The sequence below is a fragment of the Micromonospora sp. L32 genome (assembly GCF_052068055.1).
Taxonomy (GTDB): domain Bacteria; phylum Actinomycetota; class Actinomycetes; order Mycobacteriales; family Micromonosporaceae; genus Micromonospora; species Micromonospora purpureochromogenes.
The window spans coordinates 170,592-252,044 of record NZ_JBQHDD010000010.1; the positions used below are offsets into that span (position 1 = coordinate 170,592).

The 81,453-nt window shown below is 73.6% G+C and carries 69 protein-coding genes, 2 pseudogenes and 1 riboswitch (1 of these 72 cut by a window edge); of the genes and pseudogenes, 28 read left to right on the forward strand and 43 right to left on the reverse strand.

Translation table 11 applies throughout. The annotated features are described in order from the left end of the window. From ACTMTB_RS25260 to ACTMTB_RS25285, 6 genes are all read left to right on the forward strand, one after another. Positions 1 to 147, forward strand: the final stretch of a protein-coding gene (locus tag ACTMTB_RS25260) for a DUF6081 family protein (protein WP_441148701.1). Its footprint begins 867 nt before the window's first position; the window shows 147 of its 1,014 coding nt (coding positions 868–1,014); its start codon lies beyond the left edge, outside the window; the stop codon is at positions 145 to 147. A gap of 59 nt (positions 148 to 206) precedes the next feature. Next, the gene (locus ACTMTB_RS25265; protein WP_441148702.1) at positions 207 to 668 is read left to right on the forward strand and encodes a lipocalin-like domain-containing protein; all 462 of its coding nucleotides are present in this window, start codon (positions 207 to 209) and stop codon (positions 666 to 668) included. Then, positions 665 to 1,597: an NADP-dependent oxidoreductase gene (locus ACTMTB_RS25270; protein ID WP_441148703.1), complete on the forward strand. Its 933-nt coding sequence runs from the start codon at positions 665 to 667 to the stop codon at positions 1,595 to 1,597. Before ACTMTB_RS25265 ends, ACTMTB_RS25270 begins: the two co-directional genes overlap by 4 nt. A gap of 86 nt (positions 1,598 to 1,683) precedes the next feature. Further along, a complete protein-coding gene (locus ACTMTB_RS25275; RefSeq protein WP_441148705.1) occupies positions 1,684 to 2,619 on the forward strand; it encodes an alpha/beta hydrolase in 936 nt (311 codons plus the stop codon). An 84-nt stretch (positions 2,620 to 2,703) separates the two neighbouring features. Then, positions 2,704 to 3,735, forward strand: coding sequence for a DUF6081 family protein (locus tag ACTMTB_RS25280; RefSeq protein WP_441148706.1), 1,032 nt, complete (start codon positions 2,704 to 2,706; stop codon positions 3,733 to 3,735). A gap of 29 nt (positions 3,736 to 3,764) precedes the next feature. Beyond that, complete coding sequence (locus ACTMTB_RS25285; protein ID WP_441148707.1) at positions 3,765 to 4,745, forward strand: aldo/keto reductase; 981 nt, start codon at positions 3,765 to 3,767, stop codon at positions 4,743 to 4,745. A gap of 42 nt (positions 4,746 to 4,787) precedes the next feature. On the opposite strand, the gene ACTMTB_RS25290 is transcribed toward ACTMTB_RS25285, so the two are convergent. From ACTMTB_RS25290 to ACTMTB_RS25335, 10 genes are all read right to left on the reverse strand, one after another. After that, positions 4,788 to 6,704: a flavin-containing monooxygenase gene (locus ACTMTB_RS25290; RefSeq protein ID WP_441148708.1), complete on the reverse strand. Its 1,917-nt coding sequence runs from the start codon at positions 6,702 to 6,704 to the stop codon at positions 4,788 to 4,790. A 39-nt stretch (positions 6,705 to 6,743) separates the two neighbouring features. Further along, positions 6,744 to 7,325 carry a flavin reductase family protein gene (locus ACTMTB_RS25295; protein ID WP_350799874.1) on the reverse strand — a complete coding sequence of 194 codons (582 nt, stop codon included), beginning with the start codon at positions 7,323 to 7,325 and terminating at the stop codon, positions 6,744 to 6,746. Between the two features lie 33 nt (positions 7,326 to 7,358). Then, positions 7,359 to 8,516, reverse strand: a complete 1,158-nt coding sequence (locus ACTMTB_RS25300) for a hypothetical protein (protein WP_441148709.1) — start codon at positions 8,514 to 8,516, stop codon at positions 7,359 to 7,361. A 53-nt stretch (positions 8,517 to 8,569) separates the two neighbouring features. Next, the gene (locus ACTMTB_RS25305; protein WP_441148710.1) at positions 8,570 to 9,514 is read right to left on the reverse strand and encodes an MBL fold metallo-hydrolase; all 945 of its coding nucleotides are present in this window, start codon (positions 9,512 to 9,514) and stop codon (positions 8,570 to 8,572) included. Continuing rightward, the gene (locus ACTMTB_RS25310) at positions 9,511 to 10,482 is read right to left on the reverse strand and encodes an aromatase/cyclase (protein ID WP_441148711.1); all 972 of its coding nucleotides are present in this window, start codon (positions 10,480 to 10,482) and stop codon (positions 9,511 to 9,513) included. The genes ACTMTB_RS25305 and ACTMTB_RS25310 overlap by 4 nt, the downstream gene beginning before the upstream one ends. Before the next feature lie 20 nt (positions 10,483 to 10,502). Beyond that, positions 10,503 to 10,760, reverse strand: a complete 258-nt coding sequence (locus ACTMTB_RS25315) for an acyl carrier protein (protein ID WP_441148712.1) — start codon at positions 10,758 to 10,760, stop codon at positions 10,503 to 10,505. A gap of 41 nt (positions 10,761 to 10,801) precedes the next feature. Beyond that, complete coding sequence (locus tag ACTMTB_RS25320) at positions 10,802 to 12,022, reverse strand: ketosynthase chain-length factor (RefSeq protein WP_441148713.1); 1,221 nt, start codon at positions 12,020 to 12,022, stop codon at positions 10,802 to 10,804. After that, complete coding sequence (locus ACTMTB_RS25325; protein WP_357916390.1) at positions 12,019 to 13,284, reverse strand: beta-ketoacyl-[acyl-carrier-protein] synthase family protein; 1,266 nt, start codon at positions 13,282 to 13,284, stop codon at positions 12,019 to 12,021. The genes ACTMTB_RS25320 and ACTMTB_RS25325 overlap by 4 nt, the downstream gene beginning before the upstream one ends. 195 nt (positions 13,285 to 13,479) lie before the next feature. Beyond that, positions 13,480 to 14,130, reverse strand: coding sequence for a mycothiol-dependent nitroreductase Rv2466c family protein (locus ACTMTB_RS25330; RefSeq protein WP_210778016.1), 651 nt, complete (start codon positions 14,128 to 14,130; stop codon positions 13,480 to 13,482). A 360-nt stretch (positions 14,131 to 14,490) separates the two neighbouring features. Next, positions 14,491 to 15,018, reverse strand: a complete 528-nt coding sequence (locus tag ACTMTB_RS25335) for a 2'-5' RNA ligase family protein (RefSeq protein WP_441148714.1) — start codon at positions 15,016 to 15,018, stop codon at positions 14,491 to 14,493. A 59-nt stretch (positions 15,019 to 15,077) separates the two neighbouring features. On the opposite strand from ACTMTB_RS25335, the gene ACTMTB_RS25340 reads away from it, so the two are divergent. Further along, a complete protein-coding gene (locus tag ACTMTB_RS25340; protein ID WP_441148715.1) occupies positions 15,078 to 15,497 on the forward strand; it encodes a nucleoside deaminase in 420 nt (139 codons plus the stop codon). Here ACTMTB_RS25340 and ACTMTB_RS25345 read toward each other — a convergent pair. Continuing rightward, positions 15,494 to 16,099 (reverse strand): response regulator transcription factor, encoded by a 606-nt coding sequence (locus ACTMTB_RS25345; protein WP_441148716.1) that lies wholly within the window; start codon positions 16,097 to 16,099, stop codon positions 15,494 to 15,496. The genes ACTMTB_RS25340 and ACTMTB_RS25345 overlap by 4 nt on opposite strands. Beyond that, a complete protein-coding gene (locus ACTMTB_RS25350) occupies positions 16,096 to 17,247 on the reverse strand; it encodes a sensor histidine kinase (RefSeq protein WP_441148717.1) in 1,152 nt (383 codons plus the stop codon). The genes ACTMTB_RS25345 and ACTMTB_RS25350 overlap by 4 nt, the downstream gene beginning before the upstream one ends. A 200-nt stretch (positions 17,248 to 17,447) precedes the next feature. On the opposite strand from ACTMTB_RS25350, the gene ACTMTB_RS25355 reads away from it, so the two are divergent. Beyond that, the gene (locus tag ACTMTB_RS25355) at positions 17,448 to 18,284 is read left to right on the forward strand and encodes a hypothetical protein (protein ID WP_441148718.1); all 837 of its coding nucleotides are present in this window, start codon (positions 17,448 to 17,450) and stop codon (positions 18,282 to 18,284) included. Between the two features lie 66 nt (positions 18,285 to 18,350). Next, positions 18,351 to 20,105: pseudogene (locus ACTMTB_RS25360) on the forward strand (DEAD/DEAH box helicase); the annotation flags it as partial. 135 nt (positions 20,106 to 20,240) lie between these two features. Here the strand turns inward: ACTMTB_RS25360 and lon are convergent. The 5 genes from lon to ACTMTB_RS25385 all read right to left on the reverse strand — a co-directional run bounded on the left by lon (position 20,241) and on the right by ACTMTB_RS25385 (position 25,919). Beyond that, the gene (lon, locus tag ACTMTB_RS25365) at positions 20,241 to 22,571 is read right to left on the reverse strand and encodes an endopeptidase La (protein ID WP_441148719.1); all 2,331 of its coding nucleotides are present in this window, start codon (positions 22,569 to 22,571) and stop codon (positions 20,241 to 20,243) included. Between the two features lie 38 nt (positions 22,572 to 22,609). Further along, positions 22,610 to 22,852: a hypothetical protein gene (locus tag ACTMTB_RS25370; RefSeq protein WP_441148721.1), complete on the reverse strand. Its 243-nt coding sequence runs from the start codon at positions 22,850 to 22,852 to the stop codon at positions 22,610 to 22,612. 54 nt (positions 22,853 to 22,906) lie between these two features. Further along, entirely contained in the window at positions 22,907 to 24,160 is a 1,254-nt protein-coding gene (locus tag ACTMTB_RS25375) for a putative manganese transporter (protein ID WP_441148722.1), read from the reverse strand. A gap of 66 nt (positions 24,161 to 24,226) precedes the next feature. Next, positions 24,227 to 25,096 (reverse strand): manganese catalase family protein, encoded by an 870-nt coding sequence (locus ACTMTB_RS25380; RefSeq protein WP_358006137.1) that lies wholly within the window; start codon positions 25,094 to 25,096, stop codon positions 24,227 to 24,229. An 88-nt stretch (positions 25,097 to 25,184) separates the two neighbouring features. Then, positions 25,185 to 25,919 (reverse strand): sensor histidine kinase, encoded by a 735-nt coding sequence (locus ACTMTB_RS25385; protein ID WP_441148723.1) that lies wholly within the window; start codon positions 25,917 to 25,919, stop codon positions 25,185 to 25,187. Between the two features lie 65 nt (positions 25,920 to 25,984). Here ACTMTB_RS25385 and ACTMTB_RS25390 point away from each other — a divergent pair, with 65 nt between their 5' ends. Beyond that, positions 25,985 to 26,623, forward strand: coding sequence for a response regulator (locus ACTMTB_RS25390; RefSeq protein ID WP_441148724.1), 639 nt, complete (start codon positions 25,985 to 25,987; stop codon positions 26,621 to 26,623). A gap of 138 nt (positions 26,624 to 26,761) precedes the next feature. Then, positions 26,762 to 27,109: a histone-like nucleoid-structuring protein Lsr2 gene (locus ACTMTB_RS25395; protein ID WP_238450399.1), complete on the forward strand. Its 348-nt coding sequence runs from the start codon at positions 26,762 to 26,764 to the stop codon at positions 27,107 to 27,109. Between the two features lie 130 nt (positions 27,110 to 27,239). On the opposite strand, the gene ACTMTB_RS25400 is transcribed toward ACTMTB_RS25395, so the two are convergent. The 4 genes from ACTMTB_RS25400 to ACTMTB_RS25415 form a co-directional block, all read right to left on the reverse strand. Then, positions 27,240 to 27,764 carry a DinB family protein gene (locus tag ACTMTB_RS25400; RefSeq protein ID WP_441148725.1) on the reverse strand — a complete coding sequence of 175 codons (525 nt, stop codon included), beginning with the start codon at positions 27,762 to 27,764 and terminating at the stop codon, positions 27,240 to 27,242. A 202-nt stretch (positions 27,765 to 27,966) separates the two neighbouring features. Then, the gene (locus ACTMTB_RS25405; protein ID WP_441148726.1) at positions 27,967 to 29,259 is read right to left on the reverse strand and encodes a hypothetical protein; all 1,293 of its coding nucleotides are present in this window, start codon (positions 29,257 to 29,259) and stop codon (positions 27,967 to 27,969) included. A gap of 329 nt (positions 29,260 to 29,588) precedes the next feature. After that, entirely contained in the window at positions 29,589 to 30,467 is an 879-nt protein-coding gene (locus ACTMTB_RS25410) for a hypothetical protein (RefSeq protein WP_441148727.1), read from the reverse strand. A 113-nt stretch (positions 30,468 to 30,580) separates the two neighbouring features. Beyond that, complete coding sequence (locus ACTMTB_RS25415; protein ID WP_441148728.1) at positions 30,581 to 31,420, reverse strand: phytanoyl-CoA dioxygenase family protein; 840 nt, start codon at positions 31,418 to 31,420, stop codon at positions 30,581 to 30,583. A 139-nt stretch (positions 31,421 to 31,559) separates the two neighbouring features. Between ACTMTB_RS25415 and ACTMTB_RS25420 the strand changes: the two genes are divergently transcribed. Next, entirely contained in the window at positions 31,560 to 32,291 is a 732-nt protein-coding gene (locus ACTMTB_RS25420) for a helical backbone metal receptor (protein ID WP_441148729.1), read from the forward strand. A gap of 29 nt (positions 32,292 to 32,320) precedes the next feature. Here the strand turns inward: ACTMTB_RS25420 and ACTMTB_RS25425 are convergent, their stop codons facing one another. Next, on the reverse strand, positions 32,321 to 33,019 hold the full coding sequence (locus ACTMTB_RS25425) for a CBS domain-containing protein (RefSeq protein WP_441148731.1): 699 nt from the start codon (positions 33,017 to 33,019) through the stop codon (positions 32,321 to 32,323). Positions 33,020 to 33,253: 234 nt separating this feature from the next. On the opposite strand from ACTMTB_RS25425, the gene ACTMTB_RS25430 reads away from it, so the two are divergent. Next, complete coding sequence (locus ACTMTB_RS25430; protein WP_441148732.1) at positions 33,254 to 33,805, forward strand: hypothetical protein; 552 nt, start codon at positions 33,254 to 33,256, stop codon at positions 33,803 to 33,805. Positions 33,806 to 33,981: 176 nt separating this feature from the next. Beyond that, positions 33,982 to 34,359, forward strand: a complete 378-nt coding sequence (locus ACTMTB_RS25435; RefSeq protein ID WP_238452105.1) for an FKBP-type peptidyl-prolyl cis-trans isomerase — start codon at positions 33,982 to 33,984, stop codon at positions 34,357 to 34,359. A gap of 126 nt (positions 34,360 to 34,485) precedes the next feature. Here ACTMTB_RS25435 and ACTMTB_RS25440 read toward each other — a convergent pair whose 3' ends face one another. Continuing rightward, positions 34,486 to 34,854, reverse strand: coding sequence for an STAS domain-containing protein (locus ACTMTB_RS25440; RefSeq protein WP_357618940.1), 369 nt, complete (start codon positions 34,852 to 34,854; stop codon positions 34,486 to 34,488). Between the two features lie 172 nt (positions 34,855 to 35,026). Here ACTMTB_RS25440 and ACTMTB_RS25445 point away from each other — a divergent pair, with 172 nt between their 5' ends. Next, complete coding sequence (locus ACTMTB_RS25445) at positions 35,027 to 36,052, forward strand: SMP-30/gluconolactonase/LRE family protein (protein ID WP_441148734.1); 1,026 nt, start codon at positions 35,027 to 35,029, stop codon at positions 36,050 to 36,052. A 194-nt stretch (positions 36,053 to 36,246) separates the two neighbouring features. On the opposite strand, the gene ACTMTB_RS25450 is transcribed toward ACTMTB_RS25445, so the two are convergent. The 5 genes from ACTMTB_RS25450 to pdhA all read right to left on the reverse strand — a co-directional run bounded on the left by ACTMTB_RS25450 (position 36,247) and on the right by pdhA (position 43,162). After that, a complete protein-coding gene (locus ACTMTB_RS25450; RefSeq protein WP_441148769.1) occupies positions 36,247 to 37,518 on the reverse strand; it encodes an Ig-like domain-containing protein in 1,272 nt (423 codons plus the stop codon). Between the two features lie 196 nt (positions 37,519 to 37,714). After that, positions 37,715 to 39,391, reverse strand: a complete 1,677-nt coding sequence (locus ACTMTB_RS25455) for a right-handed parallel beta-helix repeat-containing protein (RefSeq protein WP_441148736.1) — start codon at positions 39,389 to 39,391, stop codon at positions 37,715 to 37,717. 170 nt (positions 39,392 to 39,561) lie between these two features. Further along, positions 39,562 to 40,944 (reverse strand): dihydrolipoamide acetyltransferase family protein, encoded by a 1,383-nt coding sequence (locus tag ACTMTB_RS25460; protein WP_441148737.1) that lies wholly within the window; start codon positions 40,942 to 40,944, stop codon positions 39,562 to 39,564. Beyond that, positions 40,941 to 41,957, reverse strand: a complete 1,017-nt coding sequence (locus tag ACTMTB_RS25465) for an alpha-ketoacid dehydrogenase subunit beta (protein WP_441148738.1) — start codon at positions 41,955 to 41,957, stop codon at positions 40,941 to 40,943. Before ACTMTB_RS25465 ends, ACTMTB_RS25460 begins: the two co-directional genes overlap by 4 nt. Further along, positions 41,957 to 43,162 (reverse strand): pyruvate dehydrogenase (acetyl-transferring) E1 component subunit alpha, encoded by a 1,206-nt coding sequence (pdhA, locus tag ACTMTB_RS25470; RefSeq protein WP_441148770.1) that lies wholly within the window; start codon positions 43,160 to 43,162, stop codon positions 41,957 to 41,959. The genes ACTMTB_RS25465 and pdhA overlap by 1 nt, the downstream gene beginning before the upstream one ends. Positions 43,163 to 43,234: 72 nt before the next feature. Between pdhA and ACTMTB_RS25475 the strand changes: the two genes are divergently transcribed. Then, on the forward strand, positions 43,235 to 43,741 hold the full coding sequence (locus ACTMTB_RS25475) for an Lrp/AsnC family transcriptional regulator (protein WP_280836669.1): 507 nt from the start codon (positions 43,235 to 43,237) through the stop codon (positions 43,739 to 43,741). A 27-nt stretch (positions 43,742 to 43,768) separates the two neighbouring features. Here the strand turns inward: ACTMTB_RS25475 and ACTMTB_RS25480 are convergent, their stop codons facing one another. Next, a complete protein-coding gene (locus ACTMTB_RS25480; protein WP_441148739.1) occupies positions 43,769 to 44,740 on the reverse strand; it encodes a DNA polymerase domain-containing protein in 972 nt (323 codons plus the stop codon). A gap of 124 nt (positions 44,741 to 44,864) precedes the next feature. Here ACTMTB_RS25480 and ACTMTB_RS25485 point away from each other — a divergent pair, with 124 nt between their 5' ends. After that, positions 44,865 to 45,485 carry an L-threonylcarbamoyladenylate synthase gene (locus tag ACTMTB_RS25485; protein WP_154936484.1) on the forward strand — a complete coding sequence of 207 codons (621 nt, stop codon included), beginning with the start codon at positions 44,865 to 44,867 and terminating at the stop codon, positions 45,483 to 45,485. Positions 45,486 to 45,582: 97 nt separating this feature from the next. Here ACTMTB_RS25485 and ACTMTB_RS25490 read toward each other — a convergent pair whose 3' ends face one another. From ACTMTB_RS25490 to ACTMTB_RS25500, 3 genes are all read right to left on the reverse strand, one after another. Beyond that, on the reverse strand, positions 45,583 to 46,128 hold the full coding sequence (locus ACTMTB_RS25490) for a hypothetical protein (RefSeq protein WP_441148740.1): 546 nt from the start codon (positions 46,126 to 46,128) through the stop codon (positions 45,583 to 45,585). A gap of 136 nt (positions 46,129 to 46,264) precedes the next feature. Continuing rightward, positions 46,265 to 46,591 (reverse strand): hypothetical protein, encoded by a 327-nt coding sequence (locus tag ACTMTB_RS25495; RefSeq protein WP_441148742.1) that lies wholly within the window; start codon positions 46,589 to 46,591, stop codon positions 46,265 to 46,267. A 103-nt stretch (positions 46,592 to 46,694) separates the two neighbouring features. Next, positions 46,695 to 48,656: a Xaa-Pro dipeptidyl-peptidase gene (locus ACTMTB_RS25500; RefSeq protein WP_441148743.1), complete on the reverse strand. Its 1,962-nt coding sequence runs from the start codon at positions 48,654 to 48,656 to the stop codon at positions 46,695 to 46,697. A gap of 179 nt (positions 48,657 to 48,835) precedes the next feature. Between ACTMTB_RS25500 and ACTMTB_RS25505 the strand changes: the two genes are divergently transcribed. Next, positions 48,836 to 51,085, forward strand: coding sequence for a glycosyl hydrolase (locus ACTMTB_RS25505; RefSeq protein WP_441148744.1), 2,250 nt, complete (start codon positions 48,836 to 48,838; stop codon positions 51,083 to 51,085). Between the two features lie 64 nt (positions 51,086 to 51,149). On the opposite strand, the gene ACTMTB_RS25510 is transcribed toward ACTMTB_RS25505, so the two are convergent. After that, positions 51,150 to 51,380 (reverse strand): hypothetical protein, encoded by a 231-nt coding sequence (locus tag ACTMTB_RS25510; protein ID WP_441148771.1) that lies wholly within the window; start codon positions 51,378 to 51,380, stop codon positions 51,150 to 51,152. A gap of 149 nt (positions 51,381 to 51,529) precedes the next feature. Here ACTMTB_RS25510 and ACTMTB_RS25515 point away from each other — a divergent pair, with 149 nt between their 5' ends. The 4 genes from ACTMTB_RS25515 (at position 51,530) to ACTMTB_RS25530 (ending at position 55,359) form a co-directional block, all read left to right on the forward strand. Then, the gene (locus ACTMTB_RS25515; protein ID WP_441148745.1) at positions 51,530 to 52,261 is read left to right on the forward strand and encodes a histidine phosphatase family protein; all 732 of its coding nucleotides are present in this window, start codon (positions 51,530 to 51,532) and stop codon (positions 52,259 to 52,261) included. Beyond that, positions 52,245 to 53,114, forward strand: a complete 870-nt coding sequence (locus tag ACTMTB_RS25520; RefSeq protein ID WP_441148746.1) for an NAD(P)H-hydrate dehydratase — start codon at positions 52,245 to 52,247, stop codon at positions 53,112 to 53,114. The genes ACTMTB_RS25515 and ACTMTB_RS25520 overlap by 17 nt, the downstream gene beginning before the upstream one ends. Positions 53,115 to 53,259: 145 nt before the next feature. After that, complete coding sequence (locus ACTMTB_RS25525) at positions 53,260 to 54,744, forward strand: S8 family peptidase (protein WP_441148747.1); 1,485 nt, start codon at positions 53,260 to 53,262, stop codon at positions 54,742 to 54,744. 114 nt (positions 54,745 to 54,858) lie between these two features. Further along, entirely contained in the window at positions 54,859 to 55,359 is a 501-nt protein-coding gene (locus ACTMTB_RS25530; RefSeq protein WP_179805259.1) for a hemerythrin domain-containing protein, read from the forward strand. A 47-nt stretch (positions 55,360 to 55,406) separates the two neighbouring features. Here the strand turns inward: ACTMTB_RS25530 and ACTMTB_RS25535 are convergent, their stop codons facing one another. Beyond that, positions 55,407 to 56,276 carry a metallophosphoesterase family protein gene (locus tag ACTMTB_RS25535; protein ID WP_441148748.1) on the reverse strand — a complete coding sequence of 290 codons (870 nt, stop codon included), beginning with the start codon at positions 56,274 to 56,276 and terminating at the stop codon, positions 55,407 to 55,409. Between the two features lie 165 nt (positions 56,277 to 56,441). Beyond that, positions 56,442 to 56,531: riboswitch (ZMP/ZTP riboswitch) on the forward strand. An 18-nt stretch (positions 56,532 to 56,549) separates the two neighbouring features. Here ACTMTB_RS25535 and ACTMTB_RS25540 point away from each other — a divergent pair. After that, positions 56,550 to 57,986, forward strand: coding sequence for a glycine hydroxymethyltransferase (locus tag ACTMTB_RS25540; protein WP_441148749.1), 1,437 nt, complete (start codon positions 56,550 to 56,552; stop codon positions 57,984 to 57,986). Between the two features lie 175 nt (positions 57,987 to 58,161). Here ACTMTB_RS25540 and araB read toward each other — a convergent pair whose 3' ends face one another. From araB to ACTMTB_RS25575, 7 genes and pseudogenes are all read right to left on the reverse strand, one after another. Continuing rightward, a complete protein-coding gene (araB, locus tag ACTMTB_RS25545) occupies positions 58,162 to 59,817 on the reverse strand; it encodes a ribulokinase (protein ID WP_441148751.1) in 1,656 nt (551 codons plus the stop codon). A gap of 66 nt (positions 59,818 to 59,883) precedes the next feature. Next, a complete protein-coding gene (locus ACTMTB_RS25550) occupies positions 59,884 to 60,144 on the reverse strand; it encodes a hypothetical protein (RefSeq protein WP_154936474.1) in 261 nt (86 codons plus the stop codon). A 61-nt stretch (positions 60,145 to 60,205) separates the two neighbouring features. Beyond that, on the reverse strand, positions 60,206 to 61,525 hold the full coding sequence (locus ACTMTB_RS25555) for a PLP-dependent aminotransferase family protein (protein ID WP_441148753.1): 1,320 nt from the start codon (positions 61,523 to 61,525) through the stop codon (positions 60,206 to 60,208). Positions 61,526 to 61,528: 3 nt separating this feature from the next. Beyond that, positions 61,529 to 62,677, reverse strand: coding sequence for an alpha-hydroxy acid oxidase (locus tag ACTMTB_RS25560; RefSeq protein ID WP_441148754.1), 1,149 nt, complete (start codon positions 62,675 to 62,677; stop codon positions 61,529 to 61,531). A 121-nt stretch (positions 62,678 to 62,798) separates the two neighbouring features. Then, positions 62,799 to 63,719: pseudogene (locus tag ACTMTB_RS25565) on the reverse strand (alpha/beta hydrolase); the annotation flags it as partial. An 8-nt stretch (positions 63,720 to 63,727) separates the two neighbouring features. Continuing rightward, positions 63,728 to 64,945 carry a cytochrome P450 gene (locus ACTMTB_RS25570; protein WP_441148755.1) on the reverse strand — a complete coding sequence of 406 codons (1,218 nt, stop codon included), beginning with the start codon at positions 64,943 to 64,945 and terminating at the stop codon, positions 63,728 to 63,730. A gap of 62 nt (positions 64,946 to 65,007) precedes the next feature. After that, entirely contained in the window at positions 65,008 to 66,297 is a 1,290-nt protein-coding gene (locus ACTMTB_RS25575; protein WP_441148772.1) for an SGNH/GDSL hydrolase family protein, read from the reverse strand. 359 nt (positions 66,298 to 66,656) lie between these two features. Here ACTMTB_RS25575 and ACTMTB_RS25580 point away from each other — a divergent pair, with 359 nt between their 5' ends. The 5 genes from ACTMTB_RS25580 to ACTMTB_RS25600 all read left to right on the forward strand — a co-directional run bounded on the left by ACTMTB_RS25580 (position 66,657) and on the right by ACTMTB_RS25600 (position 80,133). Beyond that, complete coding sequence (locus ACTMTB_RS25580; protein WP_441148756.1) at positions 66,657 to 68,216, forward strand: class I adenylate-forming enzyme family protein; 1,560 nt, start codon at positions 66,657 to 66,659, stop codon at positions 68,214 to 68,216. Continuing rightward, entirely contained in the window at positions 68,213 to 69,487 is a 1,275-nt protein-coding gene (locus ACTMTB_RS25585) for an MFS transporter (RefSeq protein ID WP_441148758.1), read from the forward strand. The genes ACTMTB_RS25580 and ACTMTB_RS25585 overlap by 4 nt, the downstream gene beginning before the upstream one ends. A gap of 118 nt (positions 69,488 to 69,605) precedes the next feature. Beyond that, on the forward strand, positions 69,606 to 78,968 hold the full coding sequence (locus ACTMTB_RS25590; RefSeq protein ID WP_441148759.1) for a SpvB/TcaC N-terminal domain-containing protein: 9,363 nt from the start codon (positions 69,606 to 69,608) through the stop codon (positions 78,966 to 78,968). A 57-nt stretch (positions 78,969 to 79,025) separates the two neighbouring features. Continuing rightward, positions 79,026 to 79,490: a hypothetical protein gene (locus ACTMTB_RS25595; RefSeq protein WP_441148760.1), complete on the forward strand. Its 465-nt coding sequence runs from the start codon at positions 79,026 to 79,028 to the stop codon at positions 79,488 to 79,490. Positions 79,491 to 79,659: 169 nt separating this feature from the next. After that, on the forward strand, positions 79,660 to 80,133 hold the full coding sequence (locus tag ACTMTB_RS25600) for a nucleotidyltransferase domain-containing protein (protein ID WP_441148761.1): 474 nt from the start codon (positions 79,660 to 79,662) through the stop codon (positions 80,131 to 80,133). A 125-nt stretch (positions 80,134 to 80,258) separates the two neighbouring features. Here the strand turns inward: ACTMTB_RS25600 and ACTMTB_RS25605 are convergent, their stop codons facing one another. Next, positions 80,259 to 80,609 carry a hypothetical protein gene (locus tag ACTMTB_RS25605; protein WP_441148762.1) on the reverse strand — a complete coding sequence of 117 codons (351 nt, stop codon included), beginning with the start codon at positions 80,607 to 80,609 and terminating at the stop codon, positions 80,259 to 80,261. Between the two features lie 474 nt (positions 80,610 to 81,083). Further along, positions 81,084 to 81,453: hypothetical protein (locus ACTMTB_RS25610; protein WP_441148763.1), on the reverse strand; the 370-nt coding region annotated here is incomplete at its 5' end.

The window sequence follows — 81,453 nt, forward strand, 5'->3', positions numbered from 1 at the left end:
CCCGGCTTCTACGTCGATCCGGTGGCCGGCGAGCCGACCCCCCAGCGCTTCGTCGACGAGGCGAGCCGCCCGGGCAGTCGGCTCTTCGGTCAGGGGGCGGAGCTGTCGGTCCGTCGTTACACGGTGCAGCGCGGTCCGGCTCGATGACCGGGGCCGACACCGCCTCCCGGCCCGCGACGCCGGTCCCGGTGGGGAGGTTGGCGGGCGTGTGGCATCTCGTCTCCTACTTCGACCTGGACGACGAGGGACGCCGGTCGCCGGGCCCGCTGGGCGCGGCGCCGGCCGGTGTCCTCTTCTACACCGCTGACGGGCACATGTCGGTCAGCATGATGCGCACCGACCGTCGCCCCGCCGGTCCCCCGTCCGCGGTGGCCGGGCGGGACGAGACGTTCATGGGGTACGCCGGCAGCTGGCGGCTGGTGGGCGGCGAGATCCGCCACACCGTCCTGGTCAGCGCCCACCCGCACATGGTCGGCACCGAGCTCGTCCGCGAGGCGGCCCTGGAGGGCGAACTGCTCGTCCTGCACGGCACGTCGCTGATCTCGGGACGCGCGCAGCGACGCGTACTCACCTGGCGGCGCGCCGCGCCGCCGCACCCGCCCGCCCCGCCGGTGCGGGCGACAACCACCGGTGCCACCGGCACCTCGGAAGGAAGCCGATCGACATGAAGGCCCTCATCGCACAGTCCTACGGACCCGTCGACCAGCTCGTGGTCGCCGAGCTGCCGAAGCCCGACCCCGCACCGGGCCAGATCCTGATCCGGTTGCGGGCGGCGGCGCTCAACCCGCTCGACGTCAAGCTCGCCACCGGCGCCATGAAGGAATTCATGCCGGTCCAGCACCCGTTCGTGCTCGGCCTGGACGCGGCCGGGACCGTCGAGGCGGTCGGCGACGGGGTGACCCGTTTCCGCCCCGGCGACGAGGTGGTCGCCTTCACCCACCCGGTCGGCGGCGCCGTCGCGGAGTACGCGCTGGCGCTGGACGGGCCCGAGGTGGTGGCCCGACCGCAGGCGCTCAGCCCGGTCGCCGCCGCGGCGCTGCCGGTCGCCGCGATGACCGCGGCGAACATCCTCGAACTGGCCGATCCGGCACCGGATTCCACGATGCTCGTCGTCGGCGCCACCGGCGGGGTGGGTTCGTTCGTCGTGCAGCTCGCCGCGCAGGCCGGCGTCCGGGTGCTGGCCACCGCCCGGCCGGACGAGGTCGACTACGTCCGCGGTCTCGGCGCCGCGGAGGCGATCGACTACACCGCCGCGGACACCGTGGAGGAGACCCTCCGGGCGCAGCCCGGCGGGGTGGACGTCGTGGTCGACCTGATCAACGCCGGGCCGGGGCTCGCCGCCACGGCGGCGGCGGCCCGGCCGGGTGGGCGCCTGGTGTCGCCGGCCGGCGGCCCGCCCGCCTTCGAGCGGGACGTCACGGCCGTCTACGCGCACATCGAGGCGAGCGAGGGGCTGCTGCAGCGCCTCGTCGGCCGGGCGGCCGACGGCGGGCTCGCGGTGGAGGTCGGCGCGACCTACCCGTTCACCGAGGCGCAGCAGGCGGTGGCCGACTTCGTCGGCAAGCACACCCGGGGCAAGGTCGTCGTCACCTTCTGAGCGACCACGCACCCCACGCCGTCCACCGGCCCCACCCGGGTGCCGGTGGACGGCACTTCCGGAACCGACCCGAGAGGCGGTAGGACGTGTACGCCTTCGATCCCGAGCTGGCCGAGCCGGCCAGCCGGTTGCCGAGAGTCGACTACGCCGACCTCGGGACGGCGCGGGCGGCCGCCCGCGCCATCGCGGCCCACCAGCAGCCGTACCTGCCGGCGGCGCCGGTGCGGGTCACGGACACCCTGGCGCCCGGTCCCCCGGGCGCCCCCGACGTGCCCGTACGGCTCTACCGCCCCGCCGTCGCCGGGCCGGTCCCGGCGCTGCTCTACCTGCACTGGGGCGGCTTCGTCATCGGTGGCGTGGACGGCGTGCACCACACCTGTGTCCGGATCGCCGACCAGGTGGGGGCGCTCGTCGTCTCGGTCGACTACCGGCTGGCCCCGGAACACCCGTTCCCGGCCGCGCTGGACGACTGTCACGCGGTACTGGAGTGGGTGGCCAAGGAGGCCACCGAGCTGGGTGTCGACGCCGACCGGATCGGCGTCGGCGGGGAGAGCGCCGGCGGCGGCCTCGCCGCCGCGCTCTGCCTGGCCGTACGCGACCGTGGCGGCCCGGCCCTGCGGCACCAGTGCCTGCTCTTCCCCGCCCTGGACGACCGGCTCGACACCGTGTCGGCGCGGGCCTTCACCGACACCCCGATGTGGGACCGGGCCAATGCCCTGGTGAGCTGGGGTCACTACCTGCGCGGGCGGGCCGGCGCGGCCGACGTGCCGGCGCTGGCCGCGCCCGCCCGAGCCACCGACCTGTCCGAACTTCCCCCGGCCTTCGTGGTGGCCTGCGAGTTCGACCCGCTGCGCGACGAGGCGATCGACTACGCGCACCGGCTCATCCAGGCGGGGGTCCGCACGGAGCTTCGTTACTACCCCGGCACCTTCCACGCCTCGATCGCGGTCGCCGAGGCCGCCGTCTCCCGGCGGATCCTCGCCGACCAGGTGGCCGCCCTCCGTGCGGGCCTGGCCGCCTGACCGCGACGCCCGGTCGGTCGTCCGGGCTTCCACCCCTCCCTCGGTCCCACCGGTCGCGCGCCGACCGGGGTTAGGAGCACATCCGTGACCACCGTGTCCAACGCCGGCGTCCAGATTGTCGGCGAGGAGCCGTACCGGATCGTCTGGGACGACTTCCGGGACGGGTTCCACTGCACCGGGCCGGACGCCCGGTGGAGCCTCTACGGTTTCGGCCCGCACGTCGGCGACGACGCGGAGGTCACCACCTCCGCCGACGGCCTGCGGGCGGTTTCCTCCGGCGTGCACCCGACCACCGCGGAGCCGGCCTTCGTCCGCACCCTCGGGCAGGAGGCGCAGCACGGGCCGGTGGTGCCCGGCGCGCTGGACCATGTCAAGTGGCTGGCCTACCAGCAGCACCTGGCCGGTACGGGCGTGCCGGGCTTCGACGCCGCACCGGGGCGGGTGCTGTCGTTCGAGACGTGGCTCTCGGGGCGCACCTACGGCACGTCCGGCCACCCCTTTGGTGACCAGGTCACGGACCCCGAGGACGACCTGCGGCTGGCCTCCGTCGCGATGCCGGTCCTCGACCACGAGACCGCGATGGTCTTCGACTTCTTCCTCACCAACAAGCGGGTGTACGTGTTCTACGAGCGCCTGCCGCACGCGCGCGGTCAGCTCGGCGACTACGCCGCCTTCCTGCACACCGTGCCGGTGGCCGACCGGACCGTCGACGACGAGCACCACGCGGTGATCTCCTACGACCGGGCGGCCGGCACGGTGCGCTGGTTCCTCGACGGGGCGGAGGTCTTCTCCGTGGACCGCATCGGCCATCCCCTGCCGTCCCGCGAGCACCTGATGCTCGACCACGGCGGCGAACCGACAACCGTCGCCCCCCGGCAGCTCGCCGGAGGGATGGGCATGTTCACCATCCTCGACGGCGCGCTCCCGGGTCGCAGCGCCAGCGGACTGGTCCGACTCACCACCGCGGACGCCCACTACTTCGACCCGGTCGCCGGCGCGCCGCGTCCGCAGGCGTTCGTCGACGGGCGCAGCCTGCCCGGCAGCCGGCTGTTCGGCCAGGGCGCCGAACTGCGGCTGCGCCGCTACGTGATCTCCAGCCAGCCGTCACGACCGTGACGGTCACCGGAACCGAAGGGAAGACCCTGATGCAGAGCAGGACGCTCGGCGAGCGCCTCGTCACCTCCGCGCTCGGCCTCGGCTGCATGGGCATGAGCGAGTTCTACGGCGGCCGCGACGACGCCGAGTCGGTCGCCACCATCCGCCGGGCCCTGGACCTCGGCGTGACCATGCTGGACACCTCCGACATGTACGGACCGTTCACCAACGAGGAGCTGCTCGGGAAGGCCATCGCCGGGCGGCGGGACGAGGTGGTGGTGGCCACCAAGTTCGGGGTGGAGCGCCGCCCGGACGACGGCTACTTCGGGCTGAACAGCCGCCCCGAGTACGTGCGGCGGGCCTGCGACGCGTCGCTGCGCCGGCTGGGGGTCGACCACATCGACCTGTACTACCAGCACCGGGTGGACCCGACGGTGCCGGTCGAGGAGACCTGGGGGGCGCTGGCCGAGCTGGTGGCGGCGGGCAAGGTGCGGCACCTCGGAATCTCGGAGGCGCCGGCCGACGTGGTGCGCCGCGCCCACGCCGTGCACCCCGTCACCGCGGGCCAGTACGAGTACTCGCTGTTCAGCCGGGAGCCGGAGGCGGACCTGCTGCCGACGCTGCGAAAGTTGAACATCGGTCTGGTCGCGTACAGCCCGCTGGGCCGGGGCATGCTGACCGGGTCGATCGCGAGCCTCGACCAGCTCGAGCAGGACGACTACCGGCGCGGGACCCCGCGCTTCCAGGGCGACAACCTCGACCACAACCTCGCCCTGGTGGGCCGGGTGCGACAGCTGGCCGCCGAGCGGGAGGTGACCCCGGGTCAGCTCGCGCTGGCCTGGGTGCTGGCGCAGGGGCCGGACGTCGTGCCGATCCCGGGCACCAAGCGCCGCCGGTACCTGGAGGAGAACGTCGCCGCCCTGGGCGTCCGGCTCTCCCCCGCCGACCTCGCCGCGATCGACGCGTCGGCCCCGCCCGGCGCCGCCGCCGGCGAGCGTTACCCGTCCCGCCCGCCGGTCGGTCACCGCTGACCCCGCGGCGGCGGCCGACCGGCCGCCGCCGCGCCGGGGCGGTCAGCGGATCAGGTACTCCGACGGGTCGAACCGGCGGGTGCGACGCCAGTACTCCTGGGCCGGGAAGGGCCAGTTCTGGGCGGAGCGGCCGGCCCGGTTGACGAACCAGCTGCTCACCTTCGACCAGCCCCAGGCCCGCAGCGCGTTGGCTTCGTCGACCCAGGCGTTGTGCCGCTCGAAGACCTCCGGCCGGACCTCCACGGCGCGGTGTCCGCCGGCGAGCAGCTGACGGACCGCGTCGACCAGGTAGGTCACGCCGCACTCGGAGAAGTAGATGATGCTGCCGCCCTGCCCCGACAGGTTGGTGTTCGGCCCGTAGAGGCTGAACAGGTTGGGAAACCCGGGCACGGTCAGACCGAGGTAGGCCCGGGCGTCGCCGTTCCACGTCTCGTGCAGGTCCCGACCGTCCCGGCCGGTGACCCGCATCGGGGCGAGGAACTGCGACGCCTGGAAGCCGGTGCCGTAGATGAGGACGTCGACGGAGTGCTCCGTGCCGTCCGCCGTGCGGACGCCCCGCGGCGTCAGCCGCTCGATCGGGTCGGTGACCAGGCGCACGTGGTCCTGCTTGAGCGTCGACAGCCAGGCGCCGTTGTCCCGCAGCACCCGCTTCGCGCCGACGGGGTAGCGGGGGATGACCCGGTCGCGCAGGTCCGGTCGGTCGGCGAGCTGGCCCTCCAGGTACGTCGCCAGGGTGGCCCGCAACTCCTCGTTGACCGCGGAGATCGCCCGCTCGGTGGGCGGGTAGTCCGGGTCGACGACCCACCCCTCCAGCACCCCGTGCAACCCCGGCGCCAGCAGCCAGAACCGTTGCCAGGCGGCGTAGTACGGCAGGTGCTCGTAGAGCCAGCGGGCGCCTTCGGGCACCGCGTGGTGGTAGTGCGGCGTGGGCCGCAACCATGGCGCGTTGCGCTGGAAGACGACCAGTTCCCGGGCCTGCGCGGCCACCTCGGGGATGAACTGGAAGGCGCTGGCGCCGGTGCCGATCACCGCGACCCGCTGACCGGTGAGGTCCACCGAGTGGTCCCAGCGCGCGGAGTGGAAGGCCGGGCCGGTGAAGTCGGTCCGCCCCGGAAGGTCGGGCACGTTCGGCCGGTTCAGTTGCCCCACCGCGGTGACCAGCACGGCGCATTCGGTGGTACGCGGACCGTCGGGGGTGTCGAGGTGGAGCCGCCAGCGGCCGGTCGCCTCGTCCCACTCGGCGCCGCGCACCTCGGTGTCGAACCGGATGCGCTCGTGCACCCCGGTCTGCTTCGCGAAGTCCCGGAAGTAGTCCAGCACCGCCTCGTGGGTGGCGAAGTGGTCCGTCCAGTCGAGGCGGGGCGCGAAGGAGTAGCTGTAGAGATGGCTCGGCACGTCGACCCGGCAACCGGGGTAGTGGTTCTCGAACCAGGTACCGCCGACGTCGCTGTTCTTCTCGTAGATGGTGACCGGCACACCGACCTGGCTGAGCCGGTACGCGGCGAGCAGGCCGCTCATGCCGGCGCCGACGATGGCGACCTCGACGTCGTGCCCGGGTGCCAGCTCGTCGCCGTGCCACTGCGGCGCCTTCGGGTCCTCCCCGGGCAGGACGACCTCCTGGGCGAGCAGGGGTAGCAGGTCGCTGGTGTCCCGGCCCATCGCCCAGCTGGTGATGTGCCGCAGGGCCGCCGGGTCGAGCGGCGGCACGGGGGCGCCGTCGCGCAGGCGGCGCAACGCCGCGAACGCCAGCTCCCGGGCATGCGCCTGCTGCTCGGCGGAGAACCCGCCCTGCGGCAGGAAGAGCCAGCCGTTGGGGCGCAGGTCGTCGCGGAGCACGGACAGGTCGCCGGTCAGGTGGGCCACGGTCATCAGCAGCGCGGGCGCCTCCCCGTCGCGCAGGTGGGCCCGCAACGTCTCGTCGTCGACGGTGACGGGTTTGATCGCCGAGGTGAACGTCATGGCAGGCGCCTTCCGGAAGAAAGTTCGGTGCGGATGAGGTCAGGGCCGGCTCGCCCCGTCGGCCGGACGGCCGGCGCCGGGCTCCGCCGGGTGCGGGCAGTCGCCGCCGCAGAGCGCGCGGAAGCCGCGGTCGAAGTAGACGACCGGCGACCCCTCGCCGGGGAGGAGGACCCGCTGGACACCGCCGACCAGGATCACGTGGTCCCCGGCCACGTGGCGGCTGTCGATGACGCACTCGACGGCGGCGAGCGCCTCGCGCAGCACGGTCGCCCCGCCGTCGGTGCGGACGAAGCCGCCGGCGCCGAACTTGTCCGGGCTCTTGCTGGCGAACCGCTTGGCCAGGTCCACGTGGTGGGCACGCAGGAAGCTCACCGCGAAGTGGCGGCTGCGCTGGAAGACGGGGAACGAGTTGGCCGACCGGTCCAGGCAGACCAGCACCAGGGGCGGGTCGAGGGACACCGAGCAGAACGAGCTCGCCGTGAAGCCGTACGGGGTGCCGTCCTCGTCGTGCGTGGTCACGATCGTCACCCCGGTCGGGAAGCGGGCCATCGCCTCCCGGTAGGCCGCCGGATCGACCGGGCGGACTCCGTTGTCGCTGATGGTGGAATCAGTTGAGCGCATCGGAATCTCCCGGTCGTCCGCAGAATGGAGGGGTCAGGAGGCGGGCCGCGACACGAAGTCGGTCAGCGAGACGGTGATCTCCTGCCGGTTGGCCCGGTACGACATGCAGTAGCTGGTCGGGTACCAACCGGCCTCCTTCCAGGCCGCGGGGAGCTTGAGCGGCCGGCAGGACGGCTCCACCCGCCCGGCGGCGAGGTCCGCCAGCCAGGCCCTTGTGATCATCGGCTCGTAGAAGGTGATGTCACCGCCGTAGGCGCCGTACATGAAGGTGTGGGTGAACGGCTGGCCGTTGAACTCGGGGGCCGTCGGGTCACCGAGGTGGTTGCCCATGCCCGGCACCACGGCGTCGATGTCGAGGTAGTCGGCGGGCAGGTAGCGGGCCGGCACGGGCAGCCGCGCCTCGGCGTAGTCCGCGCAGTCGACGAGGTTCCCGCCACCGCACGGCCCGGTGCCGATGGCCGCCGTCTCCGCCCGGTCCTGAAGGTAGAAATGCAGGTCGAAGTGGGGGGTGCCGTAGATCTCGGCCGGGGCGTGCCCGCGCGGGTCCCAGTTCAGCATGGCCCACTGGAACGGGCCGCCGACCACGTCCCGGAAGCGCTGCGGCAGGTCGAGCAGGTACTCGTGCTCGTGGACGCACTCGGTGGCCGGGTCGGTCGTACCGTCGCCGTCGACGTCGTAGCAGTGCGCGCCGTCGGTCGGCTCGGTCGGCAGGCCGCCGAGCGCCCGACGGTCGAGGACGAAGCCGAGGCTCACCGGCCGGTCACCGGCGAGCTGGGAGTAGATCCGCACCGTCCCGTCGCCGAGCCGCTTCGGCGGGCCGTAGTCGGCGCACGGACCGGGGTACGAGCGGGTGGCGCGGTAGAGCCGCTCGGCCGCGGCGGGCGGCAGCTTCACCGTCCGCTCCTTCTCCCGGCCGAGGACCAGGCAGACGTCCAGCGGAGTGTCCCCCTTCGCGCCGGACCGCTGCGGGCCGGCGACGAACGCGACCGGCACGGTCCGGGGGTCCAGTGGCGGCGGCGCGACCGTCGTCCGGGCCGGCTCCCCGACGGCGTGGTGGTGGTCGGCGCGGGCGGGCGCCGCCGCGGGGGCGGGGGACGATCCGCCGTCCGGCAGTTGGGCGGCGAGGGTGAGCAGACCGGCGACGGCTACGGCTGCCGCGAACACCCGGCGGGCGCGCGGCGCGGTTGTCATGGACACAGCGACCGTTCCTAACGTGAGGGGTGCGGGGTGGCGTGGGCGCCGGGTCAGGCCCGGCAGGTCGGCAACCGGCCGTCGTTGTAGGCGACCATCTCGCCGAAGATCGCGACGACGTCCAGCGGCCGGCCCGGCGGGCCACCGGCGATCTCGGCGTACGCGCGGTGCAGGTTGCCCACGATGCGCTCGCCGTCGAGCAGGTGGTCGAACGGCGCGAGGTCCGCCGACCGCGCGGCCGCCAACGGGGTGAGGCCCTCCGCGTGCGCCGTCGCGGCCAGGTCCCGGACCCAGCGCAGGTAGGCGATGTTGTCCTCGATGGCCTGCGGCCCCGTCACGGGCCCGTGTCCGCAGACCACGGTGCGTGGCTCCAGCTTTCGGAGCCGTTCGAGTGCGGTGAGCGCCCCGGAGACCGAGCCCATGAGGTTGAACGGGGCGGCCCCGGAAAGGACCACGTCCCCGGCGAACAGGACGCGCTCGTCGGGCAGCCACACCACCACGTCGTTGGTGGTGTGCGCCGGCCCGACGTGGACCAGCTCGGCGCGCCGGTCACCGACGTGCACGGTGAGCCGGTCGGCGAACGTCACCGCGGGCAGGGTGACCCGCACGTCGCCCCAGTCGACGTCGGGCCAGAGGCCGGTCAGGGCGAGCCCGGTGTCGGCCATCTCGGTACGGGCCAGTTCGTGCGCGACGACGGTGGCGCCCGGGCCGAAGACGTGGTTGCCGAAGTTGTGGTCGCCGTGGTGGTGGGTGTTGACCACCAGGCGTCCGGGTCCCCCACCGATCCCGTCGACGGCCGCCCGCAGGCGCCGGGCGCGTCGCTCGGTGGCCAGGGTGTCGATCACCAGGACACCGTCGGACCCGACGACGACGCCGGCGTTGCTGACGCACCAGCCGCCGGGCAGCTGGGTGTACGCGAAGACGCCGTCGGCCACCTCGGTCAGCGCGCCGTCCACGTCACCGGTCGCCGCAGCGGGGACCACCGAGGGAACGCTCACCGGGACACACCCGCCCCGGTGTGCGGGGCCGGCTGCTCCCGCGCGTACCGGCCGGCGTGCTCGAGCGTGGCCCGGCTGTTGCGGCCGAGCACGTCCCGCAGGTGGCGGCGGGCGTCCGCCGGGGTGCTGCCGGCGCCGAGGACGGCGTCGATCGCCGCCGGGTCGACCGCCACGCTGTGTCGGGCGTGGACCTCCGCGCCGCCCGGACCGTCGGCGAACTCCCACGACCCGGCGTGCCCGAGGAGCATTCCCGGCGGGACGACCTGCTTGTAGACGATCTGACCGGGCAGGCAGAGCCGGATCGAGCGGGTGGTGTGTGACCGGCCCTCGGCGGTCACCGTGTCCATCTCCATGTCCTGCACGTCCGGCTGCGGTTCGCTCAGCGACACCCGGCCGACGTGCGGCAGCCGCTGCGGCCACAGGTCGCTGCGCCGCACGAAGGCGTACACGTCGGCGGCGCTGACACCGGGCAGCACGACCCGGTCGGTGAAGGAGAAGACCAGGTCGTCCACCGGGTGCCCGAGTTCGGCGACGCGGGCCAGCGCGGCCAGTTCCCGGGCGCTGTTGGTGTCCAGTGCCTGGTTCATCCATGCCAGCTGCTCCTCGCCGCCGTCGACGGTGAACCGGTGGGTCAGCACGACCTCGGTCCGCCCGCCGCCTACCGGCCGGAACGTCCAGTCGCCGCCCATCGAGGTCAACGGCGCCTGGCTGCGCTCCTGCCGGAAGGTGACCCGCAGGCCGGCCGGATCGAGGTCGCGCCGGGACGCCCAGGTGTTCACCCGGCCGTTGACCTGCGCCCAGAGCTCGAACCGTTCGACACCCGGGGTGCGCTCCAGGTGCCGTACGTGCACGGTCGGCTCGAAGATCACGGGCCACCGGCGTACGTCGGCGACCAGCTCGTAAACCACCTCCGGGGGCGCGGCCACGACGTGGGTGTGGACGGTCCGGTGCGGCCGGGACGGGCTCATCGGCTCTCCGACGGCCGGGGTCATGACGTCCCGGCCGCGGCGCCGTTGACGAGGTCGACCAGCTCGCGGGGGGTACGCAGGTCGGCGATCCGCTCGTCGGGGATGCGCACCCCGTACTCCTGCTCGATCCGCGCGGCGGTCTCCATCAGCGCCAGCGAGTCGTACCCCAGCTCCTCGAATTCGACGCCGTCGATGTCGCCGTCGAAGGCCGCCGCGTCCGTCTCGCCGGCGCAGGCGACGAGGATGCGGCGCACGTCGTCGATGGTCATCGTGCTCATGGATGGCTCCTTTGTGGTCGGGGTGTGCGAAAGCGGGCCGGTCATCCGGCGGCGCGGACGACGACGGCGGAGTTGAACCCCCACCGGCCCCGGGCGAGCACGAGGGCGGTGGAGACCGGGGCCGGTCGGGGCTGGTCCAGGACCAGGTCGAGGGCGTACCGCTCGGGCACCTGGGTGGTGCCGGTGGTCGGCGGGATCACCCCGTCACGGATGGCGAGCAGGGCGGCGACCAGGTCGGTGGGGCCACCCCCGGCGTAGAGCCGGCCGAACATCGCCTTGGGCGCGGTCACCGGCACGCCGCGCGGGCCGAACAGACCGCTGATCGCCTCGGCCTCCACCCGGTCCAGCTCGGGCACGCCCGCGGCGTCGGCGAACACCACGTCGACGGCGTCCGGGGCGATCCCCGCGTCGGCGAGGGCGAGCTCGGCGGCTCGGCGCAGGGCGGGCGGGCGCGGCGACCCGGGGGGCGGGTCGAAGGTGGAGGCGTAGCCGGCGATCTCCCCGTACCGCTGCGGCACGCCGCGTTCGCGCGCCGCCGCGAGGTCCTCCAGCACCATGATCGCGCCGCCCTCGCCGGGAACGTAACCGGCGGCCCGCCCGTCGAAGGGCAGGTAGGCCCGGTCCGGTTCGGTGGCGGCGCTGACCCGGCCGCTGGACACCTGAGACGTCCAGCCCCACGGGTCGAGCGCCGAATCCACCCCGCCGGTGACCACGAGCGAGGTGCCGCGGCGTACGGTCCGCCGCGCGTGCCCCACCGCGTCGAGGCCACCGGCCTGCTCGGCCACCAGGGCGCTGCTCGGGCCGCGCATCCTGTTGCGGATGGAGATCTGACCGGTGTTCACCGCGTAGAACCAGGCGAACGACTCGTAGACGCTGACCGCCTGCGGTCCCTGCGACCAGAGCTTGTGGAACTCGCGGTGGGTGAACTCGAAGCCGCCGGAGGCGTTCGAGGTGACCACGCCCATGTCGTAGTCGGTCAGCGTGGCCGGGTCGACCTTCGCGTCCGCGATCGCCCAGTCGGCGGTGGCCAGGGCGAGCCGGGTGGAGACGTCGGTCTGCGGCAGCAGCCGGCTCGGCAGGTGCTCCTCCGGCCGGAAGTCGAGGACCTGCCCGGCCAGCGCGGCCGGATACGCGGCGACGTCGAAGCGGGTGATCCGGCTGATCCCGTTCCGGCCAGCGAGGACGTTGGCCCAGAACCGTTCGAGCCCCAGCCCGACCGGGGTCGCCACGCTCATGCCGGTGACCACCACCGTGCCCGTCATGCCCGCACCTCCGGCCGTCGCAGCACCATCGCACTCTGGAAACCGCCGAAACCGCTGCCGACCGTCAGCACGGTGTCGACGTCCTGTTCCCGGGCGACCAGCGGCACGTAGTCGAGGTCGCACTCCGGGTCGGCCTCGTGCAGGTTGGCCGTGGGCGGTACGACACCGTGCTCGATCGCCAGGAGCGAGGCGGCGATCTCGACGGAACCGATGGCGCCGAGCGAGTGCCCGACCATCGACTTGATCGAGCTGACCGGCACCTCGTACGCGTGCTGGCCGAGGCTGCGCTTGTAGGCGGCCGTCTCGTGCCGGTCGTTCTGCCGGGTGCCCGAGCCGTGCGCGTTGACGTAGTCGATCGCGGTGGGGTCCAGCCGCGACTCGTCCAGCGCCACCCGGATCGCCTCGGCCATCTCCCGGCCGTCGGCCTTGAGCCCCGTCATGTGGTACGCGTTGCACCGGGTGGCGTACCCGGAGACCTCGGCGTAGACGTGCGCGCCGCGGCGGCGGGCGCTCGCGTACTCCTCGAGCACGAACATCGCCGACCCCTCAGCGAGGACGAACCCGTTGCGAGAGCCGTCGAAGGGCCGGGACGCGTGCTCCGGGTCGTCGTTGCGGGAGGTGGTGGCCTTGATGGCGTCGAAGCAGGCCGCGACGATCGGCGTGACCGGCGCGTCCGAGGCGCCGGCCAGCATCACGTCCGCGCTGCCCTCACGGATCAGCTGGACGGCGTGGCCCACCGAGTCCAGGCCGGAGGTGCAGCCGTTGGAAATCATCGCCACCGGCCCCTCGGCCGCCACCGTCCAGGCCACCTCCGCCGGCATGACACTGGGAATCAGGTAGTCGAACATGTGCGGCGAGACGTAGTCGGCGTCGACCTCCCACCGCCGTCCGCTGTCGGAGAGCACCAGGTACTCCCGCTCCAGGCTGGTGGCCGCGGCGACCGCGCTGCCCAGGCTCACGCCGACCCGGTGCGGGTCCAGCGCGCCGAAGTCCAGGCCGCTGTCGGCGACCGCCTCCCGGGCGCAGACCACCGCGAACTGCGACGCCCGGTCCATCCGCCGGACCTCACGGGGCGTCAGCCCCTCCCGGGCCGGGTCGAAGTCGGCCTCCCCGGCGACCTGGGACCGGTACGGCGACGGGTCGAAGAAGGAGATCCGCCGGGTCGCCGTCCGGCCCGCGGTCAACAGGTCCCAGAATTCCTTGGTGCCGTTGCCACCGGGGGCGCGTACGCCTATCCCGGTGATGACGACGCGCCGCGTCACCGGACACCGTCCGGGCACGTGCAGGCCCTCGAACTCAACATCGCAGTACGTCCCTCACTGCCGGTCGACTACTACCGCGTCCGTGTTCAGCCGCGATGACGAGGGACAGCGTGCGGGGGCGTACTTGAGGCCGGCTTGAAGATCGATGGGGGTCGGGGCGCCGGGCGGCGATGGCCCGGCGCCCCACCCGGTCGGTCAGTCGAAGGACGGGCCGAGATCGCGGCTGCGCTTGAGCTCGTAGAAGCCGGCCGTGCCGGCGACGAGGAGCACCCCGTCCCAGAGGCGACCGGCCGCCTCGCCGCGCGGCGCCGGCGTGACCACCGGGCCGAAGAACGCCACGGTCTCCCCGGCCACCGGGCCCGGGGCGTGGATGACCGGGGTGCCGACGTCCGTGCCGACCGGCTTCATCCCCGCGTCGTGGCTGGCCCGGACCGCGTCGTCGTGCGTGGTGCTCTCCGCCGCGGCGGCGAGGGCCGGGTCGAGGCCGGCGTCGGCCAGCGCCGCCCGGTTGAGCGCGTCGCCGAGCGGCTGGCCGCCCGGGTGGATCCGGGTGCCGAAGGCGGTGTAGAGGTCGCGGAGCACGCCCTGTCCGTGGGCCTGGGCGGCGGCGACGCAGATCCGCACCGGCCCCCAGGAGCGACGGCGCAGTTCGAAGTACTCGTCGGGTCGGTCCCGGTACGGCTCGGGCACGTCGTCGTTGCCCTCGTTGAGCACCGCGAGGCTCATCACGTTGAACCGGACGTCGACCGGGCGGACCCGCTCCACCTCCAGCAGCCAGCGGGAGGTCACCCACGCCCAGGGGCAGACCGGGTCGAACCACATGTCCACGGTTCCGCGGTCGTTCATGCTGATCCTTCCTGCACCGTCGCGGGCCCTTCAGCCCGTCCCTGTGGTGATCCTCCCCCGTCGGGTCGATCGGGCCGGACCCTCGCGGACCGCACGGCGGGTGACGTCGATCACCACGCTCGGTCATCGGCGACTGCGGGCCCGGCCCGCCGTCCGCGCCGTCGCCGAAGGGGTACGCGCACCGGCCGAGGGGCCGCCCGCCGGTCGGCGGGCGGTCGCCCGATGTCGGCTCAGCGCACCGTGCGGGCCGTCCGGCCACGGCGAAGCCGGCCGGGTCGGTGGGGTTGTCGAACGGGTGGCAGCGGGCGCCGCCGACGGGTCCAGGCCGGCGGGAGCGCCGGGGGCAACCACCGACCGGCGTCAGTTCGCCGGAGAGACCCTTCCCAGCGGGCTGACCGTCCGGCTGTCGCCGTCGTAGCTGCGAGCGGCCACGAACTCCCCCGCCGGCCGGTCGACGCAGGCCAGGGCCCGGGCCAGCCGCCGGTCGTTGTCGCGGAAGCGCAGCGCGAGACTCAGGTGGGGGATCCACCGCCCCGGGGCGTGCCACGGGTGCTGCCCGTCGGCGCCGACGAGCACGTCCCAGACGGCGGCGTGCAGGGCGGTCAGCTCGCGGGTGGGGCGGACCAGCCAGACCAGCGGGGCGCTGCCGTCGAGCACCTCGACGCGGTCGAGCCGGACCGGCAGGGGCAGCGCGGCGTCGAAGAGGTCGGCGAGGCGTTCGGCGGCGCCGGGCGGGAACGCGTCCACCGAGGCGATGGTCAGGTGCGGCCGGTTGGTGTGGTGGGTGTTGCGGGCCAGGCTGGGCAGTCCGGCGGCGGCGAGCCGGTCCCAGGCGGCACGCACCGTACCCTCCAGCGGTGGGGAGCAGAGCAGTTCGACCGTACGCACGCCCGCCAGGCTAGTGGGTGTGTGATCACCCGCGGCCGGGGAAACGGGGTGGGGTGGGCGTGCTGACGGAGACCGACGAACGACACCTGCGCCGGGCCATCGCGCTGGCCGGCACGGCCCGGGCGGCCGGGGACGGCCCGTTCGGGTCGCTAGTGGTCGCCGCCGACGGGCGGGTGCTGGCCGAGGAGGTCAACACCGAGCGGACCGACGACGACATCACCGCGCACCCGGAGCTGAAGCTGGCCCGCTGGGCGGCCCGGCGGCTGGCCGCCGACGAGGCGGGCCGCGCCACGATGTACACCAGCTGCCAGCCGTGCGGGATGTGCGCCACCGCCATCGAACGCTCCGGGCTGGGCCGGGTGGTCTACGCGCTCAGCGCCGAGCAGCTGGCCGGGCTGGGACCGGCGGAGGCGGCGCCGCCGGTGGCGTACGCCGGGCCGGCGCTGTTCGACGAGGCGCGGGCGGCGGTCGCGGCCTAGAGCCAGCCGGCTTCGCGGGCGATCCGCACCGCCTCGGCCCGGTCCGCCGCGCCGAGCTTCTGCACGCTCGCGGACAGGTGGTTGCGGACCGTCCCGGCGGCCAGCCCGGTACGCCGGGCGATCACCGCGACCGGGGCGCCGTACTCGGCCAGCCGCAGCGTCTCCAGCTCCCGTGGGGTCAGCGGGCAGGGCGGCAGGGTGAGCGCGTCGGCGGCCAGCGCCGGGTCGACGTACCGGGAGCCGGCGTGGACCCGGCGGATCACGTCGGCGAGCGCGCCGCCCGGGGCGCCCTTGGGCAGGAAGCCGCGGGCCCCGGCGGTGAGCGCCTGCCGCAGGTGGCCGGGGCGGCCGTGGCCGGTGAGGATCACCACCGCGCACGAGGGCAGGGCGCGGCCCAGTTCCGCCGCCAGCTCGATCCCGCCCGGCGCCGGCATCTCCAGGTCGACCACGGCGACGTCCGGCCGGTGCGCCCGCGCCGCGTCGAGCGCGCTCCGCCCGTCGGCGGCCTGCGCCACCACCTCGAGGTCGTCCTCCAGGCCGAGCAGGGCGGCGAGGGCCTGCCGGATCAGCTCCTCGTCGTCGGCGAGCAGGACCCGGATCACGCGGTCACCGGCACGGTCGCCCGGAGGGTGAAGACGCCGCCCGCCCGGTCGGTACGCAGCCCGCCGCCGACCGCCGCCAGCCGCTCGGTCAGGCCGCGCAGCCCGTGGCTGTGCCGGTCCGGCCCGGCGTCCGCGCCGATTCCGTCGTTGCGCACCGTCATCGTGGCCACGTCGCCCTCCCGGGTGATCTCGATCCGGCACCAACCGGCCCGGCTGTGCCGCAGCACGTTGGTGCCCGCCTCGCGCAGCACCGCGGCCAGCTCGGCGGCGGCGCCCGCCGGCAGGTCGGCCGGCGGCGGCACGACGTCGCACCGCACCCCGCAGGAGCGCAGCACCTCGGCCACCGCGGCGAGCTGTTCGGCGAGGTCGACCGTTCGGTAGCCGTGCACCGCCGCGCGGACCCGGTGCAGCGCCGTGCCGGCGAGCCGCTGCACCTCGGCGGCCTCCCGGCCGGCCCAGCCGGCGTCGACCGGGGCGAGTCGGGCGGCCAGTTCGGCCTTGAGCGCGATGACCGTCAGGTCGTGCCCGAGCAGGTCGTGCACGTCCCGGGCGAAGCGCAGCCGCTCCTCGGCGGCGGCGAGCCGGGCCCGGGCCGCCTGCCCCTGCCGGGCTTCGACGAGCAGGTCCCAGAACCAGACCTGCACCCGGTTGACGGCGGCGGTCCCGCCGCCGACCAGGCCGGTGACGAGCAGCGCGGTGCCGAGCGCGCCGCCGGTCCAGGCGGCCACGCCGATCGCGACCGCCACGGTGGCCGCGGCGGCGGCCAGCGCGGCGGCCGGCCGCAGCAGCAGCGGCGTCATGCCGATCAGCGAGGCGCCGAGCCAGGCCCAGGTCGGCCAGGCGCCGGCCGCCACCGGGCCGACCAGCGGCACGCTGAGCGCCGCGACGACGGCGAACGCGACCTCGGACCGGCGGCGCCGCCGCTGGTGCAGCCAGGGGGTGACCGCCGCGTGCAGCACCGCGCCCTGCGCGAGGGCGAACGCGACCACGCCCACCGCGCCGCACGCCAGCCGGACCGGGTCGGGCTCGCGGGCCAGGCCGATCCCGGGCAGCAGCAGGCTGGTCCAGAGGCTGGTGGCCAGCGACCCGAGGGTCACGACGCGGGCCCGGCGCAGCCGCCGGTCCGTCACCGCCGCGCCGACCGTCATGTCCGCCGATCCTAGGGCGTGTCTCCCGGATCTCGTCGAGCCGAGACGAGGCCCAGGCGGCGATCCGGGAGACACGCCCTGGGGCGTCGCCGGCCCCGGCCACCCCTGCGGAACGTCACGGTCGGGCCGTGCGCCCCGCACGGGTTTTCCGTGCCGGTCGCGCCTGTCGCCCGAGCGCCAATCGGCGGCAGGGTCGAGGCATGTCCGAGACACTCGCCGTACCCTCGTCCCCGCCAACCCCCACGGACCGCCCCGGCCGCCGCCTGCTGCGGCACCTGGTCGAGATGACCGTCGCCATGGTGGTCGGGATGCTGCTGCTCGGTCCGCTCTGGCGGACGGCCGGCGCGGCGCTGGGCCTCGCCGGCACGCTGGCCCGGCCCGAGGTCGCCGCCCTGGTGATGGCCACCGACATGTCGATCGGAATGGCCGCGTGGATGTGGCACCGGGGCCACCCGGCGCGCGCCACCGCCGAGATGGTCGCCGCCATGTACCTGCCGTTCCTGCTGCTCCTCGCGCCCTTCGCCGCCGGGCTGGTCGGCGCGGACGCGCTGATGCTCGGCGGGCACCTGCTCATGGTCCCCGCGATGGCGCTGGTGGCGGTGCGGCACCGGCACGAGCACCCGGCGCCGGGGCCCCGGCACCCGGTGGCCGACGCGCTGGCGCGCCGCTGGCCGACCTGGCTGGCGCTGCTGATGACGGTCGACAACTGGGTCTCCCCCACGGTGCCGCCGCCGGTGCTGCTGCTCGTGCTGCCGGCCGGTTACCTGCTGATCGGCACCGCCCGCCGGCAGTGGCGCACCCCGGGCCTGCTGCCGGTGCAGCTGGCCGGCCTGGCCGGCTGGACCGCGCTGGCCGGGCTCGCGGCGGTCGCGGATGACGGCCCGGCGCGCTGGCTGGTGGCCGCCGGCTGGCTCGGGCACGCCGCCTGGGACGTCGCGCACCACCGGGCCGGGCGGGTGGTGCCGCGCGGGTACGCCGAATGGTGCGCCGTCCTCGACACGGTCGTCGGGGTCACCGTGGTGCTGACCATCCTTTGAGTGGCCCGCACGACGGTTGTGCCGGTCGCCGGAGCGGACCGGGGCCGGTGATGAAAAGCTTTGCCCATGAGTTCCGCACCCGCACCGACCGACCCGACCAACCCTGACAGCACCGACGAGGCGACCGCCTTCGCGGATCTCGGGCTGCGCGCCGAACTGCTCGGCGCGCTCTCGGCCCTCGGCTACGAGGAGCCGACCCCGATCCAGCGGGAGGCGATCCCGCCGCTGCTGGCCGGTCAGGACCTGCTCGGTCAGGCGGCGACCGGCACGGGCAAGACGGCCGCGTTCGCGCTGCCGCTGCTGCAGCGGATGCCGGACGGGCGCGGCGGCGGCGACCCGGTGTCGCTGGTGCTGGTGCCCACCCGGGAGCTGGCGGTGCAGGTGTCGGAGGCGTTCCACCGCTACGGCAAGGACCTGGGCACCCGGGTGCTGCCGATCTACGGCGGCCAGCCGATCGGCCGGCAGCTGCGGGCGCTGGACGCCGGCGTGGACGTGGTGGTGGCCACCCCGGGTCGGGCCCTGGACCACATCGCCCGGGGCACCCTGCGCCTGGGTGAGCTGGCCACGGTGGTGCTGGACGAGGCAGACGAGATGCTCGACATGGGCTTCGCCGAGGACATCGAGGCGATTCTGGAGCACGCCCCGGCGCAGCGGCAGACGGTGCTCTTCTCAGCCACCATGCCGTCCCGGATCGACGGGATGGCCCGCCAGCACCTGACCGACCCGGTACGCATCCAGATCGGAAGGGAGAAGCCGGTCGCCGGCGAGGCGCCCCGGGTGCGGCAGAGCGCGTACATCGTCGCCCGGGGGCACAAGCCGGCCGCGCTGGGCCGGGTGCTCGACGTGGAGTCCCCCACCGCGGCGATCGTCTTCTGCCGCAGCCGCGAGGAGGTGGACCGGCTCACCGAGACGATGAACGGCCGGGGCTACCGGGCCGAGGCGCTGCACGGCGGGATGAGCCAGGAGCAGCGCGACCGGGTGATGGGTCGACTGCGGTCGAGCACCGCCGACCTGCTGGTCGCCACCGACGTGGCCGCCCGCGGCCTGGACGTGGAGCAGCTCACCCACGTGGTCAACTACGACGTGCCGTCGGCGCCGGAGTCGTACGTGCACCGGATCGGCCGGGTGGGCCGGGCCGGGCGGGAGGGCGTGGCGATCACCCTCGCCGAGCCGCGCGAGCACCGGATGCTCAAGACCATCGAGCGGGTCACCGGGCAGCGGATCACCATCGACAAGATCCCGACGGTGGCCGACCTGCGCACCCGCCGGCTGGAGCTGACCCAGGCCGCGCTGCGCGAGTCGCTGCTCGAGGACGACCTGGACCCGTTCCGGGTGATCGTCGAGACGCTCAGCGACGAGTTCGACCTGATGGAGGTCGCGCTGGCGGCGGTGAAGCTGGCCCACGAGGCGGCCGGGCCGACCAGCGAGGACGAGGAGGAGATCCCGCAGGTCGCGGTCCGGGCCCCGCGGGAGGGCCGGCCGGAGACCGGGGGCCGGGGTGAGCGGCGTGGCGGCGCCCGGCCGCGCACCGGCGGCACCACGCAGGTCTTCATCGGGCTGGGCCGGCGCGCCGGCGTCCGGCCGCAGGACCTGGTGGGGGCGATCACCGGGGAGACCGGGCTGAACGGTCGGGACATCGGTTCGATCGAGATCGCGGACCGGTTCTCGCTGGTGGAGATCCCGGTCGGCGTCGCCGACGACGTGATCGCGGGCCTGCGCGGCAGCACCATCAAGGGCCGCAAGGCCACCGTACGGCGGGATCGGGACGGCGGCGAGGGCGGCGGCGAGCGCCGCTTCGACGGCGGTGACCGGCGCGAGCGCCGGGACTTCGGCGGCGAGCGCCGCGACCGGGACTTCGGCGGCGAGCGCCGCCGCGACCGGCCCTGAGGTACGCCGAGGCCCCCGGTCGGTCGGACCGGGGGCCTCGTCGTGTTCCGCCGCCTCGGGCGGCGCCGGTCAGGCGGCGGCGAGCGCCGGACCGGTGAGGGTGTCGGCGTCGGCCGGGCGCAGCGCCAGGGCGAGCACGTCGGCGACGTCGGCGAGGGTGTGCACGGTCAGCGCCTCGCGGACCTCGGTGGGCAGGTCGTCCAGGTCCGGCTCGTTGCGGGCCGGGATGATCACCTCGGTCAGGCCGGCCCGGTGGGCGGCGAGCAGCTTCTGCTTCACGCCGCCGATGGGCAGCACCCGGCCGGAGAGGGTCACCTCGCCGGTCATCCCGAACTCGGGCCGCACCGGCCGGCCGGTCACCAGGGACGCCAGCGCGGTGACCATGGTGATGCCGGCGCTGGGGCCGTCCTTGGGCACCGCGCCCGCCGGCACGTGCAGGTGGATCCGCCGCCCGGCGAGGGCGTTCGGGTCCAGCCCGTACCGGCGCCCATTGGAGCGCAGGTACGACCAGGCGATGTGCGCGGATTCCTTCATCACGTCGCCGAGCTGGCCGGTGAGGGTCAGCCCCGGCTCGCCCTCCATGCTGGTCGCCTCGATGAAGAGCACGTCCCCGCCGGCGCCGGTGACCGCCAGGCCGGTGGCCACGCCGGGCACCGCCGTGCGCTCGGCCGACTCCGGGGTGAACTTCGGCCGGCCCAGGTAGCGGGCCAGGTTGCCGGTGTCCACCCGGACCGGGGCCGGGTCGCCTGCCAGCTCGACGGCGACCTTGCGCAGGATCTTCGCCAGCGCGCGTTCGAGCTGCCGCACGCCGGCCTCGCGGGTGTGCTCCCCGGCGATCCGGGCGAGGGCCTCGTCGGCCACGGTGACCTCGTCGGCGGTCAGGCCGGCCCGCTCCCGCTGCCGGGGCAGCAGGTGGTCCCGGGCGATGGCCACCTTCTCGTCCTCGGTGTAGCCGTCCAGGGTGACCAGCTCCATCCGGTCCAGCAGCGGGCCGGGGATGGTCTCCACCACGTTGGCGGTGGCCAGGAAGAGCACGTCGGACAGGTCGAGGTCGACCTCCAGGTAGTGGTCCCGGAAGGTGTGGTTCTGCGCCGGGTCGAGCACCTCCAGCAGCGCGGCGGCGGGGTCGCCCGCGTAGCCGGCGGCCAGCTTGTCGACCTCGTCGAGGAGCACGACCGGGTTCATCGAGCCGGCCTCCCGCAGCGCGCGGACGATCCGGCCGGGCAGCGCGCCGACGTAGGTGCGCCGGTGACCGCGGATCTCGGCCTCGTCACGGACGCCGCCGAGCGACACCCGGACGAAGTTGCGCCCGAGCGCCCGGGCGATCGACTCGCCGAGGCTGGTCTTGCCGACGCCGGGCGGGCCGGCGAGGGCGAGGACCGCGCCGGAGCCGCGACCGCCGACCACGCCGAGGTTGCGCTCGGCCCGCCGGTTGCGCACCGCCAGGTATTCCAGGATGCGGTCCTTCACGTCGGCCAGGCCGGCGTGGTCGGCGTCGAGCACGGCGCGGGCCGCGGCCAGGTCGGTGTTGTCCTGGGTACGCGTGGTCCACGGCATCTCCAGCACCGTGTCCAGCCAGGTACGGATCCAGCCCGCCTCCGGGGAGGCGTCACTGGCCCGTTCCAGCTTGCCGACCTCGCGCAGCGCCGCCTCGCGTACCTTCTCGGGCAGCTCGGCGGTCTCGACCCGGGCCCGGTAGTCGGCGGAGCCGTCGGGCTCGTCCTCGCCCAGCTCCTTGCGGATGGCGGCGAGCTGCTGGCGGAGCAGGAACTCCCGCTGGGACTTCTCCAGCCCCTCGCGGACGTCGCTGTTGATCCGCTCGGTGACCTCCTGCTCGGCGAGGTGGTCCTTCACCCAGCCGACGAGCAGTTCCAGCCGGGCGACGACGTCCGGGGCGGCGAGCAGTTCGGTCTTCTGCGCCAGGGTGAGCCAGGGCGCGTAGCCGGCCGCGTCGGCCAGCTCGGAGACGTCGGTCATCCGCTCCATGGCATCGATGACCTGCCAGGCGCCGCGCTGCTGGAGGACCGAGGTCATCAGCGCGCGGTACTCGCGGGCGAGTTCCCGGGCCCGGCCGGCCGGGGCGGGTTCGTCGAGTTCGGTCGCCTCGACCCAGAGGGCGGCGCCGGGTCCGGGCACGCCGGATCCGATCCGGGCCCGGGCGAGGCCGCGGATCACGGCGGCGGGCTCGCCGTCGGGCAGCCGGCCCACCTTCTCGATGGTGGCGATCGTGCCGACGGAGCCGTACTCGCCGTCGATGCGGGGCACAGCGAGAAGCTGCTTGTCGCCGGTGGCGCGGGCCGCGTCGACCGCGGCCTGGGTGGTCGGGTCGAGGGTCACCGGGATGACCATGCCGGGCAGCAGGACGGCGTCGGTCAGCGGAAGTACCGGAAGAGTTGCCATCGAGCACCTGCTATCGCGTTGAGTTGAGCGTGTCAGGCTCAAGTCACAAAGCGTTCCCCTTGTTCCTGGGTGTGACCCAGGCCACCCCGCCGGGCGGGGCGGGACGGGAGCAGGTCGCGGGGTCGCCCACCGGCGAGGGCGACGGCCACCGGGACGGCGAGGCCGGTCAGCGCCAGTGCGGCGACGGTCGGGGCGGGCAGGCCGGACAGCAGCGCGACGGCGGTCAGGGCGAGGAGGACGGCGAGCTTGCGCCGGGCCGTGCGGACGGAGCGGGGTGACACGGTTGCCTCCTTCGTACGGCTGGTCGGGGCGGGTCGGCGCCCGCCCCGACCGGGTCAGAGCAGGACGAGCAGGGCGGCACCGACCGCCGCCGCGGGGATGGTGGTGGTCACGGTGGCCAACGCGGCCGAGTGCCGGCGCAGCGCGGCGAGCGGGATCAGCGCGTCCCCGTCCTGGCTGATGGCGTTCGCCACCAGGGTCGGCAGCGGCAGCCCGCCGCTGACGTAGAGCCCGGTGAAGACGATCTGGACGGCACACCCGGGGATCAGTCCGATGGCCGCGCCGACGAGCACGCCGAGCAGGCCGGTCAGCGCCAGTTGCGAGCCGTCGAACCCGGTGACGGTGGTGACCACCTGCCAGCCGAGATACGCCACGGCAACCCAGACGGTGACGAAGGACGCCTCGTGCGCGCTGTGCCGCAACGTCTCGCGCAGCGACTGCGGGTACGCCGTCTCCAGGCTGTCGTCGGCCAGCCGCCCCCGGCCGGCGGTGAAGATCAGCACCGCGACCAGCGTGCCGAGCACCCCCAGCGCCAGGTACGGGTCGACCCCGCCGAGCGCCCGGGTCAGCACGGTGGGGTCGACCATCTGGAACACCACCGGCACCGACACCGCGAACGCCGGCGTGGTCAGCCCCCAGAACGCCGTGGCCGGGTCGGGCCGGCGCCGCCCGTCGAGCAGCCCGGCCCGCCCGGCGACCGTGCCGCGGGATCGCGGACCGGCGGAGCCGCCCGGGCCCACCGACTGGGCCGGAACCGCGTCGACCGGCCCGGCCAGGGCCGAACCGACCGGGGCGGCCACGGCGGCGCTGGTGGCCGCGGCCGGCACGGCGCGGCCGACCACGGCGGGGACGGCGCCGGTGGCCGGCGTCCCGACGGCCGCGACCACGGCCGGGATGCCGGGGCGGGCGCGCCGGCGGGCCGGGTCGATGCCGAGCGCGTCGACGACGTACCCGGTGACCAGCCCCACCGCGAAGAGCAACATGTGGATCTTGAAGGCGAAGAGTGGATTCCAGGCCAGCACCACCCAGGACGAGTCCCCCATGGTGGCGGCCAGCGCGGCCACCACCGTGCCGAAGGAGACCTTGCCCCGGGCGTAGAGCGGCATCAGCACGATCGCGCCGCCGCAGCCGGGGCTGACCCCGAGCAGCGCGCCGACCAGCGGGCCGAGCCGGGGGCGGTGGGTCAGCCCGTCGGTGATCCGGTCCCCGTACCGCCAGCGCAGCCAGCCGAAGAGCGCCACCATGACGGCGACGTACACACCCACCTGCATGAAGGCGTCCGCCAACGGACGCACGACGAGTTCGGTCACAGCGCACCTCCTGCACGTACGGGTGCCGCCGGGCCGTCCCTGCGGGGACGGCCCGGCGCGGCGACCTCAGGTGAGCTTGCTCTTGACCTTGGTGGCAATGCCGCCGGCGACGCCCGGGTTGGTGCCGTACAGACGCGGGTCGCCCGGGGCCAGCACCGGCTCGGGGGCGTGGGCCCGCGGGCTGTGGTCGTAGCGGAACTCGCCCTTGCCGTCGGGCGTCGGCCCGGAGGCCCACCGCCCCTCGGCGGCGTCGTTGCCCGGCGAGAAGTCCAGGTAGGTGTAGCTGAACTGCTCGGTGAACTCCTTGGAGTCGGGGAAGGCGTCCGGGACCGGCATCTCCTCCAGCCCGTCCTCCTTGAGCTGCTCGATCGCCGCCATCCACATGTTCTGGTGCATGGTGTCCCGGGCCAGCAGGAAGCGCAGCATCTGCTTGACGCCCGGGTCGTCGGTCATGTGGAACAGCCGGGAGACCTGCAGCCGGCCCTGCGCCTCGGCGGTGACGTTGAGCTGGAAGTCGGCCATCAGGTTGCCGCTGGCGGTGATGAAGGCCGCGTTCCACGGCACGCCGTTGCTGTCCGTCGGCAGGGCGCCGCCGCCGCCGTGGATGAAGTGCGCCGGGTTCGACCCGCCGTAGATCGCCCCGACCATCGGATTGTCGTCGGCTGCCTCCTGCAACGACAGGGGCGCGTTCTCCAGCAGCCGCGTGATCATCGTGGCGATCATCTCGACGTGGCCCATCTCCTCGGTGCCCACGTCCAACAGCAGGTCCTTGTACTTGCCGGGCAGCCGGCAGTTCCAGCCCTGGTAGAGGTACTGGTTGGCGACCGTCATCTCGCCCCACTTGCCGCCCAGGATCTCCTGGAGCCGGCGGGCGAACGCGGCGTCGGGGCCGTCCGGCTTGGCCTCGAACTGCAGGTCCTTGATGTGGCTGAACATTATTTTTCCTCCTCGGTGCGGTCGGGGTGACACCGAGCGGGGTTCCCGCCGCGCCGACCCGTCGGGGCCATCCGGCGGCCCCGGGGGGTCAACCCGGTCGGCGGCCGCCCCGGGGCAGCAGCACCTCCACCGCCACTCCGCGCGGACGCAGCCGGTGCGCCCGCACCGACCCGCCGTCGGCGGCGACCAGCTGGCGCGTGATCCACAGGCCGAGTCCGTGCATTCCGCCGCCGGGTGTGGGCCGGCGCAGCGCCTCGGCGAGACCGTCGGTCGACCGGCCCTGGTCGGTGACGAGGATGCTCAGCCCGGCCGGGCGCACTGCGGCGTAGAGCCCGACCCTCCCGTCGGCCGGTCCGTGCCGCAGCGCGTTCTGCACCAGGTTCACCAGCACCTGGCGGGTCCGCCGCGCCGGCACCGGAGATCCGCCGGCCCGGCGGGTGACCCGGGTACGCAGCCGGTGCGGCGGGACGAGGGCGGCCACCACGGGCAGGAGATCGGCCAGCGGCGCGTCCGGCTCCCGGCGGACGGCCGGGGCCAGCGCGCCTCCGCCGGCGGTGACCGCGCGCAGCAATCCGTCGAGGTGGGCGGCCTGTTGGCGGGCCAGCTCGCTGATCGCCCGGCGTTCCTCGGCGGCCAGCCGCCCGGTGTCCTCGGCGAGCGCCCGGGTGAGCGAGGCCAGCGAGCTGACCGGGGTGCGCAGCTCGTGGCAGAGCACCCGCAGCACCAGCCCCGGGTCGGCGGGTTCGCCGAACGATTCCCCCTGATCGGGGCTGGCGGGCCGGCCCCGCCGCACCAGCGTCCTGTTCCCGTGTCGCGCACGCATCCGCCCAACTCCCTCTTATCCCCACAAATCCGCATGATCCGTACCCGTTCGGGAAGGAAACAGGCATGCTCGACGCCCCCATCCGGCTGGTCGTCGTGGACGACCATCCGCTCTTCATCCGCGGCCTGGAGCTGCTGCTGCCCGCCAGCACCGACGGACGCGCCCGGGTCGTCGACTCCACCGGCGACGCCTCCGCCGCCGCCTCGCTGGTCGGTCGCACCCAGCCCGACCTCGCCCTGGTCGACCTGCACATGCCGCCACCCGGCGGGATCCGCGCGATCGCCGCCATCCGCCGCACCACCCCGCGGGCACGGGTGGTGGCGATGTCCGGCGGGGACGACCCGGCGCCCGCGCTGGAGGCGCTGCGCGCCGGGGCGGAGGGGTTCCTGCCCAAGAGCAGCGAGCCGGAGGAACTGCTTCCCCCGATCCTGGCCGTCCTCGACGGCTGGGCGGTGCTGCCCGGCCCCCTGCTGCGCGGCCTGCTCCGGCCGGCCCACAGCAGCTCGGTCGACCTGGACTCCGAGGAGCGGCGGCTGCTGCGCTCCATCGCGGCCGGTCGCAGCACCGTGGAAATCGCCGAGCAGTTGCACGTCTCGGAGCGGACGGTGAAACGGATGACCGCCGCGCTGCTGCGCAAGCTGCGGGTGTCCAGCCGCGCGGAGGCCGCCGCGCTGGCCGGACACGCCGGACTGCTCACCGACTGACGCCGCCCGCCATTGGCCGCGCGGATTTTCCACGATTGGCGCGACTCGTCAAATGAAAGCGACGCATATTGTTGCGGATTAGCCGGCCGATACGTCAAACTCTTGACCACACCCCGCCCGACACAGGGAGCAATGGCGATGGCAAGGAAAGTAATCACCGTTCTGACCGACGACCTGGACGGCGGAAAGGCCGACCGGACCGTCGAGTTCAGCCTGGACGGGGTGGCGTACACCATCGACCTCTCCGACGAGAACGCGGGGGTCCTGCGCAAGGCGCTCGACCCGTACATCAGCGCTGGCAGGCGAATGGGGCGGGGCAACGTGGACGCCGGTCGCCCGGTCCGCCGCCCGGCTCGCGCCGCGGTCTCGGGAATGGACCGCGAGCAGAACCGGGCCATCCGGGAATGGGCCGCCAAGAACGGCTACGAGATTTCCGAGCGGGGCCGCATCCCGGTCAACGTCGTGGAGGCGTGGAAGAACCGCTGACCGGCGTCGCCGGGGGCATCACGATCCGCCGCGCAGGGGTCACGCTGAGAAATCAGCGTGGCCCCTACGCTTTTCGCCGCGTTCACAATTTTCACCCGGTGGCGCTCCCCGGTCGGTGCGCGACGCCCGGTCACTCGCCGGTGACCCCGTCGAGCAACTGTCGGGCCACGTCGAGCTGACCCAGGTGCCGGGCGTACTCCTGAAGCAGGTGGAACAGGATCCGGCCCAGCGACGGCGCGTCCGCGGCGGCCTGGAACCGGCCGCCGAGCGCGGCCCGCCGCGACAGCGGCACCCCGGCGACGATCCGGCGGGTGTGCGCCACCTCCGCCCGGTACGCCCGCCACACCTGCTCCGTCGACAGGGCGTCCACCCGCCACTCGGCGTCGTCCTCGCCCGGCGGGCACGGGGCGACCTGCTCCGCGGCGAAGCCCCACCGGATCCAGCGCCGCTCCACCCAGCCCAGGTGCCGCACCAGCCCGAGCGGCGCCCAGCCGAGCCCGTCGACGGGACCGCGCAGCTGCTCCGCCGAGAGGCCGGCGGTCTTGCGGGCCAGCGCCTCCCGGTACCAGTCGAGATAGCCGACCAGCAGCTCCCGAGGGTCGTCGACGTGGTTGCCCGGGCCGTCGAGCAGGACCGGGAAACGGGTGTCCGACATCCACCGACCCTACGGCCGGGCCGGGCCCCTCGCCACGGTCCCGATCGGCCGGTGGACCGGGCCCGCCGGCAACCTGGCCGCCGGCCCGGCTCGGCGACGCCGGTGCACCGCGCTACGCGCCCCGGCTGCGGCGCTGGTCCGGGGATACGTCGCGGGCCGCCCGGATCTCTCCGGACGGCCCGCGACGGTGTCGTACGACAGGTCAGTCGACCTCGATCCGCACCACGTCGAAGGCGGGGGTCTGGTTGGCCCGCTCCATCATCGGCACCCGGTGCGAGCCGTCACCGGCCCAGACCGCGCACTGCGCCGTGCCCGACTGCGGCAGGCCCGGGATCTGGATGGTCACCTCGTCGGCCTGTCCACCGCCGCGACCGTCCTCGGTGGCGACGAAGAACGCCGGCACGTCCTGCGGGTTCGACGGCGCCTCATCGGTGCTCTGCAGCATCCGGCACGCGGTGTGGAAGTGACCGCGAGTCAGCCCCTGGCCGTTGAGGACCGAGCTCTCCAGGTAGTAGCCGCCCTGGCCGGCGGCGAGGAACCGGTCGCGGATCAGGTTCCGGGTGGAGACCTGCAGCGCGAACGGCTGGTTGCGCTGCACCTGCTCCGGGAACTCGGTGATCAGCAGGGACGGGTTGTTGGCGGCGGCGCCGACCTCACCGAAGGCCGTGCTGACGCACCGGTTACCGTTCTGGAAACCGTCGTGCGGCTGGAGGTCGCTGTTGGTGCAGTCCTTGGCCAGCACGCCGAGATTGTTTCCGCCGTTGTTGTTTCCGCCGCCGTTCTGACCACCGTTGTTCTGTCCGCCGTTCTGACCACCATTGGTCGGGGCGGCGGTCGGGGCGCCGGTCTGACCGCCATTGGCGCCGCCATTGTTGTTGTTCGCGGCGACGGTGCATTTCGCGAGCTGGTCCAGACCCTGCGGGCGCGGACCCACCCGGTCGATGGTGGTCGTGATCCGGTTCAACGTCGCGCGCCGCTTGTCCTCCAGCGGACGCAGGATGGCGTTGTTGATGAAGGTCTGCCCGTTGCGGCCCTCGGCGGCCAGCCGCCGGTCGGCCTCGGCGATCTGGGTCTGCAACAGCGCGAGGTTCCGGTCGACCTCGGCCCGGGCGCGGTCCGGGACGCGGGGAAGCTTGCCGGCGACGTCCGGGCAGACCACGCCGGAGGCGACGGTGGTCACCGGCGCGTTGCCGTCCTTGACGGCCTGGCACTCGGCGACGGACATCTGGCCGTCGCCCCAGTGGTTGCGCACCCAGCGCCCGTTCTGCCACGTCTGCGTGGTGCTGCCGCGACCGCTCGGCGAGGTGGCGCCGGGACTCGGCGCCACGCAGGCGGACGAGACGTTGCGGGTCGTCGTCCGCCGATTCTCCTGGGCCGACGAGATCTGGGTCACCGCGGCGATACCGCCGAAGACCGCGAGCGCGCCGACCGCCGCCAGCAGCCGCTTGCTCCGCGCGTTACCGGATGACCGGCGCGCCCCTGTGGACCTGCGCATCGAATTGCTCTCCTTCTCGATCCGGTACCTGACTCGTGACCCCGTCGGGCGAACGGAATTCGGGGTGGGACGCCCGTCGGATCACTGCGACGTTCCGGTCGCGCGTCGATGGCCGACGATGCCCTTTCCGCACCGTCCGCCGCGTCGGGTGGCGCGGCTGGGAAGAACTGTGTCCATTCCCGCTTAGGTACGGAGCGCCGCGGGCGATGGTTCAACGCGGATCGAGGAATTCGGAACGGGCCGGTGACGACGGCCCGATCGGGGTTCTGCGAAAGACGCGGAGTCACCGCGGGGCGACGCTGCGGTCGGATGGACGCTGCGGTCGGATGTCAGTCGACGCAGAGGTGGTCGAAGGCGAAGCCGCCAACCAGCTCGTCCCGGCGGGCGCGCAGCCCCCGGATCTCCCGCCGCAGCTCGGCCCGGTCCACCAGCGGCGGTTCGTCGGGCTCCAGCGCCCGCAGCCGCTCCCCGACCGCGACGGTGGCCAGATCCTCGGCCAGCCGGGCGGCGTCCACTCCGCACCAGAAGCGGTGCTCGCGAACGGTCACCCGCTCGACCAGGCAGCTACCGGGCCGCACCTCGACCCAGCTCCAGCCCTCGGCCGCCCCGTCCCGCCACCGCACGTGCAGCCCGCGCACGATGGGGTCGGCCAGCCGCCGGGACACGTACGCGTCGACGGCGGCGGCACGGGTCAGTGCCCCGAGGTCGTTGACCGGGCCGGTGCGGCCGTCGGGCAGCCGACCGACGATGTCGCGGAAGGCCACCGCGCTGTCGTACCCGTCGCCGTGCTGGCCGGCGGACGGGCCGGCGTACGCGCGGGCGTCGATGACGTACCCGACGATCCGCGGGCCGTGTGCGGCGGACCGCAACGTCGGCGACTCGACCCGCAGCACGGGCAGGTCGACCGCGGCGCAGACGGCGTCGCGCATCCGCTCGGCGCGCTGCCGGGCCGAGCCGGGCGGCGCCGGCGCGCCGAGCACGACGGCGAAGAGCGGCCGACCGGTGTCGGCGGCGCAGACCACGTGGTCGAACTCCTCGCGGGTCGCCGAACTCCACTGGTGCCCGGTGATGCCCTCCGGGCGCCGGGTCACCAGGTCGCCGAGCCGGCGACCGGCGTGCACCACCTGACCGGCCCGGACGGGCAGCGCGGCATCGTCGAGCGGCAGCGGCCGCAGCCGGGAACCGTCGTCGGTGGCGGTACGCGTCATGGTGGTGCCGGATCCTCACGTGGTCGGTCGACCGGCCGAGTCTAGGGCGTCGACCCTGCTCGTCGCCTCACCGGTGCGGTCGGATCCGGGCCCCGCCGGTCGGCGCCGGCGGCTCAGGCGGCCCCCATCACCAGGCCCTCGATGGTGTGCTTCTGCCGGATCGGGGTGAGTCGCTCCACCACCGGGCACGGCAGGTGGGCGCGGGCCAGCTCGGGCAGCCCGTCCCGGTACTCCCGGGTGACCGCCATGTCGTGCCGTTCGGCGTTGCCGGCGCCGGGGGCGTCCACGCCGAGCACCAGCACCGGCCGGGCCAGCGTCGAGACGTTCGGGGTGCCCCGGTGCACGGTCAGCGCCGAGCGGGCCGAGATGTCGCCGCGCCGCGGGTACTTGCGCACCGCCCGCTGCGCGTAGCGGGGGTAACGCTCCTTCGGCGGGAACATCCCGTGGTCGAAGTCGGCGCCGTCGTCCCACTGGGTGCCGGGGGCGATCTCGAACGGGCCCATCTCCTCGACCGTGTCCACGGTGGTCAGGTTGAACGCGAGCGAGGTGAGTCGCCGTTGGCGTCGGGTCTGCTCGGGCATCGGGAAGTCCCGGTGCCAGGGCTGCATGACGGCCCCCGGGAACGGGATGTCGAAGCCGAGCTCGACGATCTCGTAGTCGGGGCCGAGCACCGCGCGGCAGACCGCCACCACCCAGGGGTGGGTGACCAGGTCGGCGAAGCCGCGCAGCTGTTCGGGGTGGATCTCGACGTACCAGCGGTTCGGGCCGCGGCCGACCGCGCCGTCCGGACGGGAGCGGGCCTCCCGGAAGGCCGCGTCGATGTCCTCGCCGACCTGGTCGACCCAGTCGACGCCGAACCCGCCCCGGCAGGCGGTGATGCCGTCGCGGTAGAGGTCGCCGAGCGCCTCCACCGGGGTCTCGTCCTGGACGGTCGGGGTGGGGTGGGCGGTCATCGGTCCTCCTCGGGGTGCCGGACCACCCGAGTATTACAACGTTGTAGAAGAGCGGCAAGGGGGCCGGCCGGACGGGGCCGGCCCCCGCGGGGACGATGGGTCGGACCGGCGCGGTCCGTGCCGGGGAGGGAGGTACGCCGTGCGGGTGGTCTCGCTGGTGCCGTCGCTGACCGAGGCGGTGGCGGTGACCGTGCCGGAGGTGCTGGTCGGCGCGACCGACTGGTGCACGCACCCCGCCGGGCTCGACGTGGCGCGGGTGGGCGGCAGCAAGTACCCGGACCTGGACCGGGTGCTCGCCCTGCGCCCGGACCTGGTGCTGCTCAACGTGGAGGAGAACCGGCGTGCCGACGCCGACGCGCTGGTCGCGGCCGGGGTGCCGGTCCGGGTCACCTACCCGCGTACCGTGCCGCAGGCGCTGACCGAGCTGGCCGACCTGCTCGCCGCGCTCGGCGTGGCCGCCGAACCGGACTGGCTCGCCGCCGCCCGCCGCGCCTGGGCCACCCCGGCCACGCCGTCGCCGGTGCCGCGCCGGGCCGTCGTACCGGTGTGGCGCCGGCCCTGGGTGGTGCTCGGTGGCGACACCTTCGCCGGGGACGTGCTGCGCCGGCTCGGCGTGGCGAACCTGTACGCCGACGACGCCGAGCGGTACCCGCGCCCGGACCTCGACGCGCTGCGCGCCCGGGAACCCGACCTGGTCGTGCTCCCCGACGAGCCGTACGCGTTCACCGCCGCCGACGGCCCGGAGGCGTTCCCCGGCACGCCCTGCGCGCTGGTCTCCGGCCGCCACCTCACCTGGTACGGCCCGTCGCTGGCGGAGGCGCCCGGGCTGCTGGCCGCCCAGCTCGCCGACCCGGTGACCCACCCGGCCTAGACCCGGGCGGAGCCCCCGGGGGCGGCGGTTCAGGCGACCGGGGTGACCCGGGCCGGGGGCAGCTCGACCAGGACGGTGTCGTCCACGTCGTACCCGATGGTGTCGACCACCCGGACCACACCGCTGACCTGCCCGGCGAGCCGGACCGCGAGGTCGGCGGCGCTGCGCCGGTCGAGCCGGCCGTCCAGGGTCACCTCACCGTCGCGGACCCGCACGGTGACCAGTCCGTCCCGCACGGCGAGCACCCGCCGCAGCACCTCCTGCACCACGTCCGCGCGGATCTCCGCGTCGCTGCGCAGGTGCACCCGGAGCAGGTCGCCGCGGGTCACGATGCCGACCAGCCGGCCGAGGTCGTCGAGCACGGGCAGCCGCTTGACGACCTCCCGGTCCATCAGCCGGGCCGCGGCCGGCAACGGCGACTCCGGGTACGTGGTGACCGCCGGCGCCGTCATCAACTCCTTCGCCACCAGCGCGCCGGCCTTCTCCCGCGCCACCCGCCGGCGCCGGCCCTCGAAGACCCGGCGCTCGTCCGGGTTGCCCGCCCGCTCCACCTTGTGCAGCAGGTCGGCCTCGGACACCACGCCCAGCACCCGCCGGAACCCGTCCACCACCGGCACCGCGCTGATCCCCCGCCGGATCAGCACGTCCACGATGTCGCGGTACGGGGTCTCCTCCCCCACCGTCGCGACGTCCCGGGTCATCACGTCGCCCACCTGCCACGTCCTCATCACGACCTCCTCGGCTGGTCTGCATCCGCACGGTATGGCGGCGCCGACCAGCGGGGGCAGAGGCGGTGGACCGGGTCGGACGGGGGCCGAAGGTCCCGCCGTCGAGGCCGCGTTCGGGGTCCAAGGTCCCGGTCCGGGACGGCCCGACCGGCCCTGCCCGCGACCGCCGGGCGGCGGTGCAATGAATGTGCCACCGGAAAGCGCGGTGCCAGGCAGAGAAGGGACGTGGACACCATGACCGCGACGATCGAGCGGACCACCACCGCCACCACCATCGCTCCGGCGGCCGAGACCCCCCGTGAGCGCGCCGCCCGGTTCGTCTGGGCCGGCACCCGGATCGCCCTCGGCTGGATCTTCCTCTGGGCGTTCCTGGACAAGGCCTTCGGCCTCGGCCACGAGACCGAGGCGAAGAACGCCTGGATCAACGGCGGCAGCCCGACCAAGGGATTCCTCACCTTCGGCGCGGCCGGCCCGTTCCAGGGCATCTACCAGGACATCGCCGGCGCGACCTGGGCCGACTGGCTGTTCATGGCCGGTCTCGCCGGGATCGGCGTGGCGCTGCTGCTCGGCATCGGGATGCGACTGGCCGCCACGACCGGCGTGCTGCTGATGGTGCTGATGTGGACCGCCGTCCTGCCTCCCGAGAACAACCTCTTCATGGACGACCACCTGATCTACGCCGCGGTGCTCGCCGGTCTGGCCCTGGTGGGCGCGGGCAACACCCTCGGCCTCGGTCGGGTCTGGGCGAACCTCCCCGTCGTCCGGAGGTACGGCTGGCTGAAGTGACCGCACCGACCCGCAGGGGGCGCCACCGACCGGTGGCGCGCCCTGCGGCGTTTCCGGGCCGCCGTCGCACACGGCGCGCCGTCCGCGGGACTGCCGGGGATCGGTGGGTCGCGATCCGGCAGGATCGGAACCGACCGGACGATCGAGCCAGAACGGCAGGAGATCAGCAGATGAACATGCCCCAGGCAGGAAAGCCCGAGATCGGCCCGATCGAGGGCGCGCCCCCGGCCGACCTCGTCATCGAGGACATCACCGTGGGCGACGGCCCGGAAGCCCAGCCCGGCCAGCTCGCCAACGTCCACTACGTCGGGGTGTCCCACTCCACCGGGCGCGAGTTCGACGCGTCCTGGAACCGGGGCGAGGCGTTCGAGTTCCCGCTCGGCGGCGGCCAGGTCATCGCCGGCTGGGACCAGGGCGTGGTGGGCATGAAGGTCGGCGGCCGTCGCCGGCTGACCATCCCGCCGCATCTGGGCTACGGCAGCCGTGGCGCCGGCGGCGTCATCAAGCCGAACGAGACGCTGGTCTTCGTCGTCGACCTGCTCGGCGTCCGCTGACCGGAGGCGGGGTCGTCGGCGCCACGCCGGCGGCCCCGCGCCAACGGCTGCGGGTCGGTGCCGTGTTGGCGGCCCCGCACCATTGGGTGCAGGGCGGTGCCGTGCCGGCGACGGCGACGGCGCGCCTCAGGCGCAGGCGACCAGCTCGCCGCGGGGGCAGGGCGGAGTGGGCAGGCTCTGCACGACGGGGACGACCCGGTGCAGGCCGGTGGCCCGCAGCACCCGGGCGACCACCGGATCCGGGTCGGCCAACACCAGCTCGCCGCCCCGGGCCCGCACCCGCAGGTGCGCGGCGACCAGCGCGCGGACCCCGGCGGCGGAGAGCAGCCGGACACCGGAGAGGTCGACCCGCAGCACCGGACGCGCCGGCGCGGCCCACAGCGCGGCGCGCAGCACACCGACCGAGGCGACGTCGACCTCGCCGACCACTCGCACCCCGACCACGTCGTCACCCACGCTGAGCTGCACGTGGAGCCGGTCACCCCGCTGTCCCATACGGACGAATCTAGCCCCGGCCACCGACATTTCCGCCGTCCGACGGACCGAATCCGGGTACGCCCAGGGTCGCCCCCGGGGGAGTCCCCGATCCGTCTCAGGGACGATGCGCCGCCGGCGCGACACGCCCGGCGGGGGGACGGGACCGGGATCGGCGGGTGACAATGACCCGATGGTCGTCCCGCGCCAGCGCCCCCGCCCGCCCCGCCTGATCCGGCCCGTCCGCGAGCCGGCCACCGTCCCGCCCCCGCTGGCCGGGGTGTGGGCGGCCACCGACCGGCGGCTCGACGCGGTCGAGCTGCTGCCCCTGCCGCCCGGCGCGCACGGGCCGGAGGACGTGCTGGTGGACCCGGACGGGCGGGTGGTCAGCGGCGACGAGGACGGGCGGCTCTGGTGGTGGCCCGCCGACGCGCCCGCCGGCACCGCGCCCCGGCTGCTCGCCGAGACCGGCGGGCGGCCGCTCGGCATCGAGCTGGACCCGCGCGACGGCAGCCTGGTGGTCTGCGACGCGTACCGGGGGTTGCTGCGGGTCACCCCCGACGGCGCGGTGCACGAGCTGACCGGCAGCGCGCCGCCGGTGCACCTGGCCGACAACGCCACGGTGGCCCGCGACGGCACGGTCTACTTCACCGACTCCTCCGACCGGTACCCGCTCTCGCACTGGAAGCACGACCTGCTGGAACACCGCCCCAACGGGCGGGTGCTGGCCTACGACCCGCGCTCGGGGCGCACCGAGGTGGTGACCGACGGGCTCTACTTCCCCAACGGGATCGCGCTGACCCCGGACGAGTCGGCGCTGATGCTGGTGGAGACCAGCACCCACCGGCTGGTGCGGGTGGCCCTGCCCGACGGGGCGGTCACCGTGCTCACCGACCTGCCGGCGTACCCGGACAACCTCACGGCGGTCGGCGACGGGACGTACTGGATCGCGTTGCCCAGCCCCCGGCTGCCGGTCGTAGAGCGGCTGCTGCCGCACCCCCGGCTGCGCCAGCTGGTGGCGCTGCTGCCCGACGCGGTACGACCGCAGCCGCAGAAGTACGGGCTGGTCGCCCTCGTCGACGGCGAGGGGACGGTGCTGCGCACGCTGCACGGCCCCGACGGCGCCTACTGGATGATCACCGGGGTCCGGCAGCACGGCGACCGGCTCTGGCTGGGCAGCCTGGTCGGCACCGCCATCGCCCGCGTCGACCTCACCTGAGGTCCGCCTCACCCGGCCCGATTGTCGCCGGCCGTGCCGCCGCACACGGGGGCTCGGGAGCCCTTCGGGGAGGCCGTCCGAGCTGCCGGGTGCCCACCTCGACCGGGCACCGGCCCCGATCCTGCCCGGGCCGACGCACGAACGGCCCGCCGCGCGGCGGGCCGGTCGTACCCCGGTCGTTCCTCCCTCTGGTCTCAGCCGCCGCTGGCGGACGGCGCGGGTGCGGGCGACGATCCCCCCGCCACCGCCCCCGGGTGCCCCGGGCTCAGGGTGGGCGCCGGCTTCAGTCCGGGCGGCACGGGCAGCGCGCTGCCCTTGGCGAACTCGTCCCAGCTGACGTTCCAGGCGGTGAAGCCGTTGCCCTGGTCCAACTGCACCTCGGTGCCCTTGATGGTCACCAGGTCGCCGACCTTCGTGATGCCCATCAGCCAGTCCGCCGCCGTCACCGACACGTTGGTGCAGCCGTGCGAGACGTTGATGTTGCCCTGATCCCCCTCCGACCACGGCGCGGCGTGGATGAACTCGCCGCCCCAGGTGAGCCGCTGGGCGTCCTCCACGTCGACCACGTAAGGGTCGGCCGAACCCCGGGTGTCGAACGTGGTGAAGTCGTGCTTCTCCATGATCACCATCTTGCCGCTCGAGGTCGGGGTGCTCGGCTTGCCCATACTCACCGGGATCTTGCGGACCAGCTTGCCGTCCTGCAGGACCGACATCTGCTTGGTGGCGTTGTCGATCTCGAGGGCCACCTGTCGGCCGATCTTCGAGGTGGACCGGCGGTCGTCGTCACCGATGAACTCCTTGCCGATCGGGAGTCCCGCCAGTCCCGACCGCACGCTGATCTTCGTGCCGGGCTTCCAGAAATCCGGTGCCCGGTATTCGACCTGCTTGCCGTCCCCCATCCATGACCAGGTACCCGGCTGCGGCGGGTCGGTCTTCACGAACAATCGCCGTTGCACGGCCGCCCGAGCCTCTTTGGGAATTGGCGGATCGAATGCGACGGTCACCGGCATCGCGGTGCCGTACGTCTGATTTCCGGCGAAATACAACGTGCTCTGTATCGCCTGTCTGGTCGATTTGGGCGACGTGGTGAAGGTCGTCCGCCCGACGGCGGTCCGCCCCTTCTTCCCGGTGGCGGTCACCTCCGCGGTGTAGGTCCGGCCGTTCTCCAGCGGAGTGCTCGGCACCCAGCTCGACCCGTCCTCGCGCGGCTCCCCCGCGACCTGCTTCCCCTTGTCGTCGGTGAGCTTGACGCCGGTGACCTTCCCGTGGCTCACGCTCGTCCCGACCTCCGCGCTGACCGGGACGTCCTTCGCCCGGTCGGCGGGGGTCACGGTGACCGCGGGGTCCTGGGCCCTGCCCGGCCCCGAGCCGGTGGCCTCCTTCCGGTCCGCCGTGCATCCGCCGAGGATCAACGGTGTGGCTGCGATGGTCACCGCCAATAGCGTCAGTCGCCGCCTCACATCCATATTCAGCCCCCCGTTTCCATTTCCCTTGGCCACATTCTGTACGGCGCTTCTCGGGCCGCGGCGCACTTTCGCGAGAAATGCTCGGAAACGGCTGGGCTTTTGGTCGCCGGTGTGCTCGGCCGCGAATTCGCGGCCCGGCCGTCCCGGAACAGGAAGCCTGGGTGGTCCGCGTCCCCGGCGTACCGACTCGGGTCGTTCAGTCCCAGTCCTGGTCGCCGTGGTTGCGGTCCCACCGACCGCCGACCGGCGGGGTGTCCAACCGGGTGGCGCTCTCGGCGTTGCCGGCGAGGTCGTTGTCCTCGACCCGGCAGGCCACGCAACTGCCCCGCTCGGTGATCCACAGCCCGTGGGTCTGGGTGCTCGGGTCGTGGTTGTCCCAGACGCGGTTGCCCCGGATCGTCGCCGAGTCGAAGGCCGCGTTGATGGTGATCCCGGCCCGGGTACCGGGCGCGGCGGGCAGCTCGTACGCCGTCCCGGGCAGCGGGGTGTCACCGCTCCAGGCGCTGTAGGCGTCCGGGCGTACCGGGGCGAGGGTGAGTTCGGAGGCGGTGTTGGCGGCCACCACGGCCACCCGCTCGCCCACCCGCAGCACCTTGCCCCGGTGCCCGTCCGACGGCCAGTTCGCCGAGCGGTCCACCAGCGCCTTGTCGCTGTACCGGACCGTCTCGCCGCCGGCGCAGGCGCCGGCGCACTGCCGCCCGTTGTTGCGGATCCGGTTGTTGAGCAGCACCGTGTCGGTCATCGGTCGGTCGAGGCGGATCCCGTCCAGGCCGTTGCCCCAGAACTCGTTGCTCTCGATCACCACGTCCATCGCCGGGTCCTGGTAGCCCCGGCCCAGGTTGTGCTCGTGGTAGCCGTAGGCGCCGTTGCCGCTGACCCGGTTGCCCCGCACCGTGTACGGGCCGGGGGTGTTGCCCATGCTGATCCCGTCGCGGACGTTGCCGTCGATCACGCAGTCGGTCAGCAGCCCACCCCGGCCGGCCACCCCCGAGGTGCCGTTGGCCGAGACGTCGAAGCCCGCCTCCAGGTTGCCGGTCATCGTGCAGCCGGTGACGATCAGCCCGTCGGCGCCCCAGTCGGAGATGCCGAACCGGTTGCCCTGGCTGTGGCAGCCGACGATCCGGTAGCCGCGCGGCGGCGGCCAGTAGTCCTTCTGCAACTCCAGGAAGATGCCGTTGGTGCCGTTGCCCAGCGCGGTGCAGTTGGCGATGGTGAGCCGCTCGACGGTGCCCCAACCGCCGATGCCGATGCCGATGCCGGCCCCGCCCATCTCCTCGCCGTTGTCCAGCCGGCCGCAGCCGACGACCACCACGCCGTCGATGATGCCGTCCTGGCGGAAGTCGCAGCCGAGCCCGCTCGCCGCAGTGTGGTGGATGTAGAGGTTGCGGAACACCCCGCGCACCACGTACTGCAGGCCCAGCCCCTTGGCCAGGTAGTTGTACTCGGCCATGGCCACGCCGGAGCCGTCGATCTCGAAGTCGGCGAAGGTGCAGTCGGCGATGTGCCGGTCCCGGTCCGCGCCGTGCTGCAGGGTGGTCCAGAAGGCCAGCGGCGTCGGGTCCGACCGGTTGCCCTCGTTGCTGAGCAGGAACCGGGTCGCCGCCGAGCCGGCCCCGATCAGCGAGACCCCGCTGCGCCACACCGTGCCGGCGTCGCGGATCGAGTAGATCCCCGGCGGGCAGTAGATCACCCGGGCCCGCCCGTCGGCGGCGTACCCGTCGCCGAGCCGGTCCACCAGGGCGGCGAGCGCCGGCTGGTCGTTGGTCACCCCGTCGCCGGTCAGCCCGTACTCGTGCGCGTCGCACCACAACGGCGCACCGGCGACGGACGGGCGCCGGTCCCGCACGGTGACGGGCAGACCCTGGTACGGCACGGGTGCTCCTCTCGGCGGTCCGGTCGTTTCCCCGGCCGCCGATTTCCCGACCCACCGACCGGAAAACGCCGTGCCCACACCCCCGCCGCCCGCACCGTTGGGCCGACGAAGCGGACACCACGCCGTCCGGCGGCGGAGCCGGCCAGCGCGGCCGGCTCCGCCCGTACCGCTCAGACGTTGGCGACCAGCAGCGCCGGCTGCTCGACGCAGTCGGCGACGTGCCGCAGGAAGCCGCCCGCCACGCCACCGTCACAGACCCGGTGGTCGAAGGTGAGGCTGAGCTGGGTCACCTTGCGCACCGCGAGCTGCCCGTCGACCACCCAGGGCTTGTCCACGATCCGGCCCACCCCGAGCAGCGCCGCCTCCGGGTGGTTGATGATCGGCGTCGAGCCGTCCACGCCGAACACCCCGTAGTTGTTGAGGGTGAAGGTGCCGCCGGTCAGCCGGGCCGGCGGCAGCGTGCCGGCCCGGGCCGCGGCGGTGGTCTCCGCCAGCGCGGCGGCCAGCTCCCGGGTGGTGAGCCGCTGGGCGTCGCGCAGCACCGGGACGACCAGGCCCCGGTCGGTCTGCGCGGCGATGCCCAGGTGCACCCCGGCGGACTGGATGATCCGCTGCCCCTCGGTGTCGACGTGCGCGTTGAGCTGCGGGAACCGCCGCAGCCCGCTGAGGCAGATCCGGGCCAGCAGGGCCAGGATGCTCACCGGCGCGTCCGGGGTGGCGGCGTTGATGGCCGCCCGGGTCTCCAGCAACCCGGTGGCGTCCACGTCCACCCAGATGGTCACCTCGGGGATCTCCCGCCGGCTGCGGGAGAGCTTGTCGGCGATCACCTTGCGGATGCCGGTGAGCGGGATGATCACGTCCTGCCCCTCGGCCGGGGCGAGCCCGACGTGCGCGTCGGGCTGCTCCGGCACCGCCGCGAGCCGGCTGGCCGGCGCGGCGGCGGCCGCCTCCACGTCGGCGCGGCGGATCACGCCGCCGGTGCCGGTGCCGCGCACCGCGGCCAGGTCCACCCCGCGTTCCCTGGCCAGCCGACGCACGATCGGCGAGATGACCAGCGCCGCCGTCGGCGTCCGCCCGGCCGCGAGGTCGGTCGGTGCCGCGGCCGGCTCCGGCGTGTCCTTCCCCTCGGGGACGTCGGTCGCGCCGGCGGTGGGCTCGGGGGCCAGCGCCAACCGGGGACGGCGCCGACGCCGGCCGGCGCCGGCGTGCCCGGTGCCGTACCCGATCAGCACGTTGCCGGAGCCGGCCCGCTCCTCCTCGCGGTAGGTGGCGTGCCCGGCCGACTCGCCGCCGCCGCCGTCGAGCGGCGCGATGGTGATCAGGGGTTGGCCGACCGGGCGCACCTCACCCGCCGCGCCGTGCAGGGCGACCACCCGGCCGGCGTACGGGCAGGGCACGTCGACGACCGCCTTGGCGGTCTCCACCTCGACCACGCTCTGGTCCACCGTGACCACGTCGCCCACGGCGACCCGCCACTCCACGATCTCGGCCTCGCTCAGCCCCTCGCCCAGGTCGGGCAGGAGGAAGACCTGCGTCCGCTCCACCGTGGTCACGCCGCACTCCCCTGGGGCAGCCAGCGCGGGTCGGGCTGGTCGTCCCACTGGAGGCGGGCCACCGTGTCCAGCACCCGGTCCACCGAGGGCAGGTGGGTGTGCTCCAGCATCGGCGCCGGGTACGGGATGTCCAGGCCGGACACCCGCAGCACCGGGGCGTGCAGGGCGTGGAAGCAGCGCTCCTGCACCCGGGCGGCGATCTCCGCGCCGACCCCGGCGAAGCCCTGCGCCTCCTGGATCACCACGCACCGGCCGGTCCGGCGGACCGAGGCGGCGATCGTCTCGTCGTCGAACGGCACGATGGTGCGCACGTCGACGACCTCCAGGTCCCAGCCCTCCTCGCGGGCGGCCTCGGCGGCCTCCAACGCGACCGGCACCGCCGGGCCGTACGCGACCAGGGTGGCGTCGGTGCCGGGCCGGCGCACGACCGCCCGGCCGAACGGCGCGGTGGTCGCGGGCAGTTCCGCCTCGGCGCTGGAGAAGTAGAGCTTCTTGGGCTCCATGAACACGACCGGGTCGGGGTCGTCGATCGCTTGGCGCAGCAGCGAGTACGCGTCCTCGACGGTGGCCGGGGTGACCACCTTCAGGCCCGGGGTGTGCGCGTAGTACGCCTCGGACGAGTCGCAGTGGTGCTCCACCCCGCCGATGCCGCCGGCGTAGGGCACCCGGATCACGATCGGCACGCTCAGCGCGCCGCGGGTGCGGTTGCGCAGCTTCGCCACGTGCGAGGCGATCTGCTCGAAGGCCGGGTACGCGAACGCGTCGAACTGCATCTCCACCACCGGGCGCAGCCCGGACATGGCCAGCCCGACGGCGAAGCCGACGATGCCGGCCTCGGCCAGCGGGGTGTCGAAGCAGCGCTTGTCGCCGAAGCGGGCCTGGAGCCCGTCGGTGATCCGGAAGACGCCGCCGAGCTGCCCGACGTCCTCGCCGAAGACGACCACCCGGTCGTCGTCGAGCATCGCGTCGGCGAGCGCGGCGTTGAGCGCCTTCGCCATGGTCATGGTGGCCATCAGGCGTCCCCCTCCTCGTCGCGGGCGGCGGCCAGCTCCGCGCGGACCTGCTCGCGCTGCTCGACCAGCTGCGGGGTCGGCTCGGCGTAGACGTGGTCGAAGAGGCTGAGCGGGTCGACCGTGGGCTGGGCGTTCATCCGGTCGCGCAGGCCGGCGGCGTACGCCTCGGCCTCCTCGGCGATCGCGGCCACCGCCGCGTCGTCGAGCGCGCCCCGGTTGCGCAGGTACGTCTCCAGCCGGGCCACCGGGTCGCGGTCGCGCCAGGCCTCGACCTCGTCGGCGTCGCGGTAGCGGGTGGCGTCGTCGGCGTTGGTGTGCGGCTCCATCCGGTAGGTGTGCGCCTCGACCAGGAACGGCCCGTGACCGGCCCGGGCGTGCGCCACCGCGCGGGTGAGCACCGCCAGCACCGCCACCGGGTCGTTGCCGTCGACCTGCTCGCTGGGCACGCCGTAGCCGACGCCCTTGTACGCCAGGCTCGGCGCGGCGGTCTGCCGGGACAGCGGCACGCTGATCGCGTACTTGTTGTTCTGCACGAAGTAGACGACCGGGGCCTTGAACACGGCGGCGAAGTTGACCCCCTCGTGGAAGTCACCCTCGCTTGTCGCGCCGTCGCCGATGAAGGCCAGCGCCACGGTGTCCCGGCCCTGGTACGACTCGCCGTAGGCCAGCCCGGCGGCGTGCACGCACTGGGTCGCCAGCGGGGTGCACTGCGGCGCGGTGTGCACCCGCGTCGGGTCGTACCCACAGTGCCAGTCGCCGCGCAGCAGGGTGAGCACCTCGACCGGGTCGATGCCCCGGCTGACCAGCGCCATCGACTCGCGGTAGGTGGGGAAGACCCAGTCGGTGTCGCGCACGGCGAGGGTCGCCCCGACCTGGCAGGCCTCCTGGCCGCGTGAGGACGGGTAGACGGCGAGCCGGCCCTGCTTGGTCAGGGCGGTGGCCTGGGTGTCGAAGCGGCGACCGACCACCATCCGGCGGTACATCTCGCGCAGCGCCTCGGCGGGCGGCTCGGGGTAGTCGGCGCGGGCGGGCAGCGGCGTACCGTCCGGGTCGAGCAGTCGGACCGGCTCGGCCTGCGGGAGCAGGCCGGCGGACTTCTCGGGCGCGGCCGGGGTGGCCGGCCGGCGGGTGCGCGGGGATGCCCTGCGGACCGCCTGGGGTGTGGTCGTCACGGCGGGGACCTCCTGGACGTGTGGTGGCCTTATGCTCCTGCTGTCGGATGATTGACTCAAGATGCGCGGTGAACGTGGGATGAATGGCATCCCGAGGGGGCTGATGTGAGCCAGGAGACCAGTCCGGAGGCGGGCCTGCCCGGTGGAACGGGACGTTCGGCCGGTCCGCTGGACGAGGTGGACCGGCGCATCCTCGACGAGCTGGTCCGCGACGGCCGGCTCTCCGTCCGTACGCTGGCCGAACGCGTGCACGTCTCCCGCACCAACGCGTACGCCCGGGTGGAGCGGCTGCTGCGCGACGGCGTGATCACCGGGTTCCGGGCGCAGGTGGCGCCGGAGCCGGCCGGGCTGGGCACCTCGGCGTACATCGCCCTGACGATTGAGCAGAACACCTGGCGGGAGGTGTCGGCGGAGCTGGCCCGGGTGCGCTACGTCGAGCACGTGGCGCTGCTCAGCGGCGAACACGACGTGCTCGCGCTGGTCCGCGCGCCGGACAACGCCACCCTGCGGGACGTGGTGCTGGAGCGGGTGCAGGGCATCGCCGGGGTGCTGTCCACCCGCAGCTGGCTGGTCTTCGAGGAGTTCACCGGCGCCCAGAGCCCCTGGCAGTGACCCCTCAGCGCCCTGGGCGGTGACCCGTCAGCGCTCCGGCGGGGCCGCCAGCCCCTCCCGGTCGGCCAGCTCCAGCAGCGGCTCCAGCGAGAAGCGCCGCTCGTCCAGGCCGGCGTGCGGGTCGCCGCGCCCGGCGAACCGGGCCGGCATGCTCACCACGTCGAAGTCCTCGGGGCGAGCGTCGTCCAGCTCCGACCAGTCCAGCGGCGCGGAGACCAGCGCCGCCGGCGTCGGCCGGATCGAGTACGCCGAGGTCATGGTGTGGTCGCGGGCCATCTGGTTGTAGTCGACGAAGACCGGCCGGTCCCGCTGCTCGCGCCACCAGGTGGTGGTGACCAGGTCGGGGCGGCGGCGCTGCATCTGGAGGCCCAGCGCCAGCACCGCGCGCCGGCACTCGCCGAAACTCCACCTCGGCTCGATCGACAGGTAGACGTGCAGGCCCCGACCGCCGGTGGTCTTCGGGTAACCGACCAGGCCCAGCTCGTCGAGGAAGGCACGGACCTCGTGCGCCACCGGCACCACCTGGTCGAAGCCGACGCCCGGCATCGGGTCGAGGTCGATGCGGAGCTGGTCGGGGCGTTCCACGTCGGCCGCCGAGACCGGCCAGGGGTGGAACCGCAGCGTCCCCAGGTTGGCCGCCCAGATGACCACGGCCAGCTCGCTCGGCGCGACCTCGTCGGCCGTCCGCCCGCTGGGGAACGTGATGTGCGCGGTGCGGACCCAGTCGGGCGCGCCGGCCGGCAGCCGCTTCTGGTAGAAGGCGTCGCCGCGGTTGTCCTGCCGGGTGGCGATCTTCGCGCCCTCGAAGACACCGCGCGGCCAGCGTTCCAGCATGGTCGGCCGGTCCCGCAGCGCGCGCAGGATGCCGTCGCCGACGGCGAGGAAGTAGCGCACCACGTCCAGCTTGGTCAGGCCTCGCTCCGGGAAGTAGGGCTTGTCCGGGCTGGAGACCCGGACCACCCGCTCCCCGACCCGGATCTCCTCCGCCGCCGTCGCCACGCTCACACGGTAACGGCAGCGGCCGACTCCCGCGCCCGGCTCACCGGCACCGCCCGCCGAGCCGGACGGCACGCGATGGCGGCCGGCCGTTCCGGGGGTCGCCGCCCCCGCCTAGGCTGCCGCCATGGCGACGTACCTCGACGTGCACCCGGACAACCCGCAACCACGAACGATCAGCCGGGTGGTGGACGTCGTCCGCGGCAACGGACTGATCGCCTACCCGACGGACTCGTGCTTCGCCCTCGGCTGCCAGCTGGGCAACCGGGAGGGCATCGACCGCATCCGGGACATCCGCCAGCTCGACAGCCGGCACCACTTCACCCTGGTGTGCCGGGACTTCGCGCAGCTCGGCCAGTTCGTCCAGATCAACAACGCCCTGTTCCGGTCGCTGAAGGCGGCGACCCCGGGCAGCTACACCTTCATCCTGCCGGCGACGAAGGAGGTGCCCCGCCGGCTGCTGCACCCGAAGAAGAAGACCGTGGGGGTCCGCATCCCCGATCACGTCGTGACGCAGGCGTTGCTGGCCGAGCTGGGCGAGCCGCTGGTGTCGAGCACCCTGCTGATGCCCGGCGACACCGAACCGATGACGCAGGGCTGGGAGATCAAGGAGCGGCTCGACCACGTGGTCGACGCGGTGATCGACTCCGGCGAGTGCGGCACCCTGCCCACGACGGTGATCGACTTCTCCGAGGGCGAAGCGGAGATCCTCCGCCGCGGCGCCGGCGACCCGTCCCGCTTCGAGTAGGCCGTCGCGCGCCACTCGGTTTGCGGCGTGTGGCGGTGTCCGGGACTCGGAATACCGCCACCCGCCGCAAACGGTGCCAGGCGCGCCCGGCGGGGACTCAGGGTGTCTCGTCGTCCAACGACGGCAGCGGCAGCAGCTCGGCGGTGCTGCCGGCGCCCCGCTCGGAGTGCGCGGGTGGCGGCAGGTCGCCGCCCGGTGCCCGGCTGTGCAGCCGGCCCGCCCCGGCCGGCCCGGCGCGGCGGGAGACCTCGCAGGTCACCTGATGGATCGGCGCGGGCGCGGTGCCGAACCGCCCCGGTCCCCAACGCACCCAGATCGCGACGCGGCCGGCCGCCGCCTCCGCCAGAAGCTTGTCCCAGGTACGACGCCGGTCCGTGTGGTCGACCTCGATGACCACGGGCGGCCCGTCCGGCCGGGCACACGCGACGTCGAGTACCGACTGCTGACGGGACAGCGGCGGCGGTAGGGGCAGCACGCTCGGCGCCCGGCGATAGACCCGCCAGCCCTGGTCACCGGCCCAGGCGACCACGGAATCGATGATCCGCGCCGTCACCGCGTCCGTGGTCAGGTCGACGAAGGTGAGCCGGGCGAGGTCGCGCCCGAGTGACGCCGCCAGCCGTTCGCCGTCCGCCACGCCGTCCATGGGCGCAGGGTAGCGGCTCGCCGGGCCTCCGCCGTGACCGGCGGTCGCGGCCGGGCGTCCCGCCGGCCGTGCACCGCCGCGTCGGGCCCGTGGTGCCGACGCCGTGGCCGCGCCCACCGGCAGCCGGCCGGAGCGGTCAGACGATCAGCAGGATGCCCACCACGACGAGCGGAACCGAGACGAACAGGAAGATGCCGACCCCGGTGAGCACCCGCCCACCGCCGGCGTCCTCCCGCTCCGGCGCCAGCCCGAACGTCGACCGGGCGTCCAGCATGCCGATCCGGCTCAGGGTGAGGTCTCCGGTGACCGCCAGCAGGAGGCCGACCACCACCAGCGCGATGCCCAGCAGGTGGAGGAATTCGCCACCGCTGACCGCCACCCAGATCCCCACCCCAACCGCGGCGACCGCCACCGCGATCACGAAGAGCACCAGCGCCTCGCCCAGACCCTTGACCACTGTCATCCGGCGTCACCCTTCCCGTCGTGGTCGATCGATTGGCATCCTTCCCGGTCGATCGGCCCGCCGCTGCCCCGCAAGGCGGCGGCGGGCCGGTCGACAGCCGCCGTCAGGAGCGGTCCGGCAGCTGACGGTTGTCGGGCGGGGCGGCGCGGCCGTCCGACGGGGCGGCGGGAGCGGTGACCACGTCCGGCGCGACCGGGGCCGACGGCAGGGTGGCGCGGCCGGTGACGGGCAGGGTCAGCGTGCTGCCTCCCAGGTCCACCGAGACGGTGGCGTCCCGGTCGTCGGTCTCGGTGAAGCCCGGGTCGCTCTGGGCGAGGACGAGACCGAGCACGTGGCCGGCCGGCAGCACCGCGTCGTACGCGTTGAGCGGCAGGGTGACCGTGTACCAGCGGTCCGGGCGCAGCGGGCTGGTGAACCGCAGGGACCGGTGGTGCGCCGCGTCGAGCCAGCCGCGGGTGAGGACGCCGTGGTCGGTGACCGCGGTGATCTCGGCGGTGTCCCGGTAGCAGGCGTCGTCGGCCACGGTGGACTCCCCCCAGCACGACTCGGTGGCGAGCGTGCGGACCCCCTCGGAGCTGCGGTACTGGATCCGTTCCGCGGTGCCGTAGTCGACGAGCCGCGCGCTCAGCGCGGTGGTCGGCCGGTCGACCCTGATCCGCAGGCGCACCGACGGCGTCCCGGAGATCCGCAGCGGCGCGGTCAGCGCGCCGGAGAGGAACACCAGCCGTCCGGCGCGGGCGGTCGTTGGCTCGGTGACCACCTGCGGCTCGGTCAGCGACTCGTCGGTGTACGCCCGCACCACGCCCGGACGGGCGCCAGGACCGCCGAGCGTGCCGGTCGTGCCGTCGCCGGCGCCCAGGGCCACCGGGACGTTCCGGGTGCCCGGGGCCGGCCAGTCGCGCTGCTCGGTCCACACCCCGGGGGCGGTCTCCAGGGTGGCCCGGGGCTCCCGCATGACGCCGTTGGGCAGGCCCTGCAGCCAGTAGTCGAACCAGCGGTGCAGGGTGGCGACCCACTCGGCCCGGCGGACGTCGAACGGGTCCTCGTGCCCGGCCTGGTAGAGCCAGAGCCGGCGCGGCACCTGCCGGTCGGCGAGCGCGTCCCACCAGCGGGCGAACTGGCCGGTGGTGACATTCAGGTCGTTGACGCCGTGCGCGACCAGCACGCTCGCCCGGACCTGCTCGACCGAGCGGCGGTAGTCCCGCTCCGCCCAGTACGCGTTGTAGTCGCCGGTGTCCTCCGCGCTGTCGGCGCGCAGCCGGGCGAGCACGGCGGCGCACGCCGCGGCGGGCCGACCGTTGACCACCTGGTGCAGGTAGGCGGGATAGTCCGACGCCCGCAGCAGGCCCCGGTAACGCTGGTAGTCGTACCAACTGGAGATCGCGGAGATCGGCACGATGGTCTCCAGGCCCCGGACGCCGGTGGCCGCCACGCCGTTGGCGACCGAGCCGTCCCACGACTTGCCGATCATGCCGACCCGGCCGGTGCTCCACGACGCGGTGACCGGCTCGCCGTCCAGCGTGAAGCCGCGGGCCCGGCCGTTCAGCCAGTCCACCACCGCCTTCGCCCCGGCCACCTCGGCCCGGCCGCCGACGTCCTCGCAGCCGCTGGCGCGGGCGGTGCCGCTGAGGTCGACCGCGGCGAAGGCGTACCCGCGGGGGACGAACCAGTTGTCGTAGAAGAGCGGGGCCTTGGCGATCACGCCGTTCGCGTCGTACGTCTTGCGTTCGCTCTCGTTGCCCCGGCCACAGCAGTGGTAGTACGGCGAGGCGTCCATGATGACCGGCACCCGGACGCCGGCCTGCGCCGCCTCCCGGGGCCGGACCAGGTCGACCATGACCCGGTCCCGCACGCCGTCGCCGTCGGCGTCGGTCGGCGTCTCGACCTGGACGCTCTCCCGGACGGCGTCGGCGTAGGAGTAGACCGGCACGGTGTGGTCGCCGGCGAGGTGCGGTGGGGCGGCCGGCCGGCCGGGCGCGGCGTGGGTGGGGGCGGCGGGGGCGGCCGTGAGCAGCAGCGCCGTGAGGGTGGCGGCGGCCAGCGCCCGGCGGCGGGCAGGCGTCATCGTGGTCCTTCCGACGGGTACGGCAGGTCAAGCCATTCCACCCCATCGATATGGTTCCTGCCTAGTGTCCGGTGTCGACCCGGTCACCTTCAGCGACGCCGGAGGGTTGACCATCGACATCCGTCTTCGTAACGTTCGGCGGGACCGTCGACCCTCCCTCCACCGGCGAAGGGACCTCCGTGGCACGACGACGTACCCTCTCCCTGATCCTGGCCGCGACGCTGCTCTCCGGCGGCACCGTGGCCCTCTCCCCCACCGGCGCCGGCGCCTCACCGCCGCGTCCCGAGGACGAGTACCGGCCGGTGCGCGGGCCCTCCGCCCCCGCCGAGTACCGCTATCTCCAGAAGACCGTGCGCGGCGAGGCGCTGCCCCGGCACGCCTACGACACGGCGGCGAAGGCCGGGGCCCGGCTGCCCGCGGTCGGCGGCCGGTGGACCTCGGTCGGGCCGACCAACATCGGCGGCCGGATCACCTCGCTCGCGCTGGACCCGCACCGCCCCGACACCGTCTACGCCGCCGCGGCCAGCGGCGGGGTCTGGGTGAGCCGGGACGCCGGCAACCGCTTCGAGCCGGCCTGGCCGGACGGCTGGACCCAGGCGATGGGCGCGGTGGCGACCGGCCCGGACGGCACCCTGTACGCCGGCACCGGCGAGGCCAATCCCGGTGGTGGCAGCATCACCTACGAGGGCACCGGCCTGTACGCCTCCCGCGACGGCGGCCGGAACTGGCGGTCGCTGGGCCTGCGTGACTCGGGCGCGATCGGCGCGATCACCGTCGACCCGGCCGACCCGAAGCGGATCTTCGTGGCCGCCGCCGGATCGCTCTACAACGGCGGCGGCGACCGGGGCGTCTACCGCTCCACCGACGGCGGTGCGACCTGGCAGCGGATCCTCGCCGGGGCCAACGAGTTCACCGGCGCGACCGAGGTGCTGATCGACCCGCGCGACGCCGACCGGCTCTACGCCGTGCTCTGGGACCACCGCCGCACCCCGGACCTGCGCACCTACGGCGGCGTCGGCTCAGGGGTCTACCGCTCGGTCGACGGCGGAGCGACCTGGGCGCGCCTGGCGGGTGGGCTGCCGGCGGCCGGGCCGGAGGTGGGCCGGATCGGCCTGGGCCAGTCCGCCTCGGACCCGGACCGGCTCTACGCGATCGTCAACTCCACCGCCGGCCCGTTCGCCGGGTTCTACGGCAGCAGCGACGGCGGCGACGCCTGGACCCGACTCCCGGACACCCCGGAGCTGACCACCTCGCAGTCCACCTTCGGCTGGTGGTTCGGCAAGGTCTGGGTCGACCCGGACGAGCCGCAGCACGTGCACGTCGCGGGCGTGCCGCTGCTGACCACCAAGGACGGCGGGCGGACCTGGACGGCGGACAGCAGTTCCACCCACGTCGACCACCACGCCATGATCTGGGATCCGCGCCGTCCGCAGCGGGTCTACCTCGGCAACGACGGTGGGACGTACCGCTCGGACGCCAACGGGGACGGCGGCTGGGTGAAGGCCACCCACGAGCCGTACACCCAGTTCTACAGCGTGGCGATCACGCCGCAGGACGTCAGCCGGATCTCCGGCGGCACCCAGGACAACGGCTCGCTGCGCTCGTGGGGCGGCCCCGCCTTCAACGAGTATCTCGGCGGGGACGGCGAGGAGAACCTGATCAACCCGACCGACAAGGAGAACGTCTACGCCTGCTACCAGTACGGCAACTGTTTCTTCTCGACCGACGGCGGCGAGACGATGACGTACTTCGGCAACCAGGTCACCGCCGCCCGGCGCAACTGGTTCACCCCGGTGGTCTTCGACCCGCGCGACCCGGCGGTGATGTACTACGGCGCCAACGTGCTCAACCGGTCGACCGACGGCGGCCGGACCTGGACGGCGATCAGCGGCGACCTGACCGGTGGACCGGGCCGCGACCCGATCTACACCAACTACGGCACCATCACCACGGTCGCCCCGGCCGGGGACGGCCGGACCGTCTACGTCGGCACCGACGACGGGCGGGTCTGGGTGACCCGGGACCTGGGCGGCTCCTGGCAACTGCTGCTCTCCGGGCAGCCGTGGGTCACCCGCGTCGTGGTCGACCCACGGCGGGCCGACCGGGTGTACGTGACGCTGTCCGCGTACCGGTCGGGCTCCCAGCGGCCGTACGTGCTCGGCTCGCTCGACGGCGGCCGGCACTTCCACGACCTCAGCGGCACCCTGCCGAAGGCGCCGGTCAACGACCTGGCCATCGGCAAGGGGCTGACCCTCTACGTCGGCACCGACCAGGGCGTGTTCGTCAGCCCGACCGGCGGCGGGGTCTGGCTGCGCCAGGGCCGGGGCCTGCCGTTGGTCCCGGTCGACGACATCGAGTACGACGGCACCAACCACCGCCTCGTGGCGGGGACCTTCGGCCGGGGCATCTACGCCGTCCAGGTGCCCTGAGTGTCGCGGCTGCCGGGACCGGACGCGACGAGACTGCCGCGTCCGGCCCCCGGCAGCGCGGGTGTCAGCGCCCTTCCTGCTGCAAGCGCTGCATGAGCATCTGCTTGGCCTGGTCACCCGCCTTGCGGTTGTTCTCCTGAATCTTGCTGAACCAGGTGGCCAGTTCCGAATCGCCCCGCTGCTCCGCGTCCGCGATGTAGGTGTCCATCCGGTAGATGTTGTCCAGCGACATCTGCAGGACGTGGATCAGGTCGTAGTTCTTGTCCTTCAGCGGGCTCTTCTGTTCCTTCACCATGGTCGCCACGGCGTACCTCCCCCTGTCTCGGCTTCCGAACGCGCCAGCGCTTACCCGGCCTCGGCCCGTTCACGCCCGGGGCGCGGGTCGGGGGCTGCCGGCCGAGCCGGAACGGTTACCGGGCGGCCCGCTCGGGTACGGGTGGCCGCATGGCGGAACTGGCAGCCCTCTGGATCGTCCGGCACGGCGAGAGCACGGCGAACGTCGCCGCGACGGCCGCGGAGACGTCCGGCGCCGAGCTGATCGACCTGACCCACCGGGACGCCGACGTGCCGCTGTCGAACACCGGCGAGGAGCAGGCCCGGGCCACCGCCCGCTGGCTCGCCGGCCTGCCGGCCGAACGCCGGCCCGACGTGGCGGTGGTCTCGCCGTACCTGCGGGCGGTGCGCACGGCCGAGCTGGCGCTGGCCGGCACCGGCATCCCGGCCAGCCGGGACGAGCGGCTGCGCGACCGGGAACTGGGCATCCTCGACGGCCTGACCGGGCACGGCGTGCAGCGCCGCTTCCCCGAGGAGGCCATCCGCCGCCGCCGGCTCGGCAAGTTCTACTACCGCCCACCGGGCGGCGAGTCCTGGACCGACCTGGCGCTGCGGCTGCGGGCGCTCCTGGGCGACCTGCGCCGCGACCACGAGGGACAGCGGGTGCTGCTGTTCGGCCACGACGCGCTGGTCTTCATGCTCCGCTACCTGGTGGACGGGCTGACCGAGGCGGAGCTGATGGCGCTCACCCGGGAGCACGTGATCGCCAACTGCTCGGTGACCGGCTGGTCGGCCGACCCCGAGGGCCGCCTCGTCCTGGACACCTTCAACGACGTGACGCACCTGCGCCGGCAGGGCGCCCGACGGACCAGGGAGGACGAGGTCCATGCCGAACCGGTCTGAGACGCTGGTGATCACCCCGGCGCTGCTGCGCGACTGGGCGCTGCCGGTGCCCACCGGCGGCAAGGAGCACCGGGGCACCGTGCTGGTGGTCGGGGGTTCCCGCTTCACCCCCGGCGCGGTGCTGCTGGCCGGCGTGGCCGCGCTGCGCGCCGGCGCCGGGGTGCTTCAGCTGGCCGCCGCCGAGTCGACCGCCGCCGCGCTGAGCATCCAGGTGCCGGAGGCGCTGGTGATCGGCCTGGCCGAGACCGGGGACGGGGCGGTCGCCGGCGATCCGGGCGACCGGCTCGGCGAGCTGGTCGGGCAGGCCGACGTGGTGGCGCTCGGTCCCGGCCTCAACGACATCGACGAGACCCGGGCGCTGCTGCGCCTGGTCCTGGACGCCGCCGCGCCGGAGACGCCGCTGGTGCTGGACGCGTACGCGCTCGGCGCGCTCAGCCACCAGCCGGACCTGCTGGTCGGCGCGGGCCGGCCGGTGGTGCTCACCCCCAACGTGACCGAGGCGCGGCACCTGCTGGGCCGCGAGCCCGGTCACGACCTGGACGCCGAGGCGCGCGAGCTGGCCCGTCGGTACGACGCGGTGGTCTCGCTCTACGGCCACATCGCCACCCCCGCCGGCGAGTGCTGGCGGGAGGAGAGCGGCGACGCGGGCCTGGGCACCTCGGGCAGCGGCGACGTCCGCTCCGGGCTGCTGGCCGGGCTGCTGTCCCGCGGGGCGACGCCGGCGCAGGGCGCCTGCTGGGCCGCCTGGGCGCACGCGGTCAGCGGCCAGCGGCTGGTCCCCCGGTTCGGACGGATCGGCTTCCTCGCCCGCGAGCTGCTGGACGAAATCCCGCACACCCTGGCCACCGTATGACGGTCAGCGACCGACCGAACGGATGTGTGTAACGACACACTCCGCTCCTACGCTGTTGGTTCGGAAGCGGGCATCCCGCCCTCTTCCCGCCGGCCGCTCCCCACCAGGGGGCGCACCCGGCTGAAAACAGCCCCTGGGAGTCTGTGTGAAGAACCTTCGTCGCAAGACACTGGCTGCCGCGTCCGCCGTGACCCTCGGTGTCGGCCTCGCCGTCACCGGCGGGCTGGCCCCGGCGGCGGCCGCCGGCCCGGACACCACGTTCCTGGTCCTGGCCCCGCAGGGCGCCACCACCGGGAAGGCGGCGGCCCGCGTGGCCGCGGCCAACGGCACCGTGGTGGCCACGTACGACCAGATCGGCGTGCTCGTCGTCCGCTCGACCAACCCCGACTTCGTCACCGACGTGGCGGGCGCGGGCGTCGAGTCGGTGGCGTCCACCGCCGGCCTGGGCACCGCTCTCGAAGAGAGCGAGACCGTGGAGGTTTCCGCGGCCGAGGCGGCGAGCAGCACCGCCGACCCGACCGGGGAGCCCCTCTTCGGTCAGCAGTGGGACATGCCGATGATCGGCCTCCCGCAGGCCCACGCCGTCAACGCCGGCAGCGCCGACGTGGTGGTGGGCGTGCTGGACAGCGGCATCTCCTCCAGCCACGAGGATCTGAAGGACCAGATCGCCAAGGACAAGAGTGCGTCCTGCCTCGGCGGCACGGTGGACACGGCCGAGGCGGCCTGGAACCCGACGACCTCCGACCACGGCACCCACGTGGCCGGCACCATCGGCGCCGCCGTCAACCGCAAGGGCGTGGCCGGCATCGCGCCGGGCGTGAAGCTCGCCGCGGTGAAGGTGGTCAACGACGACGGCTACATCTTCCCGGAGGCCGCGGTCTGCGGGTTCATGTGGGCCGCCGAGCACGGCATGGAGCTGACCAACAACAGCTACTACATCGACCCGTGGGAGCTGAACTGCCGCAACGACGCACGCCAGCGTCCGGTGTGGCAGGCGGTCCAGCGGGCCATCCGTTACTCGCAGAGCAAGGGCGTGCTCAACGTGGCGTCCGCGGGTAACTCCAACTACGACCTCGCGCACAAGCTCGACGACTTCGGCAGCCCGAACAACGGGACGCCGGAGGAGCGCGAGGACCTCACCAACGCCTGCCTCGACCTGCCGGCCGAGGTGCCGGGTGTGGTGACCGTCTCGGCGGTCGGCCGGACCGGGGCGAAGAGCTTCTACTCCTCGTACGGCCAGGGTGTCATCGACGTGACGGCGCCGGGTGGCGACACCCGCTACCGCACGCAGGGTGTCACGCCGACCTCCACCGACGGGATTCTGTCGACCACCTTCAACACGGCGACGAAGACCAACGGCTACGGCTACAAGCAGGGCACCTCGATGTCCGGCCCGCACGCCACCGGCGTGGCGGCGCTGGCGGCGTCGGCGCACCCGGGCATGAGCCCGGGTCAGCTGGCGGCGTTCCTGGAGCGTACGTCGGTGGCGCAGTCCTGCCCGGAGGGCGTCTACAACCCGGCTCCGCTGCACCCGGCCGGCCCGCACGCCTACGACGCGACCTGCTCCGGCGGCGAGCGCAACGGCTTCTACGGCGCCGGCATGGTCAACGCGTACAACGCGGTGAAGTAGCAACACGGCACGACTAGTGATGGGGCCCGGCGGACACGCCGGGCCCCATCCGTTTTCGCAGCTCACCCTCGGGGTACCGGGGCAGACGTCAGTCGGAAACAAGGAGGTCTGCCGGTGTCCACCGATGCCATCGTCCTGCTCAAAGAGGACCACAAGGAGATGCGCCGACTCTTCAAGGAGTTCCAGAAGGCCGAGGAGGGTCCGGCCAGCAAGCGCCAGCAGCTGGTGAACCAGATCCTCGAAGCCCTGACGGTGCACACCTACCTGGAGAACGAGGTGATGTACCCGGAGGTCCGCAAGCTCCTGCCCGACCTGGAGGACGACATCCTCGAGTCGTACGAGGAGCACCACGTCGCCGACCTGCTCTGCGCGGAGCTGGCCGCGATGGACGCCTCCGACGAGCGCTTCGTCGCCAAGACCACGGTGCTGATCGAGAACGTCGAGCACCACGTCGAGGAGGAGGAGCAGGAGTGGTTCCCGAAGGTGCGCGAGGCCCTCGGCCGCAACCAGCTCCAGGAGATCGGTGAGCGGATGATCGCGATGCGCAAGGACGCGCCGCGTACCCCCACCGCCCCCAAGGCGATCAAGAAGGCCGTCGACGCGGTGACCGCCTGAGCGCTATCCCGCACGGGGTCCGGCCGTCGGCCGGGCCCCGGCGCGCGTCACCAGGCGGTCGGCGGCACCCCGTCCGGCGCCGGCAGGATCTGCCGCACCCGCCCCGGAGGTACGCCCCGGCGCCGCCACTCCCGGGGGTAGCCCACCGAGACCTCCTCGAAGCGGACCCCGTCGTGCCAGGTGGTCCGGGGGATGTGCAGGTGCCCGTAGACCACGGCGACGGCGTCGAAGCGGCGGTGCCAGTCGGCGGTGGCCTCGGTGCCGCACCACTGGGCGAAGATCGGGTAGCGCAGCACCCGGGTCGGTTCCCGCACCAGCGGCCAGTGGTTGACCAGCACGGTCGGCAGGGCCGGATCGCGGTCGGCGAGGCGGCGGGCGGTCTCGGCGACCCGGGCCGCGCACCACTCGTGGCGGCTCGGGTACGGGTCGGGGTGCAGCAGGAACTCGTCGGTGCAGACGATTCCCGTCCGGTACGCCTCGGCCAGGGCGGCCTCGCGGGTGTCGAAGCCCTCCGGCCGCCAGCTGTAGTCGTAGAGCAGGAACAGCGGCGCCACCAGCACCGGCCCGCCCGGCCCCCGCCACACCGGGTACGGGTCCTCCGGGGTGAACACGCCCAGCTCCCGGCACCGGCGTACCAGGTGCTGGTAGCGGGCCACGCCCCGCAGGGTGACCGGGTCGCCCCGCGGGGTCCAGAGCTCGTGGTTGCCCGGCGCCCACACCACCGTGTCGAACCGCTCGGCCAGCAGGCCCAGCGCCCACTCGACGTCGGCGGCGGTGTCGCCCACGTCCCCGGCGACGATCAGCCAGTCACGGGGCGAGGCCGGGCGCAACGCCTCGACCAGCGCCCGGTTCTCCGCGTACCCGACGTGCAGGTCGCTGATGGCGACCAGGCTGCCGCCGGCGTCCTCGGATGGCATCCGCCGATCGTACGCAGAGCGCGCCGCGGGCGTGGGGCCGCGCGGCGGCGGGCGCGTCAGTCCGCCGAGCCCGGCTCGGCCATCTTCCGGTGCTGCTCCTACTTGAGCCGGTCCACCCCGTCCGGCGAGGTCGGGCGGGCCCCGCCGGCGCGACCCGGTAGGATCGGCGCGGGCCGTGACTGGCGCGTGGGGATGGAGCACCATCGGGAAGCGGTCCCGTCATGAGGACGCACGCCGAGCGCCTGGGCCTTCCGCACGTCTGTAGGAGGTCGCATGTCGCTGAACGCCGAATCCACCGCATTCCGCAGCGCGCTCGAGGTGATCCGCGCCGTCGAGCCCCGGGTGGCCGACGCCATCGGCGCCGAGCTGGCCGACCAGCGCGAGTCGCTCAAGCTCATCGCCAGCGAGAACTACGCCTCCCCGGCCACCCTGCTGGCCATGGGCAACTGGTTCAGCGACAAGTACGCCGAGGGCACCGTCGGCCGCCGCTTCTACGCCGGCTGCCAGAACGTGGACACCGTCGAGGCGCTCGCCGCCGAGCACGCCCGGGAGCTGTTCGGCGCCGCGCACGCGTACGTGCAGCCGCACTCCGGCATCGACGCAAACCTGGTGGCGTTCTGGGCGATCCTGGCCGATCGGGTGGAGTCCCCGGCGTTGAAGAAGGCCCAGGTACGCCAGGTCAACGACCTCACCGAGGCGGACTGGTTCGCGCTGCGCCGCGAGCTGGGCAACCAGCGGATGCTCGGCATGTCGCTGGACGCCGGCGGCCACCTCACCCACGGCTTCCGGCCGAACATCTCCGGCAAGATGTTCGACCAGCGCAGCTACGGCACCGACCCGGCCACCGGCCTGATCGACTACGACCGGGTGGCCGAGGCGGCTCGGGAGTTCAAGCCGCTGATCCTGGTCGCCGGCTACTCGGCGTACCCGCGGAAGGTGAACTTCCGGATCATGCGGGAGATCGCCGACTCGGTCGGCGCCACCTTCATGGTCGACATGGCGCACTTCGCCGGCCTGGTCGCGGGCAAGGTCTTCACCGGCGACTTCGACCCGGTGCCGCACGCGCACATCGTCACCACCACCACCCACAAGTCGCTGCGCGGCCCGCGCGGCGGCATGGTCCTCTGCGGTCCGGAGCTGGCCGACCAGGTGGACCGGGGCTGCCCGATGGTGCTCGGCGGTCCGCTGCCGCACGTGATGGCAGCCAAGGCCGTCGCCCTGGCCGAGGCTCGCCGCCCCGACTTCACCGACTACGCCCAGCGCATCGTCGACAACGCCCAGGCGCTCGCCGAGGGCCTGGTGCGCCGGGGTACGAAGCTGGTCACCGGCGGCACCGACAACCACCTGGTGCTGCTCGACGTCTCCGGCTACGGCCTGACCGGCCGGCAGGCCGAGCAGGCGCTGCTGGACTCGGGCATCGTCACCAACCGCAACGCGGTCCCGCAGGACCCGAACGGCGCCTGGTACACCTCGGGCATCCGGATCGGCACCCCGGCGCTGACCACCCGGGGCCTCGGCGTCGCCGAGATGGACGCCACCGCCGAGCTGATCCACACCGTGCTCAGCCAGACGCAGGCCGGCAGCAACCCCGACGGCACCCCGTCGAAGGCCAAGTACGTCCTCGACCCGGCGCTGGCCGACAAGATCAGCAAGCAGGCCAACGAGCTGCTGACCGGCTTCCCCCTCTACCCCGCCGTCGACCTGGGCTGACCCCACCCTCACCCCCCGACGCCCCGCCCGGCCCCGCCCGGCGGGGCGTCGCCGTCCCTCCCCTTTCCCCCGCACCCCCGGTGATCAAGAAGTTTCGGTCACGGGAATGCGCTCTCCCCGACGCAAACCTCTTGATCACCGAGGTCGCCCGCGGGGTGCGCGGGCCGGGGCCGGGTCAGGGGGTGTGGTGGGCGCGGTTGCGGAGGGCGCGGAGGCGGTGCAGGACGTCGGTGCCGCCCCGGCCGAAGTGGTCGTGCAGGGCCCGGTACTCGGCGTACAGCTCGTCGTAGGCGGCGGCGCGGGCCGGGTCCGGGTGGAACGTCTCGCGGTGCGGCGCACCCATCGCCTCCGACGCGGTCGACACGTCCGGGTACGCCCCGCCGGCCACCGCCGCGTGGATGGCCGCGCCCAGCGCCGCCGGCTGCGCCGCGTCCAGCACGTGCAGCGGCCGGCCCAGCACGTCGGCGTAGATCCGCAGCAGCAGCCGGTTGGCGGTGAGGCCACCGGCGGCGGTCAGCTCGCGCACCGGCACCCCGGCGGCGGTGAACGCCTCGACCACGGTCCGCGCCCCGAAGGCGGTCGCCTCCAGCAGCGCCCGCCAGATCTCCTCTGGGCGGGTGGCCAGGGTCAGCCCGACCAGCACCCCGCTCAGCTCGTGGTCCATCAGCACCGAGCGGTTGCCGCTGTGCCAGTCCAGCGCGAGCAGACCGTGCCCGCCGACCGGCTGCTCGGCGGCGAGCGAGTCCAGCAGCTCGTACGGGCTGACGCCCCGCCGCCGCGCCTGTTCGGCGTACGACGCGGGCAGCGCCCGGTCGACGTACCAGGCGAAGATGTCGCCCACCCCGCTCTGCCCGGCCTCGTACCCCCAACTGCCGGCGCTCACCCCGCCGTCGACCACCCCGCACACGCCGGGCACCTCGTGGCAGTCGTCCGCGTTCATGATCAGGCAGGTGGAGGTGCCCAGCACCGCGAGCATCCGCCCGGGCGCGACGCAGCGGGCGGCCGCCGCGGTGACGTGCGCGTCGATGGCGCCGACCGCCACCGGCGTTCCCTCCGGCAGGCCGGTCCAGCCGGCCGCCTCGGCGGTGAGCGTCCCCGCCCGGGCGCCCAGCGCGGCCAGCGGCCCGTCGACCTTGGCCAGCAGCCCGGGCAGCGCCGGGTGCAGCGCGGCGAGGAACTCCGGGGACGGCTCGCGGCCGTCCTGGCGCAGCCCCTTGAAGCCGGCGGCGGAGACGTTGCGGGTTTCCCGCCCGCAGAGCCGCCACACGATCCAGTCGGCGGCCTCGATCCAGCGTTCCGCGGCGTCGAAGACCTCCGGGTCGGCCTCCAGCAGCTCCAGCGCCTTGGCCAGCTGCCACTCGGCCGAGACCCGGCCGCCGTAGCGGCCCAGCCAGGTCTCGCCGCGTTCCCGGGCGACGGCGTTGATCCGGTCGGCCTGGGACTGGGCGGCGTGGTGCTTCCACAGCTTGGGCCAGGCGTGCGGCCGGTCCCGCAGCCCGGGCAGCGTGCAGAGCGGGGTGCCGTCGGCGAGCGTCGGCAGCACGGTGCAGGAGGTGGCGTCCACGCCGATACCGACCACGTCGCGCGGGTCGACCCCGGCGGCGGCCAGCGCGGCGGGCACCGCGACGCGCAGCACGTCGAGGTGGTCCTCGGGGTCCTGCAGCGCCCAGTCCGGCGGCAGCGGGACGCCGGCGGGCAGCCGTTCGGTCAGCACTCCGTGCCGGTACGGGTGCACCGCGCTGCCCAGCTCGGCGCCGTCGTCGACGGCGACCACCACCGCCCGGCCGGACAGCGTGCCGAAGTCCACGCCGACGGCGTACCGCTGCCTCATCCTCGCCCTCCGTCCCCGCCGGCGGACCCTCCCGCGCCGGAAGGTCACGCTAGCAACAGGGCGGGATCAGGGGATCGGACGCTTCAGGTGGTAGCGGTGCACCTCGGTGCTGCCCTGCACGTTGTTCACGTCCTCGCCGGCGGAGACCAGCTCCCAGCCCTCCCGGCCGGCGCGGTTGAGGTGCGCGATCGCGGTGTCGCCGTACGCCGTGATGTCGGTGCGCGACCCGTCCGGGCCGTACCAGACGAACGAGACATGGAAATTGCGTCCCTGCCCCTGGTAGCGGCGGACCAGCAGGGCATACTCCCAAGCGACCATGGCGTCCATTATGGCCGCTCGATGGGGAGCCGACGGCCACCGGGGGTGGCGGATCGGCGACGGTGCGGTGTCATCCGGTGGGCAGCGGCGCGCGGTCGAGTTCGTCGGCCACCAGCGCGGCGAGCCGGTCCAGGCCGAGGTCGATCTGGTCCGGGGTGACCGCGCTGACCGACAGGCGCAGCGCGTTGACCGGCGCGCCGTCGTCGTAGAAGTGCGCCATCGGGGTCCACAGCACCCCGTAGCGCTCCGCCGAGCGGCGCAGCAGCGCGTCGTCGACCGGGAACGGCACGGTGACCACCGCGAAGAACCCGCCGGCCGGCGCGTTCCAGCGCACCGGCGAGGGGCCTGGGAACCGGCGGGCCAGGCCGGCGAGCAGGTGGCGCAGGTTGCGGGCGTACGCCGCCCGTTGGCGCAGGTTGGCGGTGACCAGCGAGCAGTCGTGTTCCAGCAGCGCCCCGCCGATGATCGCCTGGGCCAGCGGCGAGGTGTTCACGGTGACCATGCTCTTGATCTTGGCGAGCTGGTCGGCGAGGAGCCCGCCGGCGCCGTCGCGGCCGGCGACCCGCTGGTCGGCGACCACGTACCCGACCCGCGCGCCGGGCAGCACCGTCTTGGCGAACGAGCCGAGGTAGACCACCCGACGCCGGGTGTCCAGTGCCTTGAGGGTGGGCAGCCGGCCCTGCTCGCCGGCCGGGAAGAGGCCGTACGGGTTGTCCTCGATCAGCAGCAGCTCCTCCTCGGCGGCCAGGTCGAGCAGTCGCCGCCGATCCTCCAGGCTGACGCTGGCGCCGGAGGGGTTGGCGAAGTCCGGCATCACGTAGCAGGCCCGGGGCCGCAGTCCCTCGGCGCGGGCCCGGCGCACCTGGTCGCGCAGGTCGGCCAGGTCCACGCCGGCCGGGCCGCCGGCCACCGGCCGCACCGGCAGGTCCAGCAGGCGGGCCGCGCCGGTCAGCCCGACGTACGTCGGGGCCACCGCGAGCAGCACGTCCCGGGGCCCGGCGCGCAGCGCGCGCAGCACCAGGAACATCGCCTCCTGGCAGCCCACCGTGACGACGACCGCCTCGGGATCGACGTGGACGCCCTCGTCGACGGCGAGGTTGCGGGCGACCAGCTGATGGACGACGCCCTTGGTCCGGCCGTACTGGAACAAGGTGCGCCGCGCCTGCTCGGGGCCCTGCCCGAGGTCCTCGACGAGGTGCCGGCGGAACCGGTCCAGCCAGCGGCGCGGCGCGTCGTCGTCGAAGAACTCCTCGCACGGGCGGCCGGCGGCCAGCGACACCGCGTCCGGCCAGTGCTGGGCCACCTCGTTGAGGAAGTTCATCGAGGTCAACGCCGGGTCGTCGACGGCCGGGTGCAACGAGGCGAGGTCCAGGTCCACTGGTTCGTCCACGGCTCAACCTCCGGTCAGGGTACGCAGGTCGCGGGCCGCCGCCGGGTCGGCGCAGCCGGCGAGGGTGAGCGCGTCGCGCAGTTCGGTGGCGAGCAGCGCCAGCGCCGTCTCCGCGCCGGCCCGCCCGCCGGCCGCGAGGGCCCAGAGCATCGGCCGGCCCAGCAGCACCCCGGTCGCGCCGAGGGCGAGCGCGCGCAGCACGTCGGTGCCGCTGCGGACGCCGCTGTCCAGCAGCACCTCGGCGCGGCCGTCGACGGCGGCGACCACCTCGGGCAGCACGGTGGCGGTGGCGGGGGCGCCGTCGAGCTGCCGGCCGCCGTGGTTGGAGACCACCACGGCGTCCGCGCCGACCTGCACCGCCCGCACCGCGTCGCGCGGGTCGAGGATGCCCTTGACCAGCAGGGGCAGCGGGGTACGGTCCCGCAGCCAGTCGAGGTCGGCCCAGGTCAGCGCCGGGGCGAAGACCGCGCCGGTGTGCGCGGCGATCGCCGACACCCCGGGCGTGCCGGTGTGGGCGAGGTCGTCCCGGCCGCCGGGCAGGTTCGCGGCGGTGACGTCCGGCGGCAGCGCGAAGGCGTTGCGCACGTCGCGCCGCCGGCGGCCGAGCACCGGCACGTCGACGGTCACCATCAGCGCGGCGCAGCCGGCGGTGTGGGCCCGGTCCAGCAGGTCGGCGACCAGTCCCCGGTCGCGCAGCCAGTACAGCTGGAACCAGATTGGCCCGTCGCCGGCGGCGGTGACCTCCTCGATCGTGGTGCTGCTCAACGTGCTGAGCGCGTAGGGCACCCCGGCCGCGCCGGCGGCCGCCGCCAGCGCCGACTCGCCGTCGGGGTGCAGCAGCCGCTGGTACGCCATCGGCGCGACCGCCACCGGCATCGCCTGCTCCCGGCCCAGCAGCGTCGCCGCAGTGCGGGGATCGTCCACCCCGGTGAGCATCCGGGGCAGCACGGCGACCCGGTCGAGGGCGGCCCGGTTGGCGGCGAGGGTGGTCTCGGCGCCGCTGCCGCCGTCGACGTAGTCCCAGACACCCGGCGGCACCGCCGCCCGGGCCAGCTCGGCGAAGTCCCCCAGGCAGACCGGTGGTCGGTCGTCGGTGGGGCACGTCGGGGCGGGCCGGGGCGCCGGCAGGTCGGAGCGCACCGGGTCAGCCATCGGCCGGCCCACCCGTTCCCCGCGCGGCACCGGCGGCGAGGTCACGGGCCGACCCGCCGCCGGCGGCCGGGTCGGTGTCCGGCCGCGTGTCGTCGGTTGGCGATCCCGCGCCGGCCAGCGCGAAGCGGTCCCGCAGGAACGCGGCGGCCTCGTCCTGCGCCCGCCGGCCGGCGTCGAAGACGCCGGGCATCGCGAAGAACCCGTGGATCATCCCGCGATACCGGCTGAGCGTGACCGGCACGCCCGCCTCGCGCAGCCGCTCGGCGTACCGCTCCCCCTCCTGGCGCAGCGGGTCGTACTCGGCGGTGACGACCAGGGCCGGCGGAAGGCCGGTGAGGTCGGCGGCGAGCAGCGGGGAGGCGAGCGGGTCCGCCGCGTCGGCCGGGTCGGGCAGGTAGTGCCGCCGGTACCAGTCGACGGAGTGCCGGTTGAACAGCAGCGGGTCCTCGTCGCCGGCCGGGGCACGGTCGGCCCGCTGGTCGGTGTTCGGATAGACCAGCAGCTGCCCGGCGAGCCGGGGGCCGGTGGCGCGGGCCAGCAGGGTCACCGCCGCCGCCAGGTTGCCGCCGGCGCTGTCGCCGCCGACCACGAGGCGTTCCGGGTCCGCCCCGAACTCCTCGGCGTGGGCGGCGATCCACGCGGTCGCGGCGTGGCAGTCGTGCACCGCGGCGGGGAACGGATGCTCGGGGGCGAGCCGGTAGCCGACCGTGACGACCTGGCCGCCGGAGGCGTTGACCAGCCGGCGGCAGATGCCGTCGGCGGTGTCCACGCTGCCCAGCGTCCAGCCGCCGCCGAAGAAGTACAGCAGGGTGGGCAGCGGGCCGGCGCCGGCCGGCCGGTACACCCGTACCGGAAGGTCGCCGGCCGGGCCGGGAACGTGGGTGTCGCGTACCTCGTGGACCGGCTCGACGTCGCCGCCGCCGGCGCGGATCGCGGCGAGGTCGGCGGCGCGGGCCTCGGCGAGGGTCTGGGTGTACAGCGGCGGCGTGCCGGCCGCGGCCCGCGCGGCCCGGTACGCCACCACCTGGGGGTCGAGGGGCATGTCGTCTCCTATCCGCCGGTCGAGACGAAGAGCTTGTCGATGCCGCGCAGGAAGAGGCTCCCGCTGTAGGTCGGTGTCCGGGTGACCGTCAGCCGCGGGAAGCGGGCCAGCAGCCGGGGCAGGGCGAGCCGCCCCTCCAGCCGGGACACCGCGGCGCCGAGGCAGAAGTGCGGGCCGACGCCGAAGGCGAGCGAGGGCGGCCCGTCCCGGCGCGGGTCGAACCGGTCGGGGTCGGGGAAGCGGGCCGGGTCGCGGTTGGCGGCGGCGATCATCAGCAGGACGTTCTCGTCCCGCCGGACCGGTACGCCGCCGAGTTCGGTGTCGCGGGGCGCGGCCCGGGCCAGGAAGTGCACCGGGCACTCCAGCCGCAGCACCTCGTCCACGCAGCCCCGGGCGAGCGCGTCGTCGCCGGGCAGCGCCGCGACGACGTCGGGATGCGCGAGCAGCAGCGGCAGGCCGTTGCTGAACAGGTAGACGGTGGTCACGAAGCTGGCGTTGAAGAGCACGATCAGGTTGCTGATCAGCTCCTCCTCGGTCAGCGCCACGTCGCCGGCGTCCACCGCCTCGACCAGCCCGCTGATCAGGTCCTCGCTGGGCCGCGCGCGGCGGTGCGCGATCAGGTCCCGGTAGTAGTCGCGCAGCTCCTCGGCGGCCTGGTTGGCCTGGGCGAGGCGCTGCGGGGTCTTCCCGGCCACGTCCAGGAACTCGTCGATCCAGTCGACCCGCTGCCGGTACCAGGACAGGTCGGACTCGGGCAGGCCGATGAACTCGGCCATCACCAGCGCCGGCGCGGGGTACGCGAAGTCGGCCACGAAGTCCGTCTCGGTGCCGTCGGCGCCCGCCTCGGCCATCCGGTCCAGCAGCGTGTCGACGACCCGGACGATCACCGGTTCGAGGGCGCCCAGCCGGCGCGGGGTGAACGTCTTGGCGAAGACCGCGCGCATCCGGGTGTGGTCCGGCGGGTTGACGAACATCATCGAAGAGTTGAAGGTGCGCAGGATCTCCTGCTCCTGCCAGCCGGGCGGGGCCTGCTTGTACCACTGCGGGTCGCGCAGCACCTGGCTGACCAGGTCGTACCCGACGGCGACGGTGCTGATCGTGCTGTGCTCGGCGCGGCTCGGCACGGTGCTGATCGGACCGTGCCCGTGCAGGGCCGCGTACCACGGATAGGGGTTCTGCCGACCCTGCTCGCTGTAGAGGCCGGTCAGGATCTCGTCGACGTCCACGCTGCTGCTTCCTCCCCAGGATGGACGGTGGGGCGGCGGGTCACCCCGCCGCCCCACCGGTGTCACAGTCCGAGCAGTCGTAGCGGTACGGCGTCCGCCATCGCCTGGTTGCCGGCGTCGTTCGGGTGGATGTGGTCACCCGAGTCGTACGCGGGCAGCAGCCGGCCCGGCTGCGCCGGGTCGCGGAGCACCGCGTCGAAGTCGAGCACCCCGTCGAACTCGTGGGCGCCCGCACCGCGCAGCCAACTGTTGACCGCCTGCCGGGTGGCGTCCTTCTCGGGCGTCCACACCCCCGGGTTCCCGTGCCCCTCGTACGGGGTCAGGGTGGCCGCCAGGCTGCGCAGGCCGCGCGCCTTGACCTGCTGGTTGACCTGCCGCAGCGCGGCGATGATCTGCTCCGCGGAGTCGCCGGACATCCAGATGTCGTTGATGCCCAGGTGGGTGACGACGGTCTTCACCCCGGTCTGCGGGAAGACGTCCTCGTTGAGCCGGGCCAGGGCGTTCGGCCCCAGCTCGTTATAGCCGGGGAAGCCACCGGCGCCCGGCTCCGGGCCCTCGTGGTTGAGCCGGTTGCCGGCGAGGCTGAGATTGAGCACGCCGGGGGTGCGCACCTCGGGCCGGGCGTCGACGAGCCGGTCGGCGAGCAGGTCGGGCCAGCGCTTGTTGGCGTTGACCGTGCTGCCGTTGCCGTCGCCGATGGAGTCGCCGAGGACGACGATCGAGCCCGGGGTGTGCCGGCGCTCGACGTCCAGCCCGGAGAGGAACATCCAGCAGCAGTTGGGCCGGATGGTGAAGCCGGCGCCGTCGGCCGCGGTGGTCAGGTCGGTGGCGCCGATGAAGTTGGTGACCTTGGACTGGCCGTGGAAGGTGACCGGCCCGGTGAGCACCGGGAAGTGCAGGGTGACGACGAGGTCCTCCTGCTCCCGCACGGCGACGTCGAGCGGGTCGCTGAGCAGCTCGGCGCCCTTGTTGATGGTGGCCGAGGTGGCTCCGCCGAAGGTCAGCTCGCGCAGGGTGGCCGCGTCGATGTCGGACCGGTCGTCGGGGGTGCCGGTGTTCGGCCGGGCGACGGTGGCGTGGCCGACCTTGACTGCCTGGTCGCCGTAGAGGTTGGTCAGTCGCACGCGCAGCCGGTCGCCGCCGACGCTGGTGTGCACGATCATGCGGATGCTCTGGTTGTTGAGGCCGGTGTTGGTCAGGCCGACGGTGTTGCCGCGGGTGACCGCCGCGGCCCAGCTGCCCGCCCACTCGGCCCGCCCGTGCCGGGCGGTGTCGGTGTCGGTGTCGGACGGGCCGGCGCTGGCCACCACCGCCGGGGTGGCCACGACCAGCAGGGTGGCCGCGGAAGCTATGACGTGCCATCTCTTCGGGGTCGACATGGAACCTCCATCGTTGGCAGCCCGGAGTCGGCGTCCATGATCGGCACCGCCCGGACGATGGTCCAGAAACCTAGCCGCTGGCGCTGACGGGCGTCAATCAACCCGATCGACGTGATCAAATGTCCGGCGGGAGGCGCCGAACACCGTTCGGCTCTGTCCGGTCAGGACGTCCCGCCCCTAGGCTCGTAACCCGGCGGCGGTGCGGTCGCCATGCCGCGCACCCGTCGCGTCCCGGGCTCTGACCTGCCCGGATGCCATTGTCTGCCGGTCGCCGCGACGCGTCCCACCGGGCAGGTCGCGCCGGCCGCCACGCATCGACTGGGGGCTGTGCGATGACCGATCGACCGACCAGCTACGTGCACCAGGCGTTGGAGTTGTTCGCCGGTTTCGGCGACCGGGAGGCGCTGGTCGGCGACGGCCGGCGGCTCAGCTACACCGAGGTCGCCGACGAGGTGCGCGGGCTGGCCGGCGCGCTCGCCGCGCACGGCGTACGGCCCGGCGCGGCGGTGCTGGTGATGCTCGGCAACGCCGTCGAGGGGCCGCTGCTCCAGCTCGCGCTGCACCTGCTGGGCTGCCGGACGATGTGGATCGCCCCGGTCACCTCGCGCCGGGAGATCGACGAGTTCGTCCGGCTGGCCCGTCCCGACGTCTTCGTGCACGACGCCCGGGCCACCGATGGCCTCGGCGTCCAGATCGCCGCCTCGCTGCCCGGGGTGCCGGTGCTGCGCCTCGGCGCCGAGCTCACCCCCGGCGCCCCGGTCGAACTGCCCGACGCCGCACCCGCGCCGGAGTCGTTCCTGCAGACCAGCGGCACCACCGGCACGCCCAAGCTGGTGCACCACCGGGAGAGCTTCTACCGGCAGATCCTCGCCCTGGCCGCCGACTTCCGGGCCGCCGGGTTCCCGCTGCTGCGGCACCTGTCGCACTCGCCGATGTGGCTGGCCAGCGGGCAGATCACCACGCTGTTCAACCTCTTCACCGGTGGCGTGCTCTTCCTGCGCCAGCAGTGGGACCCGGTGGCGTTCATCGGCACCGTGGAGCAGGAGGGGATCAACTCCACCTTCGTCACCCCGCCGATGCTCTACCAGGTGCTCGACCACCCGGCCCTGGACGGCGCCGACTTCTCCGCCATGTTCATGTTCAACGTGGGCGCCGGGCCCGCCGCGCCGGCCCGGCTGCGGCAGGCGATCGCGCGCTTCGGCCCGGTCCTGCGCATCGTGTACGGCCTCAGCGAGGCCGTCGTGATCACCGCGCTGCCCGGCCTGACCGAGGACCCGGCCCACCCGGAGCGGCTGCGCTCCTGCGGCAAGCCGTACGGGGACGTGGCGATCGAGATCCGCGACGCCGACGGGCGGGTGCTGCCCCCGGGCGCCGACGGCGAGGTGTGGGTGCGCACCAACCTCAGCTTCGCCGGCTACCACGGCCAGCCGGAGCTGACCGCCGAGACGCTGGTCGACGGCTGGGTCCGGACCCGCGACATCGGCCACCTCGACGACGAGGGCTACCTCTACCTGGTCGACCGGTTGCAGGACCGGATCCTCACCCGGCAGCGCAGCTGGCCGATCTACTCCCGCCCGATCGAGGACGTCCTCGCCGGGCACCCCGAGGTACGCGCCGCCGCGGTGATCGGCGTACCCGACCCGGTCGCCGGCGAGCTGCCCCACGCGTACGTGGTGCGCGCGCCGCGGGCCACGGTGACCGGCGACGAGCTGATCGCGTTGGTGACCGCCGAGCTGAGCGAGACCTGGGCGCCCGGCGGGGTGGAGTTCCTCGACGCACTGCCGCTCAACCGCTCGGCCAAGGTGGACAAGCTGGCCCTGCGGGCCCGGCACGCCGCCACGCGGCCACCGGCGCCGGAGGCCACCGGAGCGGGGATCGGCAGCCCGGCGTGAAGCCGCGGCGGGAGCTGACCGTCCTGGTCGCCGCCGACCTGATCTCCAACCTGGGCAGCCGGATCTCGGTGGTGGCGATCCCCTGGCTGGTGCTGGAGACCACCGGCAGCCCGACGAAGATGGGCCTCGTCGCGGCGGCGGAGACCTTGCCGTACATGCTCTCCAGCGCGCTGGCCACGCCCTGGGCCGACCGGTTCGGGGTGCGCCGTACCTCGATCGTCGCGGACGCCGCGAGCGCGGTGGCGATGGCCGTGGTGGCGCTGGCGCCCTGGCTGGGGTTCGGCGCGCTGGTCGCGCTGGTCGCGGTCGCCGGCGGGCTGCGCGGCATCGGCGACCGGGTCAAGCACGTGATGTTCCGTCCGGCCGCGCAGCGCGCCGGGGTGCCGCTCATCCGGCTCACCTCGGCCTACGACGGGCTGGTGCGCGGGGTGACGCTCTTCGGCGCGGTGCTCGGCGGGCTGCTGATCGCCTGGGTCGGGGTGACGTGGGCGATCTGGATCGACGCGGCGACCTTCGCGGTCTGCGCGCTGCTGATCGGCGTCCTCGTGCACCCGCCGGCACCCACCGAGCCGGCGCCCCGGGAGCGCTACCTGCGGGCGCTGCGCGGCGGCTTCCGCTACCTGCGCACCGACCGGATGCTGCTGACGATGCTGGTGGTGGTCTCCGCGCTGAACATGTTCGCCAACGCCAGCGTGGCGGTCTACATCCCGCTCTGGGTGGCCGAGGTGTTCGGCGACCCGGCCGGCTTCGGCCTGGTGCTGGGGGTCTTCGCCGGCGGCGCGCTGCTGGGCAACGTGCTCTTCACCGCCGCCGGGCCGCGGCTGCCGCGGCAGCTGACCTTCGCGGTGGGCGCGGCGGCCAGCGGTACGCCCCGGCTGCTGGCGCTCGCGCTCAGCGACGAGCTGGTGGTGGTGCTCACCGTGACGTTCCTGTCCGGGATGGCGATCGCGACGGTGAACCCGCTGCTGGGCGCGGCGCTCTACGAGCGGGTCCCGGAGGCGTTGCAGACCCGGGTGATCGGCATCTCCGGCTCGCTGGCCTTCCTGGGGCTGCCCGTCGGCGCGCTGCTGGGCGGCTGGTCGGCGGCGGCGCTCGGGCTGATCCCGGCGCTGTGGGTGATGTCGGCGGCCTGCCTGGTGCTGACGGTGGCCCCGCTGCTGGTCGGCGGGCTGCTCCCGGGGGCCCGGGAACCTCGGCCCGCGGTGCCGCGCGGAGCCGGATCCGGGGCGGGCGTGCCGGCAAGGGAAGCCGCAGCGCCTCACGCTGAGTAGACGTTACATCTACTATCCGACAGTTTAAATGCTGCGATGGCCAATGTCGCCCGGCGCTGAGACCTGTCGATACTGCGTGAGCCCTCGTCCCACGTGTGCCGCCGAAGGGGTCTCGACCATGTGGCATCCTCCCCTCCCCGGGTTCCGCCTCCACGCTCTGACCAGCCGATGGACCAGGCTGCTGGCCGTCCTCGCGGTGCTCGCCCTCGTCACCTCCGGACTGTCCGCCTCGGTGGCGCGCCCCAGACCGGACCGCACCAGCACCCAGTCGGCGACCACGCCCGGCCCGGCCTGCGGCGAGAGCGCCGGCACCGCGGCGATGACCAACGTGGCGGCGACCCTGCCGGACTACCAGCAGGTGGTCGCGCCCGGGATCGCCGCCACCGTCTCGTACGGCGGGGCGAAGCTGGCCATCGGGCCGAAGGCGGTCCGGCTGCCGACCGGGATCGGCGTCACCGTCCTGCCGAAGGGGCTGACCCCGAAGCTGGACAGCGGCATGACCAACGTGACGGGCAAGACGAAGGGGGGTGGCTACCGGTTCACCCCGCACCCGCAGCAGTTCGCCGCCTCGATCCAGGTCACGCTGCCGTACGACCCGGCGCTGCTCACCGAGGAGTTCACCGCGCAGGACATCTACACGTACTTCTTCGACGACGTGCAGACCTGCTGGCAGGTCCTGGAGCGGGTGTCGGTGGACGAGGTCAACCACACCGTCACCTCGCTGACCGACCACTTCACCGACATGATCAACGCGACCGTGACGGTGCCGGAGCACCCGGAGGGCGTGCAGTTCAACCCCAACCAGATCAAGGGCATCCAGGCCGCCGACCCCGGCTCCGGGATCAACCTGATCGCCCCGCCGTCGGCGAACAACCAGGGCGAGAACCACCTGGCGTACCCGATCCAGGTGCCGCCGGGCCGGCAGGGCCTGACCCCGCAGCTCGGGCTCTCCTACAGCTCCTCCTCCGGCAACGGCTGGACCGGCGTGGGCTGGGACCTCTCGGTGCCCAGCATCTCTGTGGACACCCGGTGGGGCGTGCCCCGGTACGCCGGTGCGACCGAGACCGAGACGTACCTGCTCAACGGCGAACAGCTCACCCCGGTGGCGCACCGGGGCGCGCCGGTGGCCCGCAGCGCCGAAAAGGTCTTCCACACCCGGATCGAGGGCAGCTTCGCGCGGATCGTCCGGCACGGCACGAACCCGAAGAACTACACCTGGGAGGTCACCGACAAGAACGGCATCCACTGGCACTACGGCGCGGTGGCGGGTGCCGACGGGCCGGCCACCGACGCCAGCCTGGCCGACGACGCGGGCAACGTCTTCCTCTGGTCGGTCCGCGAGGTGCGCGACCCGCGCGGCAACTTCATGCGCTACCACTACGCCAAGGTGGCCGACACCGGCCTGGCCGGCGGCAGCGTGCCCGGCCGCAACCTCTACGTCGACAAGATCACCTACACGGGCCAGGGCACCAGCGAGGGCCGGTACGCGGTCAGCTTCGACCGGGACCGCGAGCGGGGCGAGGCGCTGCGCGTCGACACCTCCATCGACGCCCGGGGCGGCTTCAAGCGGGTCACCGCGGACCTGCTCCGCGAGGTGAAGGTCACCCTCGACGACAGCCTGATCCGCCGCTACGAGTTCACCTACAAGCGGGGCGCGTTCGCCAAGACGCTGCTCGACGCGGTGATCCAGTACGACGCCGACGGCCACGAGTTCAACCGGCACCGGTTCAGCTACCACGACGACATCCGCGACTCCGCCGGGCAGTACCAGGCGTTCCGGGCGCAGCCGTGGACCTCGCCCGGTGACGGGCTCAGCAGCGCGGCGCTGAACCTCACCCCGGAGCAGGCCGGCAACGCCAGCGCGCTGAACGCCAACACCAACACCAGCGGCGGCGGCCACCTGTACGTCGGCGTGGGCAGCTCGCCGAGCAAGTCCGGCTCGGTCGGCGTGAAGGTCGGCTTCAGCCACGGCAGCGACAAGGGGCTGCTGGCGCTGGTGGACGTCGACGGCGACTCGCTGCCCGACAAGGTCTTCCGCGACGGCGGGTCGGTGAAGTACCGCAAGAACCTCTCCGGCCCGACCGGTGAGGCGACGTTCGCCGCCCAGGCGCAGCCGCTGAACCTGCCGGGGATCATGGGCGAGTCCAGCAACACGCTGACCCTGGGCGTGGAGGGCTACCTGGGCGCGGCCGCCGCGCAGCTCGACTACGTCAACTCGTTCGCCACCACCGAGCAGTACTTCAGCGACGTCAACGGCGACGGCATCCAGGACCTGGTCAACGGCGCCAGCGTGCTGTTCGGCCGGGTGGGCGCCAACGGCGTCCCGGTCTACGGGGTCAGCGGCGACACCCCCGTCCCGATCGGCCAGGGCGAAGTCGACGCGACCGGCCTGTTCGACTCGTTCAACGCCGACCGGGACCGGCTGACCGACTCGTTCCCGCTGCTGGACAGCGTCCGCCGCTGGGTGGCGCCGTACGACGGCACGGTCAAGGTCGAGGGCGCGGTGCAGCTGCCCCCCGGCACCGCCGCCGCGCGCGCCGAGTCGCGTACCGCCGACGGGGTCCGGGTCGCCGTGCAGAAGGAGGGCACGGAACTCTGGTCGGCCCGGATCGAGGCCGACGACGACGGCGCGAAGACGCCGACCGGCGTGGACGCGGTCACCGTGTCACGCGGCGACCGGCTCTACTTCCGGGTCGGCTCGGCCGCCGACGGCGGACTGGACGAGGTGACCTGGGACCCGAAGGTCAGCTACGTCGGCGTGGGCGACCCGCTGGACGCCAACGGCCTGCCGTCGTACCGCTTCCAGGCCTCGCGCGACTTCACCCTCGGCGGCCGGGCCGCCACGGTGAAGGTGCCGCTCACCGGCACCATGCACCTCTCCGGTGACCTGGTGAAGGCCGGCGCCACCTCCGACGACGTGACCGTGCTGATCACCCGCAACGGCACGCCGGTACTGGAGCAGACGCTGGCCGCCGGCACCACCGGCAGTGTGCCGGTCAACCTGGACCTGGACGTCCAGCAGGGACAGACGCTGCAGTGGCGGATCCGGGTCGACTCTCCGGTCGACGTGGACAAGCTGACCTGGACGCCGCGGGCCTACTACACCGCCGCGCCGGGGGTCGACCGGCTCACCGACGCCAACGGCAAGCCGTTCATCGACGTGCACCCGCCGTACACCCTCGACCTGTTCCCGGTCGACGGGCTGACCGCGCCGCAGTCGGCGTACACCGTCACCAGCGGCGGGACGCTGAGCGTGGAGCCGACGTTGAGCTTCGCATTCGGCGCCGAGCACCCCACCGCCCGGGTGGCGTTCACCGTCAAGCGCCGCGGCGAACTGGTGGCCAAGCGGTACTTCCAGGTCAACAACGGGGTGCTGACCTCGCCGGGGGCCTTCGACATCGCCGCCGACACCGGTGACGAGCTGTGGTTCGACTTCAGCACCACCGACCCGAAGCTGCGCGCGTTCCTCACCGGCCAGTCGGTCACCGTGGGCGGGTCGAGCGCGCCGAGCGCCTTCCACAGCGCGGCCGAGGAGGGCGCGTTCCCGCAGCCGTACCGGGGTTGGGGCGCGGTCGGCTACAACGGCAACAAGGACCGGGCGACCCAGCCGATCAACCAGGACGACCTGGTGGTCGACGAGCACTACGGCGACCAGCTCCCGGACAGCGTCGACCCGCAGGCGCAGAAGGACGACTTCGCCGCCGACCCCCGGGTCGACCCGCCGAAGGTCACCCCGTTCACCCCGTCGCCGCAGGACGGTCGGTGGGGCGCCGGTGAGCACTCCTGGATCGCCCGGAGCAGCGTCAGCAGCTCCCGGCTGGGCGTGGACTCGATCAACCTGCCCCGGCCGCAGGACTTCGCCGGGGCGACCGCGGTGCCCCGGCTGTCCCGGTCGCAGCAGGTCTCGCTGACCGGCAGCGTCGGCGGCGGCATCGGGTCGATCGGTGGCAGCCTGGCCACCGGCGACAGCACCGGGCAGGTCGACTTCCTCGACCTCAACGGCGACCAGTTCCCCGACGTGGTCGGGGCCGGCGCGGTGCAGTACACCGACCCGGACGGCGCGCTCGGCGACACCCGGGGCACGCTGCCCGACGGGGCGGTGCGGCGCAGCACCAACGTCTCCGGCAACGCCAGCGCCGGCAGCGCGGCCCGGACCATCTCCACCGGCCGCGGGTACGACAGCCCACCCGGCACCTCCGCGGCCACCAGCGCCCAGTCCGGCAACGACATGCCGCCGCTGGGCGTGGGCGGCAGCTTCGGCGGCACCCGCTCCGACGGGGCGTTCGACCTGCTCGACGTCAACGGCGACAGCCTGCCCGACCGGGTGTACGAGAACGGCAAGGTCGCGCTCAACCTCGGGTACGCCTTCGCCGCCGCCGAGCAGTGGCGCAACCCCGCCGGCCTGAACAAGGGCAGCGGCACCAACGCCGGGCTGAACATCGGCTTCAACACCGACTTCTACGGCTTCGCCGGTGGCGCCTCGTTCAGCCAGGGCCGGTCCTCCTCGGCCGGCACGCTCGCCGACATGAACGGCGACGGCCTGCTGGACCAGGTCCTCTCCGGCAGCCCGATCCGGGTCGGCTTCAACACCGGCAACGGGTTCGAGCCGCCGGTGCCGTTCCACGGCAGCCTCACCGACGTCAACGGCGACCGCAACGCCAAGCTGGGCGGCGGCGTCTACTTCACCTTCGGCATCTGCTTCACCGTGGTCTGCGTCGTGATCAACCCGGGCGCGGACATCGCCACCGGTGCCAGCCGTACCGAGCAGGCGCTGCGGGACATCAACGGTGACGGGTACGCCGACCACCTCTCCTCCGCCCGGGACAACCAGCTCGTGGTGGCCGAGAACCGGACCGGCCGGACCAACCTGCTCGCCTCCGTCGACCGTCCGTTGGGCGGCCGGATGGAGTTCGACTACACCCGCGACGGCAACACCTACGGCCAGCCGCAGTCGCGTTGGGTGCTGGCGAAGGTCTCGGTGAACGACGGCCGGCCCGGTGACGGCCAGGACGTGCAGCTGGTCACCTACGACTACGACGGCGGCGTCTACGACCGACGGGAGCGGGAGTTCCGCGGCTACGGCACGGTGGTGGAGAAGCACCGCGACCACGCCAACGGCGACGCCGTGGGCCGCAGCGTCACCCGCACCTTCCGCACCGACAGCTTCTACACCAAGGGGCTGCTGGAGCAGGAGTTGACCGCCGACGGCGCCGGCAAGCCGTACCAGGAGACGGTGCAGACCTACACCGCCCGCAACGTCTCGTCGCCGGGCTCCCCGGCCGACCTGGCCAGCACCACCGCGACGCTGTTCCCGCAGAACTCCCGCACCGACGTGAGGTACCACGAGGGGGCGGCCAGCCCGGGCAAGACCACCTACGTCACCCGGGAGTACGACGACGTCGGCAACCTGACCCGGCAGTTCGACGCCGCCGACGCGGGCGCCGCCGACGACCTCGACGCGCGGATCGTCTACACCGCGCAGGACCCGGCCTGCCAGGCGGCGTACCTGGTCGGCATGCCGAAGCAGATCGACGTACGCGGCGACGGCACGCTGATGCGGCACCGCGAGTCGACGATCAACTGCACCACCGGCGATCTCACCCAGGTGCGGGTCGCCCTCGCCGACGGCACGACGGCCACCACCGACCTGGAGTACTTCGGCGACGGCAACCTGAAGTCGGTGACCGGCCCGGCCAACCAGGCCGGCCAGCGGTACCGGCTGGACTACACCTACGACGACGTGGTCGACACCCACGTCGAGTCGATCAGCGACAGCTTCGGCTACCGGTCGACGGCCACCCACAACCTGAAGTTCGGCCTGGTGGAGACCACCACCGACTTCAACAACCAGCAGATCCGCAACACCTACGACGCGGTCGGGCGGCTCGACCAGGTCTCCGGGCCGTACGAGATCCCGGAGAACCGCTTCACCATCGACTTCGAGTACCACCCGGAGGCGGCGTACCCGTACGCGGTCACCCGGCACGTGGACCGCGAGGCCGACGGCGGTGTCCGCGACGACACCATCGACACGATCACCTTCGTCGACGGCCTGAACCGCACCACCCAGACCAAGAAGGACGCCGCGGTGCCGGCCACCCCGGACGGCGCGCCTGAGGACGTGATGGTGGTCTCCGGGCGGGTGACGTACGACTTCCTGGGCCGGGCGGTGAAGAGCTGGTACCCGGTGACCGAGCCCAAGGGCGCCGGCAACCTCACCTTCAACCCCGCGTACGACCCGGTCACCCCGACCGAGGTGCGCTACGACGTGCTGGACCGGACCACCCGCACCACCTTCCCGGACGGCACCGCCACCACCATGGAGTACGGCTTCGGCCCGGACCGGGACGGGGTGACCCAGTTCGAGACGGTGGTCACCGACGCCAACGGCAAGTCCAAGCGCACCTACACCGACGCCCGGCAGATCACCACGGCGGTCAAGGAGTTCAACCCGGCCGGCGGCCAGCCGGTCATCTGGACCAGCTACCGCTACAACCCGATCGGTGAGCTGGTCGCCGCGACCGACGACAAGGGCAACGTCACCCGCTCGACGTACGACAACTTCGGCCGGCGTACGTCGCTGACCAGCCCCGACTCCGGCACCGTCACCTCCACCTTCGACCTGGCCAACAACCTGGTCCGCAAGGTCACCAGCAAGCTGGCGGCGGTGTCGAAGGCGATCGAGTACGACTACGACTACACCCGGCTCAAGGCGATCCGGTACCCGGTCTTCCCGGCGAACAACGTCAGCTACACCTACGGGGCTCCCGGGGCGCCGGAGAACGCGGCCAACCGGATCACCGACGTGGTCGACGGCGCCGGCAAGGTCAACCGCCGGTACGGCCCGCTCGGCGAGTTGGTCAAGGAGACCCGCACCACCCCCGCCCAGGGCAGCCACATCCAGACCTTCACCACCGAGTACCGGTACGACTCGTTCAACCGGATGCTCTCGATGACCTGGCCGGACGGGGAGAAGCTCTCCTACCACTACAACAGCGGCGGCCAGGTCGACTCGGCCCGGGGCGTCAAGGGCGAGTTCAGCTACGACTACCTGAAGCGGCTGGACTACGACAAGTTCGAGCAGCGGATCCTGCTGGACACCGGCAACGGCACCCGCACCCGCTACTCGTACAACACCGAGGACCGGCGGCTGAGCAACATCCAGGCGAAGCTCTCCAACGGCTACGTGTTCCACAACCTGGACTACAGCTACGACAACGTCGGCAACATCATGTCCATCGCCAACGACACGGTGGCCCCCAGCGGCCCCGAGGTCGGCATGCAGGTCGGCGGTCCCAGCAAGCAGAGCTACACCTACGACGACCTCTACCAGCTCACCCACGCGGAGGGCAGCTACCAGCCGCGTACCCCGCAGACCGACCGCTACCGGGTCGACCTGAAGTACGACAGCCTGCACAACATCACCAGCAAGAGCCAGACCCACGAGCTGGTCAGCAACGGCAACACGATCGTCGAGGGCAAGCTCAGCTACAACTACGGGTACGCCTACGGCAGCGCGAAGCCGCACGCGCCGACCAGCATCGGCATCTACACCTTCCAGTACGACGAGAACGGCAACCAGATCAGCCGGGAGCAGCAGCCCCGACCGCGCCGGCAGATGATCTGGGACGAGGAGAACCGCCTCGCCTGCAGCCACGAGAACGTGCAGAGCAAGACCCTGCCGCAGACCCCGGCGTCCTGCGACAACGCCGGCGGCACCCCGAACAGCGCCCGCTACTACTACGACGACCAGGGCAGCCGGGTGGTCAAGGACGGGGCGCAGTTCCACATCTACCCGAACCAGAACTACTCCACCCGGGGCAACCAGCAGTTCAAGCACGTCTACATCGGCCAGGACAAGCTCACCACCAAGCTGGTCGAGCCGGACTTCCGCCGCGAGGACCGGCAGTACTACTCGCACAGCGACCACCTCGGGTCGACCGGGTTCGTCACCGACGACCAGGGCGGCATGAGCGAGCACCTGCAGTACTTCCCCGGTGGCGAGACCTGGGTCAGCGAGCACTCCTCGCAGCCGGTGCCGCACCGGTACACCGGCAAGGAGTACGACCAGGAGACCAACCTCTACTACTACGGCGCCCGCTACTACGACCCGCGTACCCAGGTCTGGCAGACGCCCGACCCGGTGCTGGAGAACTACCTGGAGGGCACCCCGAACGGCGGCGTGTACGCGTCGATGAACCTGGCGCTCTACACGTACGCCTACAACAACCCGATACGCCTGGGTGATCCCGACGGCAGATTCCCCTGGAACAGGGTGCTCGGCGGGGTGAAACTCGTCGGCGGTGTCGCCGAGGCAGCCGCGGGCGTGGCACTCGGGGCCGCGACGAGCTGGACGGGTGTGGGCGCGGTCGCCGGTGGCGCGGTGGCGGTGCACGGTGTCGATGTCGCCATCAGCGGTGCCCGGCAGTTGTTCAGCGGCGAGGAGACCAGCTCCTTCACCAGTTCGGGCCTGCAGGCGGCCGGGGTCAGCAAGTCGAACGCCGAGCTGATCGACGCGGGAATCTCGATCGTCGGCAGCGCCGGCGCCAGCATGGCCACCTCGGCGATCAAGGGAGCGGCCACCGCGGCGCCGAAGGTGGCGGCGGCCGCCGCGGACGACGTCGCGGCCCGCGCGGTGCCCAGCACCGCGGAGAAGGTGGTGGAGACGGCCGCGAAGATCCCCTGTGTCGGCAACAGCTTCGCCGCCGGCACCCGGGTGGTGATGGCCGACGGCAGCACCAAGCCGATCGAGGACGTCCGCACCGGCGACCTGGTCCTCGCCGAGGACCCGGAGACCGGTGAGCGCGGACCCCGCGAGGTGACTCACCTGATCATCGGCCAGGGCGTGAAGCACCTGGTCGACGTCGAGGTCAACGGCGAGGTCATCACCGCCACCGACAAGCACCCGTTCTGGGTGGTGGGGGCCGGGGCCTGGGTCGACGCCGGTGAGCTCGCGCTCGGGGACGTCGTCCGGCTGGCCGACGGCCGCACCGCCATGGTGGACGGGCTCACGCCGTACACCCGGGTCGACCGGGTGCACAACCTGACCGTCGCGGGCATCCACACCTTCTACGTGGTGACCGGCGACGGCCGGGCGGCCGACGCGGTGCTCGTCCACAACTCGGGTCCGTGTTCGGTGAACGCGAAGGCCCTGGCGGGGAGCCTCACCGCGGCGAACGTGGTCCGCCCGGCGGAGACCGCCGCGCACCACATCGTGGCCAGCGGCGCCAAGGCGGCGGCACCGGCCCGGGCGCACCTGACCAGCCTCGGGGTGGGCATCAACGAGGCGGCGAACGGCGTCTACCTGCCCCGGTTCGTCAGCTCGGCCAACCCGCTCGGCGCGGCTGTGCACTCCACCACCCACAGTCCGGCCTACTATGCCGAGGTCAACCGGTTGATCCTGCAGACGAAGACCGCGGCCGAGGCACGCAACGTGCTGGCGTACATCGGTAAGCAGTTGGCGGCCGGGCCGTGGCCGTAGGCCGACCCGCCGACGCCCGGGCCCGCGCCGCCGGGCCCGGGCGGGCAGGATGACGGCATGACCCGACGACTGCCGATCGAAGCCGCCGAGGCCGCCTTCCGCGACCTCGGCGGCTTCGCCGCGCCGGACTCCACCGTCCCGCCGCCGGCCCGGCTGCTGGACGCCGTGCGACGCTTCGCCGCCGTGGAGTTCGAGGTGTCGACCGAGCTGCCTGAGCAGGACGGCCTGCTGTTCCAGTACGCGACGGTCGGCGCGACCGGCGACGCCGCGTTCGTCCTGAGCGTCGTGCGCCAGTTCGAGGTGGTCGACGCCGACGGCGACCACGAGGGGTACGTCCAGCTGCACGCCGAATACCGGTTCGGGCCGGACCCGGAGTGGACCGGGCACCACGAGGACTGGTGGTTCCGGGGCGGACCGGAGCCCTTCGACGACTGGTTCGCCCGAATCTCGGCCCACCCGGTCTGGGGCCGCTTCACCCACTCGCCGCCGACCGGATTCGACATCTGGCAGGAAAGCGTCTGAACCATTGCCCGAACGCCCCGGGCCACCCTGACCACCACCCCTCCCCCGCTCTGTCGATCATGAAGTTGTCGCCCCGCCGCCTGGCGTGTCGTGGCAACAACTTCATGATCAACGGGCGGGCGGGGGCACCCTGCCAGGGCGCGTCGGCACCGTCTGGCAGGCTGGCCGGGTGGACGCAGACGAGGTGAGTGCGTTGCTGACGGAGTTCGCCGGGCACGGGCTGCGGGCCTGGGTGGCCGGCGGTTGGGCGGTCGACGCGGTGGTCGGCCGGCAGACCCGACCGCACGGCGATCTCGACCTCGCCGTCGACGCCGCCCAGCAGGCGGCGGTCCTCGCCCTGCTGCACCGGCTCGACTTCGCCGTGACCGTCGACTGGCTGCCGGTCCGCGCCGAGCTGACCGCGCCGGACGGCCGGCGGGTCGACCTGCACCCGGTGGCGTTCCGGCCGGACGGCAGCGGGGTCCAGGAGGGGCTTGACGGCGCCAGCTTCGGCTACGCCGCGGACGGCTTCGCCGAGGGCACCATCGGCGGGCGGCCGGTTCCCTGCCTGTCGGTGGCCCAGCAGCTGCGCTTCCGGGAGGGCTACCCGCCGCGCGCCGTCGACCAGCACGACATCGCCCTGCTCCGGGCGGCCGTGGGCTGAGTCAGCCCACCGCCCCCTGGCGCTCGTCGCCGGTGTCGAAGAACCGGGTCAGGCACCACTGCCCGTCGGCATCCTCGTCCACCGGGCCAGTCTGCCACCGCGCCGCGACGCCCTCTGGCGGGGAGTCAGAGGTACGCCCCGCCCTCCTCGGTGACGCGGGCGACCAGCAGGCCGATCCGGGCGGGGCCGGGCAGCCAGGTATCGACGCCGCCCACCTCGGCGCGCAGGTGCTCACCCTCGACCCGCGCGCCGCCGCTCCAGGGTGCCGGCCAGGTGGTGAACCGCCGCACCTCCACCAGATCGTCGGCGGTCAGGCTCATCAGCGCCCCGGCGAGCGCCGGCACGGCCTCCTCGACCGTCGGGGACCTCGCCCCGTTGTCGAGCCAGGCGTCAAAGATCTCGGGCAGGGGCGCGTCGCCGTCGGACTCGTGCAGTACGAAGTACTCCACCTGGGTCAGGCCGGTCCGCTCCCTCATCCGTCCATTTTCTCCTGTTCGCCGCAGCACCCGCATTCGGCCCCAGCCCGGGCGGATCGTGAGGCTTCTGCACCTTGCGAGGCGGCTGGGACAGCCCTGCCCAGAGCTTCACCGAACTCCTCGTTCCAACCGGATGATCAGAAATACGCTCATGGCTCCCCTCTGTGTCAAGACAACGCTGGGAGCGGGGTTCTAAGCTGGGTCTCGGCGGGTCCGGGAGTGACTTCTCCGAAGAGCCGGCTTGGGGATGCGAGTTGGTCACGCTGGAGTCAGTTGTCGTTCCCCGGTGTCCTCCCGGGCCCGTCGCCGCGGCGGCCGCGGCGTCGTTGATCATTTGTCGGTAGACGATGTCGGACAGGCGTCTTTTCAGCGCGCGCATTGCCGGCGCGGGAGAGCCGGTGGCGTATCTGCTCGCCGGACGATGTGATAGGGGGCAAAGTGGACGCTCCGGAGGGCTCACCCGAACGCTGCGAATCACTCTTGCCGCTGGTCCTTCGCGTAACCGAGCGGGCGCGGTCCAGGCTTGATCAGGTGTGCACATCTGCCGCAGACCGAGCGGTTGAGGTCGCTGCTGGATCGCCGGGCGTCGCCGGCTCGTACGGGCGTCTGGCGGCCACCGTGGATGGCGCTGGCGATTGTCAGAGGCCCGTGGTCGTGGACGACGCTCGCCGCACCGGCACGTGCACGAGGAGTCCGACAGGCCGGCCCGACGTCGAGACCGTCCTGAGCATCGAGGTCCTGCCCCCGACGGCCCGCCGAGCGACAGTGCAGCGATAGCCTGCCGTCATGGCGAGCGCTGAACTGGATGAGTTGATCGTCGCGGACGCCGACGCGCTGCGCGCGT

Excerpts from the sequence above, each read along its gene's own strand:
- ACTMTB_RS25270 (WP_441148703.1), top strand. The coding sequence starts at position 665 with ATGAAGGCCCTCATCGCACAGTCCTACGGACCCGTCGACCAGCTCGTG.
- ACTMTB_RS25285 (WP_441148707.1), top strand. The coding sequence starts at position 3,765 with ATGCAGAGCAGGACGCTCGGCGAGCGCCTCGTCACCTCCGCGCTCGGC.
- ACTMTB_RS25290 (WP_441148708.1), bottom strand. The coding sequence starts at position 6,704 with ATGACGTTCACCTCGGCGATCAAACCCGTCACCGTCGACGACGAGACG.
- ACTMTB_RS25295 (WP_350799874.1), bottom strand. The coding sequence starts at position 7,325 with ATGCGCTCAACTGATTCCACCATCAGCGACAACGGAGTCCGCCCGGTC.
- ACTMTB_RS25300 (WP_441148709.1), bottom strand. The coding sequence starts at position 8,516 with ATGACAACCGCGCCGCGCGCCCGCCGGGTGTTCGCGGCAGCCGTAGCC.
- ACTMTB_RS25310 (WP_441148711.1), bottom strand. The coding sequence starts at position 10,482 with ATGAGCCCGTCCCGGCCGCACCGGACCGTCCACACCCACGTCGTGGCC.
- ACTMTB_RS25315 (WP_441148712.1), bottom strand. The coding sequence starts at position 10,760 with ATGAGCACGATGACCATCGACGACGTGCGCCGCATCCTCGTCGCCTGC.
- ACTMTB_RS25320 (WP_441148713.1), bottom strand. The coding sequence starts at position 12,022 with ATGACGGGCACGGTGGTGGTCACCGGCATGAGCGTGGCGACCCCGGTC.
- ACTMTB_RS25330 (WP_210778016.1), bottom strand. The coding sequence starts at position 14,130 with ATGAACGACCGCGGAACCGTGGACATGTGGTTCGACCCGGTCTGCCCC.
- ACTMTB_RS25350 (WP_441148717.1), bottom strand. The coding sequence starts at position 17,247 with ATGACGGTCGGCGCGGCGGTGACGGACCGGCGGCTGCGCCGGGCCCGC.
- ACTMTB_RS25355 (WP_441148718.1), top strand. The coding sequence starts at position 17,448 with ATGTCCGAGACACTCGCCGTACCCTCGTCCCCGCCAACCCCCACGGAC.
- lon (WP_441148719.1), bottom strand. The coding sequence starts at position 22,571 with ATGGCAACTCTTCCGGTACTTCCGCTGACCGACGCCGTCCTGCTGCCC.
- ACTMTB_RS25380 (WP_358006137.1), bottom strand. The coding sequence starts at position 25,096 with ATGTTCAGCCACATCAAGGACCTGCAGTTCGAGGCCAAGCCGGACGGC.
- ACTMTB_RS25385 (WP_441148723.1), bottom strand. The coding sequence starts at position 25,919 with ATGCGTGCGCGACACGGGAACAGGACGCTGGTGCGGCGGGGCCGGCCC.
- ACTMTB_RS25390 (WP_441148724.1), top strand. The coding sequence starts at position 25,985 with ATGCTCGACGCCCCCATCCGGCTGGTCGTCGTGGACGACCATCCGCTC.
- ACTMTB_RS25395 (WP_238450399.1), top strand. The coding sequence starts at position 26,762 with ATGGCAAGGAAAGTAATCACCGTTCTGACCGACGACCTGGACGGCGGA.
- ACTMTB_RS25400 (WP_441148725.1), bottom strand. The coding sequence starts at position 27,764 with ATGTCGGACACCCGTTTCCCGGTCCTGCTCGACGGCCCGGGCAACCAC.
- ACTMTB_RS25405 (WP_441148726.1), bottom strand. The coding sequence starts at position 29,259 with ATGCGCAGGTCCACAGGGGCGCGCCGGTCATCCGGTAACGCGCGGAGC.
- ACTMTB_RS25410 (WP_441148727.1), bottom strand. The coding sequence starts at position 30,467 with ATGACGCGTACCGCCACCGACGACGGTTCCCGGCTGCGGCCGCTGCCG.
- ACTMTB_RS25415 (WP_441148728.1), bottom strand. The coding sequence starts at position 31,420 with ATGACCGCCCACCCCACCCCGACCGTCCAGGACGAGACCCCGGTGGAG.
- ACTMTB_RS25425 (WP_441148731.1), bottom strand. The coding sequence starts at position 33,019 with ATGAGGACGTGGCAGGTGGGCGACGTGATGACCCGGGACGTCGCGACG.
- ACTMTB_RS25430 (WP_441148732.1), top strand. The coding sequence starts at position 33,254 with ATGACCGCGACGATCGAGCGGACCACCACCGCCACCACCATCGCTCCG.
- ACTMTB_RS25435 (WP_238452105.1), top strand. The coding sequence starts at position 33,982 with ATGCCCCAGGCAGGAAAGCCCGAGATCGGCCCGATCGAGGGCGCGCCC.
- ACTMTB_RS25440 (WP_357618940.1), bottom strand. The coding sequence starts at position 34,854 with ATGGGACAGCGGGGTGACCGGCTCCACGTGCAGCTCAGCGTGGGTGAC.
- ACTMTB_RS25445 (WP_441148734.1), top strand. The coding sequence starts at position 35,027 with ATGGTCGTCCCGCGCCAGCGCCCCCGCCCGCCCCGCCTGATCCGGCCC.
- ACTMTB_RS25450 (WP_441148769.1), bottom strand. The coding sequence starts at position 37,518 with ATGGATGTGAGGCGGCGACTGACGCTATTGGCGGTGACCATCGCAGCC.
- ACTMTB_RS25465 (WP_441148738.1), bottom strand. The coding sequence starts at position 41,957 with ATGGCCACCATGACCATGGCGAAGGCGCTCAACGCCGCGCTCGCCGAC.
- ACTMTB_RS25485 (WP_154936484.1), top strand. The coding sequence starts at position 44,865 with ATGGCGACGTACCTCGACGTGCACCCGGACAACCCGCAACCACGAACG.
- ACTMTB_RS25490 (WP_441148740.1), bottom strand. The coding sequence starts at position 46,128 with ATGGACGGCGTGGCGGACGGCGAACGGCTGGCGGCGTCACTCGGGCGC.
- ACTMTB_RS25495 (WP_441148742.1), bottom strand. The coding sequence starts at position 46,591 with ATGACAGTGGTCAAGGGTCTGGGCGAGGCGCTGGTGCTCTTCGTGATC.
- ACTMTB_RS25500 (WP_441148743.1), bottom strand. The coding sequence starts at position 48,656 with ATGACGCCTGCCCGCCGCCGGGCGCTGGCCGCCGCCACCCTCACGGCG.
- ACTMTB_RS25510 (WP_441148771.1), bottom strand. The coding sequence starts at position 51,380 with ATGGTGAAGGAACAGAAGAGCCCGCTGAAGGACAAGAACTACGACCTG.
- ACTMTB_RS25515 (WP_441148745.1), top strand. The coding sequence starts at position 51,530 with ATGGCGGAACTGGCAGCCCTCTGGATCGTCCGGCACGGCGAGAGCACG.
- ACTMTB_RS25520 (WP_441148746.1), top strand. The coding sequence starts at position 52,245 with ATGCCGAACCGGTCTGAGACGCTGGTGATCACCCCGGCGCTGCTGCGC.
- ACTMTB_RS25535 (WP_441148748.1), bottom strand. The coding sequence starts at position 56,276 with ATGCCATCCGAGGACGCCGGCGGCAGCCTGGTCGCCATCAGCGACCTG.
- ACTMTB_RS25540 (WP_441148749.1), top strand. The coding sequence starts at position 56,550 with ATGTCGCTGAACGCCGAATCCACCGCATTCCGCAGCGCGCTCGAGGTG.
- araB (WP_441148751.1), bottom strand. The coding sequence starts at position 59,817 with ATGAGGCAGCGGTACGCCGTCGGCGTGGACTTCGGCACGCTGTCCGGC.
- ACTMTB_RS25550 (WP_154936474.1), bottom strand. The coding sequence starts at position 60,144 with ATGGACGCCATGGTCGCTTGGGAGTATGCCCTGCTGGTCCGCCGCTAC.
- ACTMTB_RS25560 (WP_441148754.1), bottom strand. The coding sequence starts at position 62,677 with ATGGCTGACCCGGTGCGCTCCGACCTGCCGGCGCCCCGGCCCGCCCCG.
- ACTMTB_RS25580 (WP_441148756.1), top strand. The coding sequence starts at position 66,657 with ATGACCGATCGACCGACCAGCTACGTGCACCAGGCGTTGGAGTTGTTC.
- ACTMTB_RS25590 (WP_441148759.1), top strand. The coding sequence starts at position 69,606 with ATGTGGCATCCTCCCCTCCCCGGGTTCCGCCTCCACGCTCTGACCAGC.
- ACTMTB_RS25595 (WP_441148760.1), top strand. The coding sequence starts at position 79,026 with ATGACCCGACGACTGCCGATCGAAGCCGCCGAGGCCGCCTTCCGCGAC.
- ACTMTB_RS25605 (WP_441148762.1), bottom strand. The coding sequence starts at position 80,609 with ATGAGGGAGCGGACCGGCCTGACCCAGGTGGAGTACTTCGTACTGCAC.